The organism is Variovorax sp. PMC12, from assembly GCF_003019815.1.
GTDB lineage: Bacteria > Pseudomonadota > Gammaproteobacteria > Burkholderiales > Burkholderiaceae_C > Variovorax.
In genome coordinates, this window is record NZ_CP027773.1 from 5489246 (window position 1) to 5604588 (window position 115343).

100 protein-coding genes and 2 pseudogenes (1 of these 102 cut by a window edge) are annotated in these 115343 nt (G+C 67.1%); 67 read left to right on the top strand and 35 right to left on the bottom strand.

The features are described from left to right. Positions 1-144: 144 nt before the first annotated feature. From fliE to C4F17_RS25885, 25 genes are all read left to right on the top strand, one after another. Positions 145-465, top strand: coding sequence for a flagellar hook-basal body complex protein FliE (fliE, locus tag C4F17_RS25765; RefSeq protein ID WP_081271454.1), 321 nt, complete (start codon positions 145-147; stop codon positions 463-465). 180 nt (positions 466-645) lie between these two features. Then, positions 646-2301, top strand: coding sequence for a FliC/FljB family flagellin (locus tag C4F17_RS25770; protein ID WP_106937131.1), 1656 nt, complete (start codon positions 646-648; stop codon positions 2299-2301). A gap of 179 nt (positions 2302-2480) precedes the next feature. Then, positions 2481-2834, top strand: a complete 354-nt coding sequence (locus C4F17_RS25775) for a flagellar protein FlaG (protein WP_159053719.1) — start codon at positions 2481-2483, stop codon at positions 2832-2834. Between the two features lie 61 nt (positions 2835-2895). Beyond that, on the top strand, positions 2896-4338 hold the full coding sequence (gene fliD / locus C4F17_RS25780) for a flagellar filament capping protein FliD (protein ID WP_081271451.1): 1443 nt from the start codon (positions 2896-2898) through the stop codon (positions 4336-4338). A gap of 39 nt (positions 4339-4377) precedes the next feature. Further along, a complete protein-coding gene (gene fliS, locus C4F17_RS25785; protein ID WP_081271450.1) occupies positions 4378-4797 on the top strand; it encodes a flagellar export chaperone FliS in 420 nt (139 codons plus the stop codon). 100 nt (positions 4798-4897) lie between these two features. Continuing rightward, positions 4898-5170 (top strand): flagellar protein FliT, encoded by a 273-nt coding sequence (locus C4F17_RS25790; protein ID WP_234382382.1) that lies wholly within the window; start codon positions 4898-4900, stop codon positions 5168-5170. 30 nt (positions 5171-5200) lie between these two features. After that, positions 5201-6520, top strand: a complete 1320-nt coding sequence (gene fliK, locus C4F17_RS25795; RefSeq protein WP_159053720.1) for a flagellar hook-length control protein FliK — start codon at positions 5201-5203, stop codon at positions 6518-6520. Next, on the top strand, positions 6517-6816 hold the full coding sequence (locus C4F17_RS25800) for an EscU/YscU/HrcU family type III secretion system export apparatus switch protein (protein WP_081271449.1): 300 nt from the start codon (positions 6517-6519) through the stop codon (positions 6814-6816). Before fliK ends, C4F17_RS25800 begins: the two co-directional genes overlap by 4 nt. Positions 6817-7141: 325 nt before the next feature. Then, positions 7142-7528, top strand: coding sequence for a flagellar transcriptional regulator FlhD (flhD, locus tag C4F17_RS25805; RefSeq protein ID WP_106937134.1), 387 nt, complete (start codon positions 7142-7144; stop codon positions 7526-7528). Beyond that, on the top strand, positions 7525-8112 hold the full coding sequence (gene flhC, locus C4F17_RS25810; RefSeq protein ID WP_106937135.1) for a flagellar transcriptional regulator FlhC: 588 nt from the start codon (positions 7525-7527) through the stop codon (positions 8110-8112). Before flhD ends, flhC begins: the two co-directional genes overlap by 4 nt. Before the next feature lie 64 nt (positions 8113-8176). Next, positions 8177-9037, top strand: coding sequence for a flagellar motor stator protein MotA (motA, locus tag C4F17_RS25815; protein ID WP_081271447.1), 861 nt, complete (start codon positions 8177-8179; stop codon positions 9035-9037). A gap of 36 nt (positions 9038-9073) precedes the next feature. Next, positions 9074-9973 (top strand): flagellar motor protein MotB, encoded by a 900-nt coding sequence (gene motB, locus C4F17_RS25820; protein WP_081271446.1) that lies wholly within the window; start codon positions 9074-9076, stop codon positions 9971-9973. Between the two features lie 51 nt (positions 9974-10024). Then, a complete protein-coding gene (gene cheA, locus C4F17_RS25825) occupies positions 10025-12112 on the top strand; it encodes a chemotaxis protein CheA (protein WP_106937136.1) in 2088 nt (695 codons plus the stop codon). Between the two features lie 19 nt (positions 12113-12131). Continuing rightward, a complete protein-coding gene (locus tag C4F17_RS25830; RefSeq protein ID WP_081266199.1) occupies positions 12132-13439 on the top strand; it encodes an EAL and HDOD domain-containing protein in 1308 nt (435 codons plus the stop codon). Between the two features lie 62 nt (positions 13440-13501). Next, a complete protein-coding gene (locus C4F17_RS25835) occupies positions 13502-14368 on the top strand; it encodes a CheR family methyltransferase (protein WP_106937137.1) in 867 nt (288 codons plus the stop codon). Beyond that, positions 14365-15039, top strand: a complete 675-nt coding sequence (gene cheD / locus C4F17_RS25840; RefSeq protein ID WP_106937138.1) for a chemoreceptor glutamine deamidase CheD — start codon at positions 14365-14367, stop codon at positions 15037-15039. The genes C4F17_RS25835 and cheD overlap by 4 nt, the downstream gene beginning before the upstream one ends. Positions 15040-15095: 56 nt before the next feature. Beyond that, entirely contained in the window at positions 15096-16121 is a 1026-nt protein-coding gene (locus tag C4F17_RS25845; protein WP_234382981.1) for a protein-glutamate methylesterase/protein-glutamine glutaminase, read from the top strand. Between the two features lie 31 nt (positions 16122-16152). After that, entirely contained in the window at positions 16153-16548 is a 396-nt protein-coding gene (gene cheY / locus C4F17_RS25850) for a chemotaxis response regulator CheY (protein ID WP_172839779.1), read from the top strand. A gap of 1 nt (position 16549) precedes the next feature. Further along, a complete protein-coding gene (cheZ, locus tag C4F17_RS25855; protein ID WP_081266204.1) occupies positions 16550-17194 on the top strand; it encodes a protein phosphatase CheZ in 645 nt (214 codons plus the stop codon). 135 nt (positions 17195-17329) lie between these two features. After that, a complete protein-coding gene (gene flhB, locus C4F17_RS25860; protein WP_081266205.1) occupies positions 17330-18484 on the top strand; it encodes a flagellar biosynthesis protein FlhB in 1155 nt (384 codons plus the stop codon). Then, complete coding sequence (gene flhA / locus C4F17_RS25865; RefSeq protein ID WP_081266206.1) at positions 18481-20580, top strand: flagellar biosynthesis protein FlhA; 2100 nt, start codon at positions 18481-18483, stop codon at positions 20578-20580. The genes flhB and flhA overlap by 4 nt, the downstream gene beginning before the upstream one ends. Beyond that, a complete protein-coding gene (gene flhF / locus C4F17_RS25870) occupies positions 20577-23090 on the top strand; it encodes a flagellar biosynthesis protein FlhF (protein WP_106937140.1) in 2514 nt (837 codons plus the stop codon). Before flhA ends, flhF begins: the two co-directional genes overlap by 4 nt. Positions 23091-23100: 10 nt before the next feature. Then, positions 23101-23940, top strand: coding sequence for a MinD/ParA family ATP-binding protein (locus C4F17_RS25875; RefSeq protein ID WP_199851892.1), 840 nt, complete (start codon positions 23101-23103; stop codon positions 23938-23940). Beyond that, positions 23921-24709, top strand: a complete 789-nt coding sequence (locus C4F17_RS25880; protein WP_199851893.1) for an RNA polymerase sigma factor FliA — start codon at positions 23921-23923, stop codon at positions 24707-24709. Before C4F17_RS25875 ends, C4F17_RS25880 begins: the two co-directional genes overlap by 20 nt. A 107-nt stretch (positions 24710-24816) precedes the next feature. Further along, positions 24817-26706, top strand: a complete 1890-nt coding sequence (locus C4F17_RS25885; protein ID WP_106937141.1) for a glycoside hydrolase family 15 protein — start codon at positions 24817-24819, stop codon at positions 26704-26706. Here C4F17_RS25885 and C4F17_RS25890 read toward each other — a convergent pair. Both C4F17_RS25890 and C4F17_RS25895 read right to left on the bottom strand, forming a co-directional pair. Continuing rightward, complete coding sequence (locus C4F17_RS25890; RefSeq protein ID WP_106937142.1) at positions 26672-27211, bottom strand: gluconokinase; 540 nt, start codon at positions 27209-27211, stop codon at positions 26672-26674. The genes C4F17_RS25885 and C4F17_RS25890 overlap by 35 nt on opposite strands. A 4-nt stretch (positions 27212-27215) precedes the next feature. Continuing rightward, positions 27216-27977 (bottom strand): glucose 1-dehydrogenase, encoded by a 762-nt coding sequence (locus C4F17_RS25895; RefSeq protein ID WP_081266211.1) that lies wholly within the window; start codon positions 27975-27977, stop codon positions 27216-27218. A 164-nt stretch (positions 27978-28141) separates the two neighbouring features. On the opposite strand from C4F17_RS25895, the gene C4F17_RS25900 reads away from it, so the two are divergent. Further along, positions 28142-29095, top strand: a complete 954-nt coding sequence (locus C4F17_RS25900; RefSeq protein WP_106937143.1) for a 2-hydroxyacid dehydrogenase — start codon at positions 28142-28144, stop codon at positions 29093-29095. A gap of 19 nt (positions 29096-29114) precedes the next feature. Next, positions 29115-30179 carry an L-idonate 5-dehydrogenase gene (locus C4F17_RS25905; protein ID WP_106937144.1) on the top strand — a complete coding sequence of 355 codons (1065 nt, stop codon included), beginning with the start codon at positions 29115-29117 and terminating at the stop codon, positions 30177-30179. A 6-nt stretch (positions 30180-30185) separates the two neighbouring features. On the opposite strand, the gene C4F17_RS25910 is transcribed toward C4F17_RS25905, so the two are convergent. Next, positions 30186-31196, bottom strand: a complete 1011-nt coding sequence (locus C4F17_RS25910; RefSeq protein WP_106937145.1) for a LacI family DNA-binding transcriptional regulator — start codon at positions 31194-31196, stop codon at positions 30186-30188. A 224-nt stretch (positions 31197-31420) separates the two neighbouring features. Continuing rightward, positions 31421-32320: a LysR family transcriptional regulator gene (locus C4F17_RS25915; RefSeq protein ID WP_159053721.1), complete on the bottom strand. Its 900-nt coding sequence runs from the start codon at positions 32318-32320 to the stop codon at positions 31421-31423. A 143-nt stretch (positions 32321-32463) separates the two neighbouring features. Between C4F17_RS25915 and C4F17_RS25920 the strand changes: the two genes are divergently transcribed. Then, a complete protein-coding gene (locus C4F17_RS25920) occupies positions 32464-33498 on the top strand; it encodes a Bug family tripartite tricarboxylate transporter substrate binding protein (RefSeq protein ID WP_234382384.1) in 1035 nt (344 codons plus the stop codon). A 1-nt stretch (position 33499) separates the two neighbouring features. Further along, positions 33500-34825 carry an FAD-dependent oxidoreductase gene (locus C4F17_RS25925; protein WP_106937147.1) on the top strand — a complete coding sequence of 442 codons (1326 nt, stop codon included), beginning with the start codon at positions 33500-33502 and terminating at the stop codon, positions 34823-34825. 19 nt (positions 34826-34844) lie between these two features. On the opposite strand, the gene C4F17_RS25930 is transcribed toward C4F17_RS25925, so the two are convergent. Further along, positions 34845-35246 (bottom strand): phage holin family protein, encoded by a 402-nt coding sequence (locus C4F17_RS25930; protein ID WP_081266228.1) that lies wholly within the window; start codon positions 35244-35246, stop codon positions 34845-34847. A 178-nt stretch (positions 35247-35424) separates the two neighbouring features. Here C4F17_RS25930 and shkS point away from each other — a divergent pair, with 178 nt between their 5' ends. Beyond that, a complete protein-coding gene (gene shkS / locus C4F17_RS25935) occupies positions 35425-36840 on the top strand; it encodes a surface-behavior sensor histidine kinase ShkS (protein ID WP_081266229.1) in 1416 nt (471 codons plus the stop codon). A gap of 71 nt (positions 36841-36911) precedes the next feature. On the opposite strand, the gene C4F17_RS25940 is transcribed toward shkS, so the two are convergent. The 8 genes from C4F17_RS25940 to C4F17_RS25975 form a co-directional block, all read right to left on the bottom strand. After that, positions 36912-37514 (bottom strand): LuxR C-terminal-related transcriptional regulator, encoded by a 603-nt coding sequence (locus C4F17_RS25940; protein WP_081266230.1) that lies wholly within the window; start codon positions 37512-37514, stop codon positions 36912-36914. A 74-nt stretch (positions 37515-37588) separates the two neighbouring features. Further along, positions 37589-38920: a tryptophan--tRNA ligase gene (locus C4F17_RS25945; protein WP_106937148.1), complete on the bottom strand. Its 1332-nt coding sequence runs from the start codon at positions 38918-38920 to the stop codon at positions 37589-37591. Between the two features lie 12 nt (positions 38921-38932). Beyond that, positions 38933-39604: a site-2 protease family protein gene (locus C4F17_RS25950; RefSeq protein ID WP_081266232.1), complete on the bottom strand. Its 672-nt coding sequence runs from the start codon at positions 39602-39604 to the stop codon at positions 38933-38935. Between the two features lie 41 nt (positions 39605-39645). Beyond that, positions 39646-40281 (bottom strand): L-threonylcarbamoyladenylate synthase, encoded by a 636-nt coding sequence (locus tag C4F17_RS25955; protein ID WP_106937149.1) that lies wholly within the window; start codon positions 40279-40281, stop codon positions 39646-39648. A 16-nt stretch (positions 40282-40297) separates the two neighbouring features. After that, positions 40298-41275: a DMT family transporter gene (locus tag C4F17_RS25960; protein WP_106937150.1), complete on the bottom strand. Its 978-nt coding sequence runs from the start codon at positions 41273-41275 to the stop codon at positions 40298-40300. Then, positions 41272-42129 carry a 3',5'-nucleoside bisphosphate phosphatase gene (locus C4F17_RS25965; protein ID WP_081266235.1) on the bottom strand — a complete coding sequence of 286 codons (858 nt, stop codon included), beginning with the start codon at positions 42127-42129 and terminating at the stop codon, positions 41272-41274. The genes C4F17_RS25960 and C4F17_RS25965 overlap by 4 nt, the downstream gene beginning before the upstream one ends. A gap of 97 nt (positions 42130-42226) precedes the next feature. Then, positions 42227-43270, bottom strand: a complete 1044-nt coding sequence (locus C4F17_RS25970) for a transporter (RefSeq protein WP_106937151.1) — start codon at positions 43268-43270, stop codon at positions 42227-42229. Positions 43271-43280: 10 nt separating this feature from the next. After that, the gene (locus C4F17_RS25975) at positions 43281-44912 is read right to left on the bottom strand and encodes an inorganic phosphate transporter (protein WP_106937152.1); all 1632 of its coding nucleotides are present in this window, start codon (positions 44910-44912) and stop codon (positions 43281-43283) included. Between the two features lie 153 nt (positions 44913-45065). Between C4F17_RS25975 and ppk2 the strand changes: the two genes are divergently transcribed. After that, positions 45066-45992, top strand: coding sequence for a polyphosphate kinase 2 (ppk2, locus tag C4F17_RS25980; protein ID WP_106937153.1), 927 nt, complete (start codon positions 45066-45068; stop codon positions 45990-45992). 140 nt (positions 45993-46132) lie between these two features. Continuing rightward, positions 46133-47215, top strand: coding sequence for an extracellular catalytic domain type 1 short-chain-length polyhydroxyalkanoate depolymerase (locus C4F17_RS25985; RefSeq protein ID WP_106937154.1), 1083 nt, complete (start codon positions 46133-46135; stop codon positions 47213-47215). Here the strand turns inward: C4F17_RS25985 and C4F17_RS25990 are convergent. Together C4F17_RS25990 and C4F17_RS25995 are read right to left on the bottom strand one after the other, a co-directional pair. Next, entirely contained in the window at positions 47212-47640 is a 429-nt protein-coding gene (locus C4F17_RS25990) for a hypothetical protein (RefSeq protein ID WP_081270209.1), read from the bottom strand. The genes C4F17_RS25985 and C4F17_RS25990 overlap by 4 nt on opposite strands. Then, positions 47624-48316 (bottom strand): nucleotidyltransferase domain-containing protein, encoded by a 693-nt coding sequence (locus C4F17_RS25995; protein ID WP_234382386.1) that lies wholly within the window; start codon positions 48314-48316, stop codon positions 47624-47626. The genes C4F17_RS25990 and C4F17_RS25995 overlap by 17 nt, the downstream gene beginning before the upstream one ends. A 71-nt stretch (positions 48317-48387) precedes the next feature. Between C4F17_RS25995 and urtA the strand changes: the two genes are divergently transcribed. From urtA to C4F17_RS26090, 18 genes are all read left to right on the top strand, one after another. Beyond that, positions 48388-49656: an urea ABC transporter substrate-binding protein gene (gene urtA, locus C4F17_RS26000; protein WP_081270211.1), complete on the top strand. Its 1269-nt coding sequence runs from the start codon at positions 48388-48390 to the stop codon at positions 49654-49656. A gap of 183 nt (positions 49657-49839) precedes the next feature. Further along, positions 49840-51387 (top strand): urea ABC transporter permease subunit UrtB, encoded by a 1548-nt coding sequence (gene urtB, locus C4F17_RS26005; protein ID WP_081270212.1) that lies wholly within the window; start codon positions 49840-49842, stop codon positions 51385-51387. Continuing rightward, entirely contained in the window at positions 51384-52604 is a 1221-nt protein-coding gene (urtC, locus tag C4F17_RS26010; RefSeq protein WP_106937155.1) for an urea ABC transporter permease subunit UrtC, read from the top strand. The genes urtB and urtC overlap by 4 nt, the downstream gene beginning before the upstream one ends. Further along, on the top strand, positions 52601-53479 hold the full coding sequence (gene urtD, locus C4F17_RS26015; RefSeq protein WP_106937156.1) for an urea ABC transporter ATP-binding protein UrtD: 879 nt from the start codon (positions 52601-52603) through the stop codon (positions 53477-53479). The genes urtC and urtD overlap by 4 nt, the downstream gene beginning before the upstream one ends. A 324-nt stretch (positions 53480-53803) precedes the next feature. Further along, on the top strand, positions 53804-54496 hold the full coding sequence (gene urtE / locus C4F17_RS26025; protein WP_081270216.1) for an urea ABC transporter ATP-binding subunit UrtE: 693 nt from the start codon (positions 53804-53806) through the stop codon (positions 54494-54496). A 130-nt stretch (positions 54497-54626) separates the two neighbouring features. Then, on the top strand, positions 54627-55880 hold the full coding sequence (locus tag C4F17_RS26030; protein WP_081270217.1) for an MFS transporter: 1254 nt from the start codon (positions 54627-54629) through the stop codon (positions 55878-55880). A gap of 117 nt (positions 55881-55997) precedes the next feature. Continuing rightward, positions 55998-57545, top strand: coding sequence for an alkaline phosphatase D family protein (locus C4F17_RS26035; protein WP_234382389.1), 1548 nt, complete (start codon positions 55998-56000; stop codon positions 57543-57545). A gap of 98 nt (positions 57546-57643) precedes the next feature. Continuing rightward, complete coding sequence (locus C4F17_RS26040; RefSeq protein WP_081270219.1) at positions 57644-58654, top strand: aldo/keto reductase; 1011 nt, start codon at positions 57644-57646, stop codon at positions 58652-58654. A 201-nt stretch (positions 58655-58855) separates the two neighbouring features. Further along, positions 58856-60349 (top strand): efflux transporter outer membrane subunit, encoded by a 1494-nt coding sequence (locus C4F17_RS26045; RefSeq protein WP_106937159.1) that lies wholly within the window; start codon positions 58856-58858, stop codon positions 60347-60349. Between the two features lie 4 nt (positions 60350-60353). Further along, entirely contained in the window at positions 60354-61589 is a 1236-nt protein-coding gene (locus tag C4F17_RS26050) for an efflux RND transporter periplasmic adaptor subunit (RefSeq protein WP_106937160.1), read from the top strand. Then, complete coding sequence (locus tag C4F17_RS26055) at positions 61586-64756, top strand: efflux RND transporter permease subunit (RefSeq protein WP_106937161.1); 3171 nt, start codon at positions 61586-61588, stop codon at positions 64754-64756. Before C4F17_RS26050 ends, C4F17_RS26055 begins: the two co-directional genes overlap by 4 nt. A gap of 51 nt (positions 64757-64807) precedes the next feature. Continuing rightward, the gene (locus C4F17_RS26060) at positions 64808-65515 is read left to right on the top strand and encodes a heavy metal response regulator transcription factor (protein WP_106937162.1); all 708 of its coding nucleotides are present in this window, start codon (positions 64808-64810) and stop codon (positions 65513-65515) included. Further along, on the top strand, positions 65512-66888 hold the full coding sequence (locus C4F17_RS26065) for a heavy metal sensor histidine kinase (protein ID WP_106937163.1): 1377 nt from the start codon (positions 65512-65514) through the stop codon (positions 66886-66888). The genes C4F17_RS26060 and C4F17_RS26065 overlap by 4 nt, the downstream gene beginning before the upstream one ends. A gap of 105 nt (positions 66889-66993) precedes the next feature. Continuing rightward, on the top strand, positions 66994-67932 hold the full coding sequence (locus C4F17_RS26070) for a DedA family protein/thiosulfate sulfurtransferase GlpE (protein ID WP_106937164.1): 939 nt from the start codon (positions 66994-66996) through the stop codon (positions 67930-67932). A gap of 106 nt (positions 67933-68038) precedes the next feature. Then, complete coding sequence (locus tag C4F17_RS26075; RefSeq protein ID WP_106937165.1) at positions 68039-69256, top strand: MFS transporter; 1218 nt, start codon at positions 68039-68041, stop codon at positions 69254-69256. A gap of 14 nt (positions 69257-69270) precedes the next feature. Next, positions 69271-70251, top strand: coding sequence for a hypothetical protein (locus tag C4F17_RS26080; RefSeq protein WP_106937166.1), 981 nt, complete (start codon positions 69271-69273; stop codon positions 70249-70251). A gap of 67 nt (positions 70252-70318) precedes the next feature. Then, positions 70319-71692: a cache domain-containing protein gene (locus C4F17_RS26085; protein ID WP_106937167.1), complete on the top strand. Its 1374-nt coding sequence runs from the start codon at positions 70319-70321 to the stop codon at positions 71690-71692. Beyond that, positions 71689-72324, top strand: coding sequence for a response regulator transcription factor (locus C4F17_RS26090; RefSeq protein WP_106937168.1), 636 nt, complete (start codon positions 71689-71691; stop codon positions 72322-72324). Before C4F17_RS26085 ends, C4F17_RS26090 begins: the two co-directional genes overlap by 4 nt. Positions 72325-72902: 578 nt before the next feature. Here C4F17_RS26090 and C4F17_RS26100 read toward each other — a convergent pair. Next, complete coding sequence (locus C4F17_RS26100; protein ID WP_106937170.1) at positions 72903-73385, bottom strand: GreA/GreB family elongation factor; 483 nt, start codon at positions 73383-73385, stop codon at positions 72903-72905. Positions 73386-73683: 298 nt separating this feature from the next. Between C4F17_RS26100 and C4F17_RS26105 the strand changes: the two genes are divergently transcribed. The 3 genes from C4F17_RS26105 (at position 73684) to C4F17_RS26115 (ending at position 76325) form a co-directional block, all read left to right on the top strand. Continuing rightward, positions 73684-74193, top strand: a complete 510-nt coding sequence (locus tag C4F17_RS26105) for a DUF1993 domain-containing protein (protein WP_106937171.1) — start codon at positions 73684-73686, stop codon at positions 74191-74193. 90 nt (positions 74194-74283) lie between these two features. Beyond that, positions 74284-74631: a hypothetical protein gene (locus C4F17_RS26110; protein WP_159053722.1), complete on the top strand. Its 348-nt coding sequence runs from the start codon at positions 74284-74286 to the stop codon at positions 74629-74631. Positions 74632-74729: 98 nt separating this feature from the next. Further along, positions 74730-76325 (top strand): hypothetical protein, encoded by a 1596-nt coding sequence (locus C4F17_RS26115; protein WP_106937173.1) that lies wholly within the window; start codon positions 74730-74732, stop codon positions 76323-76325. A 315-nt stretch (positions 76326-76640) separates the two neighbouring features. Here C4F17_RS26115 and C4F17_RS26120 read toward each other — a convergent pair whose 3' ends face one another. Beyond that, positions 76641-80648, bottom strand: coding sequence for a hypothetical protein (locus C4F17_RS26120; protein ID WP_106937174.1), 4008 nt, complete (start codon positions 80646-80648; stop codon positions 76641-76643). 148 nt (positions 80649-80796) lie between these two features. Continuing rightward, positions 80797-80968 (bottom strand): annotated as a pseudogene (locus C4F17_RS33500) (IS3 family transposase); the annotation flags it as partial. On the opposite strand from C4F17_RS33500, the gene C4F17_RS33505 reads away from it, so the two are divergent. Beyond that, entirely contained in the window at positions 80915-81052 is a 138-nt protein-coding gene (locus C4F17_RS33505) for a hypothetical protein (protein ID WP_234382996.1), read from the top strand. The pseudogene C4F17_RS33500 and the gene C4F17_RS33505 sit on opposite strands and share 54 nt — an antisense overlap. A 423-nt stretch (positions 81053-81475) precedes the next feature. Here C4F17_RS33505 and C4F17_RS33510 read toward each other — a convergent pair whose 3' ends face one another. The 7 genes and pseudogenes from C4F17_RS33510 to C4F17_RS26155 form a co-directional block, all read right to left on the bottom strand. Next, positions 81476-81628, bottom strand: coding sequence for a hypothetical protein (locus C4F17_RS33510; RefSeq protein WP_234382399.1), 153 nt, complete (start codon positions 81626-81628; stop codon positions 81476-81478). Positions 81629-81655: 27 nt separating this feature from the next. Next, positions 81656-81721 (bottom strand): annotated as a pseudogene (locus C4F17_RS33515) (hypothetical protein); the annotation flags it as partial. A 143-nt stretch (positions 81722-81864) separates the two neighbouring features. Beyond that, complete coding sequence (dddY, locus tag C4F17_RS26135; RefSeq protein ID WP_106937176.1) at positions 81865-83070, bottom strand: dimethylsulfonioproprionate lyase DddY; 1206 nt, start codon at positions 83068-83070, stop codon at positions 81865-81867. Between the two features lie 72 nt (positions 83071-83142). Further along, positions 83143-84135, bottom strand: coding sequence for an acrylyl-CoA reductase (NADPH) (acuI, locus tag C4F17_RS26140; RefSeq protein ID WP_106937177.1), 993 nt, complete (start codon positions 84133-84135; stop codon positions 83143-83145). Between the two features lie 48 nt (positions 84136-84183). Next, positions 84184-85068 carry an enoyl-CoA hydratase gene (locus C4F17_RS26145; RefSeq protein WP_199851894.1) on the bottom strand — a complete coding sequence of 295 codons (885 nt, stop codon included), beginning with the start codon at positions 85066-85068 and terminating at the stop codon, positions 84184-84186. 35 nt (positions 85069-85103) lie between these two features. Then, positions 85104-86336 (bottom strand): CaiB/BaiF CoA transferase family protein, encoded by a 1233-nt coding sequence (locus tag C4F17_RS26150; RefSeq protein ID WP_106937178.1) that lies wholly within the window; start codon positions 86334-86336, stop codon positions 85104-85106. Between the two features lie 27 nt (positions 86337-86363). Further along, positions 86364-88031: a GMC family oxidoreductase gene (locus C4F17_RS26155; RefSeq protein WP_106937179.1), complete on the bottom strand. Its 1668-nt coding sequence runs from the start codon at positions 88029-88031 to the stop codon at positions 86364-86366. A 302-nt stretch (positions 88032-88333) separates the two neighbouring features. On the opposite strand from C4F17_RS26155, the gene acuR reads away from it, so the two are divergent. From acuR to C4F17_RS26175, 4 genes are all read left to right on the top strand, one after another. Continuing rightward, positions 88334-88969: an acrylate utilization transcriptional regulator AcuR gene (gene acuR, locus C4F17_RS26160; protein WP_106937180.1), complete on the top strand. Its 636-nt coding sequence runs from the start codon at positions 88334-88336 to the stop codon at positions 88967-88969. A 77-nt stretch (positions 88970-89046) separates the two neighbouring features. Further along, entirely contained in the window at positions 89047-89865 is an 819-nt protein-coding gene (locus tag C4F17_RS26165) for a class I SAM-dependent methyltransferase (RefSeq protein ID WP_106937181.1), read from the top strand. 83 nt (positions 89866-89948) lie between these two features. Beyond that, a complete protein-coding gene (locus C4F17_RS26170) occupies positions 89949-90581 on the top strand; it encodes a DUF938 domain-containing protein (protein ID WP_106937182.1) in 633 nt (210 codons plus the stop codon). A 17-nt stretch (positions 90582-90598) separates the two neighbouring features. Continuing rightward, on the top strand, positions 90599-90844 hold the full coding sequence (locus tag C4F17_RS26175) for a hypothetical protein (RefSeq protein ID WP_106937183.1): 246 nt from the start codon (positions 90599-90601) through the stop codon (positions 90842-90844). A 1-nt stretch (position 90845) separates the two neighbouring features. Here C4F17_RS26175 and C4F17_RS26180 read toward each other — a convergent pair whose 3' ends face one another. Continuing rightward, entirely contained in the window at positions 90846-92975 is a 2130-nt protein-coding gene (locus C4F17_RS26180) for a putative bifunctional diguanylate cyclase/phosphodiesterase (protein WP_106937184.1), read from the bottom strand. Positions 92976-93192: 217 nt separating this feature from the next. Between C4F17_RS26180 and C4F17_RS26185 the strand changes: the two genes are divergently transcribed. From C4F17_RS26185 to C4F17_RS26200, 4 genes are all read left to right on the top strand, one after another. Next, complete coding sequence (locus tag C4F17_RS26185) at positions 93193-94236, top strand: SAM-dependent methyltransferase (protein WP_106937185.1); 1044 nt, start codon at positions 93193-93195, stop codon at positions 94234-94236. Positions 94237-94357: 121 nt separating this feature from the next. Then, entirely contained in the window at positions 94358-95158 is an 801-nt protein-coding gene (locus C4F17_RS26190) for a DUF1295 domain-containing protein (RefSeq protein WP_081270237.1), read from the top strand. Between the two features lie 5 nt (positions 95159-95163). Beyond that, positions 95164-95820 carry a DUF6134 family protein gene (locus tag C4F17_RS26195; protein ID WP_106937715.1) on the top strand — a complete coding sequence of 219 codons (657 nt, stop codon included), beginning with the start codon at positions 95164-95166 and terminating at the stop codon, positions 95818-95820. Positions 95821-95896: 76 nt separating this feature from the next. Then, positions 95897-96901 (top strand): alpha/beta fold hydrolase, encoded by a 1005-nt coding sequence (locus C4F17_RS26200; RefSeq protein ID WP_106937716.1) that lies wholly within the window; start codon positions 95897-95899, stop codon positions 96899-96901. Positions 96902-96934: 33 nt separating this feature from the next. Here C4F17_RS26200 and C4F17_RS26205 read toward each other — a convergent pair whose 3' ends face one another. After that, positions 96935-100054, bottom strand: a complete 3120-nt coding sequence (locus C4F17_RS26205; RefSeq protein WP_106937186.1) for an autotransporter outer membrane beta-barrel domain-containing protein — start codon at positions 100052-100054, stop codon at positions 96935-96937. A 287-nt stretch (positions 100055-100341) separates the two neighbouring features. Beyond that, the gene (locus tag C4F17_RS26210) at positions 100342-100566 is read right to left on the bottom strand and encodes a DUF1059 domain-containing protein (RefSeq protein ID WP_106937187.1); all 225 of its coding nucleotides are present in this window, start codon (positions 100564-100566) and stop codon (positions 100342-100344) included. A 230-nt stretch (positions 100567-100796) separates the two neighbouring features. On the opposite strand from C4F17_RS26210, the gene C4F17_RS33755 reads away from it, so the two are divergent. Further along, positions 100797-101156, top strand: a complete 360-nt coding sequence (locus tag C4F17_RS33755) for a response regulator transcription factor (protein ID WP_325001412.1) — start codon at positions 100797-100799, stop codon at positions 101154-101156. Positions 101157-101174: 18 nt separating this feature from the next. On the opposite strand, the gene C4F17_RS26220 is transcribed toward C4F17_RS33755, so the two are convergent. Next, positions 101175-102488, bottom strand: a complete 1314-nt coding sequence (locus C4F17_RS26220) for an MFS transporter (protein ID WP_081271705.1) — start codon at positions 102486-102488, stop codon at positions 101175-101177. A gap of 60 nt (positions 102489-102548) precedes the next feature. Further along, entirely contained in the window at positions 102549-104189 is a 1641-nt protein-coding gene (locus C4F17_RS26225; RefSeq protein ID WP_106937189.1) for a GMC family oxidoreductase, read from the bottom strand. 107 nt (positions 104190-104296) lie between these two features. On the opposite strand from C4F17_RS26225, the gene C4F17_RS26230 reads away from it, so the two are divergent. Both C4F17_RS26230 and C4F17_RS26235 read left to right on the top strand, forming a co-directional pair. Next, on the top strand, positions 104297-105103 hold the full coding sequence (locus tag C4F17_RS26230) for an IclR family transcriptional regulator (RefSeq protein WP_081271707.1): 807 nt from the start codon (positions 104297-104299) through the stop codon (positions 105101-105103). Between the two features lie 64 nt (positions 105104-105167). After that, positions 105168-106394 (top strand): DUF2252 domain-containing protein, encoded by a 1227-nt coding sequence (locus C4F17_RS26235; RefSeq protein ID WP_106937190.1) that lies wholly within the window; start codon positions 105168-105170, stop codon positions 106392-106394. Positions 106395-107031: 637 nt separating this feature from the next. On the opposite strand, the gene C4F17_RS26240 is transcribed toward C4F17_RS26235, so the two are convergent. The 5 genes from C4F17_RS26240 to C4F17_RS26260 form a co-directional block, all read right to left on the bottom strand. Then, entirely contained in the window at positions 107032-107607 is a 576-nt protein-coding gene (locus C4F17_RS26240; protein WP_106937717.1) for a cysteine peptidase family C39 domain-containing protein, read from the bottom strand. A 198-nt stretch (positions 107608-107805) separates the two neighbouring features. Then, a complete protein-coding gene (locus C4F17_RS26245) occupies positions 107806-108618 on the bottom strand; it encodes a sulfite exporter TauE/SafE family protein (RefSeq protein ID WP_234382401.1) in 813 nt (270 codons plus the stop codon). A gap of 14 nt (positions 108619-108632) precedes the next feature. Further along, entirely contained in the window at positions 108633-110369 is a 1737-nt protein-coding gene (locus C4F17_RS26250) for a cobaltochelatase CobT-related protein (RefSeq protein ID WP_106937192.1), read from the bottom strand. Continuing rightward, positions 110366-111349 (bottom strand): AAA family ATPase, encoded by a 984-nt coding sequence (locus C4F17_RS26255; protein WP_106937193.1) that lies wholly within the window; start codon positions 111347-111349, stop codon positions 110366-110368. Before C4F17_RS26255 ends, C4F17_RS26250 begins: the two co-directional genes overlap by 4 nt. 26 nt (positions 111350-111375) lie before the next feature. Continuing rightward, positions 111376-112209, bottom strand: a complete 834-nt coding sequence (locus tag C4F17_RS26260; RefSeq protein ID WP_106937194.1) for an IclR family transcriptional regulator — start codon at positions 112207-112209, stop codon at positions 111376-111378. Between the two features lie 161 nt (positions 112210-112370). On the opposite strand from C4F17_RS26260, the gene xsc reads away from it, so the two are divergent. Both xsc and C4F17_RS26270 read left to right on the top strand, forming a co-directional pair. Beyond that, complete coding sequence (gene xsc / locus C4F17_RS26265) at positions 112371-114194, top strand: sulfoacetaldehyde acetyltransferase (RefSeq protein WP_106937195.1); 1824 nt, start codon at positions 112371-112373, stop codon at positions 114192-114194. Between the two features lie 7 nt (positions 114195-114201). Beyond that, on the top strand, positions 114202-115343 hold the 5' portion of the coding sequence (locus C4F17_RS26270) for an acetate/propionate family kinase (RefSeq protein WP_106937196.1). The gene runs 61 nt beyond the window's last position; the window shows 1142 of its 1203 coding nt (coding positions 1-1142); it begins with the start codon at positions 114202-114204; its stop codon lies beyond the right edge, outside the window.

Sequence of the window (115343 nt, forward strand, 5' to 3'; positions counted from 1 at the left end):
TCGATCGGTCGAACAGCCGGGGTTTTTGCCCTCAGTTGGGCGCTTGAATCCGGGTCTTCCCTTGATACGCTGCGTGCCGGCCGAGGGGCTTTGGTCCCTCCTTGTCAAGTCACGCAGAAGTGTTCAAAGAGAAAGAACCCAGCCATGTCGATCAGCGCCATCGAATCCGTCCTGCAGCAGATGCGCGTCACCGCGCTCAACACCGGCATCGCGCCCGCGAGCGCCGCGCCCGCCGAGGCCGGCGGCGGCTTTGCCGCGGAGCTGAAGCGCTCGCTCGCCAACATCAGCAACGCCCAGCAAGGCGCCTATGCGCAGGCCGAGTCCTTCGAAATGGGCAAGCCGGGCGTGGCGCTCAACGACGTGATGGTCGACCTGCAGAAGGCCAACGTGGCGTTCCAGACCGGATTGCAGGTGCGCAACCGCCTGGTGGGCGCCTACCAGGAGGTGATGAGCCTGCAGGCCTGATGGCGGGAGGTTGTGGCCCCCGGCGGCCCTGGTGAACTTTTTTGGGCGCCGCCCTAAATGTTTGAAAGCTCCGGCCGATAACCAAATCAACGATGGCTTGAGTCTCACAGTGGAAGCGGGTCCAGCGTTACGGCCGAAAGCCGGAGTCCACAACCTTTTTTCATCAATCAGGAGTCGAACATGGCGCAAGTCATCAACACGAACAGCCTTTCTCTGCTCACGCAGAACAACCTGAACAAGTCGCAGTCGGCCTTGAACAGCGCCATCGAGCGGCTGTCGTCCGGCATGCGCATCAACAGCGCCAAGGACGATGCAGCCGGCCAGGCCATCGCCAACCGCTTCACGGCCAACATCAAGGGCCTGACGCAAGCAACGCGCAACGCCAACGACGGCATCTCGATCGCTCAGACGACCGAAGGCGCGCTGACCGAAGTCAACAACAACCTGCAGCGCATCCGCGAACTGTCGGTGCAAGCCGGCACGGGCACGAACTCGGCGACCGACCTGGACTCGATCCAGGGTGAAATCACCCAGCGCCTGAACGAAATCAACCGCGTGTCGGAACAGACCCAGTTCAACGGCGTGAAGGTCCTGTCGGCCAACGCCGGCAAGCTGACCGTGCAAGTCGGCGCGAACGATGGCGAAACCATCGACATCGACCTGCAGGAAATCAGCGCCAAGACCCTGGGCCTGGACGGCTTCAACGTCAACGGCAAGGGCGTTTCCGCCAACGTCAAGGCCAACGTCAACGACCTGACCAAGGCCGGCGCCACCGGCACGGGCCCCTACACCGTGACGACCAGCTTCGCCAAGGTGACGGCCGAGCAGGCAGTCGACGCCATGCAGGACGGCAACACCGCCGTCGTGGGTGCGACCACCTACAAGTACGACGCTACCGCCGGCAACTTCACGACGACCGCCACGGTCGCCACCGGCGCGCCCACCACGGCTTTCGCCGCGACGCTGCTGCCGACGGCCGGCAACAAGTTCTCCGGTACGTTCACGGGCGCCAGCGGCTCCACGAACTTCGAAGTCGACAGCACCGGCGCGATCACGATCGGCGGCCAGGCAGCCTACATCTCCGGCGGCAACCTGACGACCAACAACGTCGGCGCTCCCCCGGCGGCCACCGCTGCAACGCTGTTCGGCGGTGCCGACACCGGCGCCGGCGCTTCGAGCATCAAGCTCAACGGCACGACCTACAACTTCGCTGCTGGCGCCAACTCCGGCTTCACGTACACCAAGACGGTGTCGAAGGACGACGTCAAGACCGCCGTTGCCGGCGCTGCTTCCACTGTCAACCTCGGCCAGGGCATCTTCGCCTCGACCGTGACGTTCGCTGCGGCCGGTGGCCTGTCCAGCGACACGTACATGGACAACGACAAGGAAATGACCAAGACCGCGTCGTACACCACCGACTACGCAGTCAACGCGGTCAACGGCGAAGTGACCGTTGCCTCGACGACCGGTACCGGCAAGTACGCCGCACAGGTCGGCGCCACGGCATACATCAACTCGGCCGGCAAGCTGACCACGGACACGACCAGCAAGGGCACGAAGACGACCGACCCGCTGGCTGCCCTGGACGCGGCCCTGGCCAAGGTCGACACGCTGCGCGGCTCGCTGGGCGCGGTGCAGAACCGTTTCGACTCCGTGATCGCCAACCTCGGCACCACGGTGACCAACCTGTCGTCGTCGCGTTCGCGCATCCAGGACGCCGACTACGCGGTCGAAGTGTCGAACATGACGCGCGCCCAGATCCTGCAGCAAGCAGGTACCTCGGTGCTGTCGCAAGCCAACCAGACCACGCAAGGCGTGCTGTCGCTCCTGCGTTGATCGACAAGGCCTAGTTAGCCGAAAACAGCAAGGAAAAGCCGGGCCCCTCCCGCAAGGGTGGGGTCCGGTGGGCGCAGGCAACCGGGGCAAGCCGGAGCCGCCTGCGCTGTCCTCTGCGGCCATGCCCCGACAGGCGAGGCCGCAGAGCACAGCGAACCCAGCAAGACAAGGTGGAAATGATGTTGAACCCCGTGCCGGCGAACTCCGTGAAAGAAAGCCAGTGGACGCAACTGCTCCTCGGTGACGTTGCGGGTGCGGGTGCGCGCGGCGCGGCCACGGCCGAGAAGGACGACGCGAAGGAACAGGCGACGCCGGTGCAGGTGGAGCAGGCGGTGCGCCAGGTGAACAAGGCGCTCTCGCTTCGCGAGGTTGGCCTGCGGTTCGAGGTCGACAAGGACACCGACAAAGTCATCGTCAAGGTGGTGGATCGCGCCAGCGGCGAGGTCATCCGCCAGATCCCCAATGAAGAAGTCGTGCGCATGGCGAAGCTGATGAGCGACGGCAAAGGCCTCCTGGTGGACCACGCGGCCTGAGTCCGCGGCACACCGGTATCTCCAGCGACGGCAATCAACTACACGACAGGAAAGCAATCACATGGCAACCATCACCAGTCTCGGCGTCGGCGCCAATCTCGACCTCGCAACCCTGCTCACGAAACTCGAGACGGCCGAGAGCCAGCCGCTGGTGGCGTTGCAGGCCAAGGCCAAGAGCTACACGAGCAAGCTGTCGGCCTACGGCACGATCCAGAGCGCGCTCGGCACGCTGCAGGCGGCCGCCAAGAAGCTGGGCGACCCGACGCTGTTCCAGAGCGTGACCGGCACGCCCACGGTCAGCGGCATTCTTTCCGCGTCTTCCACCGACGTGAGCTCGGCCGGCAGCTACACCATCGACGTGTCGCAGCTCGCGCAGGCGCAGACCCTGGTGAGCGCGGGCCAGGTCGATACCAAGACCGCCATCGGCAGCGGCAAGATCACCATCGACTTCGGCGCCATCACCGGCGGCACGCTCAATGCCGCGACCGGCCAGTACACCGGCGCCGCCTTCACCGCGGATGCGAGCCAGCCCGCCAAGTCGATCACCATCGATTCGAGCAACAACACGCTCGAAGGAATCCGCAAGGCGATCAACGACGCCAACGCCGGCGTGACCGCGGCGATCGTGAGCGACGGCAGCGGCGCGCCCAACCGGCTGGTGCTGACCTCCACGGCGACCGGCGAAAAGTCGAGCATGCGCATCTCGGTGGACGGCGACGCGGCGCTGCAGGGCCTGCTGAACAACGACCCGGCCGGCACGCAGAACCTGAAGCAGACGGCGGCGGCGCAGAACGCCAAGCTCAACGTCAACGGCATCGACGTGACCAGCGCGACCAACACCGTCAAGGACGCCATCCAGGGCACCACGCTCACGCTGGTGGGCACCGGCAAGACCGGCCTGGCGATGAAGGAGAACTCGGCCGGCGTGAAGACGGCGATCAACGATTTCGTGAAGGCCTACAACAGCCTGCAGAGCACCGCCAAGACGCTCACCGCCTACGACGCGACCACCAAGACGGCCGCCGCGCTGGTGGGCGACAGCACGCTGCGCAACCTGCAGACGCGCATCCGCCAGGCGCTCACCACGCCGCAGGCCGGCGGCGTGAACGACATGAAGGTGCTCACCGAGATCGGCGTGGCCTTCCAGAAGGACGGCACGCTGGCCGTGGACTCCGACAAGCTCGACAAGGCCCTGGGCGCCAACCTGAAGGGCGTGGCCAACCTGTTCTCCAGTGCGACCGGCAGCACGGGCGGCTACGGCAAGCAGATCGACGCGATCGTGACCGACCTCAACGCCAACGCCCTGAAGGTGGCCAGCGACGGCGTGACCTCGACGATCAAGAAGCTCGACGACCAGTACGACGCGATGCAGGTGCGCGTGGACTCCACGGTCGACCGCTACCGCAAGCAGTTCAACCAGCTCGACGTGCTGATCGGCAAGCTGAACAACACCAAGAGCTACCTCACGCAGCAGTTCGACGCGCTGACCAAGAGCAGCAAGTAAGCGGCGCAGAAGACGCAGACCCATCCGGAGCAACCGCAGATGTACACCTCTCACAACATGCGCACCGGCGCCGGCGCTTATGCGCGCGTCGGCGTGGAAACGAGCGTGATGAGCGCGTCGCCGCACCAGCTCATCGTCATGCTTTTCGACGGCGCCAAGACCGCCATCGGCATGGCCAGGCATCACATGGCGGCCGGCGAGATCGAAGCCAAGGGCAAGGCGATCTCCAAGGCCATCGGCATCGTGGACAACGGCCTGAAGGCCGGCCTCGATGCACAGGCAGCCGGCGAGGCCGGTGCCGAACTCGTGGGCAACCTGTCGGCGCTGTACGACTACATCGTCCAGCGTCTGTTCCGGGCCAACCTGCACAACGACGTGCAGGCCCTGGACGAGGCCGACCGGCTGCTCGAGAACATCGCTTCCGCCTGGCGGGAAATCGATGACCGGGCCCGCGGCTGATCCGCGACAGCAATTGAAGACAGGGAAAGACAGGGAAAAGATGGTAGTCCGGAGTGAGATCGTTCATTGCTACGAGGAGCTTGCCTCCAGCGTCTCTCTGATGCTGGAACTCGCACGCGACAAGGATTGGGGCCGGCTGCCCGAGCTCGAGGCCCGCTGCTCGGCCATCGTCGACCGGCTCAAGGTCATCGAGCCCATCGGGACGCTGGAGGCGGTGGAAGTGGAGCGGGTCCTGTATCTGCTCGACCGCATCCGCGCCGAACAGACCGAGGTGTCGGAACTGATCAAGCCGCAGCTCGATGAGCTCATCAGCCGCATGGGCTATCTCAGCCAGCAGAAGAATCTGGGCAGGGCCTACGGGCTGACGCACTGATGGCTGCCTGAGAAAAGAAGCGTCGCGACCATGAGTGCACTTGCCGGACTTGTCGATGCATTGCTGGCCGCCCGGCTGACGCCGCGGCTGGACGTGCTCGGCATCAAGCCCGAGACCACCATCGGTGCTCCGGGCCCGGCCATTGCGGTCGGCAAGGTCGCGAACGATGTGCGGCTGCCCTCCAACGCGGCGCTCGACCGGCAGATTCCGGCCGGGAGCCCGGGCGGGGCGGCGCATGCGTCTTCCGGCGCGGGACCCTCGGCCGCGACGCAGCTTTCGCTGGCGGCGCGCGTGATTGGCGCCGTGCTGGCCGACCTGCAGGCGGAGCCGGGGCCGGTGCGCGGCGCCGCGCCGTTGTCGGCGGCCCGGCAGCCCGCGACCGCCCAGGCGCTGGCGGGCACGCTGGCGCAGACGGTGTCGAACAGCGGGCTCTTCTACGAGTCGCACCTCGCGGAGTTCGCCGCGGGCGGACGATCGCTGGCGCAGATGGCGCAGGAGCCGCAGGCGAAGTGGTCGGTGCCGCTGGCCGCAGCTGCCGCCAGACCGGCAGCTGCGGCTGCGGCTGCCGTGGCGCAAGCTGTGCTGGCCGACATGCCCGAGATCGCTCCCGCGATGCCGGCGGCTGCCGGAGCACCCGCTGCCGCGGCCGCACAGACGCCGGCCGCCGTGCCCGGCGCGATGGTGCCGAATGCGCCCGCCACGGCCGCTGCGACGGCTGATGCCAAACCGAATCCAGATGGTTCCGCACCTTCTGGTATGTCCGGCAAGAGCGACGCTTCCGGCGCGGCCGACGCCGCGCCATCCGCCGATGCCGCCCGCGTGCAGGCGGCCTATCGCCAGCCTGGTGCCGCGACTGCCGATGCCATGCAGGCGCATCGCGCGAGCCAGGCGGAAGCCGCGCGCCAGTCCGACAGCCAGGCCGCTCCGCCTGCTTCGCGCAGCGCGAACAGCGCCGAAGTGATCCATCCGCAAGCGGTGGCGCTCGTGCACCAGCAGCTCGATCTGCTGGCGAGCGCCAATTTCCGCTGGAGCGGGCAGGCCTGGCCCGATGTGCCGATGTCATGGTCGATCGAGGAAGAATGGCGCCAGCCCGACGCGCGTGGCGGCGCCGATTCGCAAGACGAGGCCACGCGCCGCTGGTCGACCACGGTGTCGCTGGTGCTGCCGCGCCTGGGCGAGGTCGACCTGCGCCTGAGCCTGACCGGCGCCAGCGTGCAGGCACACCTGTCCGCCCGCGAGGCCGACACCATGGCGCGCCTGCGGGACGACGCCGGCCGGCTGACCCAGCGTTTCGAGGCCGCCGGCCTGCAGCTGCAGCAGTTGCAGGTCACGGCGAAGGCTTATGCATGAACGGCGCGCCTGCCAACCGCAACAGCGCGGTCGCGCTGTCGTATGCGGACAAGACCAAGGCACCCGTCGTCGTGGCCAAGGGCTACGGCGTGGTCGCCGAATCGATCATGCGCCAGGCGCGCGAGAACGGGCTGTATGTGCACGCGTCCGCGGACCTCGTGAGGCTCCTGATGCAGGTCAACCTCGACCAGCAGATCCCGCCGCAGCTCTACCGCGCGGTTGCCGAAGTGATGGCATGGATATATGGCCTGGAAGGCCAGGGCGAATCGCACGCCGGACACCAAATTGAAACATGATCTATTCGAATGGCTGCATTTATGCAGCACTCAAATAATTAACTTCCAATTCACATGTTACACATGTAATAGTATTTTTCAATACAGTTTGCAAGATGAATGAATTATGGACGAAACGGGCTCTCGGTAACACATGGTTTCAGTGCCGGGAATCGCTTGCGTCCAACGTGGATTCCCTCTCTGTACGAGGGAGAGACCCTTCGCTGTTGTCAGATTTTTCCTACATTTTTTGCCGAGATTCTTAGCAGATACTTCAAAGTGAAAAACTTTGTGTATATAATGTATACACGATTGATTGGAGCACGGAGTGGACGTGAAATCGGAAATGGAAATAGACGTGGAAAATTGCAATCCCAGTGCAAACGGTGTGATTTCGAAGGAAATCGGCGAGATTAATCTGGCCTATATGCTGCTTGCCCAGAAGCTGGTCAAACAAGACCGGGCAGAGGCCATGTTTCGCCTCGGAGTGGGGCGCGAACTCGCCGATCTGCTGGCGAACATGTCGCTCAGCCAGATCGTCAAGCTGGCTGCATCCAACTTCCTGTTGTGCAGCTTCAGGCTCGACGACAGGCCGATGTTCGCGGTGGTCGGCGAAGGCAAGGAGCCCGCGCTCCAGCAGGCGCACATGTCGATCCTGATGGCCGCGCGCCAGGCGCAGTCGCAGGCGGCATCGGCATCGCAGATGCGCGAACCTGGAGCGGCGGCCGCATGACCCGCAAGAGCGTCCTTGGCGAAGTCCGAGAGGTGCAGCTCGCTGTCGAGCTGATCGGGCTGGGCGCCCGCCTGCAGTTCCTGGAAGCTGCCGTCGCGTTGAGCCGGGAGCGCTTGATCCGCCTGTACAAGGAACTCAAGGGCGTCTCGCCGCCCAAGGGCCTGCTGCCGTTCTCTACCGACTGGTACATGACCTGGCTGGCCAACATCCACTTGTCGATGTTCTACAACATCTACCGCTTCATGCTCGACGAGGCGGACGAGAGCGAACTGCCCGCGCTCATCAAGGCCTACCGCCTCTACACCGAGCAGGTCGGCTCGCAGGGCGGCGAGGTGGTGCTCGATTTCACCCGCGCCGAAACGATGGTGCGTTTCTTCGACAGCGACATGCTGCAGCTGAGCACCTGCTGCCGGTGCGGCGGCCACTTCGTGGCGCATGCGCACGACAACAAGAACGGTTATGTGTGTGTCCTGTGCCGTCCGCCTTCGCGCGCGGGCAAGGCACGAAAGCCCAAGGTCGCCGAAGTGCGGCGGGGCGGACTGATCTCCGTGGGACCGGTGCTCGACATCGGGGGCGCGGTCTAGGTAGGCACCCTGCGCCACGGCACGGGGTTTTTGGTTTGACGCCCAAGGGCGATAGGGGAAGCGCGTGCTGGTTCTGGTTGGATATCTCGTGGTGATCGGTGCCGTGTTCGGGGGCTATGCCCTCATGGGCGGGCACTTCGGCGTCCTGTTCCAGCCGGTGGAGTTGCTCATGATCGGCGGCTCCGCGCTGGGTGCCTTCATTGCCGGCAACAACGGCAAGACCATCAAGGCGACCATCAAGGAGCTGCCGCTGCTGCTGCGCTCCTCCAAGCACAACCGCCAGCTCTACATGGACCTGCTGGCGCTGCTGTACGAGCTGCTCGCCAAGGCCCGCAAGGAGGGCATGATGAAGCTGGAGGCCGACGTCGAGGACCCGGGCTCGAGCGAAATCTTCCTGCGCTATCCGAACATCCTGGCGCACGAGGGCATCACCGTCTTCCTGTGCGACTACCTGCGCCTGGTCATCAGCGGCAACACCGACGCGCACGAGATCGAGGCGCTCATGGACCACGAGATCGAGACCATCCGCCACGAGGCCGAGGTGCCTGGCCACAGCCTCTCGCGCGTGGCCGACGCGTTGCCGGCGCTGGGCATCGTCGCCGCCGTGATGGGCGTGGTGCACGCGCTCGCCTCGGCCGACCTGCCGCCTTCGGAAATGGGCGCGCTCATTGCCCACGCGATGGTCGGCACCTTCCTGGGCGTGCTGCTGGCGTACGGCTTCGTGTCGCCGCTGGCCACGCTGGTCGAACAGAAGGTGGAAGAGGGCATGAAGATCTACCAGTGCGCCAAGGTCACGCTGCTGGCCAGCCTCAACGGCTACGCGCCGCAGCTTGCGGTGGAGTTCGGCCGCAAGGTGCTTTTCTCGACGGAGCGCCCGTCGTTCACCGAGCTGGACGACCACGTCCGCGAGGTCAAGGCGCGCTGACGCCCCGCCCAGAGAAGAGCGAACAAGCGAGCGACCATGAGCGAAGGCAAGCCCCAGATCATCATCAAGCACGTCCACAAGGGCGGGGGCGGCGGCCATCACGGCGGCGGCTGGAAGATCGCGTATGCCGACTTCATGACGGCCATGATGGCTTTCTTCCTGGTCATGTGGCTGCTGTCCATCTCCAGCCCCAAGCAGCGCGAAGGCATTGCCGAGCACTTCCGCATGCCGCTGCGCGTGGCGATGCACGGCGGCGACAAGGCCAGCCTGAGCTCCAGCATGATCCCCGGCGGCGGCGCCGACGTGATGCATGTCGAGGGCGAGGTCAAGCAGTCCGACGCCGAGGAAGAAGCCGACGCGAACCGCCTGGCCGCGATGAAGAAGCAGCTCGACGAGCTGATCGAGAAGAGCCCGGTGTTCCGGCAGTTCCGCTCGCAGATCCTGATCGACATCACCACCGAGGGGCTGCGCCTGCAGATCGTCGACACGGAGAACCGCCCGATGTTCGAGCTGGCCAGCGCCCGCGTGGTGCCGCACATGCGCGCCATCCTGCGCGAGCTGGCGCCGGTGCTCAACGGCCTGCCCAACAAGCTCACGCTGTCGGGCCACACCGACGCCATCGTCTACACCAACGACAAGACCTACGGCAACTGGGAGCTGTCGGCCGACCGTGCCAACGCTTCGCGCCGCGAGCTCGTGGCCGGCGGCATGGTCGAGGGCAAGGTGCTGCGCGTGATCGGCCTGGCCGACAGCATGCACCTGGACCGCGCCGACCCGCGCAACCCGATCAACCGGCGCATCAGCATCATCCTGCTCAACCACAAGACCCAGGAACGCATCGAGCGCGAGAACAGCAGCGACGGCGGCAGCAGCACGCGTGTCGGCAAGCTGCCTCCCGCGAACAGCGCGCCCAAGGCCGCTGCGACGACGGAATAACAACGCAGACAACCCAAGGGGACGGCGCCAGCGCCGGCCCGGAGCAACGAGATGGACCTCAGTCAATTCACCCAGGCATTCTTCGTCGAAGCCATCGAGCTTCTCGCGGAGATGGAGCAACTGTTGCTGGAGCTCGACGTCGATGCTCCCGACAGCGAGCAGCTCAATGCCATCTTCCGCGCCGCGCACTCCATCAAGGGCGGTGCGGCGACGTTCGGTTTCACCGCCTTGACCAACACCACGCACGTGCTCGAAACGCTTCTGGACCGCGCCCGCCACGGGCAGCTGAGCCTGAACGGTCGAATGATCGATGCATTTCTGGAAACGAAGGACGCCTTGCAAGAACAACTCACCGCATACCAGGCCGGCCAGGAGCCGAACCCTGACATGGTCGCGCACATCTGCGGCGTGCTTCAGCAACTCGCGCTGGAAAGCGGCGACGAAAGCCTTGCGGCGCACGCTGCCGCCACGGCGGCGGCCCCCGCACCCGCAGCGGCTCCCGCACCCGCGCCCGCCGCGGCGCCGGCCGAGGCCGCCGCACTCGCCGGCGACGGCGTGCTGCGCATCCGCTTCGCCCGCCTCTCCGACAGCGAATGCGACCTGCTCGCCGGCGAACTCTCCAACCTCGGCAATGTGGTGTCGCGCACGCGCACCAACGACAAGCTGACGGTGCTGCTCGAGACCACCTGCGACCCCGACGACATCGTCGCCGTGTGCTGCTTCGTCATCGACGAATCGCAGATCGACATCACGCGCGAAGCGGCCGGCGCCGTGGCGGCGCCCGAGCCCGCGGCGGCGGCACCGGCCGAGGCGCCCGCCAAGCCGCCGGCCGTGGTCGCCGCCGCCGTGCCGGCCGTGCAGGCCGCGCCGCCCGCGCCGGTGGCGGCAGCGCCCGCCGCGGCGTCCGCCGCCAAGGAATCCAGCTCCATCCGCGTCGACGTGGAGAAGGTCGACCAGCTCATCAACCTCGTGGGCGAACTCGTCATCACGCAGTCGATGCTCACGCAGGCCGCGACCATGCTCGACCCGGTGGCCTACGAACGCTTCCTCAGCGGCCTCGGCCACCTGGAGCGCAACGCGCGCGACCTGCAGGAATCGGTCATGTCCATCCGCATGATGCCGATGGACTACGTGTTCAGCCGCTTCCCGCGCGTGATCCGCGACGTCAGCGCCAAGCTGGGCAAGCAGGTGCGCCTGGACACCTACGGCAAGGAAACAGAGCTCGACAAGGGCCTGATCGAGCGCATCGTCGACCCGCTCACGCACCTGGTGCGCAACAGCCTCGACCACGGCATCGAGACGCCCGAAGTGCGCCTGGCCAAGGGCAAGGACGCCACCGGCCAGCTGCTGCTGTCGGCGCAGCACCACGGCGGCAACATCGTGATCGAGGTGAGCGACGACGGCGCCGGCCTCAACCGCGAACGCATCCTGGCCAAGGCCATGCAGCAGGGCATGGCGGTGAGCGAAACCATGCCCGACGAGGAGGTGTGGCAGCTCATCTTCGCGCCCGGCTTCTCCACCGCCGAGCAGGTGACCGACATCTCGGGCCGCGGCGTGGGCATGGACGTGGTCAAGCGCAACATCCAGGAAATGGGCGGCCATGTGGAAATCCACTCGCGCGGCGGGCAGGGCACCACCACGCGCATCGTGCTGCCGCTGACGCTGGCCATCCTGAACGGCATGTCGGTGAAGGTGGGCGACGAGGCCTACATCCTGCCGCTGAGCTACGTGATCGAGTCGCTGCAGCCGCTGCCGGAGCACCTGCATTCCATCACCGCCGACGGCCACGTGATCCGCGTGCGCGGCGAATACCTGCCGCTGATCGAACTGCACCGCGTGTTCGACGTGGCGGGCGCGCAGACGCATCCGACGCAGGGCATCCTGGTGATCGTGCAGGCCGACGACAGCCGCTTCGCGCTGCTGGTCGACGAACTGCTCGGTCAGCACCAGGTGGTGGTGAAGAACCTGGAAACCAACTATCGCAAGGTGCCCGGCATCTCGGCCGCGACCATCCTCGGCGACGGCAGCGTGGCCTTCATCATCGACGTGGGCGCCATGCCACGCATCCAGCGCGCGCAAGCCGCGAGCGCGGCTGCCCTGGCGGGAGCCTCCCGGAGGGCCGACGCCATCGCGCTCTGAGACCCACGGAGACAGCTGAATGCGTTTCGACTTCTTCAGACGTTCGGGTTCCGGCGGCGCCGATGGCGCGGACGGCACCGAAGCCGCGCGCGGCCAGGATGCCGCCGCGAACGGCCACGTGGCCTACGCCATGCTGCTCGATGCGCAGCGGCGCGTCACCGGCTACCGGCTGGCCTGGCGGCCGGCGGGCGAACAGGCGGCCGCCCAGGCGGGCTCCGGCGTCAAGGCGCTGATGGACACCGCGGCGCTTCACCTCAACCCCGAGGACGGCGGCTGGCAGCTCGGCGCCATGCTGCTGTTCGTGGATGTCTCGGTCGACGCGCTGTTCCAGAGCGAACTGCAGTCGCTGCCGGCGCAAAGCGTGGTGCTGTGCATGGACAAGGAAGACCTGATGGACGCCGAGCTGCGCTCCATCCTGCTGTTCCTGCGCGAACAGGGCTTCGGCTTCATGCTGCGCGGCGCCGCGGCGCTGCCGGAAGACCCCGAGCTGCGGGCCATCGTCACCCACTTCGAGGTGGACGCGCTGGACGCCGAGACCGTGGTGCGCGTGCGCCAGGAAACCCAGCAGGGCAATCCGCCGGTCGAGCTGGTGGCGCCCCGCGTGAACACCTGGAAGGAATTCGACGCCTGCGCCGCGCGGCGCGTGAACGTGTTCATCGACGGCGCGTTCCGCAATCCGCCGGTGCGCGACGTGGACGACGCCCTGCAGCCCGAGTCGCTGCTGATCGTGCAGCTCATGCAGATGATCCAGCGCAACGAAGACGTGCGCGTCATCGAGGCCGCGCTCAAGCACGACGCGGCGCTCACCTACCGGCTGCTGCGCTACATCAATTCGCCTTCGGTCGGCATGGCGGTGGAGATCCATTCGCTGCGCCATGCGGTGGCCATGCTCGGCTATTCGCCGCTGTACCGCTGGCTGTCGCTGCTGCTGGCCACCAGCAACAAGGCCAGCTCGCCGTTCATGATGAAGAAGGCCATCGTGCGCGGCCGCTTCGTCGAGCTGATGGGGCAGGGCATGCTGCCGCCCAGCGAATCCGACAACCTGTTCGTGGCGGGCATGTTCTCGCTGCTCGACCAGCTGCTGGGCGTGTCGATGGAAGGCGTGCTGCGCAAGGTGCAGCTCACCGAGTCGGTGCAGCAGGCCATCCTGTCGCGCGGCGGCCTCTACGGGCCGTTCGTGGCGCTGGCCGAGAGCTGCGAGCTGGACGACGGCCAGGCCCCGCGCCTGGCCGAGGCTCTTTTCCTCAGCGCGGCGCAGGTCAACGCGGCGCAACTTTCGGCGCTGGTGTGGTCCCAGGACGCGAGTCCGGCCGCGGCGGGGCCCTGACATGACATTGAAAGTGCAGGGCTTTTGTGCATCTGATCGCTCCATTGGAAACGGGGAGCGGTATGTACATTGAAAGCCATGCTTCCAGGCTGGCTGTGAATAACGAGTTCCTCTTTACCGATAGCGACTTCTCGAGAATCCGGACCCTCATCCATCGCCGCGCCGGCATCGCCCTTGGCGACCAGAAGCGGCAGATGGTGTACAGCCGGCTCTCGCGTCGCCTGAGGGAGCTTCAGCTCCCCGAGTTCTCCACGTACCTCGACTGGCTGGAGTCCAGCGCGGACGGCGGGGAGTGGCAGTTGTTCATCAACTCGCTGACCACCAACCTGACTTCGTTCTTCCGCGAGGCGCACCACTTTCCGGCGCTGGCCGCGCATGTGCGCAAGATGCCGCAGCCGGTGACGGTGTGGTGCGCGGCGGCATCGACCGGCGAGGAGCCGTATTCGATCGCCATCACGCTGATGGAGGCGCTGGGCGACAAGGCGGGGTCGGCGCGCGTCATCGCGACCGACATCGACACGGCGGTGCTGGCCAAGGCCGCGGCCGGCGTGTTCACCACCGAGCAGGTCGCGCGGCTGTCGCCGGAGCGGCTGCGGCGCTTCTTCAACAAGGGCACCGGCGCCAATGCGGGCAAGGTGCGCATCCGCCCCGAGGTGGCCGCGCTGGTGAAGTTCTCGCGGCTCAACCTGCTGGACAGCGCCTGGTCCGTGAAGGAGCCGGTCGACGCGATCTTCTGCCGCAACGTGATGATCTATTTCGACAAGCCGACGCAGAAGAAGGTGCTCGACCGCTTCGTGCCGCTGCTCAAGCCGAACGGGCTGCTGTTCGCCGGGCATTCGGAGAACGCGTCGCTGGTCAACCAGGCGTTCAAGTCGCTGGGCCAGACGGTGTACGAACTGGCGCGCACGCGCGCCCCGGGCGCGGCATGAGCAACACCAGCCCCAGCGCGCCGGATTCGGTGGCGAGCCACCACTACTTCGACCGCGACGTCGGCCACAAGGCGGTGAAGCTGCTGCCGTCGGAGTACTACGTGACGGCGGACGACACCGTGCTGAGCACCGTGCTGGGCTCCTGCGTGGCCGCGTGCCTGCACGACGCCGAGGCCGGCATCGCCGGCATGAACCACTTCATGCTGCCCGACGACAGCGAGTCCGGCATGCGCGACCCGGTCGACTCCATGCGCTACGGCACCTACGCGATGGACGTGCTGATCCGCGAGCTGGTGCGCGCGGGCGCGCGCCGCGACCGGCTGCAGGCCAAGGTGTTCGGCGGCGGCGCGGTACTGGCCAACATGACCACGCTGAACATCGGCGATCGCAACGCGGACTTCGTGCTGCGCTATCTGCGCACGGAGCGCATCGAGGTCGCCGCGCAAGACCTGCGCGGGCCGCACGCGCGGCGCGTGTACTTCATGCCGGCCACCGGCAAGGCGATCGTGCGCAAGCTGCGCGCGCAGACGGAAGTCCGGTCGATCCAGCGCGAGGAAGGCGAACTGCTGCGCAGTCTGTCCGGCCTGCGCGCGGTGCCCGACCTGGAGAAAACAAGCAACGCCCCGGGCGCCCGCATGGCGCCCCTGGCCGCCATCAAAGGAAACCGGTGAGCGTCAAGAAAATAAAAGTGCTGTGCGTCGACGATTCGGCGCTGATCCGCAGCGTGATGACCGAGATCATCAACAGCCAGAGCGACATGACCGTGGTGGGCACTGCAGCCGATCCGCTGGTGGCGCGCGACCTCATCAAGGTCACCAACCCCGACGTGCTCACGCTCGACGTCGAAATGCCGCGCATGGACGGGCTGGAGTTCCTCGAGAAGCTCATGCGCCTGCGGCCGATGCCGGTGGTCATGGTGTCTTCACTGACCGAGCGGGGCTCGGAGATCGCGCTGCGCGCGCTCGAGCTCGGCGCCATCGACTTCGTGACCAAGCCGCGCCTGGGCGTGCGCGACGGCCTGCTCAACTACACCGAGCTCATCGCCGGCAAGATCCGCACTGCCGCCGGCGCGCGGCTGCTGCCGAGCCGGCACGCGGCCGCGGCCAAGTCACCGGCCGACGCGCCGCAGGAATCGCTGCTGCGCAGCCCGCTGCTCAGTACCGAGAAGCTGATCATCATCGGCGCCTCCACCGGCGGCACCGAGGCCATCCGCGAGGTGCTGCAGCCGCTGCCGCCCGACTCGCCCGCGGTGATGATCGCGCAGCACATGCCGGCCGGCTTCACGCGTTCGTTCGCGCAGCGCCTGGACGGCCTGTGCCGCATCAACGTCAAGGAAGCGGAGCACGGCGAGCGCGTGCTGCCGGGCTACGCGTACATCGCGCCGGGCGGCTTTCACCTGTCGCTGGGCCGAAGCGGCGCCAACTACGTGGCGCACCTCGACCAGGAGCCGCCGGTGAACCGCCACCGCCCGTCGATCGACGTGCTGTTCGATTCGGCCGCCAAGTACGCGGGCAAGAACGCCATCGGCATCATCCTGACCGGCATGGGCAAGGACGGCGCCGAGGGCCTGCTGCGCATGAAGCGCGCCGGCGCCCACACGCTGGCGCAGGACGAGGCCAGCTGCGTGGTCTTCGGCATGCCGCGCGAGGCCATCGCGCTGGGCGCGGTGGACGACGTATCCCCCCTGAGTGAAGTGAGTCGCCGGGTTCTGGCGCACCTTCGCACGTTCGGCGAACGTGCGAACCGAGTTTGAAAATCGACCTGTTGGAGTTGGAAATATCGTGATCGACAAGAGCATCAAAATCCTGGTTGTGGACGACTTCCCGACCATGCGCCGCATCGTGCGCAACCTGCTGAAGGAACTGGAGTTCCTCAACGTCGACGAGGCCGAGGACGGCGCGGCCGGTATCGAGAAACTGCGCGGCGGCAATTTCGGCTTCGTGGTGTCCGACTGGAACATGCCGAACATGGACGGCCTGACCATGCTGCAGACCATCCGCGCCGACCCCGAGCTGAAGAAGCTCCCGGTGCTGATGGTCACGGCCGAGGCCAAGAAGGAAAACATCGTGGCGGCCGCGCAGGCGGGCGCCAACGGCTATGTGGTGAAGCCCTTCACCGCCGCCACGCTCGAAGAGAAGATCACCAAGATCTTCGAGAAGCTGGCCAAAGAGGCGGCCTGACATGAGCCAGGACGCATCGGTGGCCGCGGACTCCACCAACAACACCGCGGAACAACTGCTCGGGCGCATCGGCCAGCTCACGCGCCAGCTGCGCGAAGGCCTGCGCGAGCTGGGTCTGGACAAGCAGGTGGCCAAGGCCGCCCAGGCCATTCCCGACGCGCGCGACCGCCTGAGCTACGTGGCGGCGACCACCGAGCGCGCGGCGCACCGCGCGCTCAACGCCATCGACGTGGCGCAGCCGCTGCAGGAAGCCCTTGCCAGCGACGCCAAGGGCCTGAGCAAGCGCTGGGACCAGTGGTTCGAGAACCCGCTCGAGCTCGACCAGGCGCGCGAGCTGGTGCTGGACACGCGCGGCTACCTCAACGAGGTGCCCGATCGCGCCAGCGCCATCAACTCGCAGCTGATGGAAATCCTCATGGCGCAGGACTTCCAGGACCTGACCGGCCAGGTCATCAAGAAGATGATGGAAGTGGTCAACGACGTGGAGACGCAGCTGCTCCAGGTGCTGATCGACAACTCCCCGCCCGAGAAGCGCCAGGAAGCCGCCCATAGCCTGCAGAACGGCCCGCAGGTCAAGCCCGGCAACCCCGAGGCAGTGACCGACCAGGCCCAGGTGGACGACCTGCTGGAGAGCCTGGGCTTCTAGAGCCCGCCCGGCCCTGCTTCATTGGCCGAACTGCAGGGCGATAAGGGCCCTTATCGGCAGATTGTTCCGGACGACCGAATTCAATAATTTGGTCATGAGCAAGGCGTACTTCGCCACTGCTGGTTCGGAGCATGAATGGCTGAGGAAAGCGATCTCGAAAAAACGGAACCCGCCTCCGAGCGGCGCCTGGAAAAGGCGCGCGAGGAAGGCAACGTTGCCCGTTCACGGGAGCTCACCACCTTCGTGATGCTGGGCACCGCGAGCGCGGGCCTGTGGTTCAGCGCGGGGCTGCTCGGCGAGAGCATGGACGGTTCGCTGCGCCGCGGCCTGCAGTTCGAGCGCGCCAGCGCGTTCGACACCTCGCACATGCTGGCCCAGACCGGGCTCATGGGGCTGCAGACGCTGCTGGCCATCGGCCCGCTGTTCGCCATGATGATGGTGGCGGCCGTGGCCGCGCCGCTGATGCTCGGCGGCTGGATGTTCTCCGTCGAGGCCGTCGCGCCGAAGTTCAGCAAGATCAATCCGCTGGCCGGCATCGCGCGCATGTTCTCCGCCCAGTCGCTGGCCGAGCTGGTCAAGGCGCTGGCCAAGTCGGCGCTGATCGGCGGCGTGGCATGGTGGGTGATCGCGGGCGACATCGGCACGGTGATGGCGCTCATGGCACAGCCCGCGCACTACGCGCTGCCGCACGCGCTGGTGCTGGTGGCCAAGCACTGCGTTCTGATCGCGGCCACGCTGTTCCTGGTGGCGCTGATCGACGTGCCGTTCCAGCTCTGGAGCTACTACCGCAAGCTGCGCATGTCGCGCGAAGACCTGCGCCAGGAGCACAAGGAAAGCGAAGGCGACCCCCACATCAAGGCGCAGATCCGCCGCCAGCAACAGCAGATCGCCAAGCGCCGGATGATGTCCGAGGTGCCCAAGGCCGACATCGTGCTGACCAACCCCACCCACTTCGCGGTGGCGCTGAAATACCTGGACAGCGACATGCGCGCGCCGCGCGTGGTCGCCAAGGGCACCGACCTGGTCGCCGAGCGCATCCGCGAGCTGGCGAAGGAACACAACGTCGCCATCCTCGAGGCGCCGCCGCTCACGCGTTCGCTCTACAAGCACACCAAGGTGGGCGAGGAGATTCCGAGCGGCCTCTACACCGCGGTGGCCGAAGTGCTGGCGTGGGTCTACCAGCTCAAGCGCTGGAAGAGCGAGGGCGGCGACGCCCCGCGCACCCCCACCGACCTGCAGGTGCCGCAAGCCCTTGAATACACAGTGAAAGACACAGCGAAAGCCGCATGAACGCGATGACCAACCTGTTGCGTCTGCCGACGCAGATGTTCTCCGGATCGCAGTTCAAGGGACTGGCCGGGCCGATTCTCATCATCATGATCCTGAGCATGATGGTGCTGCCGCTGCCGCCATTCCTGCTCGACCTGCTGTTCACCTTCAACATCGCCATGTCGGTGATGGTGCTGCTGGTGAGCATGTACACCATGAAGGCGCTCGACTTCGCGGCCTTCCCGGCGGTGCTGCTGTTCTCCACGCTGCTGCGCCTGTCGCTGAACGTGGCCTCCACGCGCGTGGTGCTTATGAACGGCCACACCGGCCCCGACGCGGCGGGCAAGGTGATCGAGGCCTTCGGCCACTTCCTGGTGGGCGGCAACTTCGCGGTGGGCGTGATGGTGTTCATCATCCTGGTGCTCATCAACTTCATGGTGATCACCAAGGGCGCGGGCCGCATCGCCGAGGTGGGCGCGCGCTTCATGCTCGACGCGATGCCCGGCAAGCAGATGGCCATCGACGCCGACCTCAACGCCGGCCTGATCGGCGAGGAAGTGGCCCGCAAGCGCCGCCAGGAAGTGGCGCAGGAAGCCGACTTCTACGGCTCGATGGACGGTGCCAGCAAGTTCGTGCGCGGCGACGCGATCGCGGGCCTGCTCATCATGGTCATCAACATCATCGGCGGGCTGGTCGTCGGCATGGTGCAGCACGGCCTGGACTTCTCCACCGCCGGCAAGACCTACACGCTGCTGGCCATCGGCGACGGCCTGGTGGCGCAGATCCCGGCGCTGGTGATCTCGACCGCGGCCGGCGTGATCGTCTCGCGCGTGACCACCGACGAAGACGTCGGCAGCCAGCTCACCGGGCAGCTGTTCTCCAACCCGCAGGTGCTGTTCCTGACGGCCGGCATCGTCGGCCTGCTGGGCATGATTCCCGGCATGCCGAACCTGGCGTTCCTGCTGATCGCGGGCGGCCTGGTGTGGCTGGGCCGCCGCCTGGTGCAGCGCAAGCCGCAGCAGCAGGCAGCGCAAGAGGCGGCCGCCGCGCAGGCCGCCAACCTCGCGCCCGGCAGCGAGATGGCCGAGGCCACCTGGGACGACGTGGCCATGGTCGACCCGCTGGGCATGCAGGTCGGCTACCGCCTGATTCCGCTGGTGGACCAGTCGCAGCAGGGCGAGCTGCTGGGCCGCATCAAGAGCATCCGCAAGAAGATCGCGCAGGACATCGGCTTCCTGGTGCCGGTGGTGCACATCCGCGACAACCTGGAGATCAAGCCCAACACCTACGTCATCACCCTGAAGGACGTGGAGATCGGCCGCGGCGAGGCCTTCCCGAACCAGTGGATGGCCATCAACCCGGGCCAGGTGTCGGGCACGCTGCCCGGCGCGCCCACGCGCGACCCGGCCTTCGGCCTGCCCGCGGTGTGGATCGACGCCAGCCAGCGCCAGCAGGCGCAGGTGTACGGCTACACGGTGGTCGATGCCTGCACCGTGATGGCCACGCACCTGAACCACCTCATACAGACGCATGCCGCCGAACTGCTGGGCCGCCAGGAAGTGCAGCAGCTGCTCGACCAGATCGCCAAGACCGCGCCCAAGCTCACCGAGGACCTGGTGCCGAAGGTGCTGTCGCTCAGCACGCTGCACAAGGTGCTGCAGAACCTGCTCGACGAAGAGGTGCCGATCCGCGACATGCGCACCATCCTCGACGTGATGGCCGAGCACGCGCCGACCATCAAGGACCCGACCGAACTCACCACGCTCACGCGCCTGGCGCTGGGCCGCGCCATCACGCAGCAGCTGTTCCCGGGCGATGGCGAGATGCAGGTCATCGGCCTGGACGGCGCGCTCGACGGCGTGCTGCAGCAGGCGCTGGGCAGCAGCGGCGGCATCGAGCCCGGCATTGCCGACAACCTGCTGCACCAGGCGCAGGCGGCCATCCAGCGGCAGGAGCAGATGGGGCTGGCGCCGGTGCTCGTCGTGCAGCACTCGCTGCGCGTGCTGCTGTCGCGTTTCCTGCGGCGCAGCCTGCCGCAGCTCAAGGTTCTTTCGCACGCGGAAATCCCTGATTCCCGCACCATCAAGATCACCGCCGCCATTGGAGGACGAGGTTGAATTCCCAGCAGAACGACGTGCGCACCACCGCACGCAAATTCGTCGCGGCCACCAGCCGCGAAGCCCTGAGGCTGGTGCGCGAGGCACTGGGCGCCGACGCCATCGTGCTGACCCACCGTGCCACCGCCGAGGGCGTCGAGATCGTCGCGATGGTGGAGGGCGATGTGCAGGGCGTGGCGCGCAACGCGGCGCCGGTGGCTGCCGCGGCCGCACCCGTGCCCGCACCTGCGGCTGTCCCGGTCGCGGCGCCCGTTGCTCAGGCCGCTCCGGTTGCACCTGTTGCACCTGTTGCGCCTGTTGTTCAGGCCGCGCGCCCCGCGCCCCAGCCCGTGGCCGCGCCCGCGCCAGCACCCGCGCCCCATGGCGACACCGTGCTCAACGAACTGCACTCCATGCGCGGCATGATCGAAGAGCAGCTCGCCAGCGTGGTCTGGAACGACAAGCAGCGCCGCGACCCGGTGCGCGGCCGCCTGCTGCGCACGCTGCTGGGCGCCGGCTTCAGCGCGCGCCTGTCGAAGGCCATGCTCGAGAAGCTGCCCACCGGGCAGACCTACGCCGAAGGCATGGCCTACGTGCGCTCCGAGCTGATCCGTGCGGTGCCCGTGCATGAAGACGAGGACGCCCTGTTCGCGCAGGGCGGCGTCTATGCGCTGATGGGCCCGACCGGCGTCGGCAAGACCACCACCACCGCCAAGCTGGCCGCGCGCTGCGTGATGCGCTTCGGCGCCGACAAGCTCGCGCTGGTGACCACCGACAGCTACCGTATCGGCGCCTACGAGCAGTTGCGCATCTACGGCCAGATCCTCAACGTGCCCGTTTACGCCGTGAAGGACGCGGCCGACCTGCACCTGGTGCTGCAGGACCTGCGCGACAAGCACATGGTGCTGATCGACACTGTCGGCATGAGCCAGCGCGACCGCGCCGTGCCCGAGCAGATCGCCATGCTGGGCCAGAGCCCGCGCCCGGTGAAGCGGCTGCTGCTGCTCAACGCCACCAGCCACGGCGACACGCTCAACGAAGTGGTGCACGCCTACCGCCACGGCAACGACCTGACCGGCTGCATCTTCACCAAGGTCGACGAGTCCACGCACCCGGGCGCGCTGATCGACACCGTCATCCGCCATCGCCTGCCGGTGCACTACATCTCCAGCGGCCAGAAGGTGCCCGAGAACCTGATGCAGGCCGACCGCGCGCAACTGGTGGACAGCGTGTTCCAGCCGCGCCAGCACAACCCGCTGTTCGTGCCGGCCGAAAGCGACCTGCAGGAAGAGCCCGCGGGCACCACGCCGTCGGCGCAGGTGGTGCAGGCGCAGGGCGAAGCCGACCGCCTGCGGCTGAAGTACCAGAACCTGATCCGAGCGATGGCGCACGACGCGCAAGAACTGGCCACCGCCGCCAGCGCGCTGGCCGGCGCGCAGATCGGCTTCGAGCGTGCGCGCGGGCTGTGGCGCAATGCCGCCGACGAAGACATCGGCCAGAAGGCCGTGCTGCAGGACCTGATGGTCCATGCGCGCGGCGAGATCGCCGCCGGCTGCGAGACCCATGTGCTCGCGCTGTGCGGCCAGGTCGGCCTGCGCTCCAACGAAGGCGGCGACGCCTACGAATGCCACGGCAGCCTGCTGCTGTCGGACCGCAGCGGCCTGCCGCTGGCCGCGCCCAACCAATGGCTTTCCACCGCCGCCATGCGCGGCATGAAAGACGCCTCCCGCAAGCCGGGCGCGCGCCAGGTGCCGTGGCTGCGCCAGCAGGACTTCGGCGGCAAGCCGATGGTGCACGTGCTCACGCGCCTGCCCGGCCTCGAGTCGATGCTGCAGTGGCAGGCGGGCGGCCAGCGCTGGCTGGCGCGCGCGCCGGGCTCCACGGCGGTGATCGATGCGCGCACCGGCGCACCCGACACGCTCGCGCGGCTGGACTTCGAGTTCAGCGAAGAGCAGGCCGTGCGCTTCCGCGGCAAGGCCGCGCTGCGCTGCGAGGCGCAGGTCGACGTGGTGCTGCGCTTCAACGCGGCCGCGGTGGCGGCGGGCGTCGGGCGCGAGGCCATGCCCGCGCTGCGCTGCGTCGCCACGCGCATGCTCGACGCGCGCAGCGGCAACGTGCTGGCGCAGAGCTATGCGCTCACGAACATCGGCACCGAGGTGACGGCGCGCCAGCTCGCCCAATGGCAGGCCTGGGCCAACGACGCCGAGCCGTGCTTCCGCCTGCTGCGCGACGGCGTGCAGCTGGTCGGCGGCATCGGCGAACTGGGCGACCCGAACAACATGAAGCGCCTGCTCATCGCCGGCCAGATGACCACCACCGTGTGGCGCCTGGCGCAGGCCGAGGGCGAATGGGCCGACCGCACCCGCGTGCTGCTGGGCCAGCTGACCGGGCGCCCGGTGCGCAACGGCCGGCTCATGAGCGGCAGCGCGCTGTATGCGGGCGTGGGCAAGCTTTTCCTGTTGCTGGAGGCGCTGGGCACCGAGTCCACTGCGCCCGTGCACTCGCCGCGCGCGCTGGAGCCGCAGGGTTGAGGAGATCGCAATGAGCAAGATGGTCGCGGACCAGGCCGACGGGTTGCGCCGCCTGCTGGCGCAGACGCAGACGCGCGTGGTCGCGGTCACGAGCATGGGCCCGGGCGCGGGTGCCACCACGGCCGCGATGAACCTCGGCGCCGCGCTGGTGCAGCAGGGCAAGAACGTGCTGCTGCTCGATGAGCACTGTCCCAAGGTCGGCTCGGCCTGCGAGGTCTGGGCCATCGATCCGCTGGGCGGGCTGGCCGACGTGGCCTCCGGCCGGCTCACGCTCGCGAGCGCGGCGGTGCGCGCCGGCAGCGGCGTGCACGTGCTGCCCGCGCCGCCCGGCGTGGCCGGCGACGCCACCGACCCGCGCACGATGTGGCGCGACGGCGTGGTCATCGTCGACGCGGCGCTCGACAGCGAAGGCCGCCTGTCGCCGCTCGCGCGGGCCGCCGACGAACTCCTGCTGGTGCTGCAGCCGCAGCCCGCGTCGATCACCACCGCCTATGCGGGCATCAAGCGCCTGCACTACGCGCACGGACTCAAGCAACTGCGCTTTCTCGTCAACGGCGTGGCCGAGGTCGAGGCGGCGCGCCGGATCATGAGCAACCTGGCCAACGCCGGCAGCCGCTACCTGGCGCTGTCGCTGGAGGCGGCCGGGTGGGCCCGCTTCGACGCGCGCGTCGCCGATGCGTGGCGGCTGAAGCAGACCATCGTCGAGGCCTTTCCCGCGAGCGCGGCGGCGGTCGATTTCCGCCGCGTGGCCGACGACATGGGCCGCTGGCCCTGGCGCGCCGATGGGCGCGCCGGCGTTGCTCCAGGCAAGCCAGCCCAGGCCGCGATGCATGCGGCCGCAGCCGCCTGACCCGGTTCCGGCAGATAACCGCAAGAGGACGTCCGTGTACACCGCACAGGGAACCATCGAGAAATCGCACCTGCTGGCGCAGCATCAGCCGCTGGTGCGCCGCATCGCATTGCAGATGATGGCCAAGCTGCCCGCCAGCGTGGAGCTGGACGACCTGATCCAGGCCGGCATGCTGGGCCTGCTGGATGCGTCCAGCCGCTACCAGGACAACCGTGGGGCGCAGTTCGAGACCTTCGTCAGCCAGCGCATCCGCGGCGCCATGCTCGACGAACTGCGCGCCAGCGACTGGGGCTCGCGCGGCCTGCGCCAGTCGGCCCGTGGCATCGAGAAGGCCATTCATGCGCTCGGCCACCGGCTCGGGCGCGCGCCGAGCGAAGGCGAGATCGCCAAGGAACTGAAGATGGACCTGGAGGCCTACCAGTCCATGCTGCAGGAGATACATGGCTGCCAGCTGCTCTACGTGGAGGACTTCGCGAAGGACGACCCGGACAACCCGTTCCTGGACATCCACTCGCAGGACGCGCGCCGCGACCGGCGCAGTGGTGATGACCCGCTGGAGCAATTGCTGGAGAGCGGCTTCCGCCACCAGCTGGTGGATGCCATTTCGGCGCTGCCCGAGCGCGACCAGTTGCTGCTCAACCTCTACTACGAGGAAGAACTGAACCTGCGCGAGATCGGCGCCATCCTGGAAGTGAGCCAGTCGCGCGTGTGCCAGCTGCACAGCCAGGCGATCAGCAGGCTGCGCGCGAAGCTCAAGGACCTGCTCTGACGACGACGCAGCCGGCCGCGGCCGGATAGGCGTTGTCCGGCAGCACTTGGCGCCGCTCTCCGGCGCGGTGCCGCCGGCCGGCGGGCGATGCTCACGGCTTGTCTCAGTTGCCGAAAAACAAACAACCCTCGACGCGCCGGCGGCCTGCCCGCCCGGCACGGCCCATTGCCGACTATGCGCTGATCGGCTCCACCCACAGCGCCGCGCTGGTTCACCTGGGCGGCGACATCGAGTGGCTGTGCCTGCCGCGCTTCGATTCCGCCGCCATGTTCGCGAGCCTGCTCGGCGACGAGCGCAACGGCCGCTGGACCATGCGCGCCAGGAGCGCCAAGGCCCGGGTCACGCGCCGCTACCTGCCCGGCACCATGGTGCTGGAGACTACCATCCACACCGCCAAGGGCACGGCCATGGTGACCGACTTCATGCCGCGCCCGGCCGCGGGCGGCACGCACGAGGTGGTGCGTATCGTGCGGGGAGTGCGCGGCGCGGTGAACATGCACACCGAGTTGCGCATCCGCTTCAACTACGGCGAGTGGTGCCCCTGGGTCGAGCGGCGCGACGGCGCGGTGCATGCCGTCGCCGGCCCCGATGCGGTGCGGATCAGCTCCGGCGTGCCGCTGGTCAATGAAGACTTTGCGAGCCATGCCGATTTCACCGTGCTGGCCGGGCAGTCGATCGCGTTCGTGCTCGACTGGTTTCCCTCGCACGAGAAACCGCCCGTCACGCGCGACGCCAGCGCGTTGCTGGCCCAGGCCAGCGCCGAGTGGTGCGCATGGACCGACCGCTGCGGCTACCAAGGCGAGTACCGCGAGCCGGTGATGCGTTCGCTGCTCACGCTCAAGGCGCTGACCTACGAGCCCACCGGCGGTATCGTCGCCGCGCCCAGCACCTCGCTGCCCGAGCAGCCCGGCGGCGAGCGCAACTGGGACTACCGCTTCTGCTGGCTGCGCGACGCCGCGCTCACGCTCTACGCGCTGATCGGCTCCGGCTATGTGGAAGAGGCCAGCGCCTGGCGCTGGTGGCTGATGCGCGCCGTGGGCGGCTCGCCCGAGGAACTGCAGGTGATGTACGGCCTGCACGGCGAACGCTCGCTCACCGAACTGGAACTCGGCTGGCTGCCGGGCTACGACGGCAGCCGGCCGGTGCGCATCGGCAACGGCGCGCACGGGCAGCGCCAGCTCGACGTGTACGGCTCGGTCATCGCGGCTTTCCATGCGGCGCGCAAGGCGGGCCTGGCGGACATGGACAAGGTCTGGCCGCTGGAGCGCGCCATCGCGAAGCAGCTCATGGTGCTATGGAAGCAGCCCGACTGCAGCCTGTGGGAAGTGCGCGGCGAGCCGCGCCACTTCGTGCACTCCAAGATCATGTGCTGGCTGGCCTTCGACCGCATGATCGCGAGCGCGGAAGACTTCGGCCTCGAAGGGCCGGTCGACCACTGGCGCGCGGCGCGCGACGAGATCCATGCCGAGGTCTGCGCGCGCGGCTACGACGCGGCCAGCAATTCCTTCGTGCAGTACTACGGCGCCGACACGGTCGATGCCGCACTGCTGTGGATGCCGCTGATCGGCTTCCTGCCCATCCACGATCCGCGCGTGCAGGGAACCATCGCGCGCGTCGAGAAAGAACTGATCTTCAACGGGTTGGTGTATCGCTACCGCACCGAGAAAGGCGTCGACGGCCTGGAGGGCGGGGAGGGCGCTTTCCTCGCCTGCAGCTTCTGGCTGACCAATGTGTACGTGGCCATGGGCAAGCTGCGCAAGGCGCGCGCGCTGTTCAAGCGGCTGCTGTCGCTGGGCAACGACCTGGGCCTGTTCGCGGAGGAATACGACCCGGTCGGACGGCGGCAGCTCGGCAATTTTCCGCAGGCGTTCTCGCACATCGGGCTGATCAACAGCGCGCATGCGCTGGTGTCCGCGGCGGGCGGCGTGTGGGAGCTGGCGGACCTCGACGGCAAGGCGCCGCTCAAGCGGCGGCGGCGTCCTTCGCGCGGCGGCTGAGCCGCGCGCCGATGTCGGCCACGATTCGCGCCACGGGCGTGTCGATGTCGGCATGCCACACGTCCGTTTCGCTCGGGTCCGGCCGTTCCAGCGTCCGCAACTGGCTGTCGAGCAGGCTGGGCGGCATGTAGTGGCCGGTGCGCCGTTCCATGCGCTGGCGGATGAGCGCATCGGGCCCGTCCAGGAACACGAACTGCAGCGACGGCGACGCGGCACGCAGCCGGTCGCGGTAGGCGCGCCGCAGCGCGGAGCAGGCCACCAGCACGCCGCGCGGCGCGGCGGTGCGGTCGGCCAGGTTGTCGCCCACGCGGTCAAGCCATGGCCAGCGGTCCGCGTCGCCCAGCGGCTGGCCGGCCCGCATGCGCGCCACGGCTTCGGGCAGGTGAAGGTCGTCGGCGTCGATCCAGGGCAGCGCGAGCAATTGCGCCAGCCCCGCCGCCACGCTGCTCTTGCCGGTGCCCGACACGCCCATCACCACCACGCAGGTGCGCTGCTGCGCGTGCATGCGGCTACAGGCTCGCGGTGATGCCGCCGTCCACGTACAGGATGTGGCCGTTGACGAAGCTCGAGGCGTCCGACGCCAGGAAGATGGCCGCACCGCCGAGTTCCTCGACGTCGCCCCAGCGGCCGGCCGGCGTGCGGCCCGAGAGCCAGGCCGTGAAGGCCTCGTCGGCCACCAGCGCCTGCGTCAGTTCGGTCTTGAAGTAGCCGGGGCCCAGGCCGTTGACTTGGATGCCGTGCTTGCCCAGGTCGATGGCCATGCCCTTGGTGAGCATCTTCACCGCGCCCTTGGTGGCGGCATAGGGCGCGATGCCGGGGCGGCCCAGCTCGCTTTGCACGGAGCACACGTTGATGATCTTGCCGCGCTTGCGCTCGATCATGCGCTGCGCCACGAAGCGGCCCACGAAGAACACGCTGTCGATGTTGGTGGTCGTGATCTTGTGCCAGGCATCGATGGGGAATTCGGCGAATGCGCCGCGGTGCTGCATGCCCGCGTTGTTGACCAGGATGTCGATGGGGCCGATGCCGGACTCGACCGCGGCCACGCCGGCCTCGACCGCCGCGGCATCCGTCACGTCGAAGGCGACCGATTCGGCCGCGATGCCCCGGGCGCGCAGTGCGTCGCGCGCGGCGGTGAGTGCGGCGGCGTCGCGTGCGTTGAGCACGACGCGCGCGCCGGCCTGGCCCAGTGCCGCCGCCAGCGCAAAGCCGATGCCCTTGCTGGAGCCGGTGACGAGGGCGGTGCGCCCGGAAAGATCGAACAGTTTCAAGAAGAGCTCCTTGGGACGGGACGTGAGCGGGGGCCCCGGTACGTGGCAACTGCAGAAAGTTACCGGTATCTTTTGAAAACGTCAATGGGTGAAGCCCGTGCTGGCTTTGCTCCAGGCAATTCGTTAGAGTTACCGGTATCTTTCATGCCGCAGGAGACATCCGCTTGACCGCTACCGCCATTTCCCCGCACGTGCTCCTGGCCGGCGCCTATCCCGAGTGGGACATGGCGCCGATGCGGGCGGCCTACACCCTGCACCACCTGTGGGAGGCGCCGGACCCTGCGGCCTTCGTCGCCGAACATGCGGCCGACATCCGCGCCATCGCCACGCGCGGCGAGCTGGGCGCGAGCGCGGAGCTCATCGCGTCGCTGCCCAGGCTGGAGCTGGTCGCCTGCTACGGCGTGGGCACCGACGCCATCGATCTCGCCGCCTGCCGCGCGCGCGGCATCCGCGTGACCAACACGCCCGACGTGCTCAACGGCGACGTGGCAGACCTTGCCGTGGGGCTCACGCTGGCGCTGCAGCGGCGCATAGCGGCCAGCGACCAGTTCGTGCGCAGCGGCGCATGGGCGCAAGGCGGCATACCGCTGGCCACGCGCGTCTTCGGCCAGCGCGTCGGCATCGCCGGGTTCGGCCGCATCGGCAGCACCATCGCGAAGCGGCTCTCGGGCTTCGACGTGGAACTGGGCTACTTCAGCCGCAGCGCGAAGGCCGACAGCCCGCACCGCCACTTCGCGAGCCTGAGCGCGATGGCCGACTGGTGCGACGTGCTCATCGTCATCCTGCCGGGCGGCGAGGCCACGCGCGGCATCGTGAATGCCGAAGTGCTGCAGGCGCTGGGCCCCAGGGGCTGGCTGGTGAACGTGTCGCGCGGCACCACCGTCGACGAAGCCGCGCTGCTGCAGGCGCTCGAGGCGCGCAGCATTGCCGGCGCGGGGCTCGACGTGTTCCTCAACGAGCCGCGCATCGACCCGCGCTTCGCCGCGCTCGACAACGTGGTGCTGACCCCGCACCATGGCAGCGGCACCGAACAGACGCGCCGCGCCATGGGCGAGCTGGTGCGCCGCAACCTCGAGGCCCACTTCGCGGGCCAGCCTCTCATCACCCCCGTGGCCTGATCGCCCGAAGGAAAGAATCATGCGTTTGCGTTGTATGTGCCTCGTGATCCACGCCCCCGACTACCTGCGGCTGGACGAACAGGACGCCGGGGAAATCGGCCCCGGCCAGGTATTGGTGAAGGTCGGCATGGGCGGCATCTGCGGCTCCGACCTGCACTACTTTCACAACGGCGGTTTCGGCACCGTGCGCATCAAGGAGCCGATGGTGCTGGGCCACGAGGTGGCCGGCACCGTGGTGGCGGTGGCGCCCGGCGTGGAGAGCGTGCGCATCGGCGACAAGGTGGCCGTCAACCCGAGCCGCCCCTGCGGCGCCTGCAAGTTCTGCCTCGAAGGCCTGCCCAACCAGTGCCTGGACATGCGCTTCTACGGCAGCGCGATGCGCACGCCGCATGTGCAGGGCGCGTTCCGCAACATGCTGCTGTGCGAGGCCACGCAGTGCGTGAAGGTGGCCGACCACGTGCCGCTGCGGCTGGCCGCGCTGGCCGAGCCGTTCTCGGTGGGGCTGCACGGCGTGTCGCGTGCCGGGCCGCTGCTGGGCAAGCGCGTGCTGGTGTCGGGCTGCGGCCCGATCGGCGTGCTGGCCATCGCGGCGGCGCGCGCGCACGGCGCGGCCGAGATCACCGCCACCGACGTGGTCGACGAGCCGCTGGCCATTGCACGCGCCATGGGCGCCGACCGGACCATCAATGTCGCGCAGGACAAGACCTGGGTGTCGCGCCATTCGGCCGACAAGGGCACCTTCGACGTGATGCTCGAATGCTCCGGCAACGAACGCGCGCTGCGCGACGGCCTGGAAGTGATGCGCCCGCGCGGCGTGGTCGTGCAGCTCGGCCTGGGCGGCGACGTGAGCATTCCGCAGAACATGGTGGTGTCGAAGGAACTGAGCATCTGCGGCTCGTTCCGCTTCCATGCCGAGTTCGCGCTGGCGGTGCGGCTCATCAACGAAGGCCGGGTCGACCTGTCGCCGGTGGTGACGCACACCTTCCCGATGCTGAAGGCGCGCGAGGCCTTCGAGCTGGCGAGCGACCGCAAGCAGGCGATGAAGGTGCTGATCGACTTTGCGGATGCGGGAGCGGCAGCCTGAGGCCGCTCAGGAGCTCTCCCGCTGCTCGACGCGAAACGGGATGAGCACCGTCTCCGCAGGTGGCCGATGCCCGTCCCGCGTGCCGTCGATCACCCGCAGCAGCAGCTCGCCCGCCGCCGTGCCGATGCCCATGCAATCCACCGCCACGGTGGTGATGCGCGGATGGCAGGCGCGCGCGACTTCGAAGTCGCCGAAGCCTGCGATCGCGATGCGCCCGGGCACGTCCCAGCCCCGGCGCTGGCATTCCATCAGCGCGCCGAAGGCCGAGAGGTCGGACACGCAGAGCACCGCATCCACGTCGGGCCACTGGCGCACGAGCTGCGCGATGGCCTCGCCGCCTTGCGCCATCGAGATCGGCGGCTGGCCGAAGCTGATCACGCGCCCGTCGGGCAGCCCCAGTTCGCGGATCGCCTGCGCATAGCCGCGCTGCCGGTCGGCGCCGCGCGTGTCGCGGTTCGAGGTGCCGCCGATGAACGCGATGCGCCGGTAGCCCTTGCCGTGCAGGTGCCGCACCATGGCCGCGGCGGCTTCGGCGTTCGAGAAGCCGACCGTGTGCCCGATGGGCGTGGCGGGCAGGTCCCAGGTCTCGATGACCGGCACGCCGGCGGCCTGCAGCATGGCGCGCGCGGCGGGCGTGTGGGAGCCGCCGGTGAGGATCACGCCCTCGGGCCGGCGCGCGAGCATGGCGCGCAGCAGGCGCTCTTCGGTCTCCACGCGGTAGTCGGTGTAGCCCAGCAGCAGTTGCAGCCCGCGCGATTCCACCGCCGCGGCAATACCCTGCACCGTCTCAGAGAAGTTGGAGTTGTTGAGCGACGGGATCAGCGCCGCGACGAAACCCGAGCGCTTGCTCGAGAAAGTGCGCGCGGTCTGGTCGATCACGTAGCCCATCTCTTCGCAGGCCTGCAGGATGCGCTCGCGCAGCGCCTGCGAGGTGACGCGGTCGCTGCCCACGCTGCGGTTGAGCGCGCGCGAGACCGTCATCTTCGACACGCCGACGCGTGCGGCCACGTCGGCCATGGTGGGCGGGCGGGACGCTGGGGCGGGGGCTTTGTTCGGGGGCAATGGGCTCTCTCGGAATCGGGTTCGAAGGCAGGCGGCGTGATGCGATACCGATAACGCGGGTATCGCCTGTACGCATGCTACGAGAACTCCGGCGTTTGTGAAAACTCCGGAGCGGAATGGCGGTCGCGGCGTCTGCGGAAAGCCCGGGTTACAGGTATCTCTTCGCGCGTGTTCAGGGCTCAGGCCCGCTCTTTCTTCAGCTGCCGCAGGGCCGCTTCGGCATGCGTGATGAAGCGCCCGGCCAGCAGCGAGGCCGCGAAGTTGTCGTTGGTGACGGCGAACACGTCGAACGACGGCGCCTTCCCGATCGGCCGAAAGCTCAGCCGGTCGGTCATGCAGCCGCGCGCGGTGAGGTCGTCGACGATGGCCACGCCCGCGCCCGCCGCCGCCAGCGCGCAGGCGGTCTGGCCGGCGCGCACCTCGGTCTGCGCATCGGGCTGGCAGCCGTGCTGCAGGCACCAGTCGGCAATGATGCGGCCCTGCGGGGTGTCGGGGCTGAACGCGATCATGCGTTCGCCCAGGATGTCGGCCGGCTTCAGCGTGCGCCGCGCCTCCAGCGGGTGGCCCTTGGGAAACACGCCGGCCAGCGTCCATTGGCCGATGGGCCGCGCGTTGAGCAGCGGGTCGTCGATGGCCAGGGTGGAGATCGCCACGTCGGCCTCGTGCGCGGCCAGCCGCTTGACCATGTCGCGGGCCAGCAGCACTTCGACGTAGAAACGGGCGGCGGGGAACTCGCGGCCCAGCGCAGTGAGCGCGCGCGGCACCATGTCGAGCCCGGTGCTCGGGCTGCACAGCACGCGCAGCGTGAGCATCTTGCCGCACTTGAGCGCCTGCGCGCAGTCCTCGATGCGCGCAACGCCGCGATACACCTGCTCGACCTCCGCGAACAGCGCCTGCGCCTCGGGCGTGGCCTGCAGCTTGCCCTTGCGGCGCTCGAACAGGCGCAGCCCCAGCTGCAGCTCGATGTGAGACAGCATGCGGCTGATGCCCGGCTGCGACACGTGCAGCGAGCGCGCCGCATCGGTGACGGAGCCGGCCAGCATGACGGCGCGGAAGACTTCGATCTGTCGGAGGTTCATGACTTTGCCCGGCGCTTCGGCGTTGTTCGATAACGCGATGTTATGGGCTCGCGACATGTTGGTATTTGCTGCCCCGGCGCCGCGTTCCTAGCATCGGCGTGTTCCTTCATTCGATCAAAACCATAAGCAGAGGCATACAGGACATGGTTCACCGTCCAATCTCGGGCCCGGGTGCGCGGGCACCCGGCGTCACACGCAGAAGCGTTCTCTCGGCCGTGGCGCTCGGCGCCGCGGGCACCCTGGCCGCCGGCCCCTGGCGTGGCGCCGGTGCCGCCGAGGCATGGCCCACCAAGCCGGTGCGCATCATCGTGCCCTTCGCGCCGGGCGGCGGCGCCGATGGCTCGGCGCGAGTGCTGGCCGAGGTGCTCGCGCCGCAGCTGGGGCAGGCGGTGATCGTGGAGAACAAGCCGGGCGCCGGGAGCACCATCGGCGTGGCGGCGGCCCTGCAGAGCCGCGACGGCCACACGCTGCTCATGGGCAGCAACAGCATGGTGATCAACCCGGCGCTGAACCCGAAGCTCACCTATGACGTGGCGCGCGACTTCGACGCCATCGGCATGGTCTCGCAGCAGCCGCTGGTGCTGGTGGTGCCGGCCGAGTCGAAGGCGATGACGGTGGCCGAGCTCGTGGCGCAGGCCAAGGCGCAGCCCGGCAAGCTCAGCGCGGGCAACAGCGGCACCGGCACGCTGGCCCACCTGACGGCCGAGCTCTTCGCGCAGGAGACCGGCACCTCGCTGGTCAGCGTGCCCTACAAGGGCGAGAGCGCGCTCATGCCCGACCTGATCTCCGGGCTGGTGTCGATGGGCTTCCTCAACCTGCCGAGCGTGATCGTGCACATCCGCTCGGGCCGGCTGCGCGCCCTGGCCGTGTCTTCGGCACAGCCGGTGGCCGAACTGCAGAACGTGCCCACCTTCCGCAGCCTGAAGCTGCAGAGCCTGGAAGTAGAGGGCTGGGCCACGCTGGTCGCGCCCAGGGGCTCTATTCCGCCCGAAGGGCTGGCCCGGCTCGAGAAGCTGCTGGCGGCGGCCCTGCAGTCCGACGCGGTGAAGAAGCGCTTTACGGCGCTGAGCCTCGAACCGTTCACCAGCGGTCGCGAGGCCACGGCCAGATACCTGAAGGCCGAAGGCAGCCGCTGGGGCGAAGTGGTGAAGAGCCGCGGCATCCAGCTGGAAAACTGAAATGAACGACAGCACGATTCAGGGGCAGGCAAGCAGCCGCACGGTCGAGGCCGACGTGGTGGTGTGCGGCGGCGGTGTCGCCGGCACGATGGCGGCCGTGGCGGCGGCGAGGCAGGGCGCGTCGGTCGTGCTGGTGGAGCGCTACGGGTTCCTCGGCGGCAATGCGACGGCCGGCGCGGTGGCGCAGTTCAACAGCTGGCAGACCGGCAACGGCCGCAAGGTGGTGGCCGGCCTGGCGCAGGAGGTGGTCGATCGGCTGCGCCGCTACGACGGAGCCCGCGCGCACGAGACCTTCGTGATGTCCACCGGGCACCGCATGGACCGCGTCGAATACGCGCCCGAAGTGCTGAAGCTGGTGCTGGACGACATGGTGGCCGAGGCCGGCGTGCGGCCCCTGCTGCATGCCAGCCTGCTCGACGTGGCCTGCGAGGGCCGCCGCATCGAGCGGGTGAGCGTGCTGACCAAGGGCGGTGTGCTGCACCTGCGAGCGGGCGTGCTGGTCGACGCGTCGGGCGACATGGATGTGCTGAAGCGGGCGGGCGCGCGTTTCCTTGAACTCGGCAACGGCGAGGCGCTGCAGCCGGCGACGATGATGTTCCGCTTCGGGCCGATCGACTTCGCGCGCTTCGGTGCGCTGTCGAAGGCCGAGCTTGCCGAACTGGCGGCGCGCGGCTTCGCGCAGGGCCGGCTGGCGCGCGCGGCGCTGCATTCGAGCCGCGATCCCTATTCGGACGACGGCTGGTTCAACATCAGCCGCCTGGGCATCGACGCCACCGACCCGATGGCGCTGGGCGCCGCCGAGATCGAAGGGCGGCGCCAGGCGTGGAAGGCGGCGGGCTTCCTCGCGGATGCGGTGCCCGGCTGCGAGCACGGGCGGCTGCGGGCCTTCGGCACGCAGGTCGGCGTGCGCGAGACGCGGCGGATGGAGGGCGACCATGTGCTGACGGCGGCCGAACTGCTGGAGCCGGTGCAGTTTGGCGATGCGATTGCAGCGGGGGCATACCCGATCGACATCCACCCGGCAACGGGCGGTGCGCTGCACTATGTGCCGATGGACGCAGACCACGCGTATCAGATTCCGTACCGCAGCCTGGTGCCGAGCGCGCTCGACAACGCGCTGGGCGTGGGCCGCGGCATTTCGGCGAGCCACGAGGCGCTGGCGGCGATCCGGGTGATGACGATCTCGATGGCGGTCGGGCAGGCCGCCGGCATTGCCGCGGCCATGGCCGCCAGGGCGGCGGAGGGCGGCATGGGAGCGCAGGTGCGCAAGGTGCCGGTGCCCGCGCTGCGCGAGGCGCTGCTGCGCGGCGGCGCCGTGCTCGGCTAGCGCCGCCGGCAGCCTGGCTTCAGAGCCAGTTGCCGCTCTGCGGCATCTGCACCTTCTCGGCCGGGTCGTCGCTCGTCACGAACGAGCCGATGACGACGCTCAGGATCGAGATGAAGATGCTCGCGAACAGCGCGGTCCAGAAGCCGGACACGCGGAAGCCCTTCACCAGCGCGGCCACCAGCAGGATCATCAGCGCGTTGATGACCAGCAGGAACAGGCCGAGCGTCACGAGCGTCAGCGGCAGCGTGAGCACGATCAGCAGCGGCTTGACGACGGCATTGGCCAGGCCCAGCAGCAGGGCCGAGACCACCAGCGCGCCGGTGCTCTCGAACTTGATTCCCCGAAACAGATGGCTCGCCACCCAGAGCGAGATGGCCGTGATGGCCCAGTGGATGAGAAAAGGGGCCAGGTTGTTAAACATTTCCGGGGGCTCGTGATTCGTGGAAAAAGGAGCCGGCCATTATCCGTGGCCCGTGGGAGCGCCGTTTTCTCCTGTTACGCGCAGAAACAACGGGCGACACCCCGTTAAGATCCCACCTCTTGGCGCCCCTTGCAGAAGGGGCTTTCTTCATGGCCGGACAAACAAGGGTCATCACCACATGGCCAATGCCTCGATCGCGAGCTTGACACCCGCCCCGGCTTCGGCCGACGAGGCCGAATCATGGGTGCGCGGCGAGCTCATCCGCAGCCTGATGCGCTCGGCGCGCGGCTCCTATCTCGTCTCGGCCGCGCTGATGCCGGCCATGGTCGGCCTCAACTGGGCCTACATACCTCGCTGGGAACTGATCACCTGGCTGGTGGCCGGCCTCATCGCCACGGCCTGCCGCGCCTGGGGCGCGCAGGTGTATGCGGTGCGCTATGCGGGGCGCAGTGCCGCGGCACAGCTGCAGTTCACCGAGCGCTACGGCTTCGTCTGGAGCACCAGCGCGGTGGTGTGGGGCTTTTCGGTGCTGCTGTTCTTCGAGCGCACGCCGCAGGCCAACCAGTTCATGAGCTGGCTCATCGTGGCCGGGGTGGGCACCTTCCCGCTGAACGGGCTGGCGCTGCACCCCCCGCTGCTCAAGCGCTACGTCAACACGCTGTTCATCACGATGCTGGGCGCGGTGCTGATCCGGCTGTCGGGGATCATGCTGCATCACCCCCAGTTCCAGTACAGCTACCTGATGCCGGTCCTGCCGATCCTGCACTGGTTCCTGCTGCTGCGGGCCGGGCGGCACATCTACGAGACGGCGCGCAACAGCCTGGAGCTGCTGTTCCACAACCACATCCTGATCAAGTCGCTCACGCAGCAGCGGCAGGCGGCGGTGTCGGCCGTGGCCATGAAGAACCGCTTCCTGGCCAGCGCCGCGCACGACATGCGCCAGCCGGTGCTGGCGCTCTCGCTGTACGCCGACTGGCTGCGCAACGAGCCCGAACTGGTGCTGGAACTCGCCCCGAAGATCGTGCGCGCCACGCACGCGGTGAACGCGCTGTTCGACTCGATGTTCGACTTGGCCCGCATCGACTCGGGCCAGGTGCGCCTGCACGTCGAGCGCGTCGACGTGCCCGAGCTGCTGCACGACCTGGAGCTGCAATACCGCCCCGTGGCCGAGAGCCGCGGGCTGGACTTCCGGGTGCACGTGTGCGAAGGCTCGTTCCTGACCGACCCGATCCGCGTGCGCCGCATGATCGGCAACCTGCTGGCCAACGCCATCAAGTACACGACCGAAGGCGGCGTGCTGCTGGCGGCGCGGCAGACGCGCGACGGCCTGCGCGTGGAAGTGTGGGACACCGGCATCGGCATCGCGCCCGAGCATCTGCGCGACGTGTTCCTGGAGTTCTACAAGGTGGCCGACCATGCCGGCACCTCCGACGGCTTCGGCCTCGGCCTGGCCATCGTTGCGCGGCTGTCGCACGTGCTGGGCCACCCGGTGAGCGTGCGGTCGCGGCTGGGCAGCGGCAGCGTGTTCCGCGTGGCGCTGCATGACGCGGACGAGGCAGTGGCGCAGGCGCGGGTGACGGCTTCCGGCGGCTGAAGAAAAAAACCGCGCAATGCGCGGTTTTTTCTTTCCAGAAACACCGGGAAGGAAGCGCGCGAAGCCCGGGGTCAGCCTGAAAGCAATCCGTTCGTACGCGCGTAATGCAAGGCCTGCGTCCGGCTCTTCACCCCCAGCCGGCGGAACAGCCGCCACAGGTGAACCTTCACCGTGTGCTCGCTGATTTCGAGGTCCGTAGCGATGTCGCGGTTGCTCATGCCCTTGTCGAGCATGGCGATCAGCTGCGTCTGGCGCTTCGACAGCTTGCCGCTGTTGGCGGCCGGCGGCTCGTCGGCTTCGTCTTCCGAACCCGCCATCAGCAGGCCGCGCAGGGCGGCCGCCAGCTCGTTGGAGCTGGCCGACTTCTCGATGTAGGTGTCGGCACCCGCCTCGATGCAGGCGTCTTCCATGTCGGCCGCCGGTGCCGCCGAATACACGGCGATCGGCACGTTGGGATAGACCTGCTTGACCGCGATCACGCCCGACACGCCATTGGTGTCCGGGAGCTTCAGGTCAAGGCAGAAGAGGGTGGGAGCGCCGCGCTGCTGGACGGATCCCGCGAGCTTGTCGAGGCGCTCGAGCTCGACGATGTTCTCGGCCGGTCGCAAGCGCCGCAAGACCATCACGATCGCGTCGCGCATCAGGGGGTGGTCGTCGATGACATAAATGCTCATGTTTTCTTCCTTTGTGATCGCACCGTCTTCTCTCTTCCTGCTCACCGGCGGGTAGGCCGGTGGGTTCCGCCGGATCAACTTCCCTGGTTGTTGGGCGTTGCCTCGGCCAGTGCCTCCAGCGCCTCGGTGACGGCGCGTGTTCCTTCCGTGTCGATGGGTTCAAGCTGCCCGGCCAGCGCGGTCAATGCCGCGCCGCGCTGCTCCTGCAAGGCCGCGATGGTACGGCCGGCTTCCTGCGGCGACGCGAATCCACGGCTCTGGAGCAGGGTTTCGCCGCGCGCATCGAGCAGCTTGAAATAGAAGAGGCCGTCGGCCTTCTCGCGGTATTGCTTGAAGCTGGGCTTCGCGACCTTGGCCGCCTTGGCGCCGGCCTTGTCCTTGCCGGCCGCGAGATTGCGCAGGCCGACCGCATGGCGCAGCTCCACCATGAAGGGCTTCGACAGCGCGCGGGCCTTCTCGGCACCGATGAGCAGCTGGCGCTCGATCTCGGCCGGGTTGTTCATGAGCGCGTCGTAGCGCTCGCGCAGCGGCGCCACTTCGAGGTCGATGCGCTCGAACAGCAGCTGCTTCGCATCGCCCCAGCCGATGCCGTCGGCATAGGCCTTGCGGAGCATCTCGGTCTCGTCGGCGTCGGCAAAGGCCTGGTAGATCTGGAACAGCGCGGAGCCTTCGGTGTCCTTGGGCTCGCCGGGCGCGCGCGAGTCGGTCACGATGCTGGTGATCTGCTTGCGCAGGTACGCGCGCGGCGCGAACAGCGGGATCGTGTTGTTGTAGCTCTTGCTCATCTTGCGGCCGTCCAGGCCGGGCAAGGTGGCGACGGCATCGTCGATCTCGGCGTCGGGCAGCGTGAAATGCTCGCCGTACAGGTGATTGAAGCGCTGCGCCATGTCGCGCGCCATCTCGATGTGCTGCACCTGGTCGCGGCCCACCGGCACCTTGTGGGCGTTGAACATCAGGATGTCCGCGCCCATGAGCACCGGGTACATGAATAGGCCGGCCGTCACGTCGGCGTCGGGGTCTTCACCCTTGGCGGTGTTCTTGTCGATCTGCGCCTTGTAGGCATGCGCGCGGTTGAGCACGCCCTTGCCGGTGACGCAGGTGAGGAACCAGGTGAGCTCGGGAATCTCGGGAATGTCGGACTGGCGGTAGAAGGTGACGTGCTCCGGGTCGAGGCCGCAGGCCAGCCAGCTGGCGGCGATCTCGAGGGTGGAGCGCTGGATCTTTGCCGGCTCCTGCACCTTGATGAGCGCGTGGTAGTCGGCCAGGAAGAAGAAGCTCTGCACACCGGGCGCGACGCTTTGCCGCACCGAATGGCGGATCGAGCCGACGTAGTTGCCGAGGTGGGGCGTGCCCGACGGGGTGATGCCGGTCAGGACGCGCAGGGGAGCTTTGGAAGACGGGGACATGGAACGAGGAACTTAGAACAGCAATGCCTTGAGCGGGGTGATGGCCAGGTTGATGACGTAGTAGCCGACGTCCATCAACGGACGCAGCCAGTAGTTGCTGACGACACCGGCGAGCACCAGCGCCATCACGATGAAGAAGCCGTAGGGCTCGATGCGGGCCAGGAAATTCTGCGCGGGTCCGTTCGGCAGCAGGCCTGCCAGCACGCGCCCGCCGTCGAGCGGCGGCAGCGGGAACAGGTTGAAGGCCCACATGACCAGGTTGACCAGCACGCCGCCCTGCGCCATCTTGATGAAAAAGGTTTCATCGATGCCCGCCGCGACCAGCGCTATCAGCACCAGCGCCCAGAGAATGGCCTGGATGAAGTTCGAAGCCGGCCCCGCCAGCGCCACCCACACCATGTCGCGCTTCGGATGGCGCAGCCGCCCGAAGTTGACCGGCACCGGCTTGGCATAGCCGAAAAGAAAGGCGCCGGAGGTCGCGAAGTAGAGCATCAGCGGCATCAGGATGGTCCCGATGGGGTCGATGTGCTTCATCGGGTTGAGCGTGACGCGCCCCATGACCTCGGCGGTGTTGTCGCCGAAATAGCGCGCGACATAGCCATGGGCCGCCTCATGCACGGTGATCGCGAAGATCACCGGCAGTGCGTATATCAGTACGGTCTGTATCAGGTTGGAAATATCCACGGCGCGATTGTGTCAGACAGGGCGGGTCTCACCGCCCGATTTCAGAGCCCCAGCACGGCCAATGCCCCGCGCCCCTGGCGCACCACGACGGGGTCGTCGCCAGTGCCCATGGGCGTGAGGTCGACCACCGTGGTGGGCTGCGAGGGGCAGGCCCCGGCGTCGATGACGGCGCCGATCTGCTTCTCGAAGCGCTCGCGGATGGTTTGCGCGTCGTTCAGTGCCTCGGTCTCGCCGGGCGCGATGAGCGTGGTGGCCAGCAGCGGCGCGCCGTGCAGCGACAGCAGCTCCAGCAGCACCTTGTGGTCGGGCACGCGCAGGCCGATGGTCTTGCGCTGCGGATGGCTCACGCGGCGCGGCACTTCCTTGGTGGCTTCTAGCAGGAAGGTGTAGGGGCCGGGCGTGGCGGCCTTCAGCAGGCGGTATTGCTTGTTGTCGACACGTGCGTAGTTGGCCAGCTCGCTCAGGTCGCGGCACAGCAGCGTGAGGTGGTGCTTGTCGTCGACCTGCCGGATGCGGCGAAGCTGGTCGACCGCGTCCTTGTCGTCCAGGTGGCAGGCCAGGGCGTAGCTGGAGTCGGTGGGCACGGCCACGATCTCGCCGCGCTCGAGCAGCGCGACGGCCTGCTTGAGCAGGCGCTGCTGAGGGTTGTCGGGGTGGACTTCGAAGTACTGGGCCATAGGAAATATCTCCGGGTCAGGATTCCGCGGGTTCGATCGGCACGCGCCGCTCGCGCACGGTGAGCCATGCGCCGGCCGCGCCGCACACGGCGATCATCGCCATGCCGATGAGCGAGAAGCGGTCGGGCACATGGGAAAAGACAAGCCAGCCGCCGAGCATTGCAAAGGCGATCTGCGCATAGAGGTAGGGCGTGAGCGTGGAGGCCGGCGCGCGCTGGTAGGCCAGGATCAGCATGAAGTGCCCCACCGTGCCCATGAACCCCATGAGGCAAAGCAGCGCCCACCATTCCCACGACGGCAGCGCGGTCCATGCGAAGGGCACCACCAGCGAGGCGATCAGCGTGCCGACCCAGCCGGTGTAGAAGTGCATGGTCAGCGGGTTCTCGGTCTGCGCGAGCTTGCTGGTGAGCACCTGGAACCAGGCGTTGGTCAGCACCAGCCCCAGCGGCAGGAAGATGGCCCAGCTGAAAGTGCCGCCGCCCGGGCGAAGGATCACCAGCGTGCCGGCGAAGCCGCCCGCCACCAGCGTCCAGCGCAAGGGCGACACATGCTCCTTGAGCGTGGTGGCGGCCAGCAGCGTGATGACCAGCGGCGCGATCAGCACGATCGACGTGAACTCCGCCAGCGGCATGTAGCGCAGGCTCAGGAACGCGAAGACGCTCGACGACAGCAGCAACGCACCGCGCAGCGCCTGGTAGCGTGGATGCCGCGTGCGCAGCAGCGCGGTGCCGTGCAGCGGCAGCAGCACGATCGTGGTCGCCACGGCCTGGAACGCATAGCGGAACCACACGCCCATGAGAATCGGCACGCCGAGGGTGGAGAACTTGGTGGCGGTGTCGAGCGTGGCAAAGCAGGCCACCGCCAGCAGCACGAGGCCGATGCCCGCGAGGATGCGTTCCGCCTCGACCCTGCGGGCCGTTTGCGCCGCCGAACGTGCACTGGCCAGCGCAACGGTTGCCGCGTTGTCGATGCCGGGCCCGGGGCTCTGGCTCACTGCTGAATGCGGTGGCCGAGCAGTTCCCACACAGGAGTGAGCGCGCCGGGCAACGGCGGCAGCTTGCCGAGATCGCAATGGCTCTCGTCGGGGCTGTGGAAATCGCTGCCGCGCGAGGCGGCGAAATCGAACTCGAGCGCCTTGTCGGCGTACTCGACATATTCGGCCGGCGTGTGGCTGCCGGTGACGACCTCGATCGCCTGGCCGCCGTGCGCCTTGAATTCCAGGAACAGCGCGTATTCCTCGTTGGCCGAGAACTTGTAGCGGCCCGGGTGCGCGATGACGGCGATGCCCTTGGCGGCGGTGATCCAGTGCACCGCGTCCTTCAGCGAGGCCCAGCGGTGCGGCACGTAGCCGGGCTTGCCTTCGGTGAGGAACTTGCGGAACACCTCGGGCGTGTCGCGGCAATGGCCCTGCTCGACCAGGAAGCGTGCGAAGTGCGTGCGGGAGATGAGTTCGGGGTTGCCCACGAACCTGAGCGCGCCTTCGTAGGCGCCATGGATGCCGACCTTGGCCAGCCCCTCGGACATTTCCTGCGCGCGCTTGCCGCGGCCGCCGCGCGTGTCGTAGAGGCCCTGCGTGATGGCCGCGTCGTCCGGGTCGAAGCCCAGGCCGACGATGTGCACCGTTTCTCCCGCGAAGGTCACGGAAATCTCGGTGCCGGTGAGGTAGCGCATGCCGTTGGCGCGGGCAGCCGCCGCGGCGCGGTGCTGGCCGCCGATTTCGTCGTGGTCGGTGAGGGCCCAGAGCTCGACCCCGTTCGCGGCCGCGCGGGCGGCCAGTTCTTCGGGCGTCAGAGTGCCGTCGGAGACCACGGAGTGGCAGTGAAGATCGGCATTGAGGATGGAGGACACCCCACCATTCTAGGGGCTATGGAACAACGGTGCGGGCGCATGGATGCTATGCACGACGCTACTAAATAAATAGCATTACTGGCCCGCTGCATGCGGCTCAGCGCTTCTTGCGGAAAGCCGCCCAGGCCGCCACCGCGGTAAAGCTTGCCACGATGGCGACAACGATCCAGAAGCCGTGCTTGTGGTCCGCGAGCGGAATGCCCCCCACATTCATGCCGAACAGGCCCGCCAGGATGTTGATCGGCAGGGCCAGCACGGTGACCACCGTCAGCACGAAGAGGCTGCGGTTGTTGTCCTCGTTGACGTTGGCGGCTATTTCTTCCTGCAGCAGCTTGATGCGCTCCTGCAGCGCCTGCATGTCGCGCAGCACCACCGAGAACTCTTCCGTGGAGCCGCGCAGTTCCTGCACGTCGGGTTCGGACATCCATGCCGGCGGCCCCTGCAGCAGCCGGAAGAGGGCAGCCGGCTCGGGCGCCAGCAGCCGCTGCAGCCGCACCAGCAGCCGGCGCAGCACACCGAGCCGCGCGCGCTTGTGGTCGAGGCGCCCGGCCAGCAGCTCGTCTTCGATGCGGTCGATGCGCGAGGTGACGCCGCGCACGATCTTCACCAGCACGTCGGCCTGCGCACGCAGCAGGTGTTCGAGCAGCTCGGTGCTCGAGCGCGGCGCGTCGCCGGCCTTCACGGCCGTGCGCAGCGCATCGACCGAGCGCAGCGGCTTGGTGCGCGCCGTGACCACCAGGCGCGGGCCCACGCTGATCCACAGCGTGGAGATGTCCGAGGGCTCGAAGCTGAACTCGAAGTGCACGTCGTTGATGACCGCGATCAGCGAGTCGTCGGCGCGTTCGATGCGCGTGGAGGGCAGCCCTTCGTGCAGCGTCTCGTAGAAGGTGTCGGAGAGGTTCGCGTGCCGCACCAGCCAGCGCTCCGCATGCGCGTGGCTCAGGTTGAAGTGCAGCCAGACGTACGGCGGGTTTTCTTCGGCGCATTCGCGCTCGCGCTGCTGCGCCAGCCATGCGGCTGCCTGCACGGAGTCGATCGCCCGCGCGGGCTCGGGCGCCGACGCGTCGAACAGGTAGCCGGAGATCAGTCCGGCTTCGTCGCCGCCGTAGGACTGGGCGGCGAGATCATGAAATGCCGACAAGATGCGTGATTCAGAAGATGCGAGTGAAAAGCCAGTAGAGCGAACCCGACAGCAGCATCGCCACCGGCAGCGTGAGCACCCAGGCCAGCGCGAGGTTGCGCAGCGTCGACAACTGCAGGCCCGAGCCGCTGGCCGTCATGGTGCCGGCCACGCCCGAGGACAGCACGTGCGTGGTCGATACCGGCAGGCCGTACATGTCGGCCGCGCCGATGGTGATCATGGCCACCACTTCGGCCGAGGCGCCCTGCGCGTAGCTCAGGTGCGTCTTGCCGATCTTCTCGCCCACGGTCACGACGATGCGCTTCCAGCCGATCATCGTGCCCAGGCCCAGCGCAATGGCCACCGCGACCTTGACCCACAGCGGGATGAAGCGCGTGGCGGTGTCCAGTTCTTCGCGGAAGGTGACCACGCGCAGCCTGGTCTCGTCGTCGAACTTTGCGGCGCCGCTTTTCTCCAGATGGCGGATGGCTTCGGAGGCCAGGTACATGTCGTTGCGCACGTTGGCCACGGAATCGGCAGGCACGCCGGCCAGCGAACCGTGCGCCTTGACCTGCTGGCCGATGCTGCCGGCAGCGGCGGCCAGGGCCGGCACGACCGAGGCATTGAACTCCCGCGTGCGCACGTAGGTGGAGAGCGTCTCGCGCGCTGCCTCGGGTTGCAGCGCGGGCAGCGAGGTCGGCACGCTGCGGTTCAGCGCGTTCTGCGCCATCTCGGTCACCGCCACGAACTTGATGGTCTCGTTGGCGGGCATGGCGCGGTTCAGCGCATAGGCCATCGGCACCGTGCCCACCAGGATCAGCATGATGAGGCCCATGCCCTTCTGCCCGTCGTTGGAGCCGTGCGCGAACGACACCCCGGTGCAGGTCAGGATGAGCAGGCCGCGGATCCACCACGGCGGCGGCTCGCTGCCCTTGGGCTCCTCATACAGCGCGCGGTTCTTCACGAAGGCGCGCAGCGCCAGCAGCAGCAGGGCGGCACAACCGAAGCCGACCATCGGCGACAGCAGCAGCGAATAGCCCACCTTGGTGGCCTGCCCCCAGTCGACGCCGCTGGTGCCGTCGCGGCCGTGCATCAGCGCATTGGCCACGCCCACGCCGATGATCGAGCCGATCAGCGTGTGCGAAGACGAAGCCGGCAGCCCGAGCCACCACGTGCCCAGGTTCCAGATGATCGCGGCAATCAGCAGCGCGAACACCATCGCGAAGCCCGCGCTCGAGCCGACCTGGAGGATCAGCTCCACCGGCAGCAGCGCGATGATGCCGAAGGCCACGGCGCCGCTGGAAACCAGCACGCCCAGGAAGTTGAAGAAGCCCGACCACACCACCGCGAAGTTGGGTGGCAGCGAGTGCGTGTAGATGACGGTCGCCACGGCGTTGGCCGTGTCGTGGAAGCCGTTGACGAACTCGAAGCCCAGCGCAATCAGCAGCGCCACGCCCAGCAGGATGTAGGGAACCCATGTCGTGACCGGCACGCCGGAGGCGGCGACGTCGCCCACCAGGCTCCAGGCCGTGAACAGCAGGCCGGCTGCCAGCAGGCCCACGAAGGTGATCAGCGTGAGCGGACCGGGCTTGGCGTCGAGTTTCGGCCGGTGCGAAGCAGGCGCGGACGGCAACTCGGCATGCGGGGCTGCAAGCGTGTTCATGGACGATTCTGGGGTGTTGGAATGGCTTCAGATGGTGTTCGCCGCGTGTGACAACTACATGTCAACGGCGTCCAGACCGTCACGTAGTCGTCATACAGGGCGAGCAGCATGCCTTTTCGCCTCCCTTCAATCCTTTTCTCCTGCTGCCCCACCATGCCGACGAGCGCACTTCCCGACCATGAAGAACTGATGCAACGCATCGCCCGCGACCTGATCGACAGCTACGACGAAGAGCTGGAACTGGAGATCGAGGACCGCAACATCGACGGCCTCGACCCCTCGGCCGGCATCGGCGCCGCCACCAACAAGGCCGCCCGGCAGGCCTACTTCAAGGAACTGTTCCGCCTGCAGGGCGAGCTGGTCAAGCTGCAGGACTGGGTGCAGCACAGCAAGCAGAAAGTAGTCATCCTGTTCGAAGGCCGCGACGCCGCCGGCAAGGGCGGCGTCATCAAGCGCATCACCCAGCGGCTGAACCCGCGCGTGGCCCGCGTCGCCGCGCTGCCGGCGCCCAACGACCGCGAACGCACCCAGTGGTACTTCCAGCGCTATGCCGCGCACCTGCCGGCCGCCGGCGAGATGGTGCTGTTCGACCGCAGCTGGTACAACCGCGCCGGCGTGGAGCGCGTGATGGGCTTCTGCACGGACGACGAGTACGAAGAATTCTTCCGCACCGTGCCCGAGTTCGAGAAGATGCTCGTGCGCTCGGGCATCAAGCTCATCAAGTACTGGTTCTCCATCACCGACGACGAGCAGCACATGCGCTTCCTCGGCCGCATCCATGACCCGCTCAAGCAATGGAAGCTGAGCCCCATGGACCTGGAAAGCCGCCGCCGCTGGGAGGAATACACCAAGGCGAAGGAAATCATGCTGGAGCGCACCCACATTCCGGAAGCGCCGTGGTGGGTGGTGCAGGCGGTCGACAAGAAGAAGGCGCGCCTGAACTGCATCAGCCACCTGCTCGGCCAGATGCCCTACAAGGAAGTGCCGCACCCGGCCGTCGAGCTGCCCGAGCGCGAGCGCCATGCGGACTACCTGCGCCAGCCGGTGCCTGCGAGCATGATCGTCCCCGAGATTTATTAACCCCCAGGCTTCGCGCACTTCGTGTCGCTTCTCCGTCCCCCTTGCAGGGGGCGACACCAACGGCCCGGCGGAGCCGGTTCCGTGGTGTCTCTGGACTGGGCCGCTGTTGGTTTGCGAGGGCTTTGCCTTCACACTGCGCCATGGCCCGTCGTTCCACCGCTTCTGTTTTTGCCCGCGCTTATGAGCGCAACCTCAAGGCGCTGACCCGGCTCACGCTGAGCAGCAGCAAGCGCGTGGCGGGGCAGGTGCAGCGCGCGGCGGCCAAGCGGCTCAAGCCGCCGCCGGGCCGTGGGGACTGGCTCAGCGGGGTGGCGGTGGGGGCGGGCGGGGCGCGGGGCTATCACCTGTTCCGGCCGGCCGGGCTGCAGCTTGCGCCCGGGGAGAAGCTGCCGCTCATGGTCATGCTGCACGGTTGCGGCCAGACGGGGCGTGACTTCGCGGCCAGCACGCGCATGAACGCGCTGGCCGTGCGCCAGCGCTTTCTCGTCCTCTACCCGGAGCAGGACCGGCTGGCCCACCCGCAAGGCTGCTGGAACTGGTACGAGCGCCGCTCGGGCAAGGCCGACGCCGAGGCCGCGACGCTGATGGCCGCGGTCGACCAGGCCTGCATGCTCTACCCGGTGGACCGCGACCGCGTGGCGCTGGCCGGCCTGTCGGCGGGCGCCAGCATGGCGGCGCTGCTAGCCACGCGCTACCCGAATCGTTTCCGCGCCGTCGTCATGCATTCGGGCGTCGCACCCGGCGCCGCCAAGTCGTCGGCCACCGCGCTCGGCGCGATGCGCGGCCAGAACGTGCCGCCCATGCCGGTCACAGCCGTCGGCAAGGCGATGGGTGCCGCGGCCGTCTTCACCACGCTGCCGCCGATGCTGGTGCTGCACGGCGATGCCGACTCGGTGGTCGCGCCCAGCAACGCCGTCAGCAGCGCGGCCGTGTGGGCCACTGCCATGGGCGCGCAGCCGGGCCAGCCGCGCTACACGCAGCGCGGCAAGCGCCGGCCGATGCGGGTGACCGACTTCAAGCGCAAGGGCCGCACGCTCGTCACGCTGTGCGAGATCGCCGGGCTGGGCCATTCATGGAGCGGCGGCGCATCGAAGCTGCTGTTCAGCGACCCCGAAGGGCCGGACGCGACGCGCATGGCCTGGGCTTTTGCGGTTGCGCAGTTCAAGGCCGCTCAGGGCTCGAAGAAGCTCTGCGAGCCCGCTGTGCCCTGGTCGAATGCCTAACTGCGTGACGGCGCGGGAAGTGCGGACAGCTTCTCGGCCACGCGCTGGCAGGCGGTGATCAGATCGCGAACGATGCGCTCGTCGATGTTCAGGTCGCCTTCGTACTCGCCCAGATTGCGGATCTCATGGCCTTTGGCCAGAACCCGCCAGACCTCCGGTCCCAGCGACAGGGTATGAGGCAGTACCTGGAAGACGATGAAGCGATTGCTCGAGCGGTAGCCATGCCACCTCAGCGCGGCGAGGCACATGGCATGCGCCGCGTTGTAGACGAGGTCGAAACGGCTCTCCAGCGACAGCTGCACCAGTTGCGCATCCACCAGGCGCGCCTGCCCGGAACGCAGCAAGCCGGCAAATTCGCGAGCGTCAGGCGCTTCCGCGACAAGCGGCTTCGAGGGACCGCACAGGTTTTCAAGCGGGGAGGGCATTCGCGTCGCCGATCACCCAGAGCTTGGGCTGTGCCATCACGCGCGTGACGAATGATTCGCCGTTCTTGAGCTTTCGCATCAGTTCGTTCCTTGTGAATATGGTCGGATTCACTGTACGGCCAAGGCGTGCCGAGACGGCGTCCAGCGCCAGAAACAGGTCTGAATACGCAAGTTCGTCACTGACAAGGAAAAGGTCGATGTCGCTGGCGGCCGTGTCGCTCTTCCTGGCTACAGAACCGAAAACGAATGCGGCGTCGATCTTGTCGGCGATCGGCTGCAGCGCTTCGTGCAGCGGGCCCGCGAGTCCGAAAGTCTTGCGCACGATGCTGCACAGTTCCTCGTGAATCGGTGATGCGGCGTTGGCTTGGTAGTGTTTCTGATTGCCTGCGCGAGAGGTCGTCAGCAGCCCGCAGTCGGTCAGGTATTTGAGTTCGCGCTGCACGGCTCCCGAGCCGGCACCGGTGAGCTTGATCAGTTCGCTGGAGAAGAAACTTCGGTCCGGCTGGCCGAAGAGATACCCCAGCACGCGCTGCTGAGTTTTCGTGAACAGGGCATCTGCAAGGCCTGTGGGCTTGTATGTTTCCGGCGATGACGGCGAGATCTTTCCCATTTTGGGTATCTTAATGCCCAAAATGGGCTTGTACGCCACCCGGCGTATTTCACCTTCCTGGTGCATTCCGCAGACTCCTCTCCACGCCAGCCAAGCGCTGTCGACAAGGTTCAACCAACCCCGGAGCAGGAGTCCACATGCAACGTCGTTTCACACTCAAGGCGCTTACCGCCGCCGTCGCGCTGGCCAGCATTTCTGCTGCGCCCGCATTCGCAGCCGACACCATCAAGGTCGGCGTGCTGCATTCGCTGTCGGGCACGATGGCCATTTCGGAAACCGTGCTGAAAGACACGGTGCTGATGGCCATCGACGACATCAACAAGAAGGGCGGCGTGCTGGGCAAGCAGCTCGAGCCCGTGGTGGTCGACCCGGCCTCCAACTGGCCCCTGTTCGCCGAGAAGACCAAGCAGCTGCTCGGCCAGGACAAGGTCTCGGTGATCTTCGGCTGCTGGACCTCGGTGTCGCGCAAGTCGGTGCTGCCGGTGGTCGAGGAAATGAACGGCCTGCTGTTCTACCCGGTGCAGTACGAGGGTGAGGAACTCTCGAAGAACGTGTTCTACACGGGCGCCGCGCCCAACCAGCAAGCCATTCCGGCCGTCGACTACCTGATGAGCAAGGAAGGCGGCGGCGCCAAGCGCTGGGTGCTGCTGGGCACCGACTACGTGTACCCCCGCACCACCAACAAGATCCTGCGCGCCTACCTCAAGAGCAAGGGCGTGAAGGAAACCGACATCGACGAGAAGTACACCCCCTTCGGCCACAGCGACTACCAGACCATCGTCGCCGACATCAAGAAGTTCTCGGCCGGCGGAAAGACGGCGGTGGTGTCGACCATCAACGGCGACTCCAACGTGCCCTTCTACAAGGAACTCGGCAACGCCGGCCTGAAGGCCAAGGACGTGCCCGTGGTCGCCTTCTCGGTGGGTGAGGAAGAGCTGCGCGGCGTGGACACCAAGCCGCTGGTCGGCCACCTGGCCGCATGGAACTACTTCATGAGCCTGAAGAACCCGACCAACACGGCGTTCATCAAGGAGTGGAGCGAATACGCCAAGGCCAAGAAGATCCCCGGCCACATGGACAAGCCGCTGACCAACGACCCGATGGAAGCCACCTGGATCGGCATCCACATGTGGAAGCAGGCTGTGGAGAAGGCCAAGTCGACCGACACCGACAAGGTGATCGCCGCCATGGCCGGCCAGACCTTCACGGCGCCCTCGGGCATCGTGTCGAAGATGGACGAGAAGAACCACCACCTGCACAAGAGCGTGTTCATCGGCGAGATCAAGGCCGATGGCCAGTTCAACGTGGTGTGGAAGACGCCGGGTCCCGTGAAGGCCAAGCCTTGGAGCCCGTACATCGAAGGCAACGACAAGAAGCCTGACTACCCCGCCGGCAAGTCGATGTAAGTGTGTTTCTCCCTCCCCCGCCGGGGGAGGGCAGGGATGGGGGCTGACGGCGGTCGATTCGCGCATTGCGCTTGCACGGGCGCCGCGTGCCCCCACCCCGACCCTCCCCCGGAAGGGGAGGGGGCCAACCCAACTTCCAGTTTCATGATGCTTCGACGAACCCTTCACTGCGCACTCGCCGCCATGCTCCTCATGGCATCGGCCGCCCACGCGCTGACCGCCGACGAAGCCCGGGCCATCGCCTCCGGCGAATCCGAAGCCCGCATCGCCGCGCTCAACAAGGCCGTGCTCACGGCCGACGACAAGACCGCCGCCTTCATCCAGGCCATGTCAGACGACGCGGTCAAGTACACCGAGGACAAGGTCTTCGTGATGAAGGACGACAAGGGCTACGACCCCGTCACCGGCGCCGAGCTGAAGGTGCCCGACACCGCGGAAGACGTCGTCAACAACAACCTCATGCGCGGCGCGCTCGATGCCGCGCAGGCCGCGCTCAAGCTCTCCAGCAAGGACGACGCCGTGCGCGCCGAAGCCGCGCAGGCGCTCTTCAAGGAGCCCGACGAATCGCGCGTGCCCATGGTCGAGAAGGCGCTGGCCGCCGAGACCAACCCCAAGATCAAGGCGCAGCTCGAACTGGTGCGCGCCGCCAGCATGCTCACCAGCGCCGACAAGGCCAAGCGCCTCGCCGCCGCCAAGGAACTGGGCAACAACCGCAACCCCGACACCAAGCTGCTGCTCAACCAGCGCCTGGCCGACGAGACCGAGGCCGACGTCAAGGCCGCCATCGTCGCGTCGATCGCCAGCATCGACGGCTCGCTGGTCTGGGGCGACCGCATCAACGCCGTGTTCAGCGGCATCAGCCTGGGCTCCGTGCTGCTGCTGGCCGCGCTGGGCCTGGCCATCACCTACGGGCTGATGGGCGTGATCAACATGGCCCACGGCGAGCTGATGATGATCGGCGCCTACGCCACCTACGTGATGCAGGGCATCTTCCAGAAGTACATGCCGGAGGCGGCCTTCGGCTGGTACCTGGTCGCCGCCATTCCCGTGTCCTTCCTCGCATCGGCGCTGGTGGGAGCGGTGCTGGAGCGCGGCGTGATCCGTTTCCTCTACGGCCGCCCGCTCGAGACGCTGCTCGCCACCTGGGGCATCAGCCTGATGCTGCAGCAACTCGTGCGCTCGCTGTTCGGCGCGCAGAACGTCGGCGTCGAGAACCCCGGCTGGATGAGCGGCGGCTTCACCATGCTGAGCAACGTCACGCTGCCGTGGAACCGCATCTGCATCATCATCTTCGCCGCCCTGGTGTTGCTGGCGATGGGCTGGCTCATCGGCAAGACGCGCCTGGGGCTCTTCGTGCGCGGCGTCACGCAGAACCGCCCGATCGCCTCGTGCATGGGCGTGAACACCGCGCGCATCGACACCTACGCCTTCGCGCTCGGCTCCGGCATCGCAGGCCTTGCCGGCTGCGCGCTGAGCCAGATCGGCAACGTCGGCCCCGACCTGGGCCAGAGCTACATCGTCGACAGCTTCATGGTTGTCGTGATGGGCGGCGTCGGCCAGCTCGCGGGCACCGTGTATGCGGCGCTGGGGCTGGGCATTCTCAACAAGTTCATCGAGGGCTGGGCGGGCGCGGTGCTTGCCAAGATCGCGGTGCTCGTTTTCATCATCATCTTCATCCAGAAGCGGCCGCAGGGCATCTTCGCAATGAAAGGCCGGAGCGCAGAGGCATGAGCAAGGTCGTACTTCCAACCAAGGGGCCGCTGCTGAGCGGCAAGGGCTGGACGGCCTTCTTCGTCGCACTCATCGTGGTGTGCGCGGTGGCGCCCGTTCTCAACATGTGGGTGCCGGTGGACAGCCCGCTGCACATGAGCGACTACGCGGTGGCGCTGGTCGGCAAGATCATGTGCTACGCCATCTGTGCGCTGGCCATGGACCTGATCTGGGGCTACACGGGCATCCTGTCCCTGGGCCACGGCCTGTTCTTTGCGCTGGGCGGCTACATGATGGGCATGTACCTCATGCGCCAGATCGGCCGCGACGGCAACTACAAGAGCGACCTCCCCGACTTCATGGTGTTCCTCGACTGGAAGACGCTGCCCTGGCACTGGACCTTCAGCGACAGCTTCATCGCCACGCTGATCCTGATCGTCGCGGTGCCGGGCCTCATCGCCTTCGTGTTCGGCTTCTTCGCATTCCGTTCGCGCATCAAGGGCGTGTACTTCTCGATCATCACGCAGGCCATGACGTTTGCGGCCATGCTGCTGTTCTTCCGCAACGAGACCGGCTTCGGCGGCAACAACGGCTTCACCGACTTCAAGCGCATCCTGAATATTCCGATCGCCACGCAGGAAATGCGCATGACGCTGTTCGCGCTCACCGGTGCCACGCTGCTGGGCTTCTTCCTGTTCGCCAGGTGGCTCATCGGCAGCAAGTTCGGCCGCGTGCTGCAGGCCATTCGCGATGCCGAAACGCGCGTGATGTTCTCGGGCTACAACCCGCTGCCGTACAAGCTCACGATCTGGGTCATCTCCGCCGTCATGTGCGGCGTGGCCGGCGCGCTGTACGTGCCGCAGGTCGGCATCATCAACCCGGGAGAGATGAGCGCGGCCAACTCCATCGAGATCGCCATCTGGGCGGCCGTGGGCGGGCGCGCGACGCTCATCGGTCCCATCATCGGCGCCTTCATCGTCAACGGCGCCAAGAGCTGGCTCACGGTGGCCTACCCGGAATACTGGCTGTACTTTCTGGGTGCCTTGTTCATTGCTGTCACGCTGTTCCTGCCGAACGGCATCGTGGGGTTGGTGCGCAAGTGGTTGTCGAGGGAGAAGAAGCAGGCGCTGAGCGAGGAGCCGGTGCAGGAAGCACGGCGCGCAGTGGCCGCGGAGCAGGGCATGGAGCCCGACGCCCTGGCCTCGCTGCCGGTGGACGCGAAGGGAGCACGCGCATGACGCCCGACCTGATGGAAGCCGGCGCCGAGCGCGCCGCACGCGCCAGCGGTCTTCACTATGTGAGCGGCAGCACGGAGTCTGGCGGCCGCGCCGCGGACTTCGGCCGCCATGTCACGCCGGGCGAGGTCGACGTCACGCACGGCCGCATCCTCTATCTGGAAGACGTGAGCGTGAGCTTCGACGGCTTCAAGGCCATCAACAAGCTGTCGCTGGACATCGCGCCGGGCGAGCTGCGCTGCATCATCGGGCCGAACGGTGCGGGCAAGACGACGATGATGGACATCATCACCGGCAAGACGAGGCCCGACTCGGGCACCGTGTTCTTCGGCAGCACCATCGACCTGCTGCGCCACCGCGAAGCGGAAATCGCGCAGCTCGGCATCGGCCGCAAGTTCCAGAAGCCGACGGTGTTCGAGCATCTGACGGTGTTCGAGAACCTCGAGCTCGCGCTCAAGACGAACAAGGGCGTGCGCGCATCGATGCTGTTCAAGCTCGATTCGGCGCAGAGCGACCGCCTGGCCGAGGTGCTGGAGACCATCCACCTCGCCGACAGCGTGTCGCGCCTGGCCGGCAACCTGAGCCACGGCCAGAAGCAGTGGCTGGAAATCGGCATGCTGCTGATGCAGGACCCGAAGCTGCTGCTGCTCGACGAGCCGGTCGCCGGCATGACCGACGAAGAGACGGCGCGCACCGCCGAGCTGTTCCTCACCCTCAAGGGCAAGCATTCGCTGATGGTGGTCGAGCACGACATGAGCTTCATCCGCACGATCTCCGAGATCGTCACCGTGCTGTGCGACGGCTCCGTGCTGGCTCAGGGCACGCTCGATGAAGTGCAGGCGGACGAACGCGTGATCGAGGTTTATCTTGGTCGCTGAAGCCCCCGTCGCCGTGGTCAGAGCGGTGGCGCACCCCCTGCCTTCCTCCCTCTCCCACTGGGAGAGGGCCGGGGTGAGGGCAGACGGCATCAACATCACGACAAGCGCCCGGTACGCGGCGCGGTGTGGGCGGCCCCTCTGTGCCGCCGAGGAGCGCAGCGTTTCGCGGATCAGGGCTCGCAGCTGTCTGAGCGAAGCGAGTTCTGCGAGACCCCGCGAAACGCGAGCACCGCAGGGCAGCCCGAAGGGCCGGCATAGCGGGGCCGACCGCGCCGCGCCGCGTACCGGGCGCCCTCCAAACGAAACCAGGAAGGAGCCCAAAAAATGCTGACAGTAAAAAACATCCACCAGTACTACGGCGGCTCCCACATCCTCCGGGACGTGAGCTTCGAAGCCAAGCTGGGCAAAGTCACCGTGCTGCTGGGCCGCAACGGCGTAGGCAAGACCACGCTGCTCAAGTCGCTCATGGGCCTGGTGCCCATCAAGAGCGGCAGCATCGAACTCGAAGGCAAGCCCATCCACAAGGCCACCCCCTACGACCGGGCCAGGGCCGGCATCGGCTTCGTCCCCCAGGGCCGCGAGATCTTCGCGAGGCTCACCGTCGAAGAAAACCTGCGCATGGGCCTGGCATACAAGAGCGGCAGCACGCCCATCCCCTCGGAGCTGTACGACCTGTTCCCCGTGCTCAAGCAGATGATCAACCGAAGAGGCGGCGACCTCTCCGGCGGCCAGCAGCAGCAGCTTGCCATCGCGCGCGCCCTGGCGCCCAAGCCCAGGCTCCTCATCCTCGACGAGCCCACCGAAGGCATCCAGCCCAGCATCATCAAGGACATCGGCCGCGTCATCCGCATGCTGGCCGACCGCGGCGACATGGCCATCGTGCTGTGCGAGCAGTACTACGACTTCGCCCAGGAACTGGCCGACGACTACCTCGTGATGGAGCGCGGCGAGGTCATCGCGCGCGGCCTCGGCAAGGACATGGAAGCACAGGGCGTGCGCCAGCTGGTGGCCATCTGAGCCTTGCTGCCAGGGCCTCGCGGCCTTGCGAGTACAAGGTCTTCGGCAATTCCGTATCGGCGGGATTTCAGGGTTAACCCTAAAATCGGGCTTTGCCCGCTGCTGCCGGGCACCTCCCAGGAGCCTGGCCTTGAACGCCTCCCCAACCGCGCCGGAAAGCGCGGGCACCGACATTTCCTCCTTTTCGCTGCCGTCCGGCAAGCCCGCCAACTTCCTGCGCGCGGTGCTTGCGCTCGGCGTCGGCGGCTTCGCCATCGGCACCGGCGAATTCGTCATCATGGGCCTGCTGCCCGAAGTCGCCAAGGACATCGGCGTGAGCATTCCGCAGGCCGGGCACGTCATCAGCGCCTATGCGCTCGGCGTGGTCATCGGCGCGCCGGTGCTCGCGGTGCTCGCCGCCGGCTGGCGCCGCCGCGCCTTGCTGATCGCGCTCATGGCCGTGTTCGCGGCCGGCAACTTCGCCAGCGCCATCGCGCCCAACTACCTGCTGCTGAACCTGCTGCGCTTTGCGGCCGGCCTGCCGCACGGCACCTACTTCGGCGTGGCCGCGCTGGTGGCCGCCACGCTCGCGCCACCGGGGCGGCGCGCGCGGGCCGTGGGGCTCGTCATGCTGGGGCTCACCGGCGCCACGCTGGTGGGCGTGCCCATCGCGGCCTGGCTGGGCCAGATCTTCGGCTGGCGCGCGGCCTTCGTCTTCGTCGGCGTCATCGCGCTGGTGGCCATCGCGCTGCTGCGCCGCGACATCCCCGACATGGCCCCGGCCGCCGGCGCCAGCCCGTGGCGCGAACTCGGCGCGCTCAAGCGCAAGCAGGTGTGGTTCACGCTGGGCATCGGCGCCATCGGCTTCGGCGGCATGTTCGCGGTGTTCAGCTACATCAAGCCCACGCTGATCGAAGTGGCCGGCATGCCGCTGGGCGGCGTGCCCTTCGTGCTGGCGCTGTTCGGCCTCGGCATGGTCATGGGCAACCTCGTGGGCTCGCGGCTGGCCGACAAGTCGCTCATGCGCACCATCGGCGGCCTGCTGGTCTACGCGGCGCTGGTGCTCGCGATGTTCACCTTCGCGGCCCACAACATGGTGACCGCGTCGATCAACGTGTTTCTCATCGGCACCACCGTGGCCATCGGCCCGGCGCTGCAGATCCGCCTGATGGACGTGGCCGGCGACGCGCAGACGCTGGCGGCGGCGCTCAATCACTCGGCCTTCAACATGGCCAACGCGCTGGGTGCATGGCTCGGCGGCGTCGCCATTGCGGCCGGGCTGGGCTGGACTTCCACCGGCTGGGTCGGCGCATTGCTTGCGCTGGCAGGCATGGGCGTGTTCGGCTGGGCGATCGCCAGCGCCCGCGCCGACGCGCGGCAGCGGCCGGCGGCCATCGCCTGCTGAGCCATCGGCGCCCGCCCGACCGCGCCGATTGACAGGGCAGAGCGAACCGGACGACATTGCCGGGATGATCGATGCCAACGTGAACGCCGCCGCGTGCAAATGAAGAAGAGCGCGGCAATGCAGAAATTCTCCCGCCGACAGCTCCTTTTCAGCGGCCTCGCTGCCGCTTCGCTGGGCCATCCCTTCCTGAGGCTGAACGCGCAGCCCGCGTCTCGGGCGCTGTTCACGCTGGGCGTGGCCTCGGGCACGCCTACAGCCGATGGCTTCGTGCTCTGGACGCGGCTGGCTCCCGAGCCCCTGCAAGGCGGCGGCATGGGCGATGCACCGGTCGAGGTGCGCTGGGAAGTCGCCGACGACGAAGGCTTCGGGCGCGTGGTGGCAAAGGGCGCGGCCACCGCCACGGCCGAGTTCGCGCACTCGGTGCACGTCGAGGTGCGCGGCCTTGCGCCGGGCCGCTGGTACTGGTACCGCTTCACGGCAGGCGGCGATCGCAGCGCCGCCGGGCGCACGCGCACCACGCCCGCCGAGACCGACGAAGCCTCGCAGCCGCTGCGCTTCGCCTTCGCCTCCTGCCAGCACTACGAGCAGGGCTACTACGCCGCCTACCGCGACATGGCCGCGCAGCCGCTCGACTTCGTCGTGCACCTTGGCGACTACATCTACGAAAGCTCCCGCGCTTCGCACCAGGTGCGGCGGCACGAGGGCGGCATTCCCACGCAGCTGGCGCAGTTCCGCGACCGCTACGCGCTCTACAAGGCCGATGTGCAACTGCAGGCCGCGCACGCCGCCTTCCCCTGGCTCGTGACCTGGGACGACCACGAGGTGGCCAACGACTACACGACCGACGTGTCGCCGCGCACCGCCGATCCCGCGCAGTTCCTCGCGATCCGCGCTGCCGCCTACCAGGCCTGGTACGAGCACATGCCCGTGCCCGCCAGCATGCGCCCGCGCGGCGCCGATGCCACCATCTACGGCCGCCACCGCTTCGGCCGCATGCTCGACGTGCTGCTGACCGACGGGCGCCAGTACCGCTCGCACCACGCCTGCCTGGCCGGCCGCAGTGCCCCGCCGCTGGCCGATTGCGCCGATCGCCTTTCGCCGGAGCGCAGCCTCTTCGGCGCCGAGCAGGAGGCATGGCTGGCGCGCGAGCTCGCGGCGCCGCCCGCGCGCTGGACGCTCATCGCCCAGCCCACGCTGCTGGCCGAGGCCGACCGCAAGCGCGGCCCCGAGCACGGCTACTGGATGGACGGCTGGGACGGCTACGCCGCCGCTCGCGCGCGCCTGCTCGACGGACTGGCCGCGCACAAGGCGCGCGGCGGCAACGCGCTGGTGGCCAGCGGCGACGTGCACGCCTTCTGGGCCGCCGACCTGCGGCAGGGCGATGCGCAGCAGGGGCCGTTGGTCGCGACCGAATTCGTCGGCGGCGCCATCACCTCCGAAGGGCCGAGCGCCGCCAGCGTGGCCAACATGCGCGCGAAGAACCCGCACCTGCGCTACGGCCGGGCCGACAGGCGCGGCTACGCGCTCATGACGCTCGACGGGCGCGGCTGCGCGGTCGAGTTCCGCGCGGTGGAAGACGAGAAGACGGCCGACTCGCCGGTCGGCACCATGGCCCGTTTCTCGGTGGAGCGCGGCGCGCCCGGCGTGCGTGCGGAAAGCACCTGAAAGCGCCACCCGCCTGCAGGATTGCGCGGCCGTGCCTATGATGGCCGCCGCCCCTTCCATCCTCATTTCTCATCTCCCCTGAGCGAGAACCGAACACCATGAGCATTCCCACCACCCGTCTCGGCCGCACCGGCCTTACCGTGTCCCGCCTGGCCCTGGGCACCATGACCTTCGGCCTGCAGACCGACGAGACCGTGTCGCACCAGATCCTCGACAAGGCGGCCGAGGGCGGCATCAACTTCCTGGACACGGCCGACGTGTACCCGCTCGGCGGCACCGTCGAGACCACCGGGCGCACCGAAGAAATCATCGGCCGCTGGCTGCAGAAGCAGGGGCCGGTGGGCCGCCGCCGTTTCGTGGTCGCCACCAAGGCGGTCGGCAAGGTCGGCCCCAACAGCTGGGACCAGGGCGCGTCGCGCAAGCACCTGCTGGACGCGATCGACGCGTCGCTCAAGCGGCTGCAGACCGACCACGTCGACCTGTACCAGCTGCACAGCGACGACCGCGAGACGCCGCTCGAGGAAAGCCTGGAGGCGCTCGACGTCATCGTGAAATCGGGCCGCGCGCGCTATGTGGGCGTGTCGAACTTCCTGGCCTACCGGCTGGCCCGCGCGCTGGGCAAGGCCGAGCTGCACAAGCTCACGCGCTATGTGTCGGTGCAGCCGCGCTACAGCCTGCTGTTCCGCGAGATCGAACGCGAGCTGCTGCCGCTGGCGGGCGAGGAAGGGCTGGGCGTGATTCCCTACAACCCGCTGGCCGGCGGCCTGCTCACCGGCAAGTACAAGGCCGGCGCCAAGCCCGAGGACAACACCCGCTTCACCCTCGGCACCGCCGGCAACATGTACCAGGACCGCTACTGGAACGAACGCAGCTTCAACACCGTGGCGCAACTGCACAAGCTGGCGGACGAAGCCGGCGTGCCGCTGGCCACGCTGGCCGTGGCGTGGGTCATGGCGAACCCGCTGATCACCGCGCCGCTGCTCGGCGCGAGCCGTCCCGACCAGCTCGATGCGACGCTGGCGGCTGCCGAATACAAGCTCGATCCGGCGCTGAAGCAGAAGCTCGACGAACTGACCGCCGAATACCGCAAAGGCGACGCACCACGCTGAGTTCGTCGTATTTCTCCTTCCCCCTCTGGGGGAAGGCCGGGATGGGGGCAGGACCTCGGATAAGCGCAATGCATCATCGAGCGCCGCCGTGCCCCCACCCCAACCCTCCCCCAGCGGGGGAGGGAGCAAAGCGGAAACTGTCAGAACTGTCAGTTAGTCGACAGCGAGGGGTTTGAAGGGGTTGCCTAGAGTGGCCCCATCATGGTCCTCCCTGACGCACCCCCTCTATCGCGCGCGGCCCTCGCGCTGGCCGTCCTGCTCCTTGCGGGGTGCGCCGTCGGTCCCGATTACGTCCGCCCGCAGATGGACGTGCCCACCGCCTTCAAGGAAACCGGCGGCCCCTGGAAAACCGCCGCGCCGCAGACCATCGACGCCGACCATCCCTGGTGGGACGCCTACGGCGACAGCACCCTCGGCGCGCTGATGGTGCAGGCCAACGCGGCCAACCAGAACATCCGCGTCGCCGAGGCCCAATACCGCCAGGCGCAGGCCATCACCGCGGCGGCGCGCGCCAACTTCTTCCCGACCGTCGGCCTGAACGCCGGCGCCGTGCGGGCGCAGAGCAACAGCACCGGCGTCGTCAAGCTGGGCACCACCGACACCCTGGGCCTGGGCGCGAGCTGGGAGCCCGACCTGTGGGGCTCGGTGCGCCGCTCGGTGGAGGCGGGCACCGCCAGCGAGCAGGCCAGCGCCGACGACCTGGCCGGCGCGCGCCTGAGCATCCAGACCACGCTCGCGCAGGACTACCTGCAGATCCGCGTCATCGACCTCGAGCGCGACCTGTACGCCAGCACCACCGCCGCCTATGCCAAGGCGCTCGAACTCACGCAGCACCAGTACGCCGCCGGCACCGTGCTGCGCTCCGACGTGGCGCTGGCCGAAAGCCAGCTCAAGACCGCGCAGGCGCAGGCGGTCGACCTCGAAGCGCAGCGCGCGCAGCTCGAGCACGCCATCGCCGTGCTGACCGGGCAGGCGCCGGCTTCGTTCTCGCTGCCGCCGCTGGAATCTTCGGGCCAGCCGCAGACGGCCGAATCGCTTTCCTCGGCCTCGGCACTGCATGTGCAGCTGCCGGTGTCGCCCGCGGGCCTGCCGTCGGAACTGCTCGAGCGCCGGCCCGACATCGCCGGCGCCGAGCGCCGCGTGCAGGCCGCCAACGCCAACATCGGCGTCGCCAAGGCGGCCTACTACCCGCAGATCACGCTCAGCGCCAGCGGCGGCTTCAGCGCGGCCAGCCTGGCCACGCTGTTCAACACGCCCAGCCGCGTGTGGTCGCTGGGCGCGGCGCTTGCGCAGACCGTGTTCGACGGCGGCCTGCGCAAGGCCCACACCGACCAGGCCGTGGCCGCCTACGACGCCTCCGTCGCGCAATACAAGCAGACCGTGCTCGGCGGCTTCCAGCAGGTGGAAGACGACCTGGCCACCCTGCGCGTGCTCGACAGCGAATCGACGCTGCAGGCCGACGCCGTGCGCTCCGCCCAGCTTGCCGAGCGGCTGGCCCTGGCCCAGTACCGCGCCGGCACGGCCACCTACTTGAGCGTGGTGACGGCGCAGACGCTGTCGCTCACCAACCAGCGCACCGCCGCGCAAGTGCTGGGCCGCCAGCTGGCCGCCAGCGTCTCGCTGATCGCGGCCACGGGCGGCGGCTGGAGCGCCGCCGATGCAGTCGCAAGCGCCGACAAGATTTCCAGGAATTGATGCCATGACGACCACACTCACCACCGCCACCGGGCACCCTCTGTTCCAGCGCCGATCGACCTGGCTCGCCACCGCCGCGCTCGTGCTCGTGCTGGGCGGCGGCACCTGGGCGCTTACCCACCATTCCGCCCATGCCGCCAAGCCCGAGGCCGCTCAGGCAGCGCCACCGGTGCAGGTGACCACGGCGCGCGTCAAGCAGCAGGACGTGCAGGTCTACCGCAGCGGCATCGGCACCGTGGCGTCGATGGCCACCGTCACCGTCAAGGCCCGCATTGACGGGCAGCTCGACAAGGTCGGCTTCGTGGAAGGGCAGGACGTGAAGGCCGGCCAGATGCTCGCGCAGCTCGACCCACGCACGCTGCAGGCGCAGCTCGCGCAGGCGCAGGCCACCCGGGCGAAGGACCAGGCCACGCTTGCCAACGCCCGCGCCGACCTCAAGCGCTACACCACGCTGATCGCGCAGGACGCGGCCACGCAGCAGCAGCTCGACACGCAGAAGGCGCTGGTCAACCAGCTCGAGGCCACCGTGCAGAACGATGCCGCGCAGGTGAAGTACGCCGAAGTGCAGCTCAGCTTCACGCGCATCTCGTCGCCCATGGACGGGCGCGTCGGCGCGCGGCTGGTGGACCCCGGCAACATCGTGCACGCGGCCGACACCAACGGGCTGGTGGTCATCAACCAGATCGACCCCATCGCCGTGCAGTTCACGCTGCCCGAAGACGCGGTGCAGGACATCAACCGCCTGCAGCAGAAAAGCAGCCAGCCGCTCACGGTGGTGGCCTACGACCGCAGCGGCGCGCAGATGCTGGGCACCGGCAAGCTCATCCTGCTGAACAACCAGATCGACACCACCAGCGGCACCGTGCAGCTCAAGGGCAGCTTCGCCAACCCGCAGCATTCGCTGTGGCCCGGCCAGTACGTCAACGTGCGGCTGCAGCTCGACCGCCGGCCCGACTCGCTCACCGTGCCCGCCGCCGCCGTGCAGCGCGGCCAGGACAGCACCTACGTCTGGGTGGTCGATGACCAGAACAAGGTCGGCAACGTGCCGGTGCACGTGGTGCAGATCGCCGACGGCACGGCCGTGATCGACAAGGGCCTGAGCGCGAACCAGCGCGTGGTGGTGGACGGCCAGTACAAGCTCAAGCCCGGCGCCACCGTCGTGGAGCCGCCGCCCGCGCAGAAGGGCGCGGCCGGTGGCGGCACCGACGCCAACAAGCCCGCCGGCGGGAGCAGCAATTGAGCATCTCCGCCACATTCATCAAGCGCCCCATCGGCACCACGCTGCTGGCGCTGGCCATCCTGCTGGTCGGTGCGGCGGTGTTTCCGCTGCTGCCGGTGGCGCCGCTGCCGCAGGTCGACTTTCCGACCATCCAGGTCTCGGCCAGCCTGCCCGGCGCCAGTCCGGAGACCATGGCCTCCAACGTGGCGCAGCCGCTGGAGCGCAACTTCTCGCTGATCGCGGGCCTGTCGCAGATGACGTCCACCAGCGGCCTGGGCAACACCCAGATCACGCTGCAGTTCGACCTCGACCGCAGCATCGACGCCGCCGCGCTCGACGTGCAGGCCGCCATCAACGCCTCCACCGGCCAGCTGCCGGCCAACCTGCCGAGCCCGCCCACCTTCCGCAAGGTGAACCCGGCCGACGCGCCCATCCTCATCCTGTCGGTGCAGTCGAAGACGCTGCCGCTGACCGAGGTGAACGACTACGCCGACAACATCCTCGCGCAGCAGATATCGCAGATATCGGGCGTGGGCCTGGTCAACATCGGCGGCGTGCAGAAGCCGGCCGTGCGCATACAGGTCGACCCGGCCAAGCTCGCCGCGCTGGGCCTGAGCCTGGAAGACGTGCGCACCGTGCTCTCGTCGGCCACCGTGAACGCGCCCAAGGGCACCATCGATGGGCCCAGCCAGAGCTTCACCGTCTACACCAATGACCAGCTGCTCAAGGCGCAGCCCTGGAACGACGTGGTGCTGGCCTACCGCAACGGCGCGCCCATCCGCGTGCGCGACCTGGGCGTGGCGGTCGACGGCCCCGAGAACTCCAAGATTGCCGGCTGGGCCTACGCCGGTGCCGCCGCGCCTGCCGGCAGCAACGTGCAGAACGGCCGCTCCATCGTGCTCGCCATCACCAAGCAGCCGGGCGCCAACGTCATCGAGACGGTGGACCGCATCAACGCGGCGCTGCCGCGGCTGAAGGCCTCGATTCCGCCGACCATCGACGTCAACGCCATCATCGACCGCACGCAGACCATCCGCGCCTCGGTCAAGGACGTGGAGTTCACGCTGCTGCTGACCATCGTGCTGGTGGTGGCCGTGATCTTCGTGTTCCTGCGCAACGTGCCGGCCACGCTCATTCCCAGCGTGACGGTGCCGCTCGCGCTGCTGGGCACGGTGGCGGTGATGTACCTGCTGGGCTACAGCCTGGACAACCTCTCGCTCATGGCGCTGACCATCGCGGTCGGCTTCGTGGTGGACGACGCCATCGTGATGCTGGAGAACATCTACCGCTACGTCGAAGAGGGCATGACGGCGATGGAGGCGGCCTACAAGGGCGCGGGCGAGATCGGCTTCACCATCATCTCGATCTCGGTGTCGCTGGTGGCGGTGTTCATTCCGCTGCTGCTCATGGGCGGCATCGTGGGGCGCCTCTTCCGCGAGTTCGCGGTCACGGTCACGCTGACCATCGTGGTAAGCGTGGTCATCTCGCTCACGCTGACGCCCATGCTGTGCTCGCGCTTCCTCAAGAACGAGCACGGCAGCAAGCACGGGCGGCTGTACCTGCTGTTCGAGCGCGGCTTCGACGCCATGCTCAGCGGCTACAAGCGCGGGCTGCACGTGGTGCTGGACCACCAGTTCATCACGCTGATGGTGTTCATTGCCACAGTGGCGGCCACGGGCGTGCTGTTCGCGGTGATTCCCAAGGGCTTCTTCCCGCAGCAGGACACCGGCTTCATCTCGGGCTTTGCCGAGTCGGGGCAGGACGCTTCCTTCGCGTCGATGAACGCCCGCATGCTCCAGCTGGCCGACGTGGTGCGCAAGGACCCCGACGTGACCGGCTTCGGCATGAACGGCAGCTCTTCCACCTACAACACCGGCAACTTCTTCATCAGCCTGAAGCCCAAGGACGAGGGCCGCACCGCCACCGCCGACGAGATCATCACGCGGCTGCGCCCGCAACTGGCCAAGGTGCAGGGCGTGAACCTGTTCCTGCAGGCGGGGCAGGACATCCGCGTGGGCGGGCGTGCTTCGCGCACGCAGTACCAGTACACGGTGACCGACGCCGACCTGGGAGAGCTCAACACCTGGGCGCCCAAGCTGCTCGCGCGCTTCAAGCAGCTGCCCGAGCTCACCGACCTGGCCACCGACCAGCAGAACGCCGCCGCGTCCGCCGTGCTGACCATCGACCGCGACCGCGCATCGAGCTTCGGCATCACGCCGGCCACCATCGACGCCACGCTCTACGACGCGATCGGCCAGCGCCAGGTGGCGCAGTACTTCACGCAGCTCAACAGCTACCACGTGGTGCTGGAAGTCACGCCCAGCCTGCAGCAGGACCCCACGCTCTTCAGCAAGCTCTACCTGAGCTCGCCCATCACCGGGCAGCAGGTGCCGCTGTCGACCTTCGTGAAGGTGGACACCAGCAAGACGGCGTACCTGTCGATCAGCCACCAGGGCCAGTTCCCGGCGGTGACCATCTCGTTCAACCTGGCACCGGGCGTGGCGCTGGGCGGCGCGGTGAACGCCATCAACAAGGCGCAGGCCGACATGGGCCTGCCGCAGTCGCTGACCGGCTCGTTCCAGGGTACGGCCCAGGCCTTCCAGGACTCGCTGGCCTCGCAGCCCTACCTGATTGCCGCGGCGCTGGTGGCGGTGTACATCGTGCTGGGCCTGCTGTACGAGAGCTACATCCACCCGCTGACGATTCTCTCGACGCTGCCCTCGGCCGGCGTGGGGGCGCTGCTGATATTGATGGCGGGCGGCTACGACCTGAGCGTGATCGCGCTCATCGGCATCATCCTGCTCATCGGCATCGTGAAGAAGAACGGCATCATGATGATCGACTTCGCGCTCAAGGCCGAGCGCGAGCAGGGCATGTCGCCGCACGACGCCATCTACCAGGCCTGCCTGCTGCGCTTCCGCCCGATCATGATGACCACCATGTGCGCGCTGCTCTCGGGCCTGCCGCTGATGCTGGGCCACGGATCGGGTTCCGAGCTGCGCCGCCCGCTGGGCTACGCGATGGTCGGCGGGCTGATACTCTCGCAGGCACTCACCCTGTTCACGACCCCGGTGGTCTACCTGTACCTCGACCGCGCCCACTACTGGTATCTGAGCCGCAAGGAAGCGCGCAAGGCCAGGAAAGCCGGGAAGGAAGGCAAGGCGCCGGTGCCGGCCGAGGCGCATTGACGAGCGCCGGCTGACATCATGGGCAGGGACGGAGACACAGAAGAAGACGCCATGAAGATCCTGATTGTCGAAGACGAACTGAGAACCGCGGACTACCTCTCCAAGGGGCTGACCGAGCAGGGCTGCGCGGTCGACATGGCACACAACGGCATCGACGGCCAGCACCTGGCGCTCACGCACGACTACGACGTGATCGTGCTCGACGTGATGCTGCCGGGGCAGGACGGCTTCTCGGTGCTGCGCGAGCTGCGCGCCGTGAAGCAGACGCCGGTCATCATGCTCACCGCGCGCGACCGGGTGGAGGACCGCATCAAGGGCCTGCACGAAGGCGCGGACGACTACCTCATCAAGCCCTTCTCTTTTCTGGAGCTGCTGGCGCGGCTGCAGGCGCTGAACCGGCGCGGCCGCAAGCAGGAGCCGATGCAGCTGCGCATTGCCGACCTGCAGATCGACCTGCTGGCGCGCAAGGCATTTCGCGGCAGTGGTGGCGGCAGCACCCGCATCGACCTCACCGCCAAGGAATTCGCGCTGCTGGCCGTGCTGGCCCGGCGCCAGGGCGAGATCCTGTCGAAGACGGCCATTGCCGAGCTGGTGTGGGACATGAACTTCGACAGCAACACCAACGTGGTCGAGGTGGCCATCAAGCGGCTGCGCGACAAGATCGACGTGCCCTTCAGCCCCAAGCTGCTGCACACCATCCGCGGCATGGGCTACGTGATGGAGGTGCGCGACGCGCCGGCCGAGGGCCAGGCGCCGTGAAGCGCTCCATCACCGCCCGGCTGGTGCTCATGTTCGCGGCCGTGGCGCTCGCGACATTCGCGCTGGCGGGCTTCGCGCTGCAGAACGTGCTGGCGCGCGAGCTGGAGCGGCACCAGTACGAAGAACTGGACACCACCCTCAAGAACCTGCAGTTCTGGATCAAGGCCATCGGCACCCCCGAGCGCTGGTCGCGCGTGCAGGCACGCATGGACGCGCTCACGCCCGCCGACGGCAGCGTGCGCTTCTGGGTGCTCAGCGACGATCCGCGCTTCCAGTACGGCAAGGGCCTGGCAGAAATAGACGGCCTCACGCGCGAGGCCAACGGCCACAGCAGCGTCATCGAGCTGCCGGGGCAGGCGCGGCCGTTCCGCACGCTGTCGGTGCACATCGATCCCCTCGACCAGCGGCCGGCGGTGCGGCTGATCGTCGGGCACAACACCGAGCCCTACGAGCGCACGCGCCAGGCCTTCCTGACCGCGCTGATCGGGCTCGGGCTGGGCGCGGTGCTGGTGGTGGCGGTGGCCGGCTACTGGATCGCGCGCGTGGGGCTGCGGCCGCTGGAGCGGCTGTCGCGCGAGGCGCAGGCCCTGCGGCCCAAGACGCTGTCGCAGCGGCTGCGCTCCGAGCCGCTGCCGGTGGAGCTGTCGGCGCTGACCGAGGCCTTCAACGGCGCGCTCGCCCGGCTCGAAGAAGCCTACGGCCAGCTCGAGGCCTTCAACGCCGACGTGGCGCACGAGCTGCGCACGCCGCTGGCCAACCTCATCGGCAGCACGCAGGTGGCGCTGTCGCGCCAGCGCAGCGCAGCCGAATTCCAGGAAGTGCTGCAGGCCAACCTGGAAGACCTGGAGCGGGTGCGCTCCATCGTCAACGACATGCTGTTCCTCGCGCGCGCCGACCGCGGCGAGGTGGCCACCGGCCTGGTGCTCACGCCGGTGGCGCAGGAGGTGCACAAGACCATCGAGTTCTTCGAGTTCGTGCTCGACGAGACCCGCACGCAGGTGTCCATCGAGGGCGACGTGCACACCGAGGCCCGGCTGGAAAGCGCGCTGTTCCGCCGCGCCATGTCGAACCTGCTGCAGAACGCCATCGAGCATTCGGAGCCGGGCGCGCACATCGCCGTCACGCTGCGCGAGGAAGAGGCCGTGACCTGGATCACCGTGTCCAACCCCGGCGCGCCCATCGATGCGCGGCACCTGCCGCACCTGTTCGATCGCTTCTACCGCGCCGATGCCTCGCGCAACGACCGGGGCGAGCACCACGGCCACGGGCTGGGGCTGGCCATCGTGAAGGCGGTGGCGAGCATGCATGGCGGGCAGGTCGGCGCGTCGCGCCAGGGCGGGCTGAACAATTTCGGCTTCAGCGTTGCGAGGTAGCACTGCCCGGCGCACCCCGCGAATGACCGTGGGGCGGTGCGTCCTTGCGGCATGCGGGAGAATCGCCGGTGGCATGAACCCCTCCCGAACCCCCCGAAAGTCCGCATGGCGCAGCTGATGTCGCTGCTCGTGCAGAACGCCATTCTGGTGGTGTTTGCCGTCAGCTTCGCCGCGCGCCTGGGGCTGCCCGTGCCGGCCGCCGCCGTGCTGGTGCTCACCGGCGCGCTGCTGGCGGCGGGCGACGTGTCGGTGCCCGGGGTGGTGCTGGCCGCGGTGGTTGCCAACCTGCTGGGCGACGCGGCGTGGTTCTATGCGGGCCGGCGCTTCGGCTACCGGTTCATGCGCCTCCTGTGCCGCATTTCGCTGTCGCCGGACACCTGCGTGCGGCGCGGCGAATCGCTCATCACCGACTGGGGCGGGCTGTCGCTGGTGGCGGCCAAGTTCGTGCCGGGCGTGTCGGTGGTGGCGCCGCCGATGGCGGGGGCGCTGGGCATGTCGGTGCGGCGCTTCATCGGCTTCGACATTGGCGCGGCGCTGGTCTGGACCGGCCTGTTTCTCGGGCTGGGCTGGGTCTTCCGCAACCAGATCCAGGAGGTGCTGGCCATCATGGCGCAGGCCGGCGGCATCGCCACGCTGGCGCTGGGCGTGCTGCTGCTGGTGATTCTTGCGGTGCGCTACTGGCGCCGCCGGGCCTTCATGCGGCTTACCGGCATGCCGCGCATCTCGGTCGACGAGCTGCACGAACTGCTCTCCAGCGAAGAACCGCCGCTGGTGATCGACGTGCGGGGCAAGGCCGGCTTGCAGGTCGATCCGCGCCGCATTCCGGGCGCCATGCCGTACACGCTCAAGGCGCTGCAGCAGCGCAACCTCGACCTGTCGCATGCCCGGGGCCGCGACGTGGTGCTGTATTGCAACTGCCCCAACGAAGTTTCGGCCGCGCAGGCTGCGCGCGTGCTGCTGGCCCGTGGCGCGCGCCGGGCGCTGCCGCTGACCGGCGGGCTCGACGCATGGGTGGCCTCGGGCCGGCCGACCAGCGTGGATTGAATCCAGGGTTGCCCCGGCGGCCATCTGCACGAATCGGCCTCCCGTGCTATGGTCCCCGGCCCTCGGGATAACCCTAGAGGTTGCCCTGCAGAAACCGGGATTCCTCGTGTCTTCAACCTCCAAAACTCCTCATTCACCGGCCGGCCTCACGCCCTTGCTGACGCTGGTCTTCGCCGTGGCCTGCGGCCTTTGCGTGGCCAACATCTACTACGCGCAGCCGCTGATCGGCCCCATCTCCGACACGCTGCAGCTGCACGCCGGCCTGGCCGGGCTCATCATGACGCTCACCCAGCTCGGCTACGGCGCCGGCCTGCTGCTGCTGGTGCCGCTGGCCGACGTGGTCGAGAACCGGCGGCTGATCGTCGGCGCGCTCTTCGGCGCGGTGATCGGGCTGGTGGGCATCGCGCTCTCGGACTCGGCCATCACCTTCCTGGCCGCTTCTTTCGTGGTGGGCGCATGCGCGGTCGCGGCGCAGGTGCTGCTGCCCTTTGCCTCGCACCTGGCGCCCGAGGCCACGCGCGGCAAGGTGGTCGGCAACATCATGGCCGGCCTGCTCGGCGGCATCATGCTGGCGCGGCCCTTTGCCAGCATGGTGGCTTCCGCATTGGGCTGGCGCGCGGTGTTCTGGCTGTCGGCGGTGCTGATGGCCGCGCTCATCGTGGTGCTGTGGCGCGTGCTGCCGCAGCGCCGCCCGCATGCATCGGTGGGCTATGCGCGCACCATGGCCTCGCTGCCGGGCATCGTCTGGAACACGCCGGTGCTGCGCCGGCGCGGGCTGTACCAGGGAATGATGTTCTCCGGCTTCCAGGCCTTCTGGACGGCAGTGCCGCTGGCGCTGGCGCACGAATTCGGCATGGGGCAGGGCGGCATCGCGGCATTCGCGCTTGCCGGCGCCGCCGGTGCGCTCATGGCGCCCATCGCCGGCCGGCTGGCCGACCGCGGGCTGACCCGTCCGGCCACGGGCATCGCGATTGCGGTGGCGCTGTTCTCCTTCCTGCTGGGGGCGGTGGCCATGCACTACCGCTCGCTTGCCGGGCTGGTGGCGGCGGGCATCCTGCTCGACGGCGCGGTGCAGCTATGCCAGGTGCTCAACTTCCGCAGCCTCTTCATGCTGGCGCCGGAACTGCGCGGCCGGCTCAACGGGCTGTTCATGACCTTCATCTTCATCTGCGCGGCGGTGGCCTCCGGCATTGCGGCGGCCGTGTATGCCTTCCATGGCTGGAGCGGGCTGTGCCTGCTGGGTGGCGGCTATGTGCTGGTGGCGCTGCTGTACTACGCGACCGAGTTCCGCCAGCAGCCTGCTGCGGCGGCGGCCAGCCGGTAGTTGCCTTGCAGCCGATGAGTTCGCCGGTTTTTTCGCGCTCCATCCAGGTAACCCAGACAGACGCCAGCGGCATCTGGCCCATCCTGGTGCTCTGCACGGCCTACTCCGCGTTGCTGGTCGCCGGGGCGGCATGGGCGATCGACCTGGACGCCAAGGGCTGGCACATCGCGCTGGACATGCTGGCCTTGCTCGCACTCGTGGCGCTGTGGCTGGTGGGCCTGGTGGCCGTCGTGCGGGCATGGATCTGGGTCGAGACGCATTGGCTGGCCAAGGGCCGGGCCAGGCCGTTCAGCGAATGCACGCCCGTCGACATCGGCGAAGCCGGCTTCTCCGTGCAGGGCCTCGGCCACGTCGACTGGATCGACGTGCTGGCCCTCGAAGGCATCCCCGACAGCGACAACTACCTGATCGTTCATACACGGCCATTCAGAAAGCTGATGCTGGCGGCGCCCGTCGATGAACTCGTGCCGGTCTTCAACCACTATCTTGCACAGGCAGGCAACGCCAAGGCGACACGGGCAGGCACGCTGCAAAGCCGCGCCCTGGTTTTCTGCTGGCGGTGCTTTCTGGCGTGGATCTGGGCGGGCTATGCGCTGGCGGGCGCAGGTGGCATCGCGCTGCTGCTCAATGCGTCGAATGCGGGATTCGTGAAGACCATGGTGGGCCTCTGCGTTCTCATGCCGCTGGTCGCCTGGCTGGTCTGGGCCGTTCCGATCTCGCGGATCAGCACCTTCGCGCCCTCGCGGGTGCGGGCCTTCGAGCTCCACGGTACGCGGCTGCGCAGCACCGACGACGAATGGCAGTCCGACCTGCTGCAATCGCGTATCACCCTTCGCCGTGCGAGCGGCATCGGCTACGAATTTTCTTTCCTGGCCATCCGCCCTCCTTCGGGCAAGGGGCTCGACCTGATCCTGCAAGGCGGCGCCGAGCAGGAGGCATTGCTCGACGCACTGAGCGACCGAGGCCTGCTGCCCGCGCTGAACCCGCAAGACTGAGCAGCATCAGCAGCCCGCCCAGGCGGCCGGCATTGGCAGAAGTGCGCGGTGGTAGGCTTGCCGCCCGATGAATCTCCGTCTCAAGATCGTTGCGCTTGCCGTCGCGCCCTTGCTCATCGCACTGGTGCTGGTGGCCCTTGCCGTGCGCCACCAGGAGCACGACCTTGCCCAGCGCGAGCGCGCCCTCATCGAGAACAGTTACATGGCCCAGCGCCGCAGCGAACTGCGCAGCTACGTGGACCTGGCCGTGAGCAACCTGCTGCCGCTGTACGAATCCGGCCAGGACGACGAGGCCACCCGCAACGAGGCACTGCGCCGGCTGGCCGCGCTCAACTATGGCGACGACGGCTACTTCTTCGTCTACGACATGGAAGGCAACTCCCTCATGCATTCGCGCCAGCCCGAGCTGGTGGGCCAGAACCTGTGGGGCATGCGCGATTCGCAAGGCCGCTACACCATCCAGGACCTGATCAAGGGCGCGAAGGAAAAAGGCGGCGCCTACGTCGAATACGAATGGCGCAAGCCGTCGAGCGCGCAGCTGGCGCCCAAGCTCGGCTACGTCACCGCCATGCCGCGCTGGAACTGGATGGTCGGCACCGGCCTGTACCTGGACGACATCCAGTCGACCATGGACACCCTCGACCGGCAGATGAACGCCAACGTCACCGCCACGCTGCTGTGGATAGCCGGCATTGCCGCGCTGTGCCTGGGCGTGGTCAGCGCCGCCGGGCTGCTGCTGAACCTCAGCGAGCACCGCACGGCCGAAGCCAAGCTGCGCCTGCTCGCAAGGCGCGTGGTGCAGTCGCAGGAAGAAGAGCGCGGCCACCTCGCGCGCGAGCTGCATGACGGCACCAGCCAGACGCTGGTGTCGGCCAAGCTGCTCATCGAATCGGCCGTGGAGTCGCTGGAAAGCCGGCACCAGCCCACGCCGCCCGCGCTGCCCAAGGCGCTGCAGCGGCTGAACGATTCGCTGCTGGAGGTGCGCCGCATCTCGCACCGGCTGCGCCCCGCGCTGCTCGACACGCTGGGCCTGCCCGCCGCGCTGGAGCGGCTGGTCGACGAGTTCCGGGACGAAGGCGCCGTCGATGCGTCGATGATGATCGAGGGCGAAGCCTTCGAGCTGCAGCCCGAGGTGAAGACCGCGCTCTTCCGCCTCACGCAGGAAGCCCTGACCAACGTGCGCAAGCATGCCGACGCACAGCACGTGCACGTGGCGCTGGCCTTCGACGAGAAAGACGGCGTGCGGCTCGAGGTGAGCGACGACGGCACCGGCTTCGACATCGATGCCGTGCAGCTCGACCCGCGCCGCGGCATCGGCCTGCGCAACATGCGCGAGCGCATGGAAGCCATAGGCGGCCAGCTGGCCATGCACTCGAACCAAGGCCGCACCTCCATCGAGGCCGAAGTGCCGGCCCGCAACGCAAGGGCCGCATCCGCATGACCGCAGACACCATTCGCCTCTTCCTGGTGGACGACCACCCGCTGGTGCGCGACGGCCTGCGCGCGCGGCTGGGCAGCATGCCCAACCTGGAGATCGTCGGCGAGGCCGGCAGCGCGGCCGAGGCGCTCGCGCAAGTCGACAGCGTGCGGCCCGACCTCATGCTGATGGACGTCGGCATGAAGGACATGAACGGCATCGAGCTTGCGGCCCTGCTGCTGCAGCGCCAGGGCGCGCCGCACATCGTGATGCTCAGCATGTACGACAACCCCGAATACGTGCAGAAGGCCCTGCAGGCCGGCGCGCGCGGCTACGTGCTGAAAGACGCGCCGGCGGCGGAGATCGTCGCGGCCATCGAGGCGGTGTCGGCCGGCGGCACCTTCCTGAGCCCGGCCGTGTCGAAGAAGCTCTTCCGCACGCAGGAGCCGCGCCCCCTGCTCACGCCGCGCGAGAGCGAGATCCTTTCGGCGCTGGGGCGAGGGGAATCGAGCAAGCAGATCGCGCGCGACCTGGGCCTGAGCGTGCGCACGGTGGAGGCGCACCGGCAGAGCATCAAGCGGCGGCTGGGCATCGAGGGGCAGGCGGAGCTGATCAAGTACGCGGTGGAGCACGCGCGGAAGTTCGGTCAGAGCTGATTCGACTGGCCGAGAGCCGGCACATCGCGAATACCTGCGCCATTCGAGAACTTCTGGGCAGAAGTTTTTCTCGCGCCGGACTGGTTTTCTCTACAGTGAATGCCCTTGTGATTCCACGCCCTGCTACCGGTGCAACGCGCATCGATGCAGGCGTGGAGCACAAAAGGCGACGGCCAAGGTGCGCGAACACCTTGACCGTCTAACCAAGTGACGTGCAATAACTTTGGAAAGCGAGCACACCAAATGGCTGGACGAATTATGGCCGGGCCTGCAAGGCCGGCATCCGCGGACGCGACCACTCCCACTACACCGGGGGCGTCTGATCTTCTCGAGAACAAGCTGGAGCAACTGAACTCGCTGCTGTGGTGCTTCTACGGCGCCGGGGACGGATGGTTCCAGGATGCGGGGGAGGCGCATCGGGAGAATCTGCTTTGGATTGCTTCGGATTTGGCGCGGGAGGCTGTGGCGTTGTTTCAGGAGATGAGCCCGGCTGGATAGGGCTTGCCAGCCAGCCGGTACATTCACGACGCCTGAACGTCGGCAGACCTCGGCCAATTCGGCGTGAACTTGCTTGCGGCTCAATGAACCCGCAGCACCTCAAACTGCAGTCGGGTTTGAGCCACCTGTATTGATACCTCATCACCCTCGCATTTGCCGAGCATGGCCCTGCCCAAAGGTGCTTCGCTGCTGATGACCTGAACGAGCTGAGCGCCGCTGGCCAACTTCATGCCGCCCGCATTCGGACCGAGGAAAAGCTGTTGCTGCTTGTCGTCGGAATCGACCAGGCAGACCAGCGCGCCGAGCTGTATACCTTTGCTGGCGTCGTAGGGACGCGGGCGGAATTGGCGCCAATTGGCCATCGCCTGGCGGATCGCTTCGGCGCGCCGGGCTTGGCCGGTGGCCAGGTAGGCGGCTTCGAGTCCCAATGTGTCGTATTTGTTTTCGGCGATGTTCTCTTCGTGGGTCGCGGTTTCATGGGCCGCCCGCACTGCCTGCTCGGCTTGCAGCAGGTCTTCGGCGAGCCGTTCCAGCACCTGCTGTTGCAGCAAGAATTTATCCATGACGAAAGGCCGGCATCTCGAGCAAGCGGGGGTAGGTTTCGAACATGAAGGGCTCCAGAACCCTTCGACGCTTATGTGTTGGCTGCAGGTCAACTTGAGCCATGGGCCCATCCGCACCGTTCGCTTCCAGCTGGTGAGCTGCCCTTCAACGCGGCGGCTCCGACTACCAGCGGGAAGAAAACCCGGCCATAAAAGCCGGGTGATTCAGTTCGCCCTGTGCTGTTAGCCTTGCACGGTCGGCAGGGTCTCTGCCACGCCAACTCCGGCCATCGCGCCCAATCTTAGAAGTGAACTCACTATGACCAGCCCGCTGTACAACGCCTCCGTTCCCGTCATGCAGCAGATGCTGCGCGCCATGTCCGACGTGCTCAAGAAGGCCGAAGACCACGCAACGCAAAAAAATATCGATCCGAACGCGCTGCTGCAGGCACGGCTGTTCCCTGACATGTTTCCGCTGGTACGTCAGGTACAGATCGCCGCAGACTTCTCCAAGGGCATCGCCTCCCGCCTGGCTGGTGCCGAGGTGCCGTCGTGGCCAGACACTGAGGCCAGCTTCGCCGAGCTGCAAGCGTTGATCGCCAAAGCTTTGGCCCATATCGGCTCGTTCGAGGCTGAGCAATTCGATTCAAGCGAGGGCCGCGAGATCGTATTGCGCCCCGGCACCCCCAAGGAAAAGAAGCTGACCGCAGGCGCATATCTTCTGCACTATGGGCTGCCGCAGTTTTTCTTCCACGTGACCACTACCTATGCCATCTTGCGCCACAACGGTGTTGAGATCGGTAAGCGCGACTACATGGGTGCGTACTGACCCAAGACAGAGAAGAGTTCAGCCGCTATGGCCACTGCCGCTCGATAGCAACTAGAGGCTCCGTTCGACGTTGTTCTGCTGATGGGGGTCATGCAGCGATCTCAATCTATCGACGCCGATCATCGCTTGTCCGGTGATTTGCCCACTGCGGACATCGAGCACAAGCCGCTCGGAGCCTCGAGCGACCGGTTTGTGGGGGCGGAGCTGCCGCCGGTGGCCCCTAACTTCCTCAAGGACGACTTCCGCGGCTCTGAACTCACGCAGTCGACCCACAGCAAACATCGATCTCGCAGAACAACGCTCTCTGAGCCGCCCAGCATCGGTAGCGAATGGTCGTGCTACATTGCATTCGAAGCGGAAGCGTTCGAAAGAGCTCCTCTCGCGTGGTTGATCGTCGGCACCCCCGAGGACATTGGAGTGCTCAATGGACGCTTCTAGCGCCTACTCAACCCTGTTCAGCATAGATGCAATACTGCCGCTGGCGATCTCATGCACTCCACCAAATTTACTCGTTACAGGAGCCCTGGAGCGACCCTATGACGATCTCGAACAACGCCATCCTGCCACAGCGCGTGGGCGGCGCTTCGATCAACATCGAAGACGAACTCGTGACCTACATGCGTTCGCTGGCTAGGACGTCCAATCGCAAGATCGAGGCAGTCCTTTCCTGGTATGGGCTGCGAGGGGGAAAGCGGCTAACGCTTGAAGATATCGGCGATCAATTGGGCGTCACTCGCGCTCGGGCGCAGCAGATGATCAATGGCGCGTTTCGAACGGCCATCCTCGCAAAGCCACTGTCTGTGCTCGCCGCTGTCTCGCAACTGCTAAGCGAGCAGCAGTGCATTCGTGGCGATGAGTTGCTGCGATTGCTGTCGGCCAACGGCATCACCTGGCCCGGAAGCATGGATGGCCTGCTGGTATTGCTGCACGAGGCGAATCTGTGCACAGGGGTGGGCTTGTACACAGCGTCTTTTCAGAGCACCACCCGCGGTGTCGTGGCCGAGCCCGCCTCCCTGTACCTGGGCCGAGAGCGATTCGTCGAGATGTTGAGGCGATGCTTCAAGGAGGCCTCCGATCTGCCGGGGCAACTTGGTATCGCCAACTTGAGGGACCTCGCCGCCCGCAGCAATTGGCCGCCTGATAGCGAACGCTTCGTGCGCAGCGCCATCAAAGCCTCGGGGGTCACCTGGTTCGATGAGCAGGGCGAGGACTTCTGGTATGTCTTCGAGACCCGCGCCAACACGCTGTTCAGTCTGCTGGCAAAAGTGTTCGCGGTGATCGATGCGGCCGAGATCTCGCAACTTGGACCTGTGCTGTCCAATGCTCTTCGCAAGCGCTCGCAGGCCTATGAATATCCGAGTGTGCCTGTCATCGAGTCGTACCTGCGCAATTCCGTTTACCTGATCCGACACGAGGAGATTGTGACCTGGGCCGGACGCGAGGCGCAGGACGGCACAAGCCATCAATTGGCGCCGATTGAACGCGACACGGTGCAATTCCTGTCCGCGGTGCCGTACACAACGTATCCCGCCTTAAAAGAACACCTGCAGGGAAAAGGCTACGGTGATCCGGCGATCGTCAAAGCCACCATGAGTTCCGCGCTGGTCCAAGTGGACAGAAGCGCGGGACGCCAGAACTACCTGTACCGGCTTGTGCCGGCCGCACACATGCCGGTCGTCGACCAGAATGCAGCGCGCTACGCGCAGTTCGTGGCCAAGCTGGGTGAACTGCTTGAGCACGGAACGGACGAGGAAGTCGAAGGCACGCGTCGCAAGGAACAGGGGCTTCTGCAGGATTGGCTGTTCGCAGGCAAGAAGGAGCAGTGCTGCGCCATGTGCGGGCGCACTTTCTCAGTTGGCGCGCTGGTGACGGCGCACAAGAAAAGGCGGGCCGACTGCGTAGCCGCAGAGCGGCTTGATCCGCACATCGTCATGCCGCTGTGCACCTTCGGTTGCGACTACCTATACGAGCGCGGCTATGTGTACTTCGACGGCTTCGAGATGGTGGCGAACCAGGACATGACCGCTGCAACTGCTGACTGGAAAGCCGCACAGGATCTGGCCGGACGGTCGTTGCACAGTTTATTTCGCGCCGGCGGCTCGAAGTACTTGCGCGGCAAGCCAGCCGTCTAACCCCTTTCAGCTTGGTGCACCTCTGCTCGTCGAAGCGGCACGGGATTTCCGAGCAGACGGAAATCTTCGGCGCTCGCTGGCGACCGCGCTGGCGTAAGCGCGAGCCGGCCGCTCCGAACGGCTGCAGTCTAGTGTCGGGCGAACTGGTGGTACCGGCCAGATGCGGAGTCGCTGGTGCTGCTCGCGGGCCTGTTCTACTTGATCCTCAACTTGCGATAGGGGTCGCTCCTGAAAATGCATGCACAAGGTTCCTGCAGGACAGAGTGAAAAACTGCTAGAGCACCGCCCAGCTCACACCGAGCGCAACCCGAGTTGCTATTCAAAGCGCTCATTGCGCGCCTGATGCTCCTCGAGCTCCCGCCTCGTCTCGCGGTCAATCGTGAGCATCACACGGCTTCTCCAACTCGCGACAACATTGGCATTCTCGGGCCCCAGTACGTCCGCCAACTGATCCAACAAAGGTAGTCGCTGCCGGATGGTTTCCGCCCGAGAGCCACTCCATCCAGAAGGCTCCACAAGTTCCACGAGTACCGCACCGACTGCCACAGGATCGGGTGAGTTTTGAAGCAGCGTCAGGACACGCTCGGACCACCTCGGGGCCTGGTTGCTCTCCGCGACGGCAAATGCAGGCAATAACGGCGCGACCCGAAGCCATCTCTGCGGTGATCCGGTGCGACACCAGTTCATGAGCGCATCGATCGGAATTTCGGTCAATGCGCTGGTTCTACGGCCCCCAGCCAGTGCGTAGCGACGCATGTAGTAGTTGTCGGTGTCGTCCTCATCGCCCACCAGCGCATTCAAGGCAAGGTGTGGCTGAACCTTGAACAAGGCCGCAATTGTTTCGGTGAGGTCATAGCGCGAGAACCTGTGGTCGTCGAACTTCTGGCGCAACGTCGAGAGCAGGGTGCGTGCCGTCGATTCCCCTTCAGGTCTGCAAAGGAATTTTTTGATCACGCCGGAGAGCTCGTGATCCAGACGATGATGCGGGTTGGCTAGGGAAGCGTTCGCGATCAACGTATGAGCGGCCGCCGTCACGAGGGGGCCGATCGGATGGTCCTTGCCATGGATGTGCATATATAGAACGTCGATGGCGACACTAAGACCATCCGGCTTGATGCTCAATTTCTGCAGTAGCCCGGCAAGAAGGTCGTCCGACAAGTGTTCGGTTGCGCGGCCGAACGCAAGATGCCGGAATACCCACGCGGTCACGGCAGGGTTGTCCATGGACGTAAGCAGGCGACTGCATCCTGACTCGTCGAGCGGGGCGCTCAACTGAAGTACTGGAACCCACGGTGCGAGAGCTGCGCGGCCCATCGCCTCATCGAGGCAGCGCTCGAATGTGCCTCGATCCCGGCCATGCGTCGCATGCAGAAAACCACGGAGGATTTGGACACTTCGCTGCTCTTCAGGTGTGTCTTCAAAGGCGCTTGTCACTGCCGCCCAACAGGCGCTCAACGACTCCACGGCGTCGGCCAAGCCTGCCCCAAAGCTCCAATGCCGACCTTGCTGATTCGTGACAAGCAGAGGCAGAAGGACATCGAAGGCTCCCGGGTCATTGGCGACGAGCTCGCCAAGCTCCTTCGCGCGCACTTCAGCAAGCTCGTAGCCAGAGACGGCGTCCTCCCCCTCAACGTAGTCAAGCCCGGAGGCGTAGTCAACCAGCACCGTGGCCTTCACACGGGCGACGAGCGTCTTCGGACGAGCGCGCTCCTCCAGCTTCTTAAGCCGTTGGAGCACGGCGGCGTGCAGCGACTTTTCGTCGAACCGGATGGTTTCCCGGATGCCCAGCCATCCACGCTCCCAGCCCAAGTCAATCAGCCGCTCAGCGACGGGCTCCAGCACGTCCGCCATACCCGCAACTGACCAGAGCGTCCGAAAGCGCTTCGCCAAAAGATCTCGCGCGTCGGAGGCCCGTGGCCCGCTTCCCGTGGCCACCTCGGCGGCGAGATTGATAAAGGTAGCGAACCACTCGCGGATCGCTTTTCCTTCCGGGTTGGAGCCATAGTCGCGCACACGAGCGCCGAATTCGAACTCGTAGCTTGACGAGAAGTGATGCGCCTCCATGGTGGAGTCAAGTGCTTTCAAGCCAATTTTCCCCAACACTTCGTCACCAGACTCCAATGTTTCTCGGATCCAATTCGCGCGTTGTTCCGTTGTAGCGTGCGTGCCCGAAAGGTAGAGCGTAAAGAGGGATGCAATTACGGATCGGGTGGGCTCCATACGCTCATCCTCAGCCTCAGTGCGAGCAAAGGCGACGAGGACAGACAGACATTCGTCGAAGTACTTTGGCTCGTAGGCAATGGATCGGACCAGTCGAACAAAGCGCGTGCGTGAGGGTGCTTTCGCTGACAGTAGCTCTGCCGCTGCAGGCCCCTCGACGGCTCGCTTGATAGCGGATAAGGTTCCCGCAGGAGAAACCGGCGCAATGTTGGACAGAACTTCCAGCAGGAATGGGGAGAGGCCCGCTACGTCCCCTAGTAGACCGCCCTCAGCCAGCCAGCCTTTGGCGAATCTCTGGGCAGATGGTGAGGTGTGCAGGTAGCCTAGCCGCCGAGAGAAAGAGCGCAGCAATCGATCTTGGGGCGCCACCAGCTTCGCGTGCAGCAGTGAGTGTGGAATGGAATCGAGCGCTTGCGCCGCAAGCGGGTTCGCGATCGCATGAGGAAGAATGGCGCGCCACTTGCTTCGGCGCTGTGCCAGGCCGCGCTGCTGGAGGTCATTCACAAGCCGGTAGAGCGTCAGGGGCGAGATTTCAGCGAGTGCGGATAGCGCACTGAGCTCGCCTTCTAGGTCTTCTCCATCGAACGAATAGACAAGGGCACATGCCTCGGCGGCGACCTTCAGTTCGTGATGCACTTCCTTGCCGAGCCAGAAGAGGCGATCGAACAAGGCGCGATCGGTCAGACCAGCGAGCGAGTCATTGGAGCCCATCGTATTGGCCAAGGCGATTGCGACACGGGAGTTGCCATCTGCGAAATCGGTGATGGTCTGGGCATTGACTTGCGAGATCTGCGGAAATTGCTGCTCGATGACTTTCGCGATGAGGTCTGGGGACGCCGCGTCAAGTTGAAAGACGCTTGTCTCAAGAGGCAAGTCCTCGCGAATGTCGTATTCGATCGTCAACAGGCTCACGCGATCAGAGATCTTGCAGCGCGCAGTGAGTTGACCGTGAAGTTCGGAGCCACAGTTGTCGACGACCAGAATCGCTCTGCGGCGCGAGGCAAGCAGTTCGTCGAGCAGTGCCAAGGGGGTCGGGTTGGAGCCTTCCCCTGTATCGGTATAGATCGCATGGTCCTGCGGGAGCGCCTCGGGGGCTGCCTCCTCTTCGAAGAGCGCCTGCGCAAAGCGCGTCTTCCCGACACCGGACAGGCCAGTCAAGCGAATTGAGGTCCCCCCAGTTCTGAGCATGGACCTGATCTTATGGAGGCCGTGGGTCAACGTGAGGCCGTTTTCCCGATCATGAGGGTCAAACAACCGGTGTTTCTCATCGGGAAGGAAGGGCTGCGCCTTGCCATCACGCGTGTTCGACCACTGACCATAAGGACGCCAACCCTGAAGGGCGCGTCCCAACTGGCTTCGGACCCATGCGACAACACCAGGATGCCGATTGGTCCAGTCGGCCAATCTCCTTGCGTCGTAATAGTCGACAAGGGCGGTCGCGGCTTCAGCTTCGCCGGCCACCGCGGCTTTCATTGCTGTGACGCGCCGCTGGTACTCGGCATCTGCCGCAGCGTCGGATGTCGCGATGATGTAGGCACCGTTTCGTTGGACCAACTCCTTTATAGAGGATCGTAGAACGCCCCCTGGGCACATCTCTTTCTGGATCTCATTCAGTCCCATCTTGGTCGCTTTGACCTGGAAGCCGACAACGCTTCGCTCGAAGTGGGACTTTTCGGCGTCCTGCTCGGAGAGCTGAACCCTGACGTCGATGCCTCCGTCAGGTGCACGCTGGTCGCCTCCCCATGTCACCGCCATCGGCGGGAGTACGGCGTCAGCCAAGCGGGCGAAACAAAGTCGCGCAATCAGGCCTCGAAGATCGGTGTCGGACAGGTCCGCAATATCTCGGGGGGAGATTTCGAAAAGTGTCTGAGCGCCTTGGGGTGTCGGCTTGCTCTTTTTGGGGCGAGCTCCTCTGGATTGCCCCCGGGTCACTTGGAGGTCGCCGCTGTCTTCCAGTGCGCGCACGTGCTTCTGCGCCGCACTTCGCGACGCAAACCCACAGGCTGTCGCGATCTCGTCAAGCGTGGGTGGGCGCCCGTCCGCTTCTACTCTGGCATGGATGAATGCCAAGACTTCACGCCTGCGGTCGCTTGATTTGTTCATGGAGAACAAATGTACTCTTCGCTGAGAACATTTGTCCACTTTTTCGGGGTGCCTGCGAAACGCGACCAAGGCTGGAGCTGGACTGCGACGTGCGCGGATCTCGCGAAAGATAAATTCTTGGGGTAAATCGACTGACGAATTGCAGCGCGAGTACGCGGCGGCCCTTTTTGATGCCGCGCTGCTCCGTCACGCGCCGCAGCTCAGCCTGTGAGACCTGCGCTTGCCCCTAGCCCTGAGTACGCCTTGATCCGTTAAAAAAGGCTGTGATGGCTAGCGCCGATCCGGGCGGAGAGATCGGCCACTCGATGGCCTCGCTCCATGATCTGCTTGACTATCTCGATCTTGAATTCTTCTGGGCAGAGTTGCTTGCTGTGCATGGCATATCCGATTGGGCCTCAGTTTGAAGCTCGAAGGTGTCTACTGGGTCCGAGGCGATTCAGCCTGTACTTGGCGAATGACCAATGTCAGATGAGCAGCGGCCATACCTTGCACGGTCAGTCGAATGACTGGTCCTGTTAGAAGCGGCCGTCCAGACCGTCGTCCGCGAATGCCTCTGACCAGTCTGAAATAGCCATTCGCTCAAAGAGGCTCGAAGACCTCCACGCCGGCGAAACCTCCATCAGCCAAGCATCGAGATCATCGAAATGTCCGGTCGCGCAGGCGATGTGTTCCTGATGGACTTGCGCGCGCCGCACACTCCATCGGTCAACTCGACGAAGAACGTGCAACTGATGGCCACCACGCGCTTCTTCTTCGGTCGGCCTTCGCGCCAAGCCCTTCCGCATCACATTTTTTAAAAAAAGTGCACGCCAGCTCTGTCGGCCCTTTCAACCCAAATCCTCAATACCCCGCCCCGGATCAACCACATCCGTCGGCTCTTCCCCCTCCGCCACACGCAGGATGTCCGCCGCACTCTGCCGCGCAGACAAAGAGGGAATCGCAACCAAAGCCAGATGCGGCGTGATCAGTACATGCTTCATTCCACACAGCAGATCATCGGCCGGCAGCGACTCGCGCCCGAACACATCAAGAGTCGCGCTGCCCGTGTGCCCGCTCTGGAGCAGTGCGGGCAGCGCGGCCTGACGCCGACCAACGCCCCGCGGGCCACGTTCGACAAGGCGGCGCCGGGGCGCTGGCGCTCAAGCCGTGCGCGGTCGAAAAGGCTCTTTTGGTCTGCGATCCGATGCGCTCGCGATCACCCGCGCAATCACCGAAGTCAGGGTTTCCAGTCGCGAACGTTGCAGACCGTCTTGGTGCCTGGGCCCATGTCCTTGACCTCGCCGGCCCCAGCGGCTGGTTGGCATGGCCGGGTCGACTGCTCGTTGTCCATGGCAGAGGAGCGCGCCCACACGGAGACCAGGCCGGAGTTCTCGATGGTCTGGTTGCAGCCCTCGCGTGCGTGAAAGGCGTGAATGGCATTTCGTTCAAAGTAGGTCAGCCACTCCTTGTTCGAATCGGTGTTGGCGAACCATTTCTTCCACCGGCCGTTCGAGCCGTCGATTTCGACTGTCCAGCCCTTGTCGCCGCGCTTCTGACGAAACTGGTCGCTGTCCCAATTCATCACCATGTATTTGTTCTGGTCGATGCACTGCGGCTTGGTCAGTGTTGCGTACATCTCTTGCGGGTGGTGATAGTGGAACGGGTAGGTCGTGTTGAACAGCTGAGCCGTCATGCCGATCTCGGCGCCCACGGTTTCCCCGTCGATCTCCTTGATGCGCAGGTTGCCCCATGGTCCCATGACCTCTGCGTAGAGGTAGCCGCCGCGGAAGCGTTCGCTGCCCGCGGCCTTGTTTTCGGCATAGAAGGGAATCCAGCCGACCGAAGACCATAGCGTCGGCAGTCCGTTGATGCTCACGTCCTTGGCCCAATGGACGCTCGTGTCGGTCCGCGAAGTGACGGCGACGAAGTTCTCGTTGAACTCCAGGCCGGCCTTGCCCACTTCGCCGCCCATCTTCTTGTAGAAGTCGGTGAGCAGTGGACGGTTGAGCCACTTGGCCGTTGCCGACAGGTTCCTGGTCTGCTCGCTGGGCGTGTAGAGGGGAAATTCCTTGTAGTTCTTCTGGGTGTCGAAGCACGCCTTTGCCTTCTCCGGCTCCGCCAGGACGGCTCTCACGTGCTTGGCCATCAGCTCGACGTCACGGTACTTGAGCACGCATCGCGTCTGCGCCTTTCCGGTTTGAGAGCTGTATGTCTGAACGGTTGCCTGCGCAGAGTCCTTGCATTGGCCCGTTGGCGTTTCGATGGTCTTCAGGAACTGGCCCAGGTAGGTGAGCGACTCGTTCCAGAACTGGTCCACCAACTTTTGCTCTTCGGGCGTGTGGTTCACAGGTACCACGTCGTCCTGGCACTTGAAGTCGGCCGCGAAAGCATGGACGGATACGAGTGCGCTGCCGATGAGGCAGCTCAGAATGCGTTTGCTCATGTTTGTCTCCTTGGATACTGCAAAGGAACAGAAGCCGGGTCGCCCTCGAACAGGCGAGGCCGCTTTCTGAACTCAGGAATTGACGTCGACGACGACCCGCCCGCGGACTTTTCCGTCCAGCAGCCTTGGAGCCGTGGCGATGACCTCGGAAAGGCCGATCTCCTTGGCGATGTCCGGTAGCTTGGAAAGGTCCAGGTCGGTGGACAGGCGCTTCCATGCCGCGATTCGTTCTTCGCGAGGGCACATCACGCTGTCGATGCCCACAAGCGTTACGCCACGCAGGATGAACGGGGCTACCGATGCGGGAAGGTCCATTCCTCCAGCGAGGCCGCATGCGGTCACGACGCCGCGGTATTTGGTTGCGGCACAGATGTTTGCGAGCGTGTTGGAGCCGACCACGTCGACGGCACCGGCCCATCGCTCTTTCTGCAGCGGACGTCCGGGCGCCGCGAACTCGGCACGATCCAGCACGAGGCTTGCACCGAGTCCCGTGATGTACTGGGCCTCGTCCAGGCGGCCGGTCACGCCCGCGACCTGGTAGCCAAGCCTGGCGAGGATCGCCACCGCAAAGCTGCCGACGCCACCGGCTGCCCCGGTCACCACGATCTCGCCCGCTTCCGGTGTCACCCCGTGGCGCTCCAGTGCCATGACGCAGAGCATGGCGGTGTAGCCTGCCGTGCCGATCGCCATGGCCTCGCGCGGAGAGAACGTCGTCGGCAGCGGCACGAGCCAATCGGCGTCGACGCGTGCGCGTTGCGCCAGGCCTCCCCAATGCCGTTCACCCACGCCCCAGCCATTCAGCAGCACGGCATCGCCGGGCTTGTACATCGGGCTTTCGGACTCTTCGACCACGCCCACCAGATCGATGCCTGGAATCATCGGGAAGGAGCGGGCGATGGGAGCGCGTCCGGTGATGGCCAGCGCATCCTTGTAGTTGAGCGTGGAGTAGCTCACGCGAACCGTCACGTTGGCATGCGGAAGCTCGCTGTTGTCGAGCCGCTTGAGCGCGGCTCGATCCGGCCCTGGGCCGTCATCGATGACGATGGCTGAGAAATGTGATTGCATGGTGTTTGGACCTGTCTTCTATGAAGGGAAAAGCCGGTGCGCGGCAAATCAACGGTGCCGGAACACGGGCGCGCGTTTCGACAGGAAGGCATTCATGCCCTCCTTCTGGCCGTCGGTCGCAAAGGCTGCCTGGAACAGGCGGCGCTCGTGCAGCATGCCTTCGGACAGGCCTATTTCCAGCGCGCGGTTGACGGCTTCCTTTGCCATGCGAACGGCCGGGGCGTTGTAGCCAGCGATGGTGTGGGCAGCTTCGAGAGCCGTCTGCAGCAGTTCGCCCGCCGGCACGATTCGCGCGACCAGGCCGGCGGCCTTTGCTTCGGGCGCGGTAAGGCTGCGACCCGTAAGAATCAGGTCCATGGCCAGGGCCTTGCCCACCGATTTCGTGAGACGCTGGGAGCCACCTATGCCGGGCAGGATGCCGAGCTTGATTTCGGGCTGTCCGAAGTGCGCATCCTCGGACGCGATGATGAAGTCGCACATCATCGCGAGTTCGCAGCCGCCGCCCAACGCATAGCCGCTGACGGCCGCGATGATCGGCTTGGAGACATCGGCAAGCTCATTCCACGCGGCGAAGATGTCGCGCGACTGGAGTTCTGCAAACGTCTTGTCGGCCATCTCCTCGATGTCGGCTCCTGCGGCGAATGCGCGGGGGCTTCCGGTGATCACGATGGCGCCTATGTTGTCGTCCACGTCGAAGGTCTTCAGGGCATCGACCACCTCGCGGGACATGCGCACGTTCAGCGCGTTGAGCGGCTTGGGGCGATTCAGCGTGATGAGGCCGACCCGGTCGCGGCGCTCGACAATGATGGTCTCGTACCGTGCGGACGGAGCGTCTCGTGTTGCAGGCGGCGTGGCAGCGTCGGCGGCCGGTGCGGGGATGCTCCTGGCGGGGGCTGGCGCGGAGGTCTTTGGTGAAGTTGCGGCAATGGACATGTGGAGTTCTCCTTCGGACAGATGGGACGGATGGTTCAAGCGGCGGCGTCGAGCTCTGCGCTGCCGGCCGCGGGTGCGTAGTCGCCGGTGCGCGACATCAGTTGCGCGAGGATGCTTTCGCGGTGTTCGTCCAGGCCCGGAGCGCGCAAGGGCGTCTGCACGTCGATGTCGGCAAACGCGCTCATCTTGATGGGGTTGCCGGCTGTACGGATGGGCTTCTTTCCCGCGCCTTCGACTTGAACAATCATGTTGCGCGCCAGGAGCTGCGGATGGTCGAACAGCTTGTCGATGGTGTTGATTGGCGCGCACGGAACGCCGGCTTCGTTGAGCCGCGCGATCCAATGGGCAATCGGCTCGTTTCGTGTGATGTCTTCGATGGCCTGGACCAGCGCCGGACGATTCCGGCAGCGCAGGTCATTGGTGAAGAACCGCACGTCCAACGCCAGCTGGGGGCTCTCCAGCGCATCAGCCATCAGCATGAAGAGCTGGTCATTGCCTGCGGCGATGACGAAGCGTCCATCCTTGGCGGCGAAAGTCTCGAACGGCGCGAGGGACGGGTGGCAGTCGCCGGTCCGCATCGGAACTTTCTTTTCCACGTCGAAACGAGCGAGCGCGGTTTCCATGAGCGCGGCCTGGCAATCGAGCATGCCGATGTCCACTCGGGTGCCCTGGGCGTCGCGTGTGCGCTTGTAGAGCGCCGAAACGATTCCGATGGCTGCGAAGAGCGCCGCGCTGAGGTCACCGAAACTTGTGCCGACCCGTGCCGGAGGGGCGTCCGGCCATCCGGTCAGGCTCATCACGCCGCCCATGGCCTGCACGACCATGTCGTAGCCGGGAAGGTCGCTGAACGGGCCGGTATGCCCGAAGCCTGAGATGGAAGCGTAGACGAGATGAGGGTGGGTGCGGGCCAGGCGTTCCGCGCCGTAGCCGAGCCGGTCCAGCACGCCCGGGCGGAAGTTCTCCACCAGTACGTCGGCCTCGGACAACATGCGCTCGAGCAGGTCGCGGTCGCGTGGGCTCTTGATGTCCAGCGCGATACTTTCCTTGCCCCGGTTGAAGCACATGAAGTAGGCCGATTCGTGGTCCACGAAGGGGCCGAACGCTCGGGTGTCGTCGCCGGTCGCGATGCGCTCGATCTTGATGACGCGCGCTCCGAGATCCGCCAGCACCATCGTGCAGTAGGGTCCGGCAAGTACGCGCGAGAAGTCCAGGACGGTGATTCCGTCCAGCGGCCCTTTCTTGGGGGGCGAGCCCGGGGTGGTATCCATGGCGGATGTCTCCTCTTTGGGGGTAAGTCAGATGCCAGCGAGAATCCAGCGCGCCGCCTTCTCGGCGATCATGAGCGTCGGGCTGTTGGTGTTGCCGCTGGTGATGGTCGGCATGACACCGGCGTCGACGACCCGCAGGTTCTTGACGCCGTGGACATGCAGATGGCTGTCGACGACCGAGAGTCGGTCGCGAGCAGGGCCCATGGCTGTGGTTCCGACCGGGTGGAAGATGGTCGTTCCGATGTCCCCTGCCAGGCGGGCGAGCTGCTCGTCCGTTTCGTATTGAGGGCCGGGCTTGTACTCGACAGGCTTGTAGGGAGCCATGGCTTGCTGGGCCGCGATGCGCCGCGTCACGCGCAATGAGTCCGCTGCGACTTGCCTGTCTTCCGAGGTGCTCAGGTAGTTCGGCGCAATGCGCGGAGCTTTGTCGAAGTCGGGGCTCGAAATGGAGACTTGCCCGCGGCTGGTCGGATTCAGGTTGCAGACGCTCGCCGTGATCGCCGGGAAGGTGTGCAGCGGTTGGCCGAACGCTTCCAGGCTCAAGGGTTGAACGTGGTACTGGATGTTCGGGTGAGCGTACGACGGGCTGCTGCGAGTGAAGATCCCGAGCTGCGACGGGGCCATGCTCATCGGGCCGCTGCGCTTGAGAACGTACTCCAGGCCGATTCCTGCCTTGCCCCACAACGTAGCGGCCTGGGTGTTCAGGGTCTTGGCTCCCTCCACCTTGTAGACCGACCGGATCTGCAGATGGTCCTGGAGGTTGGCTCCGACGCCCGGCAGGTGTTTGACCACGGGAATCTGCAGTTGGCGCAGGGTGCTCTCGTCGCCGATGCCTGAGAGCTGCAATAGCTGTGGGGAGCCGATGGCACCGCAACTCAAGATGACTTCGCCGCTGGCATGGACTGCCTGGCGGTGGCCGTTCATCACCAGTTCGACGCCATGGCAGACAGGCTGGCCGTCGGCGGATTGTTCGAGCAGGAGCCGGCTGGCTTGCGCGCCAGTCCACACGGTGAGATTTGCGCGGCTCTTGCGAACGGGCTTCAGGAAGGCCTTTGATGCATTCCAGCGCCATCCGCTGCGTTGATTCACCTCGAAGTAGCTGACGCCATCGTTGTCGCCGCTGTTGAAGTCATCCGTGGCAGGGATTCCAGCCTGCCTGGCCGCGTCGGCGAAGGCATCGAGTACTTCCCACTTGAGGCGTTGCTTCTCGACGCGCCATTCGCCGCCGGACCCATGCAGCGACTTGAAGACAGCGCCGTGCCCATTCAATGCTGCCGCGTTCCGGGCGTCCAGGCGGTAGTGGTCTTCGTGCGCCCTGAAGTCTTGCAGGCAGTTTTCCCACCGCCATGCGTCGTCGGCGGTGACGTTGGCCCAATGCTCGTAGTCCCGGGCCTGTCCGCGCATGTAGATCATGCCGTTGATGCTGGAACACCCGCCCAAGGTCTTGCCTCGTGGATACAGGAGCTCACGCCCGTTCAGGCCAGGTGAGGCTTCGGTGCGGAAGCGCCAATCGGTTCGCGGGTTGTCTATGCAGTAGAGGTACCCGACCGGAATATGAATCCATGGATAGCTGTCAGGTCCGCCCGACTCGATGAGGAGGACTTTCCTTGCCGGGTCGGCGCTCAGACGGTTGGCCAGCAGGCAACCAGCTGTGCCTGCACCGATCACGATGTAGTCGAAGGAAGGGGGCGTCATGGATGAATTTCTTGTGCGACCAGCGGTGTGAGGCGTCTCATTAAATAGACCGATCGTCTTTTAAAGGGTCAAAAAAAGGGCCTTGGGCTTGCGCAGTGACAGCTGCCAGGCCCGGCGGCAGGGCCTGCACTTGCCAAGAGCTGGCTGCCTTCTTGCCGACAGCGAACAAATATTAGACCGATTGCCTAATTAAATGATTAGGGTTTGTTCGGTGTCTCCATGCTTCGACGACGCGCCCCATGCCCAGGTGTCCCGAGGAAACACTCTGGACATATTGATCCGATCGGTCTAATACTCGCAGGATGCATTCACTCGCCGCACTCCCTCGCAGAAGAGGGCGGCCGCCAAAGGCGGCCGGTGAGCACCGGGAAACTCGCGAGCAACTGCTCCGAGCTGGGGTGGCCGCACTCACCGAGAAAGGTTTCTCCGCAACCGGCATCGATGAAGTGCTGACGGCTGTGGGCGTTCCCAAGGGCTCGTTCTATCACTTCTTCGCGAGCAAGGAAGCCTACGGTGCGGAGCTCATCCGGCTCTACGCCGACTACTTTGTTCGCAAGCTCGACCTGGCTTTGCTCGACACGAGCTTGACGCCACTTCAGCGCATCGATGCTTTTTGCAAGGAAGCCGAACAGGGGATGGGCCGGTTCGACTTCAAGCGGGGCTGCCTCATCGGCAACCTCGGCCAGGAGATGGGCGCGCTCCCGGAAGCATTCCGGAAGCAGCTCAGCGACGTGCTCCTCGACTGGCAGGAGAGAGTTGAACGCTGTCTCGAGGAAGCGAAGCGTCTTGGCGAGATTCCAGAAAAGGCCGACTGCGCACGGCTATCCGCCTTCTTCTGGATCGGCTGGGAGGGGGCCGTCTTGCGGGCAAAGCTCGAGCGCAAGAACGAACCCCTGCGGATATTCGCCGAAGCTTTTCAGGCGTGCGTGAAGAACTAGGATAAGTTGACGAGGCCTGCCGACACGGCCACCATGGCCCAGCACCGCCACAGCCGTGGCTTGCAAGGAGCCATCCCATGACCGAAACCGACAAGCTATTCGCGGGCTCGATCCCCAAGCTCTACGACACGCTCATGGTCCCGTTGATCTTCGAGGCCTACGCAGCCGACACGGCCGAACTGGTGGCCGGCTTCTCGCCGGGCGCGATCCTCGAAACAGCCGCCGGCAGTGGCGTGGTCACGCGCGCGCTAGCGCCCAGGCTGGCCACCGGCACGCGCTACGCGGTGACCGACCTCAACCAGCCCATGCTCGACTACGCCGCCAGCCGGCAAGCCGCCGATGGCCGCATCAACATCGAATGGCAACAGGCCGACGCGCTCAAGCTGCCATTCGAAGACGCCTCGTTCGATGTCGTCTGCTGCCAGTTCGGCGCGATGTTCTTCCCCGACCGCGCCGCCGGCTATGCCGAGGCGCGCCGCGTGCTGAGGCCGGGCGGGCGCTTCGTCTTCAGCGTGTGGGACCGCATCGAGGAGAACGCCTTTGCCGATGAGGTCACCAAGGCCATGGCCGAGCTGTTCTCGCAAGACCCTCCGCGATTCCTGGCGCGCACGCCGCACGGCTATCACGACGTTGCGCTGATCCGCGAAGACCTGCGCCGCGCCGGCTTTGCCAGCATCCATATCGACACGCGCGAGAAGCAGAGCCGCTCGCCCTCAGCGCGCGACGTGGCCACTGCCTATTGCCAGGGAACGCCGCTGCGCAACGAGATCGAGTCGCGCGACGCCAACGCACTGCAGCGCGCCACGGACCGTGCGGCACAGGCCATTGCGAGCCGTCATGGCGAAGGCCCGGTGGCCGGCAAGATCCAGGCGCATGTGATTGTGGCGGCGGGGTAGTTGAGGGTGGGCCGGCCGGGCTGGGCCGACTGCGGGTACAAACCGAGGTTCTCGTTCTCACCTGCCTGCTTGTTCTTCCTCCAATGTCCAGCCTTCCTCACAGCCCTTCCGCCGACCGCAACAAGCAGCCTATCCTCGATGCGTTGACCGCCATCCTTGGCGAAGAGGGCGCCGCACTGGAGATCGCGTCCGGCACGGGCCAGCATGCGGTCTGGTTCGCGGCGGCGATGCGCAGGTGGAGCTGGCAGCCCACCGACGCCGACCCGCGCATGCTGCCCACGATGGCAAGCCGCATCGCGGAGGCCGCGCTGCCCAATCTGCATGCGCCGCTTCTCCTCGACGTGATGGAAGCCCGATGGCCATCGGAGGGTTCCGCGTTTGCCGCAGGGCAGGGAGACAAGCAGTTCGACGCGATCTTCTGCGCCAACATGCTGCACATCTCGCCCTGGGCCACATGCGCCGCGCTGATGCAGGGAGCCGCACGGCATCTGCGTCCTGGCGGGGTGCTCGTCACCTACGGACCTTATTTCGAAGCAGGCGTGCCGGCGGCGCCGAGCAACATCGCGTTCGACGAAGACCTGCGCGCACGGAATCCCGACTGGGGCATTCGTCGCCTGGACGACGTGGCCGCGCAGGCGCAGCAGGCCGGGCTTGCATTGCGCCAGCGGCATGCGATGCCTGCGAACAATCTGCTGCTGGTCTTCGGGCTTCGGTGAATGCTCCGAATCAGGCCATGAACCCAACGCTTCGAATTCTTTTCATCGCCGGCTGCGCGCTGCTCTTCGGGTTCGTATCGAACTCCATCCTTATCGGGGTCGGGCATTGGTACGAATTGAAGCTGGCTCGCAGCGAGTACGACATCTCCGACGCCTTCATGATCGCCGTCTTCGTGCAGGCACTTTGCGTCGTTGCCGGTGGGTTCGTCGGCAACTGGCTGTACCGGCGCTGGCGCAACAAGAAGAAAAGCGCCGGAACCTGACCTAGGCCGCCTCCGCGTACCGGCTCGAATACCAATCCAGCAAATCCCCCGCAGGCAGCGGACGCGAAAACAGAAAGCCCTGCAGCTCATCGCATCCCATCGCGATCAGTATGTCGCGCTGGGCCTCGTTCTCCACGCCTTCGGCCACCACGCTCAGGCCCAGCGCGTGGGCCAGGCGGATGACGGCGTCGATCACGGCCCTGGCGTCTTCCTTGGTCTGCAGGTCCTGCACGAAGCTGCGGTCGATCTTGACCTGGCGCGCGGGCAGTTTGCGCAGGTGGCTCAGGCTCGAATAGCCGGTGCCGAAGTCGTCGATCGACAGGAACACGCCGACCCGCGCCAGCCCTTCGAAGGTGCGCTGCGTGGCCTTGATGTCTTCCATGGCAACCGATTCCGTGATCTCGCACAGCAGCAGCGTGGCCGGCACGTCGTGCCGCAGCAGCGCCCGTTCGACGCGCGCGACGAAGTCGACCTCGCGCAGCTGCATGACCGACAGGTTCACGGCCACGCACATGCGCGTGCCCTGGGCCTGCCATTGCGCGATCTGCCGGCAGGCCTCGTCGAGGATCCAGTCGCCCAGGTGCACGATGAGGCCGAAGCGCTCGGCCAGCCCGATGAATTCGGTCGGGCCGATCAGGCCGTGCTGCGGATGGTTCCAGCGCACCAGCGCTTCCACGCCGCTGATGCCGTGGCCGGTGCCGTTGATCTTGGGCTGGTAGTAAAGCTCGAACTGCTTGAGCTCCACCGCGCGGCGCAGGTCGCTCTGCAGCTGCAGTTGCTTGGCGGCATCGGCGCCCATGTGCGACTCGAACATCACGTAGTTGCCGCCGCCCGCGCGCTTGGCCTCGTACATGGCCGCGTCGGCGTTGGCCACCAGCTTGTCGGGCTCGCCTTGTTCAGGGTGCAGCACGATGCCGATGGAGCATGCGATCTGCAGCTGCTTGCCCTGCACGTTGAAGGGCTCGCCGAGCGCGCGCAGCACGCGGTTGGCGGCTTCCGCGCATTCGGCCCGGTCGCGCACGCCTTCGAGCAGCAGCAGGAACTCGTCGCCGCCGATGCGGGCCACGGTGTCGCCTTCTCGGGTGGTGCGGGCCAGCCGCTCGGCGGCGACGCAAAGGATGCGGTCGCCGGCCGAGTGGCCGAAGGAGTCGTTGATGGGCTTGAAGCCGTCGAGGTCGACAAACAGAACCGCAATGCGCTCTTCGACCTGCAGCTGGTTGGCGCGGTTCATGCGCGCCAGGGCGTGGCGCAGCCTGTCTTCGAACAGCACGCGGTTGGGCAGGCCGGTCAGCGCGTCAGTGAAGGCGCGCTTCTGCAGTTCCTGGTTGGCCTGGGTGAGTTCGGCATTGGCCTCTTCGAGCGAGCGCGACAGGCGCCTGGCGACCAGCTGCAGCCGCGATTCCAGTATGGAAGTGAAGAGCGTGCCCAGCAGCAGCAGCCCCGAGGCCAGCCCGACGATAGCGGTGAGCCCGGTGCCGCCCAGCTGGCCGGCGCTGAGGCAGACCGAATCGGCCGGGAAGCTGGCCGCCGCCATGCCGGTGTAGTGCATGCCGCAGATCGCGATGCCCATGACCACCGAGGCCAGGAACTGGAAGGCCACCCGGTGGTTGCTGCGGGCATTGCCCAGGTACTTGAAGATGAACAGCGCCGCGGCCGAGGCGCCCAGGCCGATCAGCAGCGACAGCAGCACGGTGGGCGCGTGCCAGACGATGGGCGGCGCCATGTCGAGCGCGGCCATGCCGATGTAGTGCATGCCGCAGATGCCGACGGCCATTGCCAGCGAGGCCACGGCGATGCGGCGCAGCCCATAGTCGGCCTCGCTGGCCACCCACAGCGCGACGCCCGACGCCATGACGCCGGCCACCCACGAGGCCAGGGTCAGCCCGCCGGAGAAGCCGAGCGAAATGGGCAGCGAAAAACCCAGCATGCCCACGAAGTGCATCGACCAGATGCCCGTGCCCATGGCCAGCGAGCCCAGCGCCCACCACAGCAGGTGCGGCCGTCCGCTGGCGTGCCGCACGCGGCGCGACAGGTCGAGGGCCACGTAGGAAGCAAGGGTCGCGAGGAGCAGGGACGCGGCGACGGCCCACAGGTTGTGCTGCGACGGAAGAAAGGCGGGGAGATTGTTCACGGTGACGGTGCAAAAGCCGCGCGAGGGCGCCTGGCGAGCACCGCGCCGGCGCTCATGTCCTCAGGCAGAAGCCGGCCATCGCGGATGAGTCTGCCACAGTTTTTCCGGCGGCCGCCTTACCATGCGATCAGGAAAAACGGGTGCATCCAGTCGCCGCTTGGCTGCGTACGGGTGTCAGTGGCACGCATTCCGGCGTGCCTTCAGCCGAGGAAAAGTCATGCCGCAGGACATCGCATTCGCCATCCGCTGGGTCGAAAAGGGCCTGGTGCCTGACCCGGTGGTTCGCCGGGGCATTCGCCGGTTGCTGAAAGACCGGCTTGCGGAGCTGCATTCGGGCAACGCGCTGGCGGTGGCCGAGCTGACGCAGGATTTCGTCGCCCGCATGGGCGCGGCCAACCTGGCGCCGCTGCCCGAAAAAGCCAACGAGCAGCACTACGAGGTTCCGGCCGCCTTCTTCGGCGAAGTGCTGGGAAACCACCGCAAGTACAGCAGCTGCTACTGGCCCGAGGGCACCCGCACGCTGGAAGAGGCCGAATCCGCAGCGCTGGCCGCCACCTGCGAGCGGGCCGGCCTGGCCGACGGGCAGGACGTGCTGGAGCTGGGCTGCGGCTGGGGCTCGCTCACGCTCTGGATGGCCGAGCACTACCCGGGCAGCCGCATCACGGCGCTGTCCAACTCCAATTCCCAGCGCGAATACATCGAGGCGGAGGCGGCGCGCCGCGGACTGGGCAATGTGCGGGTGCTCACGCGCGACATCAACGTGTTCGACACCGACGAGCGCTTCGACCGCGTGGTGTCGGTCGAGATGTTCGAGCACCTGCGCAACTGGCCGCAGGCCTTTGCCAACGTGGCGCGCTGGCTCCGGCCGGGCGGGCGCTTCTTCATGCACGTGTTCGCACACAAGGAAGCGCCGTACCCCTTCGAGGTGCGCGACCCCAGCGACTGGATGAGCAAGTATTTCTTCTCCGGCGGCATGATGCCCAGCGACGACCTGGCGCTGCACTGCCAGGACGACCTGCGCCTGCTGCGCCGCTGGCGCTGGGAAGGCAGCCACTACCAGCGCACGGCCGAGGCCTGGCTGCGCAACATGGACGCGCGCCGCGACACGCTGCGCCCGCTGTTCCAGGCCACCTACGGCGCCGAGGCCAACGTGTGGTGGACGCGCTGGCGGCTGTTCTTCATGTCGGTGGCGGAGCTGTTCGGCTTCGACCACGGCCAGCGCTGGTGGGTGAGCCACTATCTGTTCGAGCGACGCGCATGAGGCTCGCCCCCAGGCTTCGCGCACTTCGTGTCGCTTCTCCTTCCCCCTGCCGGGGGCGCCGCCTGTGGCCCGGCGGCGCCGGTTCCACGGCGTCTCTTGAATCTTCGAGGGCGGTTGCGTCATGAGCGGCATGGTGTCGGTTGCATTCGCCGGTTTGGCCCTGACGGCGTCTCTGGGCTTCCTGACATGGGTGGCCAGCCTGGTGCGGCATGACGTCAGCCTGATCGACCGCATCTGGTCGGTCTGCATCGTGGGGGCGGGCATCGTCTATTTCCTGCTGCTGCCGGTGCAGACGGTGCGCGGGCTGTGCATGGCGGTGCTGGGCGCGGCGTGGGCGGTGCGGCTTTGCCTGTATGTCACCTGGCGCAACTGGGGCCACGGCGAAGACCGGCGCTACCAGGCGATCCGCGCGCGCAACCAGCCGAACTTCGGTTTCAAGAGCCTGTACCTGGTGTTCGCGCTGCAGGCGGTGCTGGCCTGGATCGTTTCGGCGCCGTTCCTGCCGGGCATGGCGGCGGCGCGGCCGCTGGGCGCGCTCGATGCGCTGGGCATCTTGCTGGCGCTGTTCGGCATCTTCTTCGAGGCGATCGGCGACGCGCAGATGGCGCGCTTCAAGGCCGACCCGAAGAACAAGGGCCAGGTGATGGACCGCGGCCTGTGGCGCTACACGCGCCATCCCAACTACTTCGGCGAAGTGTGCGTCTGGTGGGGGCTGTGGCTGCTGGCCCTTGGCGGCGCGGGGTGGAGCGGGGCATGGAGCGTGGTGTCGCCGCTGCTCATGACCTGGCTGCTGCTGAAGGTATCGGGCGTGAGCATGCTCGAAAGCGATATCGGCGAGCGCCGCCCGGCGTATCGCGACTACATCGCGCGCACCAACGCCTTCCTGCCGGGGCCGGTGCGCGGAAACCACAAGGCGCCGTGAGCAAAATGACGAAGAAGCACTGGCTCTGCGCGCTGGCCGCATTGGCCGCGCTGTCGAACGGGGCGGCCACCGCCTCGGCCGCCGGCCCGTCGGGCGGCGAATGGGATTTCCGCGTGCTGCTGGACGACTCCCCCATCGGCGAGCATCGTTTTGCGCTGGCCACCAACGGCGGCGAGCGCAAGCTGGTGAGCGACGCGCGCTTCGCGGTCAAGCTGCTGGGCGTGACGGTGTACCGCTACCGGCACGAGGCCACCGAGCTGTGGCGCGGCGACTGCCTGCACCGGCTCACCTCCAAGACCGACGACGACGGCACGCCCGAGAAGGTCACCGCCGAGCCCGCTGGCGACAACGCGCTGGCCGTTGCCACGCCCAAGGGCACCCAGTCGGTCGACGGCTGCGTCATGAGCTTCGCCTACTGGAACCCCGCGATCCGCACGCAGGCCAGGCTGCTGAATTCGCAGAGCGGCAAGCTGGAGCAGGTGCGCATCAGCAAGGCCGGCAGCGGCACGGTGGAGGTGCGCGGCCAGCCGGTGGAGGCCACGCGCTGGCGCATTGCGACCGACGCGCAGCCGATCGACGTCTGGTACTCGCAGCAGGGCGAATGGCTGGGGCTGGACTCCACGGTCAGCGGCAACCGCAAGCTCAGCTACCGGCTGAAGTAGCAGGGGCTGTGGCGGTGCCCGCCCGGCGGTGGCACCATCTGCCGCAGTGAAGCCCTCGTTGAAACGTATGTCGTCGATGCGCATCGTCCTGGCTGGCGCGGTTTTCCTCGCCGTCGCCGTGCTGGCGGGGGTGGTGTACGAGCAGCTCGGCCGCTACCGCGCAATGCGCGACTTTCCCCCGCCCGGCAGGATGGTCGACGTCGGCGGCGGGCGGCGCATTCAGCTCGACTGCCGCGGCAGCGGCTCGCCCACCGTGGTGTTCGAGGCGGGGCTGAGCATCGACGGCTCGCTGAGCTGGGCGCCGGTGCAGCCGCAGGTGGCCGCCCACACGCGCGCCTGCTCGTACAGCCGCGCGGGGCTGATGTGGAGCGACCCTTCGGACGCGCCCTACAGCGCCAGGCAGGTCGCGCAAGACCTGCATACGGCACTGGCCCGCGCGGGCGAGCGGGGGCCGTACGTGCTGGTGGGCCAGTCCATGGGCGGGCTCTACGCCATGAACTTCACGCAGCATTTCGGCGACGAGGTGGCGGGGCTGGTGCTGGTCGATCCCTCGGACCCGGACCAGGTGGCGCGGGTGGCGGCCTTCATGGTGGAAACGCGGTCGCTGCAGTCGCGCATCGGCGTGGCGCTGGCGTGGTCGGGGTTGTTGCGGGCTGCGGCCTCGGCGCTGCTCTCGCAGGCGCCGCACCAGACGGCGCACGACGCGCAGGCGGTTCGCGCCTTTGCGCCCAAGTCGATGCGCACCCAGCTTATGGAAGGCGATGCGATGGACGACACGCTTGCCGAGACGCGCGGCTTCAGGAACCTGGGCAACCGCCCGCTGGTAGTGCTGACGGCGATGGCGCCCTACACCGAAACCGAGCTGCGCGGCATGAAGATCACGCCCGCCCAGGGCACGCAGGTGCAGGCCATCTGGAAGCAGATGCATGCGGAAATGGCAGGCTGGTCTTCGCGCAGCGTGCACCGGCTGCTGCCGAATGCGGGGCACGACATCCAGTTCGACGACCCGCAGGCGGTGATCGATGCGGTGCTGTCGGTCGTCACCACCGTGCGGTCCGACCAGGGGGCCGCGCCGCACTGAAGCGTGGCGCTCCGGCCTGGCCTACCTGCCTGCCTACCAGCGAATCTTCACGCCCACGCTGCCGTTGATGCCGCTGCGCACACGGGTGTCGCCACCCGAAGACCACAGCTTGCCGAGCTCCGCATAGAGGCTCGTGCTCTGCGTGAGCTGCAGCGTGGCGCCGGTCGCCAGCTCGCTGCTGGTGCCGCCGGTGCGCGTGGCGATGGGCGTGCTGCCGGCCGGGCCGATGAAGTTCGCCACGTCGGTGCCGCTGCTGCTGCGGTACACGTTCACCCGGACATAAGGCTGCAGCCGGCCGGCGGACGTGTCGATCTCGCCCTTGAGCCGCACGCCCGCACGCGCGAGCCAGCCGTCGTGGTTGTTCTGCTGCACCAGCGCGCCGCTGATGCCGGTGTCGCCCAGGTTGAGCCGCTGGCGCACCAGCTGCAGCTGCGGCTCGATGACCCAGCCGTCCGCGATGGCGAAGGACTGGCCCACTTCCACGGACGCCAGCAGGCTGTTGCCCTTGCCGCTGCTCGAGAAGCCCAGCGTGGGCGAAGCGGTGTAGCGGTGGCGCCCGGCCTGCAGCACGCCGTCCACGTACAGGCCGCTGTCGTTCTTCCAGGTGGCATAGGCGCCCAGGTATTCGCTGCGCAGGTTGTTGGTGCCGGCCGCTGCGTTCTGCAGTCCGCCGACGAAGCCGTTCACGCGCATGTCGCCCTCGAGCTGGCCGACGTACACGCCCACGCGCCAGTTCGGGTCGGCCCACAGGTCGGTACCGGCCTGGAAGCCCGTGAGGCGCCCGCTGCTGTTGGGGCTGACCGTGCCGCTCTGGCCGATGGTGCGGTCGGTGCTGATGATGCGGCCCCAGGCCTGCCGGTAGCCCATCTCGGGCGTGGCGGTGTTGGTGCCCGAAAGGCCGGTGCCGGTGTCGTCACCCACGCGCTGGTGCAGGTTGGACAGCATCGCGAGGTTGGACTGGCGCAGCTGCTCCGGCAGCGCCGCGTACAGCGGTACTTCGGCGCGGTAGGTGGGTACGAGCACGCCACCCCCAGTGCCGCCCCCAGTGCCACCTCCGGTGCCGCCGCCCGTGCTGCCGGTTCCGCCGCCCGTGACGGGCGCGCCCGTGACCGGATCGACGGTCATGGTCGAGCGCAGATACCAGTTCTCACCCGCGCCGCTGGCGTCGGCCGCGTACAGGCGGTACTGGTAGGCGCCGGCGTCCACATGGCCGCCCGCGAGGTTGAAGGCGCTCTTGGTGGTCTGCGCGGTGGTCGTCGCGCCGTTCACGGCGCTGATCACCTCGATGCCGTTGCCGCTGGTGAGCGCGCCCAGGCCGCCCAGGTTGGTGATCTGCACGTTGGTGGTGCCGCTGGCAATGGCGGTGCTGCCGCTGAGGATCAGCCGGTCGGTCGCGCTGCTGTTGCCGCCCAGCGCCGTGCCCAGCCGCAGCGTGCCGCCGTTGCCCACCCACGGGCCGGTGACGGTGAGCGTGGTGCCGGGCGCGCTGCCCACCAGGGAGACCGTGCCGCTGTTGGCCACCGAGGCCACCGTCTGGCTGCGGCCCGCCAGGTCCAGCGTGGCGCCCGAGCCGACCGTGAAGGCGCTGGCGCTGCTGAAGGTGTTGGCCGCGCCGGCGGCCAGCGTGCCCGCCGATACGTTGGTGCTGCCGGCGTACGTGTTGGCGCCGCTCAGCGTCAGCGTGCCCGCGCCGCTCTTCACGAGGCCGCTGGCGCCCGAGATGGGGCCGGTCCAGCTCAGGTTGTTGCCGTTGGTGTTGATGGTGCCGGTGCCGCCGAGCAGCAGGGCGCTGCCCACGCTCAGGCCGTTGGCGCCGGCGATCACGCTGGCGGTGGCGCCGCTGTCGATGGCCACGGCGCCCGTCAGCGAGTTGCCGGTGTTCAAGGTCAGGCTGTTGGCGCCGCCGGTGAATTCGATGGCCGAAGCGCGCGTCACGCCGTCGCCGCCCAGACCGCCCGCGATGCTGCCGCTGTTGACGATGGCGATGTTCGCGCCCGCCACGCCCACGCCGCCCACGCCGTTGGCGCCGATCGCGCCGCCGTTGCTGTTGGCGCCGCCCGCGCCACCGGCGCCGCCGGTGATGCTGCCGCTGTTGGTGAGGGTTGCGCCGCTGCCGGAGGACCACACGCCGGCGCCGCCGTCGCCGCCGCCGCCCGGCGTGCCGGTGCCGCCAGCGCCGCCGCCGGCCGCACCGCCGGCGCCACCCGCGCCACCGGTGATCTGGCCGGTGTTGGTCATCAGCACGGTGCTGCCCGCGAGCGTGACGCCGTCGCCGCCGGCCCCGCCGCCGCCGCCCGAGGCGTTGGGGCGCGGCGTCGCCAGTTCGGAGCCGCCGGCGCCGCCCACGCCGCCGGCGATGGTGCCGGTGTTGCCGAACGCGAGCCCCGGCGTGGTGGCGTTCAGGTAGAAGCCGACGCCGCCGCTGCCGCCGCCGCCGGCCTGCGAGAACGCATTGCCGCCCGCGCCGCCTGCACCACCCGTCGACGAGCCGGTGGCCGTGTAGCTGCCGAGCGGGCCGTTGAGGATGGAGCCGTAGCCGCCCGCGCCGCCGCCGCCGGCCGCCCAGTAACCGTTGCCGCCCGCTCCGCCGTTGCCGCCGGTGTAGCTGTTGGACGTGGTGCCGACGTTGTTGCCGATCGTCGCGCCCTGGAAGCCGCCGCCGCCGCCCCCGCCGTAGCCGTTTCCGTTGTTGGCGTCGCCTGTCTGGGCCTGGCCGGCGCCGCCGTCCGCTCCCTGTATTACGCCGGGGCTGACGACCGTGCTGCCGTTGCCCGCCGCGCCGCCCGCGCCCGCCGTGGCACCGCCGGGGAAGTTGGTGGTGCTGGCGGCCGAGCCGGCCGTGACGCCGGAGGGCGTTGACGAGCCGCCGGTGCCCCCGGTCGCGTTGATCGTGGTGTCGTTCAGGCCGCCGTTGCCGCCGCTGCCGTTGCTGCCGCCGGAGCCGGCGTTCAGCGTCGGGTCGCCGACAGGCTGGCCGCCAGTGCCGCCCGCGGCCAGCACCGGCCCCGCTCCGAGGAGCAGTGCGGCGGCCACGGCCACGGCGCGCAGGTCGCCGCCCTTGGCGGACGACCGTGAATGGCCGCGCGAAGTTTCAGGCGCGGCCACCCAGGTACCGAGCGTTGGATTCCAGAGGGTGCGGAAAATCTTGTTCATGGCGTCTTTTCATTAGTGGCTTGTTGCGTGCAGGCGCCCGTATGCAGCAGCAAGCTCTTCCTCTTGCTCCTCCACACGCCGCGAATCTCAAACTTCAAGCCAAAAATGTAAGTACGCGTACAGGCTGGCGATATGCCTGAAAGGGGGTACCTGCCTGGAGCGCACCGACGCCCGAAAGGCGTGCTTCCAGACCCTGCGCAAGCCCTTGGGCGGGCTTGGCACCGAACTGCATCCACACGTAACCGATGTTTCTTGGTGGATGCAAAAGTATTCAGTTTGCCGTGGCCTCAGGCCGGGACCTTCTGCGCCGGCAAGGTTTGCAGCGGTGGCGTACCGGCCTTGAACATGCCCGCCAGCTGCTTGCGCAGTTCCGGCGTGTCGGTATGGCCGTGAACGGCCACGGCGTGCTGGACGGCGGCATCGAGCAATTCGCTCTCGGTGTCGGCCGAGAGCGCGACGCTGCAGTTCATCGTGCTCGGGTACTCGCGGCAGTCGATGTATTGGCGTGACATGGCAGCTCCTGGAATATGTCCTTGCGGACGGGCGGCTTGCTGGCCCCATGCCTGCCTATACTGAATTCGCGGCAAGGAGCCCGCGAGCATCCTGCGTCCCGATGCGAGCGGGCGCCATACGCAGCAATGCGTACCCGCCGTGAAAGGGGCATGCCATAACGCATCTGACGCGCAACGATTGCGCGAGCGCGCTTCGCCTGCTGGAGCAGCTCGAGTCCTGGCGTTCGCCCGTGCGTCATCACGGCACGGGCCACGGCAACGGCTGGCGCGAATTGCGTCGCGCCGAACTGCAGGCCGATTACTACCGGCGCGTGGGGCTGGAGCATGCGGTGGCGGTGGCCTTCCTGTACCGGCTGGCCTGCCGCGCGGAGGCGCCGTTGCCCGATGCGCCGCCTGTCGGCCTGACGCCCCGCGAGGGCGATGTCATGTACTGGCTCTCGCGCGGCAAGACCGACGCCGAGATCGCCGCCTTGCTGTCGATAAGCCCCCGCACCGTCCACAAGCACCTGGAGCATGTGTACGTGAAGCTGGGCGTGGAGACCCGGACGGCGGCCGTGATGCGCGCGCTCGCCATGGGCAGGAACCCATGACGAACAAAGGCTGCGCCGTCAGCGCGAGGCCACCGCCACCGGCGCATCCGCCGGCGACGCACTCCGGCCGATCATCCACGCGCACACCGCCGACACCACGCCCGCGAACAGCACGTACAGGCAGATCTGCCACGGCTCGCCGCCGCCGGACTTCAGCAGCGCGGTGGCAATGATGGGCGTGATGCCCGAGGCGAAGATGCCCGAGAACTGGTAGACGAAGCTGATGCCCGTGTAGCGGACCTTGGCGTCGAACAGGTCGCAGAACAGGGCAGCCTCCGGCCCGTACACCGACGCATACAGGATGCCGAAGGGCACGATGATCGACAGCCATATCAGCAGCACGTTGCCGCCGCTGTGCGTCATCAGCCAGAAGCCCGGGAACGCCGACACGGCGGTGATGAGCGAACCCCACATGTACACGCGCGGCCGCCCCAGCCGGTCCGACATGCGCCCGAAGAACGGAATGGCGAAGCACATCACCACCGCCGCGGCCATCACGCCCAGCAGCGCCTCGGTGCGGCTGATCTTGATGGTGCTGGTGAGGTAGTTGATGGAGAACACGCCGAAGATGTTGAAGAACACCCCGTCGATGTAGCGCGCGCCCATGCCCTTGAGCACGTTGCCGGGGTAGCGCCGGATCATGTCCATGAACGGAATGCGCAGCTCCGCGTTGCGCGCCTTCACGGCCGCGAACTCCGGCGTTTCCTTCACGTGCAGGCGGATGTACATGCCCACCATCACCATCACGCCCGAAATCAGGAAGGCGATGCGCCAGCCCCACGACAGGAACTGCTCGTCGGTCAGCAGCCACGACAGCAGCGCCACCACGCCCGAGGCCAGGCACAGGCCGATGGCCAGCCCGATCTGCGGCAGCGACGCATAGAAGCCGCGCTTTTCCTTCGGCGCGTATTCGTAAGCCATCAGCACCGCGCCGCCCCATTCGCCGCCCAGGCCGATGCCCTGCGCCACGCGCAGCAGCAACAGCAGCAGCGGCGCCGCGATGCCGATCTGCGCATAGGTGGGCACCAGCCCGATGAGGAAGGTGGCCACGCCCATGATCATCAGCGTGATGACGAGCATGCTCTTGCGGCCGATCTTGTCGCCGAAGTGGCCGAAGATCACGCCGCCCAGCGGCCGCGTGACGAAGCCCACCGCGAAGGTGGTGTACGCCAGCAAGGTCGACACCACCGGGTCGCTGCCCGGGAAGTAGAGCTTGTTGAATACGATGCCGGCCACCACGCCGTACAGGAAGAAGTCGTACCACTCGATGGTGGCGCCCACCAGCGCCGAAACCACCACCCTGCGAATCGCTTTCTCGTCGCTTGCGCTCATGTCGTTGTCTCCGATGAGGTTGTCGTGGCGGCCTCTGCGGGCCGTGGGTTTGCAAAAAACTCAGTGCGCGGCGGTTGCCGCTCTCACGTCCTCTCTGATCAGGTCGACGGCCTTCTCGGCCATCATCACGGCGGGTGCGTTGGTGTTGCCCGACACCAGCGTCGGCATTGCCGAGCAGTCGATCACGCGCAGCCCCGCCACGCCGTGCACCCGCAGCCGCGCGTCGACCACCGCGAGCGCGTCGCTGCCCATGCGGCAGGTGCCGGTGGGGTGGAAGATGGTGGCGCCGTTGTTGCGGCAGAACTCCAGCAGCCCGTCGTCGCTCGTGATGTCGGGGCCGGGCTTCACCTCGCGCTTCACGTAGGGCCGCATCGCGGGAGATTCGGCAATCGCGCGCGCCGCCCTCACGCCGGCCACGGTGGTGGCGCGGTCCAGTTCGGTGGCGAGGTAGTTGGGCTGCATCGAGGGCGGCTCGGCCGCGTCGGTCGAGCGGATGCGGATGTAGCCGCGCGACTCCGGCCGCAGCTGGCACACCGACATCGTGAAGCCGGAGTAGGGGTGCACCTTGCCGCCCGCCATGTCGGCCGACAGCGTGGCCACGTGGAACTGGATGTCGGGCGTGGCCGCCACGGGCCGGCCGTGCGCATCCTTCAGCGCGCGCATGAAGCAGCCGCCCTGGTTGATGCCCACGGCCAGCGGGCCGGTGCGGTGCAGCAGCCATTCCAGGCCCATGCCCATCTGGCCGAACCAGGAGTTGAGCTGGTCGTTGGTGGTGATGGGCTTGGTGCACTCGTAGCCCAGGCGGATCTGCAGATGGTCCTGCAGGTTCTCGCCCACGCCCGGCAGCTCGCGCACCACCGCAATGCCGAAGCGGTCGAGCAGTGCGCGCGGGCCGATGCCCGAGAGCTGCAGCAGCTGCGGCGACTGGATCGACCCCGCCGACAGCAGCACCTCGGCGCGGCAGCGCGCGGTCTTGAGCACGTGGTCTTGCCGGTAGGTGATGCCGACGGCGCGGCGCCCCTCGAACACCAGCTTGTCCGCCAGCGCGCCGGTCTCGATGCGCAGGTTGGGCCGCCGCTTCACGGCCGGCGTCAGGTAGGCCTTGGCCGTGCTGCAGCGCCAGCCCTTGTGCGTGGTCAGCTGGTAGTAGCCGGCGCCTTCCTGCGCGGCGCCGTTGAAGTCGCCGGTGCGCGGCACGCCGGTCTGCTGCGCGCCGTCGATGAAGGCTTCGATCAGCTCGTGCCTGGCCGCGATGTCCGACACCTTCAGCGGCCCGTTGCCGCCGTGGAAGGCGTCGGCGCCGCGCTGGTTGCCTTCGGACTTGATGAAGTAGGGCAGCACGTCGTCGTAGCCCCAGCCGGGGTTGCCGAGCGCTGCCCAGTGGTCGTAGTCCTCGCGCTGGCCGCGGATGTAGATCAGCCCGTTGATCGAGCTGGAGCCGCCCAGCGTCTTGCCGCGCGGCCAGTAGATGCGCCGGCCGTTCATGTTCGGGTCCGCATCGGTCTCGAAGCGCCAGTTGTAGGTGGGGCTCCACATGGTCTTGCCGTAGCCGATGGGCAGGTGGATCCACAGCGACCGGTCGGCCGGCCCCGCCTCGAGCAGCAGCACGCGGGTGGCCGGGTCTTCGCTCAGCCGGGCGGCCAGCACGCAGCCGGCGGAACCGGCGCCGACGACGATGTAGTCGAACGCTTCTTCAGACATGCAATGGGCGCCTGTTGCTTCGGTGGAGTGGAACAATCGCTTCGCTCGGCCGCATCCTAGGCCAATGATTTTCGGAACGCAACGTTCCATTTTTAAGGTTTACCCGCATGCCCCGTCCAGCGCGCCCGTCCGCCGCAGTGGTTTCCATCGAGGAGCCGGAGTCCGCATCCGCCTCCGGTTCGTCGGCCGAACGCAGCCTGCGCCTGCTGGCGCTGCTGGCCAACGAGGGCAGGGCGCTCACGCTCGCCGACCTGGCCGCGCAGCTGGGCCTGCCCAAGGGCACCGCGCACCGCATCTGCACGCAGCTGCTGGCCGGCGGGTTCCTGGCGCGCGACGTGGACGAGCGCTCGTTCAGCGTCGGCCCCGCGCTGCGCAAGCTGGCCTTCGACACGCTGAACCACGGCGTGGTGCGCGGACTGCGCCACGAAGTGCTGTCGGCACTGGTGCGCGAGGTCGGCGAGACCTGCAACCTCACCACGCTCGACGGCGCGCAGGTGCTCTACCTCGACCGCGTGGAAGCGCAATGGCCGCTGCGGCTGACGCTCGACGTGGGCTCGCACGTGCCGCTGCACTGCACCGCCAGCGGCAAGCTGTTCCTCGCGCAGATGCCGAAGAAAGAACGCGACGCGCTCATCGACAACCTGCCGCTGGAGCGCATGACCGCCAACTCCATCACCGGCGCTGGGGCGCTGCGCGCCGAGTGCGACGCCATCGCCAAACAGGGATATTCGTGCGACCGCGAGGAGTTCATTGCCGGCCTGGTGGCGGTGGCCGTGCCGGTGCGCGACGCGCAGGGCGCGGTGCGCGCCGCGCTGGCGGTGCATGCGCCCACCGCGCGGATGTCGATGGACGATGCACTCGAGCGCATCGACGCGCTCAAGGCTGCCGCCGCAAAGATGACCGCGCTGCTCTGAAACCTGCCGGCTCCGCCGTGCCGGCGGCTTCGGAATCCGCCATGACGCCAAAGGGAACACACGCATGCTGAACGTCGCCGAGACCATCCGCAACTACAACGCCGGCCGCGACCCCGAGCGCCTGGCGATGAAATACGCCAACCTGCGCACCAACCCCTTCGTGTTCCTGCGCGGGACCTGCCACCTGTTCTACGAGCGCCTGCCCCAGGACGCGCTGTTCGCCGGCAAGGCGCCCGCCGGCTGGGTGTGCGGCGATGCGCACCTGGAGAACTTCGGCAGCTACAAGGGCGACAACCGCCTCGTGTACTTCGACCTCAACGACTTCGACGAAGCCGCGCTGGCGCCCGTCACCTGGGATCTGGTGCGTTTCCTGTCGAGCATCCTCGTCGCCGGCGACGGCCTCTGCGCCACCACCGATGACGCCGATGCGCTGTGCAACACCGCGCTCGACGCGTACGTCGGTGCGCTGCAGTCGGGCAAGGCGCGCTGGGTGGACCGTGACAACGCCGGCGGCCTGATCGGCCAACTGCTCGACACCCTCAAGGCGCGCACCAGGCCGGCCTTCCTGGACAAGCGCACCGACCGCAAGGGCCACGGGCGCGTCATTCGCATCGACGGCAAGCGTGCGCTTGCCGCCACCGATGCGCAGCGCGACCGCGTGACGAAGCTGGTCGGCGCCTACGCCGCGACGCAGGACAAGCCCGGGTTCTTCAAGGTGCTCGACGTGGCAAGGCGCATCGCCGGCACCGGCAGCCTGGGCGTGGAGCGCTACATCGTGCTGGTCGAAGGCAAGGGCTCGCCCGACGGCAACTACCTGCTCGACCTGAAGGAGGCGCTACCTTCATCGCTCGTGCCCCGCCTGAAGCTCGCGCAACCCGCCTGGCCTTCGCAGGCGCACCGCGTGGTGGGACTGCAGCGCCGCATGCAGGCCGTGTCGATGGCCTTCCTGCAGCCCATCGCCGGCCCCGGGCCGAATGCTGCCGCCTCCTACGTGCTGCGCGGCCTGCAGCCCAGCGAAGACCGCGTGAGCCTTGACGTGAAGCGAACCTCGCCCGACCAGATCCGCGGCGTCACCGACGAAATGGGGCAGCTCATGGCATGGGCGCAGCTGCGCAGTTCGGGCCGCCAGGGCTCGGCCACCGCCGATGCGCTCATCGACTTCGGCGGCTCGGCCAAGTCTTGGCGCAAGGACCTGATGGCGGCTGCGCACCAGTGCGCGGCGCAGGTGGTGAAAGACTGGGAGGATTACTGCGGGGCTTATGACGCGGGGGCGATGGGACCGTCACGGTAGTGCCAACAGGCATTGGTAGCCGAATGGCCCAGCGCCCTGGCCTGACTGAGCCTTTGTTCCACTACAAACGAGGGTTGGGCCGCTGCTGATGACTCAGGAGCGGCCCAACATCTATGCAACCCGAGTCCAGATTCTCCTTGATTTGCTATCCAAACATCCCCTGCCACCACAGGTGCGTCCTTCAGGGCCTCTTTAATTCCGTTTTTAACGATATCTAAGTATTTTTTTATTACTTCTCCCTTTTAAAAATCTATTGCAGGCAATCGTCCCGAACGAGATAAATACCGAGCCTGGAATTTATTGATAATAATTCTTGGAGGGGAATAATCATGAAGGGTGTTGATGTAGGACAAGCCACAAGAATGATTTTCGACTCCCGATTTTTTTCAATGGCACTGGCAACTTCTTTCGGGGATTGAGAACTCATGGATTGATACTTATAGTTTGATGAGTCTATGTACACTCTGCCTTCGGAATTTGTCAATCCACAAGATTGCAAAAGTAAAAGTGAAAAAAGAAGTGGTAGTGATTTAATTTTCATATTTCGCAGTTTGCTAGATCTGTGGGGCTTTTTCATTCAATTTTTCAATTTTCCTTTCGTGCTATTTGTGCAATTAAATATATCGCGTAATTACTCTCATTGCATTTGAGCCGAATGGCGATTTTTAAAGAATTCTTTTACTCCTTGAAAGCAAAGTAGGGCGCACGCAATTGAGGGCAATATCATCCGGCTTTCTTTTTGAATCGAAACACTTGCAGATCTGGTGATGAGGATGAGTTCGCCTGTCCAGTGCGCGGCGAAGACTTCCAGGGGTTCGATGACCGGGCGGCCGTTGGAGGCTGACGGGTCTTGCAGCAGGACGCGTTGAGCGTTGCATTGGGCAAGGATGACGAAGCGTTCCTGACCGGACTCGTCCCGCAAAACGGCCAACGCCGGCAGCGGTGTCAGGGACAGGCGATCCAGTGTGGTGCGGGAGGACTTGGCCTTCAGGCCCAGGTGCTTGGCTGCGCCCAGCAGCGTGGCGGTGTCGACAGCCTCAGTGGATGCAAGGCCCAGTTGATGGGCCAGCAATAACGCATCGGCTGCAATCTGGTGAAAGCGTGCGATCGTGCACAGCGCGATGAGCGACGGATGCGCTGCACCTCCAGCGTCAGGTGCTTCTTGTGGGCGCGCGCGCTCCTCCGCGTGCGGCTGCACGCTTGCATCCACCATTCCCATGGCACTCCCTGATCAACTTATTTTGTGTCATGAAGATAGCCGATTGGAGGACTGCACAAAGGAGACGCCCTACGGAGCACCTGTGCATTAACAATTAGATGGGCTTTGATAATTTCAGGTGCAAAGGCGAGAGACAAGGATGTGGGCTCGATGGCAAGCGTGCGCCTCAGCTCCTTGTATGGGTGAAGATGATCAAGAAGCCAACCCAACCACCGACCGCACCACACTCACCGCCGCCAACCCGATCAGCAGATTCAGCACATGCTTCCTGAACTGCTCCGGCGACACGCCCTCGAACGAGCGCTGTCCCCACCAGATGCCTGCAAGCATCGCCGGTGCCAGCCACAGCGCCCACTTCAGCGTGTCCGGCCCCAGCAGGTTGCCGGATGCATGCGCCGATGACGGCATCAGCGCCGCGCAGACCAGCGACACCACGTCGCTGAACAGCAGCAGCGCGATCAGCGTGGCGCGCAATCTGGCCGGCGCCATCTTCGCGGTACTCAGCAGAACGGCGATGGCGATGCCGCCGATGGCCGCGACGCCGTTGATGAAGCCCGACGCCAGCCCCGCCGACAAGCGCACGCCGCGTGTCGGCACGAGGGTGGCGCGCGCGCCGGCGCGCAGCAGCAAGGCGGCCGACATCAGCAGCGCGCCGATCAGCAGCCGCAGCGGCGTCTCCGGCAGCCACGCGAGCAGCGCCACGCCGATGGGAATGCAGATGAGGTTGCCCAGCATCAGCCAACTGAGCCACGGCATGTCGATGTCGCGCGCGATGCCGCGCAGCTGGCTCAGGCTCGCCAGTATCTCGAGCATGAAGATCGCGGGCACCACCAGCGCGGGCGACACCACCAGCGACATGCCCGCCACCGTGATGGCCGAGAAGCCGAAGCCCGCGAAGCCGCGCACGATGCCGGCCGCGAACACCACGCACAGGCTGTAGGCCAGCGTGGCCGGTGCCAGTGGTGGCACCAGGAGCGCGGACACGATGGCCGACATTGAGTCCATGAGACCGTAACGCGTCAGCGGCGGTGGCGGCCGGCCATCAACCCGATCACCTCGCGAAAGATGGTGTTGCCGCTGCTGCCGGCCAGGTCGAGCACATGGCTGCGGCTGTAGCAGGGGCTCAGATCGAGGCCCACGCCGATGCCTGCAATGGCGATGTCGCCGCGCTGCTCCTGGCGCGCGACCACGTCTCGCAGGTGGTGGTCGAGGTAGTGCGCGTCGTTGGCCAGGTGCGTGGCGCTGTCCATCGGCGAGCCGTCGGAAATCACCAGCAGCAGCTTGCGCGCCTCGCCGCGCTGGCGCAGCCGCGTGCAGGCCCAGTCGACCGCCTCGCCGTCGATGCCTTCGCGGAACAGGTCGGCCTTCAGCAGCGCGGCCATTGCGGGGCGCGCGCGGCGCCACGGTGTGCCGGCGGCCTTGAAGACGAGGTGGCTGCGCTCGTTGAGGCGGCCGGGGTGGGGCGGCCGGCCGGCACGCACCCATTCGCGCTGTGGCCGACCGCCGTTCCATGCGCCGGTGGTGAAGCCCAGCACTTCGCTGGCCACGCCGGCCTGTTCGAGTGCGCGTGCGAACACGTCGACCATCATCGCGACCGATTCGGCATGCTCCTTCATCGAGCCCGAGCAGTCGATGAGGAAAGTGACGATGCAGTCGGCCAGCGGCTCCATGCGCTCGGTGCGGAACAGGCGGCGCTCGGTGGGCGATGCGACGAGCTGCGCGAGCCGGCGCCCGTCGATGAGGCCTTCTTCCTGCCCGCCGTCCCAGCCGTCGCGCTCCGGCTCTGCCAGCAGGGCGCGCAGCTCTCGCGCGAGGCGGGCGATGTTCACGCCCTGCGCGGCGATGCGGCGGTCGAGCTTTTCCCGGTGCTGCGCGAGCACTTCCTTGCGCGCGAGCGTGGCGGCGTCGTGTTCGCGGTCGTAGGCCGTGGTGAAGACGCGGTAGGCGCCGCCGGCGTCGTCGAGCACCGCGCTGCGGCCCGACTCGGCGGTGGTGAAGCGCTCCACGATCTCCTGGTCCATGTCGGCCACGAGGCTGAACACGCTGCGCTTGTCGTCCACATGCGGATCGCGCGCGGCGCCGCTGCCTTCCTCGCCGGCCTCGTGCAGCATCGCGGCCACGGTGCGCGCGATGGCGAGGGCATGCACCGCATAGGCGGCCTGGTGGTCGCGGTCTCTGCGCAGGCCCGCCAGCGCATGGCCGATCAGCGGCGCAAGCGCGAAGCGCGTGGCTTCGAGCATGTCCTCTGTTTCTTCCACCACCTGCTGGCCGCTCACGCGGGCGCGGCAGATCTGCGCCACGGCGTACAGCAGCAGGCCGCGCGCGGTGTCGGTCAGCCCCGAGTGATGGAAGGCCAGCGACCATTGCTCATGCCGGTGCCGCAGGTTGCGGCGCATGCCGGCCATGGCGTCGGGCGCGAGCGCCTCGGCGCGGAACTGCTCCAGCATTTCGAACAGCATGCGTTCGACCGGCTCCTGTGGCTGCAGTGTTGCATGCAGCGCCGCATCCGACACGGTGAGCCGCAGCGCGAGCCCGTCGGCCACGCCGCGGAACGAAGCAAAGTCGTCGGTGTCGGGCGAAGGATGCAGGTGCGGCGCGAACCACGGCAGCGCGACGCGGCCACGGTGCAGCCGCCGTCCGCGAAAGTGCAGGTCGCGCTCGCCGCTGAAGGCGCGCACCACGCCCGCGCAAAGCTCCGCGACCTGCTCCTCCTGCCGCACGCGGCGCTGCATCGCGCTCGCGGGCTCGGGGCTCATTCGCGCGGACCTGCGCAGAGCTGGTGCGACTCCTTCAGCTCGCGGTCGAAGCAGCGCTGGAAGTATTCGGCCACCAGCGGCCGTTCGGCGTCGTCGCACTTGTTGACGAAGGAGAGACGGAATGCGAGCGCCGGGTCCTTGAAGATCTCGATGTTCTCGGCCCAGGTGATGACGGTGCGCGGCGACATCAGCGTCGACAGGTCGCCGGCCGCAAAGCCTTTGCGCGTGAGGTCGGCCACGGCCACCATCGACGCGACCAGCTTCGTGCCCGCCTCGCCGGCCAGCGAAGGCACGCGCGCCTGCACGATGGCGATTTCTTCTTCGGCCAGCAGGTAGTTGAGCGAGGCCACGATGTTCCAGCGGTCGATCTGCGCATGGTTGAGCCGCTGCGCGCCGTGGTACAGGCCGTTGAGGTTGCCCAGGCCCACCGTGTTGGCGGTGGCGAACAGGCGGAAGAAGGGGTGCGGCCGCAGCACCTTGTTCTGGTCCATGAGCGTGAACTTGCCGTCGCGCTCCAGGATGCGCTGGATGACGAACATCACGTCGGGCCGGCCGGCGTCGTACTCGTCGAAGATCAGCGCCACCGGCCGCTGCAGCGCCCAGGGCACGATGCCTTCCTGGAACTCGGTGACCTGCTTGCCCTCGCGCAGCACCACCGCGTCCTTGCCGACGAGGTCGAGCCGGCTGATGTGGCCGTCGAGGTTCAGGCGCACGCAGGGCCAGTTCAGGCGCGCCGCCACCTGCTCGATGTGGGTGGACTTGCCGGTGCCGTGCAGCCCCTGCACCATCACGCGCCGGTCGCGCGTGAAGCCGGCGAGGATGGCCAGCGTCACGTCGGGGTTGAAGCGGTAGACGGCATCGACCTCGGGCACGTGATCGTCACGTTCGCTGAAGGCGGGCACCTGCAGATCGGTGTCGATGCCGAACACCTCGCGCACGCTGAGCATCCGGTCGGGGCGAAGGTCGGCGGTGTCGGTCACGTTGGGCTTTCTGGAAAGAAGAAAGGTCAGGCCTGCGCGCGGTCGGAGAACGCCGCGCCTGCATCGATGCGGCTCAGTGCCTTGGCTGCACGCTGCATTGCCGGCAGCAGCGTCTTCGCCTTGGCCGCATCGAGCCGCATCACCGGCGCCTGCACCGCGATGCAGAGGTTGGATGGCGCGTCGTCGCCGGAAGGCACCAGCGTGGCGATGCACAGCAGGCCGGGCAGGAATTCTTCGTGGTCGATGGCATAGCCGTCCTTGCGGATGCGCTGCACTTCCTTTTCCAGCGCCTCCGGGTCGGTCAGCGTCCTGGGCGTGTACGGCTCCAGCGGTGCGTTCGACAGCAGCCGGCGGCGCTGCGCCGCGCTCATCTGCGACAGGAAGATCTTGCCGCTGGCCGAGCAGTGCACCGGCACGCGCGAACCCGAGTGCAGGTAGAAGCGCAGCGGCGCGGCGGTTTCCACGCGGTCGAGGTACACCACCTCGCTGCCCGACAGCGCCGTGAGGTTGCAGCTTTCGCCGATTTCTTCCACCAGCTGGCGCAGCACCGTGTGGCGCGCGCCGTGCAGGCTGTCGTTGAGCAGCAGGTTCTCGGCCAGCCGCCGCAGCCGCGTGCCGATGCCGTAGTGCCGGCCGTCGCCTTCGCGCTGCAGCAGCCCCGCGCCCTCGAGCTGCTGGAGCATGCGGTGCAGCGTGGGCTTGGGCAGGCCGGTTTCTTCCACCAGGCCCTGCAGCGAGTAGCGCTGGTCTTTCGCGGCCATGACTTCGAGCAGCGCGAACAGGCGCATGGTGGGTGTGTCGCCCGCCGTTTCGGCGGCTTCCACGGGGAGCCCTTTGACGATCTTCATGGGGCGGATCATAGATGTTTTAAAAAAAAAGAGACAAGGCGTACCGATTTTTGTAAATTGTTTGACGCCGTGCCGATGCCGTCCTATATTCCGCCGGAATGAATTCCGGAACAAGTCGTTCCGACTTTTTGGGTGCAAACCACCGCCCATCATCCTTTCAGGAGACGCCTTCCATGAGCCAGAAGCCAGCCGCAGCCCCCACCCGCGAAGCCGTCAAGGGCGTGCAGAAGATGACGCCCTCCGAGGCCTTCGTCGAGACCATGGTCGCCAACGGCGTGACCGACATCTTCGGCATCATGGGCTCGGCCTTCATGGATGCGATGGACATCTTCGCGCCCGCCGGTATCCGGCTGATTCCGGTGGTGCACGAGCAGGGCGGCGCCCACATGGCCGACGGCTATGCGCGCGTGTCGGGCCGCCACGGCCTGGTCATCGGCCAGAACGGCCCCGGCATCAGCAACTGCGTGACGGCCGTTGCCGCGGCCTACTGGGCGCACAGCCCGGTGGTGATGATCACGCCCGAGACCGGCACCATGGGCATGGGCCTCGGCGGCTTCCAGGAAGCCAACCAGCTGCCGATGTTCCAGGAGTTCACCAAGTACCAGGGCCACGTCAACAACCCCAAGCGCATGGCCGAGTACACGGCGCGCTGCTTCGACCGCGCCATCTCCGAGATGGGCCCGACGCAGCTCAACATTCCGCGCGACTACTTCTATGGCGAGATCCAGTGCGAGATCCCGAAGCCGATGCGCGTGGAGCGCGGCGCGGGCGGAGAGAACAGCCTGAACGCGGCGGTCGAGCTGCTGGCCTCGGCCAGGTTCCCTGTGATCCTCTCGGGCGGCGGCGTGGTCATGGGCGATGCGGTGGAAGAGTGCAAGGCCCTGGCGGAGCGCCTGGGCGCGCCGGTGGCCAACGGATACCTGCGCAACGACTCCTTCCCCGCGAGCCATCCGCTGTGGGCCGGCCCGCTGGGCTACCAGGGCTCCAAGGCGGCGATGAAGCTCATCGCGCAAGCCGACGTGGTGCTGGCTCTGGGCTCGCGCATGGGTCCCTTCGGCACGCTGCCGCAGCACGGCATGGACTACTGGCCGAAGGACGCGAAGATCATCCAGGTCGAGGCCGACCACACCAACCTGGGCCTGGTGAAGAAGATCACCGTCGGCATCCACGGCGACGCCAAGGCCACGGCCAAGGAACTGCTCAAGCGCCTGCAGGGCAAGACGCTGGCCTGCGACGCCACCAAGGCCGAGCGCGCCGAAAAGATCAAGGCCGAAAAGGCCGCGTGGGAAAAGGAACTCGACGAGTGGACCCACGAGCGCGACCAGTTCAGCCTCGACGCCATCGAGGAAGCCAAGGGCGAGAAGACGCCCACCGGCGGCAGCTACCTGCACCCGCGCCAGGTGCTGCGCGAGCTTGAGAAGGCCATGCCGCCGCGCGTGATGGTCTCCACCGACATCGGCAACATCAACGCCATTGCCAACAGCTACCTGCGCTTCGAGGAGCCGCGCAGCTTCTTCGCGCCGATGAGCTTCGGCAACTGCGGCTACTCGCTGCCCACCATGATCGGCGCCAAGTGCGCCGCACCCGACCGCCCGGCCGTGGCCTATGCCGGCGACGGCGCCTGGGGCATGAGCATGGTGGAAATCATGACGGCGGTGCGCCATGACATTCCGGTGACGGCCGTGGTGTTCCACAACCGCCAGTGGGGCGCCGAGAAGAAGAACCAGGTCGACTTCTACAACCGCCGCTTCGTGGCCGGCGAGCTTGAAAGCGAGAGCTTCGCGGGCATCGCCAAGGCCATGGGCGCCGAAGGCATCGTGGTCGACAAGCTCGAAGACGTGGGCCCGGCGCTGAAGAAGGCCATCGACATGCAGATGAACGAAGGCAAGACCTGCGTCATCGAGATCATGTGCACCCGCGAGCTGGGCGACCCCTTCCGCCGCGACGCGCTGTCCAAGCCGGTACGATTCCTCGACAAGTACAAGGACTACGTCTGAAGAACCCATGACCGATTCGCTGCTGACGCTCAACGCGGGCTCGTCGTCCATCAAGGTCGCATTGTTCGATGCGGCACATCGGGGCGGCGGCGATGCGTTGCCGTCGGCGCGCTGGTCGGGCCAGGCGGACGGTCTGGGCGCGGGCCTGCAGGCGCGGCTGCGCATTCGCGATGCACAGGGCAAGACGCTGCTCGACGAGCCGCTCGATGGCGCACGCGCCTCGCACCAGGGCGCGCTGGCCGCGCTGCTCGAATGGCATGCGCAGCAAGGCGAGGGCGGGCGCATCGCGGCGGTGGGGCACCGCATCGTGCATGGCGGCACGGACTTCGTGGCGCCGGTGCGCGTCGACGCGGCATTGCTCGATGCACTCGCCAAGCTGGAGCCTTTGGCGCCACTGCACCAGCCGCACAACCTGGCGGGCGTGCGCGCGGCCATGGCCGCCTTCGAGGGCGTGCCGCAGGTGGCGTGCTTCGACACGGCCTTCCATGCGGTGCAGCCGGAGGTCAACCGGCGCTTTGCGTTGCCGCGCGAGTTGCACGACGCTGGCGTGCGGCGCTACGGCTTCCACGGCCTCTCGTATGAATCGATCGTTGCGCAGTTCGCGGGCATCGCGCCCGAGTTGGCGCAGCGGCGCGTGATCGTCGCGCACCTGGGCAATGGCGCGTCGATGTGCGGCATGGTCAACGGCCGCTCGGTCGCGACGACCATGACCTTCTCTCCGCTGGACGGCCTGACCATGGGCACGCGCTGCGGCCGCATCGACGCGGCCGTGGTGCCCTACCTGATGCGATCGCGCGGCATGTCGGCCGACGCGGTCGAGAAGCTGCTGTTCCGCGAATCGGGCTTGCTGGGGCTGTCGGGCGTGTCGAGCGACATGCGTGCGCTGCAGGCTTCGGCAGAGCCGGCGGCTGCCGAGGCGATCGCGCATTTCGTGGAGCAGGTGGTGCAGCACATGGGCATGCTGGCGGGCGCCTTGCGCGGCGTGGATGCCATCGTGTTCACCGGAGGCATCGGCGAGAACGACGCGCCGCTGCGCCAACGCATGCTCGAAGACTGCGCCTGGCTGGGCGTGCAGATGGATGCAGCCGCCAACCGGGACGGCGCTGCGCGGCTCACCATGGCCGGCAGCCCTGTGAGCGCCTGGGTGCT

What these genes read in the sequence shown, in the direction of transcription:
- ppk2 (WP_106937153.1), top strand. Translation starts at nt 45,066, where the DNA reads ATGCCGACGAGCGCACTTCCCGACCATGAAGAACTGATGCAACGCATC.
- motB (WP_081271446.1), top strand. Translation starts at nt 9,074, where the DNA reads ATGAGCGAAGGCAAGCCCCAGATCATCATCAAGCACGTCCACAAGGGC.
- C4F17_RS26230 (WP_081271707.1), top strand. Translation starts at nt 104,297, where the DNA reads ATGCCCCGTCCAGCGCGCCCGTCCGCCGCAGTGGTTTCCATCGAGGAG.
- C4F17_RS26205 (WP_106937186.1), bottom strand. Translation starts at nt 100,054, where the DNA reads ATGAACAAGATTTTCCGCACCCTCTGGAATCCAACGCTCGGTACCTGG.
- C4F17_RS26085 (WP_106937167.1), top strand. Translation starts at nt 70,319, where the DNA reads ATGAATCTCCGTCTCAAGATCGTTGCGCTTGCCGTCGCGCCCTTGCTC.
- C4F17_RS25830 (WP_081266199.1), top strand. Translation starts at nt 12,132, where the DNA reads ATGCGTTTCGACTTCTTCAGACGTTCGGGTTCCGGCGGCGCCGATGGC.
- C4F17_RS25910 (WP_106937145.1), bottom strand. Translation starts at nt 31,196, where the DNA reads ATGGCCGACGTGGCCGCACGCGTCGGCGTGTCGAAGATGACGGTCTCG.
- C4F17_RS33510 (WP_234382399.1), bottom strand. Translation starts at nt 81,628, where the DNA reads ATGAAGCATGTACTGATCACGCCGCATCTGGCTTTGGTTGCGATTCCC.
- C4F17_RS26045 (WP_106937159.1), top strand. Translation starts at nt 58,856, where the DNA reads ATGGTCCTCCCTGACGCACCCCCTCTATCGCGCGCGGCCCTCGCGCTG.
- C4F17_RS26050 (WP_106937160.1), top strand. Translation starts at nt 60,354, where the DNA reads ATGACGACCACACTCACCACCGCCACCGGGCACCCTCTGTTCCAGCGC.
- cheA (WP_106937136.1), top strand. Translation starts at nt 10,025, where the DNA reads ATGGACCTCAGTCAATTCACCCAGGCATTCTTCGTCGAAGCCATCGAG.
- C4F17_RS25835 (WP_106937137.1), top strand. Translation starts at nt 13,502, where the DNA reads ATGTACATTGAAAGCCATGCTTCCAGGCTGGCTGTGAATAACGAGTTC.
- C4F17_RS25905 (WP_106937144.1), top strand. Translation starts at nt 29,115, where the DNA reads ATGCGTTTGCGTTGTATGTGCCTCGTGATCCACGCCCCCGACTACCTG.
- C4F17_RS25975 (WP_106937152.1), bottom strand. Translation starts at nt 44,912, where the DNA reads ATGAACACGCTTGCAGCCCCGCATGCCGAGTTGCCGTCCGCGCCTGCT.
- xsc (WP_106937195.1), top strand. Translation starts at nt 112,371, where the DNA reads ATGAGCCAGAAGCCAGCCGCAGCCCCCACCCGCGAAGCCGTCAAGGGC.
- C4F17_RS25990 (WP_081270209.1), bottom strand. Translation starts at nt 47,640, where the DNA reads ATGCCCTCCCCGCTTGAAAACCTGTGCGGTCCCTCGAAGCCGCTTGTC.
- fliD (WP_081271451.1), top strand. Translation starts at nt 2,896, where the DNA reads ATGGCAACCATCACCAGTCTCGGCGTCGGCGCCAATCTCGACCTCGCA.
- C4F17_RS26060 (WP_106937162.1), top strand. Translation starts at nt 64,808, where the DNA reads ATGAAGATCCTGATTGTCGAAGACGAACTGAGAACCGCGGACTACCTC.
- C4F17_RS26145 (WP_199851894.1), bottom strand. Translation starts at nt 85,068, where the DNA reads ATGTCCATTGCCGCAACTTCACCAAAGACCTCCGCGCCAGCCCCCGCC.
- shkS (WP_081266229.1), top strand. Translation starts at nt 35,425, where the DNA reads ATGGCCAATGCCTCGATCGCGAGCTTGACACCCGCCCCGGCTTCGGCC.
- C4F17_RS26240 (WP_106937717.1), bottom strand. Translation starts at nt 107,607, where the DNA reads ATGGTGGATGCAAGCGTGCAGCCGCACGCGGAGGAGCGCGCGCGCCCA.
- fliK (WP_159053720.1), top strand. Translation starts at nt 5,201, where the DNA reads ATGAGTGCACTTGCCGGACTTGTCGATGCATTGCTGGCCGCCCGGCTG.
- urtA (WP_081270211.1), top strand. Translation starts at nt 48,388, where the DNA reads ATGCAACGTCGTTTCACACTCAAGGCGCTTACCGCCGCCGTCGCGCTG.
- C4F17_RS26225 (WP_106937189.1), bottom strand. Translation starts at nt 104,189, where the DNA reads ATGTCTGAAGAAGCGTTCGACTACATCGTCGTCGGCGCCGGTTCCGCC.
- C4F17_RS25995 (WP_234382386.1), bottom strand. Translation starts at nt 48,316, where the DNA reads ATGCACCAGGAAGGTGAAATACGCCGGGTGGCGTACAAGCCCATTTTG.
- C4F17_RS26210 (WP_106937187.1), bottom strand. Translation starts at nt 100,566, where the DNA reads ATGTCACGCCAATACATCGACTGCCGCGAGTACCCGAGCACGATGAAC.
- C4F17_RS26110 (WP_159053722.1), top strand. Translation starts at nt 74,284, where the DNA reads ATGCAGCGATCTCAATCTATCGACGCCGATCATCGCTTGTCCGGTGAT.
- C4F17_RS26200 (WP_106937716.1), top strand. Translation starts at nt 95,897, where the DNA reads ATGCGCATCGTCCTGGCTGGCGCGGTTTTCCTCGCCGTCGCCGTGCTG.
- C4F17_RS26080 (WP_106937166.1), top strand. Translation starts at nt 69,271, where the DNA reads ATGAGTTCGCCGGTTTTTTCGCGCTCCATCCAGGTAACCCAGACAGAC.
- C4F17_RS25845 (WP_234382981.1), top strand. Translation starts at nt 15,096, where the DNA reads ATGACCGAGATCATCAACAGCCAGAGCGACATGACCGTGGTGGGCACT.
- C4F17_RS25945 (WP_106937148.1), bottom strand. Translation starts at nt 38,920, where the DNA reads ATGTCCCCGTCTTCCAAAGCTCCCCTGCGCGTCCTGACCGGCATCACC.
- C4F17_RS26235 (WP_106937190.1), top strand. Translation starts at nt 105,168, where the DNA reads ATGCTGAACGTCGCCGAGACCATCCGCAACTACAACGCCGGCCGCGAC.
- urtE (WP_081270216.1), top strand. Translation starts at nt 53,804, where the DNA reads ATGCTGACAGTAAAAAACATCCACCAGTACTACGGCGGCTCCCACATC.
- C4F17_RS26245 (WP_234382401.1), bottom strand. Translation starts at nt 108,618, where the DNA reads ATGGACTCAATGTCGGCCATCGTGTCCGCGCTCCTGGTGCCACCACTG.
- C4F17_RS26035 (WP_234382389.1), top strand. Translation starts at nt 55,998, where the DNA reads ATGCAGAAATTCTCCCGCCGACAGCTCCTTTTCAGCGGCCTCGCTGCC.
- C4F17_RS26150 (WP_106937178.1), bottom strand. Translation starts at nt 86,336, where the DNA reads ATGGATACCACCCCGGGCTCGCCCCCCAAGAAAGGGCCGCTGGACGGA.
- C4F17_RS26175 (WP_106937183.1), top strand. Translation starts at nt 90,599, where the DNA reads ATGAACCCAACGCTTCGAATTCTTTTCATCGCCGGCTGCGCGCTGCTC.
- C4F17_RS25940 (WP_081266230.1), bottom strand. Translation starts at nt 37,514, where the DNA reads ATGAGCATTTATGTCATCGACGACCACCCCCTGATGCGCGACGCGATC.
- urtB (WP_081270212.1), top strand. Translation starts at nt 49,840, where the DNA reads ATGCTCCTCATGGCATCGGCCGCCCACGCGCTGACCGCCGACGAAGCC.
- C4F17_RS25915 (WP_159053721.1), bottom strand. Translation starts at nt 32,320, where the DNA reads ATGAACCTCCGACAGATCGAAGTCTTCCGCGCCGTCATGCTGGCCGGC.
- C4F17_RS26250 (WP_106937192.1), bottom strand. Translation starts at nt 110,369, where the DNA reads ATGAGCCCCGAGCCCGCGAGCGCGATGCAGCGCCGCGTGCGGCAGGAG.
- C4F17_RS25985 (WP_106937154.1), top strand. Translation starts at nt 46,133, where the DNA reads ATGGCCCGTCGTTCCACCGCTTCTGTTTTTGCCCGCGCTTATGAGCGC.
- flhD (WP_106937134.1), top strand. Translation starts at nt 7,142, where the DNA reads ATGGAAATAGACGTGGAAAATTGCAATCCCAGTGCAAACGGTGTGATT.
- C4F17_RS26195 (WP_106937715.1), top strand. Translation starts at nt 95,164, where the DNA reads ATGACGAAGAAGCACTGGCTCTGCGCGCTGGCCGCATTGGCCGCGCTG.
- fliS (WP_081271450.1), top strand. Translation starts at nt 4,378, where the DNA reads ATGTACACCTCTCACAACATGCGCACCGGCGCCGGCGCTTATGCGCGC.
- C4F17_RS25880 (WP_199851893.1), top strand. Translation starts at nt 23,921, where the DNA reads ATGCGGCCGCAGCCGCCTGACCCGGTTCCGGCAGATAACCGCAAGAGG.
- C4F17_RS26100 (WP_106937170.1), bottom strand. Translation starts at nt 73,385, where the DNA reads ATGGATAAATTCTTGCTGCAACAGCAGGTGCTGGAACGGCTCGCCGAA.
- C4F17_RS25930 (WP_081266228.1), bottom strand. Translation starts at nt 35,246, where the DNA reads ATGTTTAACAACCTGGCCCCTTTTCTCATCCACTGGGCCATCACGGCC.
- urtD (WP_106937156.1), top strand. Translation starts at nt 52,601, where the DNA reads ATGACGCCCGACCTGATGGAAGCCGGCGCCGAGCGCGCCGCACGCGCC.
- C4F17_RS26185 (WP_106937185.1), top strand. Translation starts at nt 93,193, where the DNA reads ATGCCGCAGGACATCGCATTCGCCATCCGCTGGGTCGAAAAGGGCCTG.
- acuI (WP_106937177.1), bottom strand. Translation starts at nt 84,135, where the DNA reads ATGCAATCACATTTCTCAGCCATCGTCATCGATGACGGCCCAGGGCCG.
- C4F17_RS26090 (WP_106937168.1), top strand. Translation starts at nt 71,689, where the DNA reads ATGACCGCAGACACCATTCGCCTCTTCCTGGTGGACGACCACCCGCTG.
- C4F17_RS26040 (WP_081270219.1), top strand. Translation starts at nt 57,644, where the DNA reads ATGAGCATTCCCACCACCCGTCTCGGCCGCACCGGCCTTACCGTGTCC.
- acuR (WP_106937180.1), top strand. Translation starts at nt 88,334, where the DNA reads ATGCATTCACTCGCCGCACTCCCTCGCAGAAGAGGGCGGCCGCCAAAG.
- cheD (WP_106937138.1), top strand. Translation starts at nt 14,365, where the DNA reads ATGAGCAACACCAGCCCCAGCGCGCCGGATTCGGTGGCGAGCCACCAC.
- C4F17_RS26115 (WP_106937173.1), top strand. Translation starts at nt 74,730, where the DNA reads ATGACGATCTCGAACAACGCCATCCTGCCACAGCGCGTGGGCGGCGCT.
- C4F17_RS26260 (WP_106937194.1), bottom strand. Translation starts at nt 112,209, where the DNA reads ATGATCCGCCCCATGAAGATCGTCAAAGGGCTCCCCGTGGAAGCCGCC.
- C4F17_RS25925 (WP_106937147.1), top strand. Translation starts at nt 33,500, where the DNA reads ATGAACGACAGCACGATTCAGGGGCAGGCAAGCAGCCGCACGGTCGAG.
- C4F17_RS26155 (WP_106937179.1), bottom strand. Translation starts at nt 88,031, where the DNA reads ATGACGCCCCCTTCCTTCGACTACATCGTGATCGGTGCAGGCACAGCT.
- C4F17_RS26070 (WP_106937164.1), top strand. Translation starts at nt 66,994, where the DNA reads ATGGCGCAGCTGATGTCGCTGCTCGTGCAGAACGCCATTCTGGTGGTG.
- flhA (WP_081266206.1), top strand. Translation starts at nt 18,481, where the DNA reads ATGAACGCGATGACCAACCTGTTGCGTCTGCCGACGCAGATGTTCTCC.
- C4F17_RS26220 (WP_081271705.1), bottom strand. Translation starts at nt 102,488, where the DNA reads ATGAGCGCAAGCGACGAGAAAGCGATTCGCAGGGTGGTGGTTTCGGCG.
- C4F17_RS25775 (WP_159053719.1), top strand. Translation starts at nt 2,481, where the DNA reads ATGTTGAACCCCGTGCCGGCGAACTCCGTGAAAGAAAGCCAGTGGACG.
- C4F17_RS33505 (WP_234382996.1), top strand. Translation starts at nt 80,915, where the DNA reads ATGGCTAGCGCCGATCCGGGCGGAGAGATCGGCCACTCGATGGCCTCG.
- C4F17_RS26165 (WP_106937181.1), top strand. Translation starts at nt 89,047, where the DNA reads ATGACCGAAACCGACAAGCTATTCGCGGGCTCGATCCCCAAGCTCTAC.
- C4F17_RS25875 (WP_199851892.1), top strand. Translation starts at nt 23,101, where the DNA reads ATGAGCAAGATGGTCGCGGACCAGGCCGACGGGTTGCGCCGCCTGCTG.
- C4F17_RS26190 (WP_081270237.1), top strand. Translation starts at nt 94,358, where the DNA reads ATGAGCGGCATGGTGTCGGTTGCATTCGCCGGTTTGGCCCTGACGGCG.
- C4F17_RS25790 (WP_234382382.1), top strand. Translation starts at nt 4,898, where the DNA reads ATGCTGGAACTCGCACGCGACAAGGATTGGGGCCGGCTGCCCGAGCTC.
- fliE (WP_081271454.1), top strand. Translation starts at nt 145, where the DNA reads ATGTCGATCAGCGCCATCGAATCCGTCCTGCAGCAGATGCGCGTCACC.
- C4F17_RS26170 (WP_106937182.1), top strand. Translation starts at nt 89,949, where the DNA reads ATGTCCAGCCTTCCTCACAGCCCTTCCGCCGACCGCAACAAGCAGCCT.
- C4F17_RS26105 (WP_106937171.1), top strand. Translation starts at nt 73,684, where the DNA reads ATGACCAGCCCGCTGTACAACGCCTCCGTTCCCGTCATGCAGCAGATG.
- urtC (WP_106937155.1), top strand. Translation starts at nt 51,384, where the DNA reads ATGAGCAAGGTCGTACTTCCAACCAAGGGGCCGCTGCTGAGCGGCAAG.
- C4F17_RS26120 (WP_106937174.1), bottom strand. Translation starts at nt 80,648, where the DNA reads ATGAACAAATCAAGCGACCGCAGGCGTGAAGTCTTGGCATTCATCCAT.
- dddY (WP_106937176.1), bottom strand. Translation starts at nt 83,070, where the DNA reads ATGAGCAAACGCATTCTGAGCTGCCTCATCGGCAGCGCACTCGTATCC.
- flhC (WP_106937135.1), top strand. Translation starts at nt 7,525, where the DNA reads ATGACCCGCAAGAGCGTCCTTGGCGAAGTCCGAGAGGTGCAGCTCGCT.
- flhB (WP_081266205.1), top strand. Translation starts at nt 17,330, where the DNA reads ATGGCTGAGGAAAGCGATCTCGAAAAAACGGAACCCGCCTCCGAGCGG.
- C4F17_RS25770 (WP_106937131.1), top strand. Translation starts at nt 646, where the DNA reads ATGGCGCAAGTCATCAACACGAACAGCCTTTCTCTGCTCACGCAGAAC.
- C4F17_RS25890 (WP_106937142.1), bottom strand. Translation starts at nt 27,211, where the DNA reads ATGCACGCGCAGCAGCGCACCTGCGTGGTGGTGATGGGCGTGTCGGGC.
- C4F17_RS25920 (WP_234382384.1), top strand. Translation starts at nt 32,464, where the DNA reads ATGGTTCACCGTCCAATCTCGGGCCCGGGTGCGCGGGCACCCGGCGTC.
- C4F17_RS25955 (WP_106937149.1), bottom strand. Translation starts at nt 40,281, where the DNA reads ATGGCCCAGTACTTCGAAGTCCACCCCGACAACCCTCAGCAGCGCCTG.
- C4F17_RS25800 (WP_081271449.1), top strand. Translation starts at nt 6,517, where the DNA reads ATGAACGGCGCGCCTGCCAACCGCAACAGCGCGGTCGCGCTGTCGTAT.
- cheZ (WP_081266204.1), top strand. Translation starts at nt 16,550, where the DNA reads ATGAGCCAGGACGCATCGGTGGCCGCGGACTCCACCAACAACACCGCG.